Below are 95740 nucleotides of genomic sequence, written 5' to 3'. Positions count from 1 at the left end.
CTGGTCCATGGGGATGTGCAGGGCGCCTTCGGCGTGCCCGGCAACCCACTCGTAGTCCTCGCGCACATCCAGGATGCTCGCATCCGCAGGAACGTCGCCCACCGGCACAGTCTCAAAATCGCTCATCGGAGTCCCTTCCACTCGGTTTTACTCTTCATCAAGCCTACGTCCCCAACGCCTCCCTAACCTCGCTCCGCTTCGGCCAGGGAACCCGGGCGTCGTGGGCCCACCCAACGCCTCCCTCACCTCGCTCCGCTTCGGCCAGGGAACCCGGGCGTCGTGGGCCCACCCAAAAACACGGCTCCGGCATTAGTCTTGGCGCAGGCTTGCACTACGGACTGCGGTGAGGAGATCGGACGAATGGCGGCTCAGGAACCCACCATCCTGGCGACGTCGGGCGGCTACAAGGCCGGGCGCCGCACGAGGCTGGAATTCGACCACCTGCTGCACTACGCCGTCGAGCTGTCCGGGGTGAGCGGGCGCGCGCCGCGCGTGACGCACATCGGCACGGCGTCCGGGGACCAGCGCTGGTGGGCTGCCGAGATGGACCAGGCCGCGCGCGTGGCCGGCTTCGACTTCAGCCACCTGAACCTCTTCACCATGCCCAACCACGAGGACCCCGAGGCCCATCTGCTGGAGCAGGACGTGGTCTGGGCGAACGGCGGTTCGGTGGTCAACATGCTTGCCGTGTGGCGGGCCCACGGACTGGACAGCGTCCTGCGCCGCGTCTGGGAACACTGCGTGGTCCTGGCAGGCGTGTCCGCAGGATCCATCTGCTGGTTCCAGGGCGGCACCACAGATTCCTACGGCCCGGAATTGCGCCCCATCACCAACGGCCTGGGCTTCCTGCCCTATGCCAACGGCGTGCACTACGACTCGGAACCGCTCCGCCGCCCGCTGGTCCACCAGTTGGTGTCCCAGGGCGCGCTGGGCGAAACGCACTGCACCGACGACGGCGTGGGGCTGGTGTACCGGGGCACGGAACTGGCCGAGGTGGTCGCGGAAGTGCGGGACAAGGCGGCGTACCGCGTCACGGCCGGCGCGGGCGAAAGCGTGGACGCCGTGGCCTTCGAGGAACGGCTGGAGCCGCGGTTCCTTGGCTGACATCCACCGACTGGGAGCCGTGGGACTCCGTGATGCGCTGGCCGTCGGGAGTCTCTCGGCCCGTGAGGCCGCCGGGCACTTCCTGGCCCGGATCGAGGCCGCCAACACCAGCCTGGGCGCCTTCATCACCGTGACCGCGGAGCAGGCCATGGCCGACGCCGCGGCCGCCGATGCCCTGCACGCCTGCCTTGTCCGCGAGCGCCGGAGCGCCGAATTGCCAAGGCTCCACGGCGTCCCCCTCGCCTTCAAGGACCTCACCGACGTTGCGGGCGTGGTCACCACGCACGGCAGCGCCGCGCTGGACCACAAGCCGGCCCCGGAGGACGGCGCCCTGGCGGCCGTGCTGAAAGGCGACGGAGCCATCTCACTGGGCAAGACGCAGGTTCCGGAATTCGGACTGACGGCCTACAGCGAAAACCGGATCGCGCCGCCGTCGCGCAATCCCCATTCCTTGAGCCGCAGTTCGGGCGGCTCCTCGGGAGGCAGCGCTGCCGCGGTGGCCGCGGGCCTGGTTCCGTTCGCGCCAGGGACCGACGGCGGCGGCTCGATCAGGATTCCGGCGGGCGCCTGCGGCCTAGTGGGACTCAAGCCGGGGCGCGGGCTGGTTCCTTCGGGTGAAAGCTCCGGCGACGCCGCCAGGCTGGTGGTTGCCGGACCCCTGGCACGCACGGCGGCGGATGCGGCGCTGATGCTCGAGTCGCTCGTCCCGGCCGGGAGCCAGCCCGACGGCGGCTACCTCGCCAACATCGGCACGGCGCCGCCGAAGCTCCGGATAGGCGTAAGCCTGGACAGCCCCTGGGCCGCGGCGTTCCCGTTCACCGTGGAGCAGGAAGCCCGCGACGCCCTCGCAAAGGGCATGGCCCTGCTGGAAACCGCCGGGCACCTGGTTGCCGAAACAGAGATCCGCTACGACAACCGCTACCCGGACGCGTTCACCGCCGCCTGGACTGCCGGCGTCGGGAGTGCCCGGATCACGCCGCAGCGCGAGGCCCTGCTGACCCCGCTGACGCGCACGTTCAGGCGGCGCGCGCAGCAGCGCAGCGCCTCGAAGGTCAACGAGGCGCTGGCCTTCCTGCGCCGCTTCGAACACGACACCATCGCCCAGTACGCGGAGTGGGACGTGATGCTCATGCCCACGCTGGCGCAGACTCCGCGGCCCGTCGGCTGGTTCACCGGCGGCGGGCACAGCGGCGAGCCGTGGCCCTCCGAGTGGGCCGGGGACGCCGACGCCGACTACCGGAGGCAGTGCGAATTCGCGCCGTGGTCCTCCATGGTGAACGTGTGCGGGCTGCCGGCCATCAGCATCCCGGTGCACTGGACGGGCGGCGCGGCCGGGGCCGGGCTGCCGATGGGCATCCAGCTCATCGGCAGAATGGGCTCTGAACTGCTGCTTCTTCAGCTCGCCGCTGTTCTGGAGGCCGCGTAGGCGGACGTCTACGCTCCTCGGCCACCCCAAACGACGACGGCGGCCGGTGCGGTTGGTGGGAATCCCGCCAACCGCACCGGCCGCCGTCGTTGTCTGCTTAGTAGGTGAAGTTGTACTGGCTGGCCATGGAGAGTCCGATGATCAGGAAGATCAGCCACAGCAGCCCGAACAGAATGCCGATGTAGCCCGTGATCAGGCCCGTCAAGGCGAATCCGCGGCCGGCGGGTTCCTTCTTCATGCCGATATGACCCAGGATCACGGCAGCGATCTGGGGCAGGATCAGGAAACCGCCCGTCACCAGGCCGACGATGCCGCAGATCATGGCCGCGATGCTCAGGCCCTTCGGCTCCGCGGGCACGCCGTAGTAGGCAGGCTGGCCGTAAGGACTTCCCGGCTGGCCGTACTGCGTCTGCCCAAACTGGGACTGGCCATACGGTACCTGGCCGTAGGGCGACTGGGCGGGTGACTGGAACGCCGGAGGCTGCTGGCCGTAGGGGGCAGGCTGCACATAGGGAGGCTGCTGGCCGTACGGATCCTGGCCATACGGCGGCTGGGCGGGTGATTCGAACGCCGGCGGAACGGGTTCGCCGAATACCGGTGGAGCCGGCGGCGGGAGCGGGGTTTCCGCGGGCGGAATGTACGACGGCGGCTCGTAGCCCTTGGGCGCGTCGTCGTTGCCCTTGGCTGGCTGGTCTGACATGGAGATCCCCCTTGCGAGTCTTTGACACCCACACTACCGCCGGTGGAGCCGGCGCATAAGTTCAGCGGTACTCAGCCGTCCTACACTGCCGCAGGGTAAACGCAGGGTGAAACTTTGCGGGCCCCGGACGACATTCACAGTCACAGGGGCCGCATTACGGACAACTCCTCCCGCGGCGCAGTGGGGTCTGGCATGCTGGACGAATGGCTAGCCGAGCGGGCACAGTTGCCCTCCCCCAGGACCTTGTTGACATCACCGCCCTTCTGGACGCCTACTTCGACGTGGCTCCGGACTTGGAAGATCCCGCGCAACGCGTCGCGTTCGGGACCTCCGGCCACCGCGGATCGAGCCTGAAGGCCTCGTTCAACGAGCCCCACATCCTGGCCATCACGCAGGCGATCGTGGAATACCGCGGCCAGCAGGGCATCACCGGGCCACTGTTCATCGGGCGCGACACCCACGCGCTCAGCGAGCCCGCGCAGAACTCCGCCCTGGAAGTCCTCGCCGCCAACGGCGTCAACGTCCTGGTGGATGCCCGCCACGGCTACACGCCCACGCCCGCGCTGAGCCACGCCATCCTGAAGTACAACCAGGAAGCCGGGCCCGGCCAGCCGCAGGCGGACGGCATCGTGGTCACGCCCAGCCACAACCCGCCCGGCGACGGCGGCTTCAAGTACAACCCCCCGCACGGCGGCCCGGCTGACACGGACGCCACCGGCTGGATCGCCAACCGCGCCAACGAGCTCCTCGAAAACGGGCTCCGTGGCGTCAAGCGCATGCCCCTGAACGACGCCCTCGCCGCCGACACCACGGGCAAGTTCGACTTCCTGAGCAGCTACGTGGACGACCTCCCGTCCGTGCTGGACCTGGACGCCATCCGCCGGGCCGGCGTGCGGATCGGCGCCGACCCCATGGGTGGCGCGTCCGTGGACTATTGGGGCGAGATCGGCGAGCGCCACCAGCTGGATCTCACGGTGGTCAACCCCACCGTGGACCCGCAGTGGGCCTTCATGACCCTGGACTGGGACGAGAAGATCCGCATGGACTGCTCCTCGCCGTCGGCCATGGCCTCGCTGATCCGGCGGATGTCCGCCGGTTCCGCCACCGCTGCTGGCTCCGCGTTCGACATCGCCACGGGCAACGACGCCGACGCCGACCGGCACGGCATCGTGACGCCCTTTGTCGACGGCCAGGGCGGGCTGATGAACCCCAACCACTACCTCGCCGTCGCGATCGACTACCTGTACCGGAACCGCACCGGCTGGAACCCGGAATCGGTCATCGGCAAGACCCTGGTCTCTTCCTCCATCATCGACCGCGTGGCCGCCGGCCTGGGCCGCAAGCTCGTGGAGGTCCCGGTGGGCTTTAAGTGGTTCGTTCCGGGCCTGCTCTCCGGCGAGGGCGCGTTCGGCGGCGAGGAATCCGCGGGCGCTTCCTTCAACAAGCGCGACGGCAGCGTGTGGACCACCGACAAGGACGGCATCCTGCTGGCCCTGCTGGCCTCCGAAATCACGGCGGTCACGGGCAAGTCGCCGTCACAGCTGTACAAGGGCCTCACGGACCAGTTCGGGGATCCCGTCTACGCGCGCATCGACGCGGCCGCCACGCGCGAGCAGAAGGCCAAGCTGGGCAAGCTCTCGGCCGAGGATGTCACCGCCACGGAGCTGGCCGGCGAGACCATCACGGCCAAGCTGACCGAGGCCCCCGGCAACGGCGCGTCCATCGGCGGCCTGAAGGTAGTCACGGAGAACGCCTGGTTCGCGGCCCGCCCCTCCGGCACCGAGGACGTCTACAAGATCTACGCCGAGTCCTTCAAGGGCGCGGACCACCTGGCCAAGGTGCAGGAAGAGGCCAAGGCGCTGGTGGACGGGGTTATTTCCTAAGTTCGGGCTCCTCCGGGAGCGCCCACAGCTTGAGGATGCGCCGGATGGTGTGGTTGCTGTCCGGCGCCATGTCCACCAGCGCCACCCGGTCAAGCACGACGACGTCACCCTGCTTGGGTTGCCTGCGGTCGTGGTGCGAGATGTGGGGACGGTAGTTGTTCAACACGTAGCGCGGCGTGGCCGCCGTGCCGCCCAACTCAACGACGGCGTCGAACAGTTCCTCGTGGAGGCCCTGCAGCAGGGGGTCGTGCTCCACGAGGCTGACGGGGATGGAGCCTTGGTGGCCGAATTCCGCGTCGGGACCCACCGTAAGGAGCGCTCCCAGGGCACCCATCACGGGTACCGCGGCGAGTTCGATGAGGCGCTCGGCGACGCCGGCGCTTTCGGAAGGGCCGACGTCGAACCTTAGCAAAGTGATGTGCAACGGCCAGTTGGTGCGCGGGAATTCCAGCCCGTCGGCGACGGGCTCGATGAACGCCACCATGATGAGGTTCCTCATATGGTCAGTTTCCCACCGCCTCCAGGCAAACGCTCTCTCACGTATCCGGCCTTAAGCACCAACGCTCTCTCACTTTCGTCAGGAAAGTGAGAGAGCGTTGCTGAAAAAGACGCCAAAAGTGAGAGAGCGTCGGAAGGGTCCTTAGACGGTGCGGACGACGTCCTTGTAGGCGAACTTGGGCTTGGCATCGCCGAAGGCGTCCGTGCCGGGCTGGCCGATGTTGACCACCAGGAAGCTCTTCTGCTCGCCGGCAGGGAAGAACGCTGCGTCGATTGCGGAGAAGTCGGCGCCCGTCATGGGGCCGGCGGCGAAACCGAGCGAGCGGACGGCCAGGATGAAGTAGCCGGCCTGCAGGTGGGCATTGTTGTTGCCCGTGGCGGCAGCGAGCGCGGGGTCGGCGTCGTACATGGCCTTGGGGGCGTTGTAGGCGGGCAGGAAGTTGTCCCACTGCTCGTGCCATGCGGTGTCGTAGGAGAGCACGGCCACCAGCGGGGCGGAGGCGGTCTTGGCCTTGTTGCCGTTCGCGAGGGTCTCCACCAGCGTGGCGCGGGCTTCCTCGGAGCGGACGTAGGTGACGCGCAGCGGCTGGGAGTTGAACGCCGTCGGGCCGAACTTGGTCAGTTCGTAGATGGCCCGGGCCTGCTCCTCGGTGACCTCGCCGTAGAACGAGTTGGCGGTGCGGGCTTCGGTAAAAATGGCGTCGACTGCGGCGGCGTCAATGGCTGCTTCTTCGTGGGCGATCGTCATTCGTGAACCTTTCGCTGGGCCCTTGCCTTGTGGACGGCCGGGCGCTTCTGCTTTCCATGGTTGCAACTTCAACCGTCTCCCCGCGATTCCAGTGACGGCCCGTGACCTTCGGCACACCACCGGCCCGGGAAAGCCTTGCGGGGCCTGCTCTGCGGCCCTGAACGCCGGCCAAGCACGTAGAGCGGGCCCGCAAGCTGGCGGTAAAGTTGCACGTGACCCCCAACAACTTCTGAGGAAGGCCCTTGCCATGAGCATGCTCGGTACCAAATGGAAGCTCCATGGCAACGGAAAGTCGATCCGCCCGGGCCACGTGGTGGCCCCCGACGAGCGCCTGGCCTGGCCCCTGACCATCGGCGTCGGCATGCAACACGTGGTGGCGATGTTCGGCGCCACCTTCCTGGTGCCCATCATCACGGGCATGCCGCCGGCCACCACCATGTTCTTCTCGGGCGTCGGCACGCTGCTGTTCCTGGTGATCACCAAGGGCCGCGTCCCCAGCTACCTCGGCTCCAGCTTCGCGTTCATCGCCCCCATCATGGCGTCCCAGCAGCAGTACGGCATTGCCGGCGCGCTGGGAGGCGTGGTGCTTGCCGGCGTCGTGCTGGCGCTCATCGGTGCGGTGGTGCAGAAGTTCGGCGCTGAATGGATCAACCGCCTCATGCCGCCCATCGTCACGGGCGCGATCGTGGCCCTGATCGGCCTGAACCTGGCGCCCGCGGCGAAGAACAACTTCGACGCCGCTCCGGTGACCGCGCTCATCACGCTGGTGACGATCATCCTGGTCAGCGTGCTGTTCCGCGGGATCATCGGGCGCCTGAGCATCCTGGTGGGTGTGGTGGTGGGCTACCTCGTGGCCATGATGCGCGGCGAGGTTGACTACTCGAAGATGGACGCCGCCGCGTGGATCGGCCTCCCCCACTTCCAGACCCCCGAATTCCACCTGGGCGTGGTGGGCCTGTTCGTTCCCGTGGTGCTGGTGCTGGTGGCCGAGAACATCGGGCACGTGAAGTCCGTGGCGGCGATGACCGGCCAGAACCTCGACGGCGTCTCCGGCCGCGCGCTGATGGGCGACGGCGCCGCGACGGTGCTTGCCGGCCTCGGCGGCGGTTCCGGCACCACCACCTATGCGGAAAACATCGGCGTCATGGCCGCCACCAAGGTCTACTCGACGGCGGCCTACTGGGTGGCCGGCATCTTCGCCATCGTGCTGAGCTTCTCGCCGAAATTCGGCGAACTGATCGCGACCGTTCCGGCCGGCGTGCTGGGCGGCGCCGCGACCATGCTATACGGCATGATCGGCGTGCTCGGCGTGAAGATCTGGGTGCAGAACAAGGTCAACTTCTCCAACCCCATCAACCTCACGACGGCGGCTGTTGCCCTGATCATCGGCATCGCCGACTACACCTGGACCATCGGCGAACTGACCTTCACGGGCATCGCCCTGGGCTCGGCCGCGGCCCTGGTGATCTACCACGGCATGAAGGCCGTGGCCCGCTGGCGCGGGACCGTTGCCGAGCCTGAGACCGAGACGGCGGGGTTGCCGCCGGCGGCGAAGGCTGCGATGAATGCGGCGGCGAAGAGGAGCGGGAAGAAGAAGTAGGGGTGGGTGGTGCCGTATGCCGGTCCGCGGCGGCAGCTAACTCTCGGACGTGAGGACTCCAAGTAGAATCGTCGAAATACTCGATCTCCAAGGACAGGAACCTTGACAACCTACAACGTCGAAGAAGTTTTTAAGCGATCGGGCGTGCCCAGCATCACTTTTGTCAAGCCGAAAGAGTACACGCGGCTTCTGATTGCCCTGCGGTCACCGGGGAAGGGCGTGGTTGTCGAGGGACCATCAAAAATCGGCAAGACCAGCTCTGTCATGAAGGTACTCTCTGAGATCGACGCTAGCCTGCCCAGTTCAGTCATGACACTAACTGCTCGCGATCCGAATGATCGGGACTTTATATCGTCTATCCCGTCACAGACGGACCTCGGCATAGTGATTATCGACGACTTCCACAGGCTTGACGCTGCTGTAAGAGAGTCTATTTCGGACTTCATGAAGATCCTGGCGGATCAGGAGCGTGCCGACATCAAGATTGTCATCGTTGGCATTAATAAGGTCGGAGAATCCTTGCTGGCTATTGCCCCGGATCTCGCCGGCCGCATCGAAGTAGTAAAACTTGGGGTGAACCCTGACGAAAAGGTCAGAGAACTCGTCAAAAAGGGCTGTGAGGCCCTGAACATCGAACTGGCTGCGGCAGAGTCCATTGTCGAGGCCAGCGCCGGTAGCTTTAACATCGCCCAAATGATCTGTTTCGAGGCCTGCATTAGTGATGATGTGGTAGCCACGTTGCCGGGCCCCAAGAGGATTGATGCCTCATTCACCTCCATTCGAGAAACCGTAATCGACCAACTAGCAACAACCTTCCACAAGAAGGCCGAAGTATTTGCAACCGGCAAGCGTCGCCGAAAGGAAGGCCGAGCTCCCTATCTGCAAATCCTTCGTTGGCTGTCCATGAGTGATGAGTGGACCATTGATCTTGATCGAGAAATCTCCAAAAACTCGTCACTCCGCGCCAGCGTCGGACAGGTTGTCGACAAGGGGCATCTCGAGGATCATCTGGCAAAGAACTCGCCTCAGCTCAGCGACCTCCTGCACTACGACCCCGAAACAAGAATCCTAGCCGTGGAGGACCCCCAGTTCTTCTTCTTCATTCGGCACCTCTCGTGGAACAAGTTCTCGGAGCGGCTCGGCTACTTCGACGTAGTTTTTTCAAACTCATACGACTTCGCGTTGTCATTCGCTGGCAGTGATCGCGACATCGCAGAAAAACTGGCGAGGTCCCTCCAGGATCGAGAAATTAGCGTCTTCTACGACTTTGACGAACAGGCTTTGATCTTGGGTTGCGATGTGGAAACCTACCTGGCCCCCATTTACAAGAGCGAAGCCTCATTCGTCGTACCGATCATGGGGGTGGACTACCCAGATCGTCTCTGGACTCGTTTTGAGAGCAAGCAGTTCGCAGACCGATTTGGCGAGAACGCAGTACTCACCGTCTGGTTCAAAGGGGGAAGCCACGGCTCCTTCGATAAGTCACGTATGCATGGAGGGTCAGAGATCGACCGGAATCAACCAATCGATCCGCAGATAGAGAACCTAGCCGAGCAACTCGCCGTCAGGCTAAAGGCCTTCAGGTTGACTGCGAGTCACGACCCACAGCCCGCCGAAATCACAGCATAGCTGCGTCCTTACAAGGGCGGCCCCGCGCAAACGATGGAGACCCGATGAGCATGGACACGAGGATGGACACGGAGTCCGCCGAGCTGCGCGATCCCGACAGCCACGATCTGATCCGCGTGCAGGGCGCGCGCGTGAACAACCTCAAGGACATCAGCGTCGAGATCCCCAAGCGGCGGCTGACGGTGTTCACCGGGGTCTCCGGCTCGGGGAAGAGTTCCCTGGTGTTCGGCACCATCGCGGCGGAGTCGCAGCGGTTGATCAACGAAACCTACAGCGCCTTTGTACAGGGCTTCATGCCGAGCCTCGCGCGGCCCGAGGTGGACCACCTCGAGGGGCTCACGACGGCGATCATCGTGGACCAGGAGCGGATGGGCGCGAACCCCCGCTCCACCGTGGGCACGGCCACGGATGCCAACGCCATGCTCCGGATCCTCTTCAGCCGCCTGGGCAAGCCGTACGTCGGGCCGCCCACGGCCTTCTCCTTCAACGTCCCCACGCGGAAGGCCAGCGGCGTGATGAGCACCGAGAAGGCCGGCGGCAGGGTGGAGAAGGCCGTGGCACAGAACGTGGTCTACCTGGGCGGCATGTGTGCGCGCTGCGAGGGCATGGGCTCGGTCTCCGACTTCGACCTCACGGCGCTCTACGACGACAGAAAGTCGCTGGCCGAGGGTGCCCTGACCGTCCCCGGCTACAGCATGGACGGCTGGTACGGCAGGCTGTTCGAAGGCATGGGCCTGCCGATGGACAAGCCGATCGCCACGTTCACCAAGAAGCAGCTCGAAACGATGCTGTACGCCGAGCCCACCAAGATCAAGGTGGAGGGCATCAACCTCACCTTCGAGGGCATCATCCCCAAGGTCCAGAAGTCCATGCTGTCCAAGGACGTGGAGGCGTTGCAGCCGCACGTGCGCCGCTTCGTGGAGCGTGCCATCACCTTCCAGTCCTGCCCCGAGTGCGAGGGCACGCGGCTCACCGCGGAGGCCAGGTCCGCCAAGATCAACGGCAAGAACATCGCCGAGCTGTGCGAAATGCAGATCAGCGACCTGGCCGGCTGGATCCGCGATCTGCACGAGCCCTCGGTGGCGCCACTGCTCAAGGGCCTGCAGCACCTGCTCGACTCCTTCGACGAAATCGGGCTGGGGTACCTCTCGCTGGACCGGCCGGCAGGCACGCTGTCCGGTGGCGAGGCGCAGCGCACCAAGATGATCCGCCACCTGGGCTCGTCCCTCACGGACGTCACCTACGTCTTCGACGAGCCCACCATCGGCCTGCACCCGCACGACATCGAGCGGATGAACCAGCTGCTGCTGCAGCTGCGAGACAAGGGCAACACCGTGCTGGTGGTGGAGCACAAGCCCGAGACCATCGCCATCGCCGACCACATCGTCGACCTCGGCCCCGGTGCCGGGACCGACGGCGGCAGCGTCTGCTTCGAAGGAAGCGTGGAGGGGCTGCGCCGAAGCGATACCATCACCGGCCGCCACCTCGACGACCGGGCCACGGTCCGGGAATCCGTACGTACGCCGTCCGGCATACTTCAGGTGCGCGGTGCCTCAACGCACAACCTCCGGTACGTGGACGTGGACGTCCCGCTTGGCGTGCTCTGCGTGGTCACGGGCGTTGCAGGGTCGGGCAAGAGCTCGCTGATCCACGGCTCCGTGGCCGGCCGCGACGGCGTTGTGGTGATCGACCAGGGCGCCATCAAGGGCTCGCGCCGCAGCAACCCCGCCACGTACACAGGCCTGCTCGAACCGATCCGCAAGGCCTTCGCCAAGGCCAACGGTGTGAAGCCGGCGCTCTTCAGCTCCAACTCCGAAGGCGCCTGCCCCAACTGCAACGGCGCGGGCGTCATCTTCACCGAACTCGGCGTCATGGCCACGGTCGAATCCCCGTGCGAGGAATGCGAGGGCAAGCGGTTCCAGGCCTCGGTCCTGGAATACACGCTGGGCGGCCGCAACATCGCCGAGGTGCTGGCCATGTCGATGATCGAGGCCGAGGCCTTCTTCAGCGAAGGGGAGGCACGCACGCCGGCGGCCCACAAGATCCTCGACCGCCTCGTGGACGTGGGCCTCGGCTACCTCACGCTTGGCCAGCCCCTCACCACGCTGTCCGGCGGCGAGCGGCAGCGCGTCAAGCTGGCCACCCAGATGGCCGAAAGCGGCGACGTCTACGTCCTCGACGAACCGACCACCGGCCTGCACCTCGCCGACGTCGCGAACCTGCTGGGCCTCCTGGACCGCCTGGTCGCGTCCGGCAAATCGGTCATCGCCATCGAGCACCACCAGGCCGTCATGGCGCACGCCGACTGGATCATCGACCTCGGCCCCGGCGCAGGGCACGACGGCGGCAAGGTCGTTTTCGAGGGCACGCCGGCACAGCTGGTGGCCGCCAGATCGACGCTCACCGGCAAGCACCTCGCGGCGTACGTCGGCAACTGACCGGGCCCAGGAGGAGGGCTGCCCCGAGCTCGCTAGCAGCTACAAGCCTGCAGCAATTGGACGACGGCGGCCACGTGGCTGCCGCCGTCGTTCTCCGTTATGTTTCCCTACGAGAGCCGCGCCCGGACGATCTCACTGACCGCCTTGCCATCAAAACGGCCGGCGACCTTCTCGGTGACCGGCTTCATGACATAGCCCATGTGGATAAGGGACAGCTCAACGCCGTCGGCCTTCAACGAAGCAATGGCTTCGTCAACAATGGACTCGACTTCAGCGGCGGTCAACGGTTCCGGCAGGTAGGCCTCGATGACCTCGGCCTCTGCGATTTCCGCGGCTGCGCGCTCGGTCTTTCCCGCTTCTTCGTAAATGTGGGCAGTCTCGTGGCGGTGGGCAGCCTCTTTCTGCAGCATGGCCGTGATCTGGGCATCGTCCAGGTGGATTGGCGCCTTGCCTGCCTTCTCACGGGTGTCGATCTCGCTCAGGACGTTGCGCACGGTGGACAGGGCGACGCGGTTGCCGTCCTTTATGTGGCTGACGACGTCTGCGTGCAGCCGCTCTTTCAAGTTGGACATGGTGCTCCTCGATTCGATTTGCCGTGCTGGCTGGCTGCCAGCCCTGCGGAGACGACGGCGGCCCGGCGGGGGTCGTCGCATCGTAGGTGCATGGCAGAGGTCAAAGCCATGCTTGTACATTCATTATCTGCCCGGCGGCGGGAATTAGTGCCGGCTCGGGCCGCGGTCCTACGATGTGCATGACCTCAGGGCTTCAGGCCCCCTCGAGCACCTGCGCGGTAGCCCAGGCCAGGTATTTGGCAGCGTTAGCAACGGCGTCGGTGGCGTCCGGGACGCCGTCCTTGCGCTGGGCGACATCCAGCAGCTGGGCGGCGGCCACGATCCCGTGCTCGGCCAAGGCCTCCGGGGTGACCAGGATCCGTCCGGCGACCACCACGACGGGGATGCCGCGGCTCCGCGCCGAATCGGCCAGGGCGATGGGCGCCTTGCCCGTGAGGGACTGCTCGTCCATGGATCCCTCACCGGTGATGACCAGATCGACTTCGCCCAGGTGCGCCGCGAGCCCGGTCAGCCCGGCCACCAGCGCGAAGCCGCCTTCCAGCGCGGCGTCCGTGAAGGCCAGGAACGACGCCGGGAAGCCGCCTGCCGCTCCGGCCCCGGGAACGTTGACATCGCGCCCGGTGGCCTCGCGCAGCACGGACGCCCAGTTGCGCAGACCGGCGTCGAGCAGTTCGATGGCGTCGGCGTCGGCGCCCTTCTGGGGGCCGAAAACGTGGGCGGCGCCGTCGCTGCCGTAGAGCGGGTTCTGGACGTCGACGGCGATGCGGAACTTTGCCGTGGCCAAGCGCGGATCCAGCCCGGAGACGTCCACGGCGACGACGTCGGCCAGCGAGCCGCCGCCCAGCGGGACCACGTTCCCGGCGGCGTCGAGCGGCTTCAGCCCCAGCGCGCGCAAGGCGCCGCTGCCGCCGTCGGACATGGCCGAACCGCCCAGCCCCAGCACAATCTCGGTGGCGCCCGCATCCAGCGCCGCCGCGATCAGCTGGCCGCAGCCATAGCTGTGGGCGCGGATGGAATTCTCCGGCGTGGGCTCCATCTGGGCCAGGCCGGACGCCTGGGCGGTTTCGATCACCGCGGTGGCGCCGCCGAAGGTATCCTTGCGGATGGCCCAGGCCGCGCCGACCGGCTTCAGGATGGGGCCCACCACGGCGTTGACCCGCTCCTCGTAGCCGGCGGCGACGGCCGCCTCCAGGGTGCCCTCGCCGCCGTCGGCCACGGGGAACTGGGTGGCCACGGCGTCCGGGTAGACGCGCAGCACCCCCTCTGCCATGGCCGAGGCGGCCTCAGCGGCCGTGAGGGATCCTTTGAACTTGTCCGGGGCGATCAGAATGCGCATTCCTCCATCCTGCCAGCTAGCAGGCGGAATGCGCTTTCCCGTTGAGATATTTCACGGTTTGGCTGTGGAGCTTGGCGGGAAAGGCGGCGTGCTGTGATCGCTTGGGGTCACAGCCTGGGGCTTTGCGTGGTCTTGCATCGCATGCGTTTCGAGACACTTGAGACACCACGTCGGATTAGGAGAAGGTGTCGGCCGCCCGCAAGCGGATCCCTCAGCGGGCACCACTTGTTCGATGCGCAATCGGGGTCCGGTGGTTTCGTGTTGCGCTCGGTCTGGGGTGCAGGCTCGTGTCAGCCGATCTGTTCGGCCAGGGCGACGATGATGCCCGCGGGGCCGCGGAGGTAGCAGAGCCGGAACATGGTCTCGTACTGCGCGACCTCGCCGAGGAGTTCCGCGCCGTGGGCGCGCAGGCGGACGATGGTGTCGTCGATGTCGTCGACAGCGAACATGACGCGATGCAGGCCCAGCGTGTTGGGCGGCGGGTTCTCCGGCCCGGCGGCGGACGCAGCGGGAGTGTGATACTTGGTCAGCTCCAACTTGCTGTGGCCGTCCGGAGTCCGCATCATTGCGATGTCGCTCCGGACGCCGTCGAGTCCGACGGTGCGGTCCGCCCAAAGGCCTTCGATCGGCCCCCCGCCTTCCATCTCCATGCCGAGTTCGGTGAAGAACGCGACAGCCGCGTCCAGGTCGTCGACGACGATGGCGACGTTATCCATCCGTTGAACAGCCACAGGGCCACCTCCCGCACGCGTGTTTGAACCACACCCAGTCTCCCGCCCGCGTCCACCGCGAACAAGCCGCAAGGCGCGTGTCATTTTCCTCTAAGACGAGTGCACGGATGTCCGAAGTCCTCTGCACAAAACTGGCTGTCAGGTGAGAGCCAATCCAGTCCTGAGAACGGCTACATCCAAAGTGCAGCGCCCAGCTGTTCTCACACTGTGGTTCGACATCGGGGGCGGACAGGTATTCTGATGCCAGTGATATTTCATTTTTCTCTGTGACCCAGAGCTTTTACAGCGATTCCAGTTCGCTCCATAGAGGAGCGGTGATTCCGTGTACCCCGCGAGGGGAACTCCATTTGGAGTTCCCCGACCCGCCGGCCCACCACCGAACTCACCACTGGAAGATCACATGCAAACGACATCGGCCAAATCCCCCGAGCCCTCTTCGCCTGCCCTCGACCGGCAATCCCTGCGCCCTGACTGCGGTAACTGCTTCGCCCTCTGCTGTACGGCCTTCGGATTCTCGCGTTCGGCGGATTTTGCCCTCGACAAACCCGCAGGCTCTCCATGCCAAAACCTTGCGCCTGACTTCTCCTGCTCAATCCACGACAGCCTGCGCCCGAGGGGCTTTCGTGGCTGCGCGGTCTTTGACTGCTTCGGGGCCGGCCAGAACGTATCGCAAGGGTTCTTCGCCGGAAAGAGCTGGCTGGATAACCTTGACACCAAAGACGAGATGTTTTCCGCATTCAAAGCCGCCCGGCAGCTCCATGAGATGCTCTGGTATCTGGCCGAGGCCCAGACGCGAACTTTCGATCCCGATGCCTCGAGTCGTGCGGTGCAGCTCAGGAACACGATCGGGCAGGCAGTCGGTGGCGAGCTGCCGGAGCTGCTTTCGATGGATGTTGAAGATCTTCACTCCCAGGTGAGGTCAACGCTGATGGATGTCAGCGAAGAAGTTCGGGCCTCCTACTTTGCCGCCGGTGACGACCATCTGGATTCCGCGCTGACGCCGGGAGCAGATCTGATGGGCAAGAATCTCAGATCCCGCAGGTTGTGCGGGGCAGATCTCAGAGGGGCCTACCTCATTGCCGCGGATCTGCGCGACAGTGACTTGTCGGGCGTGGACCTGCTCGGCGCAGACTTCAGGGACGCACGGCTTGAAGGTGCTGATCTGTCGAAGGCCCTTTACCTGACCCAGCCGCAGCTCAACGCCGCCAGAGGCAGCTGCGCAACCCTTCTGCCCCCGGATCTGGAAATGCCCTCCCACTGGCACAACGGATGACCACCCGCTGCGAGCAGGACCATTCGTCGCCGTCTCAGTTCCTTGGAACCGAGACGGTCCTTCGCGGCCATTCCCCCGCGAGGAGGGGTATCCCGTTTGAGGAACCTTGAACGGAACGAGGGCTGGGATTGGTCAGGGGGCGGTATCGGTCTTTAAGGCAAGTCCCAGTGAACCGCACACTTTTTCGTCCCCGGGGATGACCGCGGCGCGGCCGTCATTGAGCACACATACTGTCAAAGGGTTTGGCACAGGGTGAGAGAAGGTCGGGTCGTGCCGGCCCGGGCCACCCGCCGAGCCGTTGGGGGTATTCGCGTCGAGCACGTGTTGTGCCCACATGTCACTGCAGACGGCCAACGCGTCCCCGATAGGGATAGGGTTGCGTGGCGCTGGCTCGCCGGGCCTCGCCCCTTCCCCCAGTACAACTGTGGTGCCGGGGAACTGGTTGCCGTGGAGTTCGGCTCGGGCGAAGCAAAGTACCGAGCTTTTGTCCGTGACGGGCAGCTGCATTACGGCCGCTGCCCCGGTTGCCACCAGGGCGACGGCGACACCGGAAAGCAGAATCCTCTTGCTTTTGGTGTTCTGGAAGTGCCGGTTTTCCGGCGTTCCGTCCCGCACGACGCTGGCCAGGAGCGCCTCGATGGCTGCGCTGCGTTCCGCATTGAAGCGCGGTGAACGCGGAATCTCATTCATGGTCTTTCCTCTTCAGGCGTGAGCGGGCGCGGTGCCGGCAGGAACCCGGCTTGTGGGTTCATCAGCTGTGCAAGTTTCCCTTTGGCGCGTGACAGCCGGGACTTCACGGTGCCCGATGGAATGCCCAGCAGCTCGCTCACCTCAGCTGTGCCCATGTCCTCAAGAACGCAGAGCGCAACAATTTCCTGGTCCCGCCGACCCAGCGAACGGTAAGCCTGGTGCAGGAGTTCAGACCGCCGGTCCTCGTCCACCGTCTCAGCCACCCAGTCGCTGTGATCCGGCACCGCCTGGCACTGCGGAAGTTTCCGGAGGAGGCGTTCATAGCGCAGCGTGGACCTGAGCTTGTTCCTTGCCACGTTCGTGGCAGTTATCAGCAACCAACCGAGCATCGAATCGTTGGCCAGCCGGATTCTGGATCTGCAGCGCCAGGCCTCAAGGAACACCATGGCGGTGACGTCTTCAGCCTCAAAGGGAGTTTTCACCAGCCGGAGACTGTGGACGAAGACGCGGTCCCGGTGGCGTATGAAGAGGGAAGCAAAAGCGGAACCGTCACCATCCATGACGCGCAGCCAAAGCTCACCGTCCGTGGATCCCTTCCCAGTGTCCCCCATACCTATAAGTGTCCGGCAACCCCATCGTGGTTCCATCACGAATCACAGAAGTCGACAAATCGCAGCCAGCACGGATCGACACAGCCTCAATCAACAGACCAACAATGCGCGACCCAACTCGGAAGGCACTCTGTCGCCGCCGCGGCCGGAAGTTAGTCCCAGTCCCCGCGGCCCTGCAGAACCTCTTTGAGGAGGTCCGAGCGGTCGGTGACAATCCCGTCCACGCCCAGGTCCAGGAGATCCCGCATGTGCGCGGGATCATTGATGGTCCAGACATGCACCTGGATGCCCAGGCGGTGGGCCCGCCTGAGAAAACCGGCGGTAATGACCCGGACCGGGCCGAAGCCCACCGGGACCTGGAAGGCGTCCACGTCGTGCAGTAGCCGCCGCAGCAGGCCGGTCGGCAGGACCGGGCCCAGCAGGACGAAGGCGGCTGTCAGAGGCAGGCCCGCGGAGGTCGCCGTGCGGCGGCTCAGCAGGCGCAGCACCGCGCGTCGCCGGCGGTCCGAAAAGCTCGTGACGAGCATGCGGTCATGGGCGTCGTGGCGCTCGATTGCCGCGGCCAGGGTGCGGACCGAGTTCCAGTCCTTGACGTCCAGATTCAGCCTTGCCTTGGGGAACTCCGTCGCCAGCTGATCGAAGGTGGGGATGGCTTCACGGCCGCCGATCCTGGCCTGCGCCACCTGGGCCGCGGTGAGGTCCGCAATGCGGCCCTCACTGTCCGTCACGCGGTCCAAGGCGTCGTCGTGGAACAGCAGCAGGACGCCGTCGGCGGTGGTGTGGACGTCCGTTTCCAGATGGCCGATGCCCAGCTCCACGGCAGCGCGAAAGGCGGCCATGGAGTTCTCCAAACCGTCCCGCGAGTAGCCGCGATGGGCCAGGGCGAGCGGTCCTGCGCTCCCGTCCGGACGGGTGAAATAGGGCAGCGGATGGTTCACCTCCGTAGCCTATCCCGCCCAGTGTACGGGCCAGCGGTGCAGCCGGGAGGGCTTGGCGGGGCTCAGCAATCCTTGGGGATGACGGCCACGCCGTCGCTGCAGTGCACCAGCGTGCGGCCGCGGCCTCCGTCGAGGTGCACCCACACTGCCGTGGCGTCGCCGGTGACGGCGTCCACCACTCCCACCGATTCGTAGCCCGGCTCAAGGGTGACGCTGACACGGTCGCCCTGGCGCAGTGACTTCCAGTGGCGGTCCGGCTGCACGCGCCTCAGCGGTGCGGTGTTCAAAGCCTGGTTTCGGCGCTTTCCCATGTGTCCCCCTGCAGGTTCAACAGGCCGAAGTTCCACGGCCCTGGCTGGAAGCCTACGGGCGGAAGTTGAACGGCAGTTGTATGCCGGCTGGGAAAAAGATGAAACATGCCTTTCCGGGCATATGGCCGGCAAGGCTGCCCGGCGACTTCAGCGGCAGACTAAACCCGCTGGGCGGCGAGCTTCGCCTCGAGGACCTGGGCCACGCCGTCGTCGTCGAAGTGCGGGGCCTGCTGCCCCGCGGCACTGATGGCCTCGGGGTGGCCGCTGGCCATCGCATAGCCTTCACCGGCCCAGCGGAGCATCTCGATGTCGTTGGGCATGTCCCCGAAGGCCACCACATCGGCGGCATCGATCCCCAGCGACGCCGCGTACTCGGCCAGCGTCACGGCCTTGTTGACACCGGGAACGGACATTTCCAGGAGCGCGGTCCGCGGCGCCGAGTGCGTGGTGGTCACCAGGTGCGCCACGGCGGGCTGGATTTCCGCCAGGAAGTCGTCCGGGCTGACGCTGCGGCTGATGGCCAGGAACTTCACGACGGCGTCGTCCGCGGTAAGCGTTTGGCGCAGCGGAGCGGGGGTGACCTCCGAGAGCAGCTCGCTGGTGGCGTTCTCGATGAACCCGGGCTCGAGGTGGAACCCGGTGAGCGTCTCGGCGGCGAACAGGGCGTCGGGGCGGATGGACTTGATGATCGTCCGCGCTTCCAGCACGGCGTCCATGCCCAGCACATGCGAGGCCAGCGCCTTCTCCGCGGCGAGATCCCAGACCACGGCACCGTTGGAACAGATCACCGTGCCGCTGTGCCCCAGCTGCTCCTGCAGGGGGGTCAACCAGCGCGGCGGGCGGCCGGTTACAAAGACCAGCTCGACGCCGGCCTCCCGGCACGCGTGGAACGCACGGATGGTGCGGTCGCTGATCTTGCCGTCGTGGCCAAGGATGGTGCCGTCGATATCGCTTGCTACAAGGCGCATTACGTCAGTCTACGTGGCAGCCTTGCGCGACCGCCCGCCGCCCGTCACCGCTCGAACCTGCCCGTGATGACAGCCCGGCCCAGCGTGTGCTGGTCCAGCTTAGGGCCAAGTTTGCTGGAAGGCGCACCGGCACCGAGGCCCAGATCCGCAACGTCCAGCGCATGCACGGCCACAACGTATCTGTGCGGTCCGTGGCCCCTGGGCGGCGCGGCGCCCAGGTAACCGGAGAATCCGGCGTCGTTCTTCAACTGGAACGCGCCCGCGGGAAGCATCCCGCCGTCCGGCGACCCCGCACCGGCCGCCAACGACCCCGTGCCAGCGGGGATGCCTGCCGCGGCCCAGTGCCAGAAGCCGCCGCCGGGGGCATCGGGGTCAAAAACCGTCACGGCGAGGCTCTTGGTGCCTTCCGGAACCGGCCCCCAGCTCAGTTGCGGCGACTCATCCTTCCCTCCGGCCACGCCAAACCGGGCGCTGGTCTGCGCGGGGGGCAAGGTGGCGCCGTCGTTGAACGAACTGCTGTGCAGCCGGAAGGACGGTATCGACGCCGACGTCGCGTATGGAAGATTCTTGCTCATGGCTGCTCCTTACTGGATGCCCCCAGAACCGGCAGGCCGGCTTCACTGTTGAAAGACGCCCCGTTGAGTTCCGCCCGGGTGGGCGGATTGGCGCCGGCCCGGGAGACGGTGACGGCGGCCGCGCGGGCGGCGTGCCCGAGGACCCCCGCAAGGACCTCCGGGGGCATGGCCCGGAGATCGCCGCGGTTCTGCGCCCCGACCAGGCCGCGGTCCACGATGCCGGAGAGCAGCGCCGCCATGAAGGAATCGCCCGCTCCGACCGTGTCCACGACGTCCACTTCGGGCGCAGGAACCTGCGCCTCGCCGGCGGCCGTGACGCCCCACGGTCCCTGCGCGCCGCGGGTGACCACCACGACGGCGGGACCTTCGGAACCGCCCAGCCCGAGCCAGCGGCGGGCCGATTCCAAGGCGTCGACGCCGGGGTAGAGCCATTCGAGGTCCTCGTCCGAGGCCTTGACCACGTCGGCAAGCACCACGAAACGCTCGGTCTGCGCCCGAGCGTAGGCCCGGTCCGCGATGATGCTGGGGCGGCAGTTGGGGTCGAAGCTGATGGTGGTGCTCGGGTGGGCGTGCTCGACGGCGGCCAGCACCTCGGCAGCGCCAGGCTCCAGCATCGTAGCGATCGAACCGGTGTGCAGGAGGGTGGCTCCCTGCAGCATGAACGGCAGGCGCCCCGCCAAGCCGGGAAGCTCCCAGGCGAGGTCGAAGGAGTAGCTGGCGGCGCCGTCGTCGTCGATTATGGCGGTGGCCACGCTGGTTGGCTTGTCATCCGGCGGCAGCGGCACCATGACCGAACTGGAGCGCAAGTGTGCGGCCACCGAATCGCCGTAGGTGTCGCGGCCGAAGCGCCCCACGAACTGCACGCCATGGTCCAGGCGGGCCAGGCCCACAGCGACATTCAGCGGGCTGCCGCCGACGTGCGCCTCCACTCCGCCGGACCGCTGGACGACGTCCACCAGCGCCTCGCCAATGACTGTAAGCATGGGACCACTCTGCCAGAGGAACGGCACCGCGGACTAGTGATTAAGCCAGACTAGGGATCAAGCCAGCAGGCGCTGGACCAGTTCCCGGCATTTCTTGTAGCCCACGGACTTGGTGTCGATGAGGTCGTAGTGGTCCCCGGGAACCCGGAGCAGCTGCGCCGAGCCGCCGGAAGCGGTGGACGCCGCAACGTAGCCCTCCGACTGGCTGGCTGGAACGTCGTCGTCGTCCGCGGCATGCACGGCGAAGACGGGCACGTTGATGGGCAGGGTACTCATGGGATCGGCAAACCTATGCCGTTTGGGGTATCTAACGGAATCGCCGCCCATGAGGTTGCAGACGGCACCGTTGCTTAGGTTAAGCCGTTCGGCTTCGGCCAGGTTGAGCAGACCGGACTGGCTGACCACGCCGGTCAGGTGGACGGCGGTTTCCTCGGGATTGCGCTGCAGTTGGCGCTCGGCGTCGTGGGCGCCGATGACCGAAAGGCGCTGACGGCCCGCAGCCCAGACTGCCAGGTGCCCGCCGGCGGAGTGGCCCAGGGCCACCACCTTGCCCAGCTTCAGGCCGTGTTCCCCGGCAATGCCGGCGAGGTGGTCGATGCCGGCCAGGACATCTTCGAAGGTGTGCGGCCAGCCGCCGCCGTTGCCGGCGCGGCGGTATTCGAGGTTCCAGGCGGGAATGCCCCTGGCTGCGAGGTCGCGGGCGATGGGCTCGCCGAGTTCAGCACCGTACTGCGAGCGCCAGTAACCGCCGTGGATCACCACGACCACGCCGTCCGCCAAGGCCGAAACACCGGGGTGTTTGGCCCCATGGTTTTCTGGGATGAACAGCTCCCCCCATTGGCTTGGGTGATCGCCGTAGAAGTACTTGTGCCGCATCATTGCGCCCTCCTTTGTAGCGAGCTTATCGCGAGCCGCCTGTACTGCCGGGTAGCACCACCGCGACGGCGGGTGGCACCCTTTAGCTGTCAGCGCTTCCCCGTAAGCTGGGAGTATGGCGAGCAACTGGGACAGCTTGGATCCGGACCTGCGCGAATCTGTGCAGGCCAACGTGGAACTATACGAGCGCGTCCGGCCGGCCCTGAAACTTGTGACGCGGGACGTTTTGCTGACGCTGCGGACCATGCTCAAGGAATCGGAAGTCACGCCCCTGTTCGTGACGGGGCGCACCAAGACCGTGGAGTCCTTCCGCGAGAAGATTTCACGCACGGATGACCCGCTGGAGCCCGGCGGTCCCCGCGTGCTCAAGTTCCCGGACCCCTTCCGGACGCTCAATGACATGGTGGGCATCCGCATCATCACCAAACTGCCAGCCGAAAACGCCGCCGTGGCCAACATCATCAAGCGCCAGCGACAGCTGTTCGACTGCCGTGGGGACCGCGAGAAGGACATCGGCTCCATCGAATCCGGCACCTACGGGTACTCCAGCCGGCACCTGATCCTGCGCACCATCCAGAACGAGACCGTCAAGGAATACCAGCACGAGTTCAACCCGGACATTCCGGCCAACGGCAGCTACTTCTTCGAATGCCAGATCCGCACCGTGTTCGCCCACGCCTGGAGCGAGATCGAGCACGACATCCGCTTCAAGGCCGAGGACCCGCGCGCCTGGACGCCGCACTTCGACCGGCAGTTCACGGCCACCGCCGCCATGCTGGAAACCGTTGAGGGCGCCTTCGCCGACCTCAACGAGCGCTACGCGGAGGTCCGTAGCTACTGGGACCTGGAGGGCGAGGGCGGCATGGCGCTGACCCCCAACCGGATCCGCGACGTCTGGCGGACGCTGCTGCCGCACGTGGACCGCAAAGTGGATGACGACTGGGGCTGGGCCGCCGAACTCCTGGCGGCGCACGGCCTCACCAAGACCGTGGAGCTGGCCGGCCTTCTCAGTGCCAACCGGATCACCGAGGTCCGCAAGGCCCTGGACCACCGCTACTCCCCCGGACCGGACCGCCTCCTGGATGACCTCCTGCTGTGGCAGTACGGCACCGCCCACATCGACCTCACCGCGGAAGCGCCCGACGTCGTCCCCCACCCGCGGCGCGACAGCCTCCAGCGGCGCCTGAAACAGATTGAGCGCTACCGCCAAAGCGCCACGTAGGTACGGCGGCCGAGCCGGAGGGTGCTGGCCGCGGCGCCGGTGCGCATGGGTTCAGGAGGCGTCGGCGGGCCGGAACGTGGTCCCGCCATCGGTGGAAACCATGATCCCGTCAGCGGTGGCGGCCCAGATGTGCGGGTTTCCGTCGGTGCCCTTTACGGCGGCTATCGCCTGGACTTTGCCGCCGATCTGGCCCTTCCGGGTCCAGGTCGCCCCGCCGTCGGACGAGTAGTGGACGGCCCCGCCGGGTTCGACGCCGACGGCCTCTGTGGGAGTGGCGAACGCGGCGAACTGGATCACAGGGGCGGACTTCTCCAGTACCCAGGTGTTGCCGCCGTCGGTGGAGCGCTGTATGCCCTCTTGGGTGGTGGCAAGGACGGTGTCACTGTTGGGGTTTCCGGCCAGGACCGCGGGTGCGAAGCCGGCGGCGACCGTTTTCCAGGTCTTGCCGTCCGGGCTGGTGCTCAGTGTCCCGTCGAACGCCACGATCCCGGATTTCGTGGTGGTGAGGGCGTGGAAGTCCGACTCACCCTGCCGGGAGAGCTGTTCCCAGGTCTTGCCGCCGTCGCTGGATTTGATCAGCCCGAGCGGGTTGGGAAGGTCGGAGCCCTTTCCGGGGTGGCCGGAGGCATAGAAGATGCCCTGGCCCTGGCCTGCGGTGAAGCCCATCAAGTCATCGGTGCCCCCGATTTTGGTGGCGGGTTGTTTCGTGACATCGAACAGGCCGTCGTGGGTGGCAAGGAGCACCTGGCCGGTGTCGCCGCTGACGGCCAGCCCGTGGATGTGGGCGCTGGGCAGTACGTTACCGGCAGGCTGGGTTGAGGGCGTGCCGGTGGCTGGACCAGACGCCGGCGTGCAGGCAGACAAGGCCAGAACGAGGCCTGCAGCGGCAGCCATCACGGCTGCGGCCAGGGGGCGGGTCTTCGATGGAAAGGGCATGGGAAACTCCAGGTATGTGAGGTGGCGGGAGGGGCCGGCACCGGCCCGGGGAGGGCCGGCGCCGGAGGGTGCTGCTCAGAGGGTGGCCAGCAGGTCCCTCATTTCCTGGATTTCCGCTTCCTGCGCGGTCACGATGGCCTTGCTGAGGCTGACCGCATCAGCGTCCTTCCCGTCCGTGTTTTCGGTTTTGGCCATCATGACGGCGCCTTCATGGTGGGCGATCATCTGGGTCAGGAACAGCCGGGCCGCTTCGGTGCCCTGGGCCGCGTCGAGCTTCTTCATGTCCTCGTCGCCCATCATGCCGGCCATGCCGTGGCCGGCATGCTTTGTCGCGGATTCATTCCAGCTCTTGAGCCAGCCGGTCATCGTCTCGATCTCCGGGCCCTGGGCCGCCTTGATCTTGGTCGCCAGGGCCGTCACGGCCGCCGGGATGTCCTGCTTGGCGAGCATCATGTCGCTCATCTCCACGGCCTGGGCGTGGTGCGGAATCATCGACTGGGCGAATGTCGTGTCGGCAGCGTTGTGGTCCGCTGCCGCGGCCGGTGCGCTGCTGGAGGGGGCGCCGGTGCTGCTGTGGTTCGTGCCGGACGTGGAGGTGCCGGAGGATCCGGTTCCGGTCCCGCAGCCGGCGAGGGCTATGGCTGCGGCGATGGCGGTGGCGGAAAGAGTCAGAAACTTTTTGTTCATGGAAGTTCAGGTCCTTCAAACATCGGTTGGCGCGTGGCGCCACGGAGTTGGTTCGTGCATCAGCGATGCGCCTGACGGGCCCGCGGGGGTGCGTCAGGGTGGGCATGCGCGCCGGATATGGTCACGGCGCAGATCCCTGTTTACGTCCGGCTGATGGACAACTCGCCCGGCGAAGGACTGCCGGGAACATAGGAATAGCGCACGGTGGCCGGGCTGGCCACTCCGGCGTTGACGTTGACGGCGAGGACCGTGGTTCCGGGCAACGGGGCCGCCAAGGACCCGCTGTGCGCCGACGGAACGCAGGCAGCACTCATGTCAGGCATGGTGGTGCAGTTTCCGGAGCAGGAGCACGACTCTGCCGAGGTGACGCCGGTGCCCTGCACCTGCGTGTGGTCAACTGTGGGGGCGGCCTGATGGCCGGGGTGGCCATCAGGGGCTGCCGTTCCGGCGTGGGCTGCGCCCCCGGAGGCGCCCGCTACGGCGGCGGGGGCGTGCACGGTGTGGGTGCCGGTCATGACGTGCATGCCGAAAATCCCGGCGACGATGGCCAGGAACCCGGCGAGCAGGCCCACACGGCGCAGGAACGCCGTCGCGCGAGCATGGTTTGTTGCGGTCATGACTTTCCCTCCTTCCGTGCGGGTCGGTTTGACTTCAAGGTTACCGGCACGGGAGGGCAGGTAGGCCATGCGGGCGATGGCTTCGATCTGGCAGTACGTCACAAAGCGGTCCCGGCCAACCCGGCCGGGACCGCCTTCCCGCGCACTATGGACAATCTGTCCTACAGATTAGTCCTTGCTGCCTTCGGCCCAAACCCTCCAGGAGGAATCTGAGAGCGTCTGGCCGTGGATGTCGGTGGCGCCCTTGATGACCCATTCGAGCTTGTCGTCCGAGCAGCGCGGCTCCTTGGTGTCACAGGGAGGGTTTTCAGAGTGCAGGGCGCGACCAAGGATGACACGAGCGGTGCGGTCACCGTTTGTCAGGGTTACCGATTTGGCGTCATGTGAGTGCGGCGTGTCGTGGTCCCAGTGGGGAGCATGGAACACCTGGAGGGACTTGAGGGACCCGTCCGCCATCTCGGCTTTCAGCGGGTTGCTGAAGGTCGTGTCGACGATGTGGCCGCTACCGACGGCCGGGGGGGAACTGACCTTGACATTTTCAACCCGGAACTGAGGCAGCGTGCTGCTTGTCTCAGGGTCGGATGCGCTGGCTCCAGGAGCGAGGAACACGGCGGCTGAGAGTGCGACGGCGCCGACACCGGCTGCTACGAGGACAGGAATTTTCATGGATGCCTTTCACGGGCTTGTTGGGGATGCATTACGCAAGGAATTGCTTTCGTAATTGCATCCCCAATCTTAGAGATTAGGCAAGCCTAAGCAAACTTTCGGTGCCACGTTACGCTGGCGCCAGGGGTGCTGCCCGCTCAAGGACGCATAGATTCCCCCAAGGGAATACTTGCAGACGTGAGAGAGCGTCAGCCGAAAAGGCCCCAAAGGTGAGAGAGCGTCAGTCCTGGAGGGTGGTGCCGCGCAGGTGCAGGGTCCAGGGGGCGGGGACCCTGATGCCCTCGGCGGGCGAGCGCTGCTCGAGCCGGTCCACCAGCATGGTGCAGACTCGGTCGAAGATCGGATCCGGGCCCACCGTGGTCAGCGCTGGGTCCGATTCCTGGCCTTCGGTGGAGTTGCCGACGCCCACGATCTGTACATCCTCGGGCACGCGGAGCCCCAGGCGGAAGGCGGCGCGGACGGCCTGCAGGGCCTCCATGTCGTCCGTGGCGAAGATAGCCGTGGGCGGTTCGGGGAGCTGGAGGAGTTCGAGCACCGCCTGGTACGCGAGGTCGCGGCGGTGGTGTGAGGTGCGGACCAAGTCGTCATCGACGGGGATCCCGGCACGCTTCATTCCGGCCACGTAGCCGCTGTACCGGGAAGGCTTGGTGCGGCGGCCCTCCTCGGCGCGCCGGATGCAGGCGATCCGGCTGTGGTTCGCGGTGAGGAAATCCAGGCCTTCGGCAATGCCCTCCTCCGATTCAGGGGCCAGGACGTCGAAGCCGGCAGGTTGCATGGCCTCGGAGATGACCACCTGGGCCACCCCGCGCCGGGCCAGTTCCGTCATGGTTTCGTCCTCCAGGACGCCTTCCGGGATGAAGCCGAGGATGACGCCGTCTGCCCCGCCGGACAGCATGAACTGCCGCCACGCGTTGCCCAGCAGAATGACGGGCTGATAGCCGTGCTCAGGGAGGATCTTGGCCGCAGCCGCGGCGAGGGCGCGGTCCCACGGCCATTCGAGGTCGCCGATGGCCACAGCCACCAGATCCGTCTTGCCCCGCCGCATGCCACGGGCCGCCTGGTTGGGCACATACCCCAGTTCGCGGACGGCATCCTTGACGCGCTCCTGCGTGGGCTCGCTGATACGGGTGGTTCCGCCGTGGCGCCCGGAGAGCACATAGGACACCGTGGTCAGCGACACGCCCGCGCGTTCGGCAACATCACGAATGGTCGGCTTGGATCCTTGCCTCAACGTCTGCGTCCTGTCTCTGCCGCCTGGGCCTCGAAACGGCCGGTTGAGAGGTACTCTATCGGGATTTGGCCAGGCCCTTGCTGCGCAGCGGACAGCGGTCATGTGCCCCCCGCTCGTCTCTGGCTCGCTGTTCCGTCGCTGGGCAGCAACGGAACAGCGGGCCAAGGACGAAGCAGTGGGGCCGGGTAGGGACGCTCCTACTCGATGTGCGCCAGGATGGTGCCAGCGCTGACCACGCCGCCAGCTCCGGACAGCACGGCGGAGAGCGTTCCGGCGCGGTGTGCGGAGAGCTGGGTTTCCATCTTCATGGCCTCGAGGACCACCAGTGGGTCGCCGGCGGCAACCTCGGTGCCGGGCTCCACGAGCCACTTCACCACGGTGCCGGCCATCTGGGACACGAGGGCGCTTTCGGCGACGGCAGCACCTGAAGCCGCCACACCGCCGTCGGGCAGCCCGGAACCCAGGCCCGAGACCTGCGAAGCGGACGGCAGCCCCTGGCCGGAGCGGGCCCAGCCGTCCAGCAGATCAGCCGGAAGTCCTACAGCAAGGCGCTTGCCGTCGAGCTCCACCGTGACGGTGCGCCGCTCGCCGGAGGGGGCCACGGCACTGTATTCGGGGTCCACGGGAATCTGGCCACCCGGATTCTGGTCAGTGAAGTCGGTTTCGATGCAGCGGGTGTGGACGTGCAGGCCGTCCTCGGACGTGAAGTCCGGGGCCTCGAGCACGGCACGGTGGAACGGCAGGACCGTGGCCAGGCCGGTGATGTTGATTTCGGCCAGTGCCCGGCGGGCCCGGCGCAGCGCCTGCTGGCGGTCGGCGCCGGTGACGATCAGCTTGGCCAGGAGCGAGTCGAACTGCGGCGGCACGAAGGAGCCCGCACGCACGCCGGAATCCAGGCGGACGCCCGGCCCGGTGGGACCGTCAAACGAAGCCACGGTGCCCGGGGAGGGCAGGAAGCCGCGTCCGACGTCCTCGGCGTTGATCCGGAATTCGAAGGAGTGCCCCCTCGGAACCGGATCCTCGGAAATGCTCAGCGTTAAACCGGCAGCGATGCGGAACTGTTCCTGGACGAGGTCGATTCCGGCGGTTTCCTCGGTGATGGGGTGCTCCACCTGCAGGCGGGTGTTGACCTCCAGGAAGGCGACGGCGCCATCGGCCGAGACGAGGAACTCCACGGTTCCGGCGCCGTAGTAACCGGCCTCGCGGACGATGGCCTTCGCGGCGCGGTAGATCTGTTCCTTCTGGCCGGCGCTCAGGAACGGCGCGGGGGCTTCTTCCACGAGCTTCTGGTGGCGGCGCTGCAGGGAGCAGTCGCGTGTTCCGACCACCACCACGTTGCCGTGGACGTCCGCGATGACCTGGGCCTCGACGTGGCGGGGGCGGTCCAGGTACTGCTCCACGAAGCATTCGCCGCGGCCGAAGGCCACCACGGCCTCGCGCACGGCGGAGTCGAAGGCTTCCTCGATCTCTTCCAGCTCACGGACCACCTTGAGTCCGCGGCCGCCGCCGCCGAAGGCAGCCTTGATGGCGACGGGCAGGCCGTGCTGTTCGGCGAAGCTGCGGGCTTCCGCGGCCGTGGCCACGGGGCCGTCGCTGCCGGCCACGAGCGGGGCTCCGGCGCGGACGGCGATTTCGCGGGCGGTGATCTTGTTGCCCAGCTGGCGGATGGACTCCGGTGCGGGGCCGATCCAGGTGAGTCCGGCGTCGAGCACTGCCTGCGCAAAGTCCGCGTTCTCGGAAAGGAAACCATAGCCGGGGTGCACGGCGTCCGCGCCGGACCGGGCGGCGATCCCGAGGAGCTTGCCGATGTTCAGGTAGGTGTCCGCAGGGCTGTTGCCGCCCAGGCTGTAGGCCTCGCTGGCGGCACCCACGTGCATGGCGTCGGCGTCGATGTCGGCGTAGACGGCCACGGAGCCGATCCCGGCGTCGTCGCAGGCGCGGGCGATGCGGACGGCGATTTCGCCGCGGTTCGCGATCAGGACCTTGCGCATCAGATACTCACTTTTCTTGAAGGTACGTCGTAGTTCGGGGAAATGCGGAAGCGGATGCTCCCGCCGATGGGGACCTGCGCGGCCCGGTCCAGGTGCTCGTCGGCCACGACGCCGATCACGGGGTAGCCGCCCGTGATCGGGTGGTCGGCCAGGAACAGCACGGGAAGGCCGGCCGGGGGGATCTGGATGGCGCCGGCCATGGTGCCCTCGCTGGGCAGTTCACCGTCCCGGCTCCGGCGCAGCGGCTCGCCCGCCAGGCGCATGCCCACCCGGTTCGATTGCGGGGTGACCTGCCAGGACTGGCTGCAGAGCGATTCCAGGGCGGAGGGCTCGAACCAGTCCTCGCGCGGGCCCGGAATGATGTCCAGGACGGTGACGCCGGCTTCGCCGTGTCCGGGGAACTCGGGCTGGAGCTCGGGGTTGCCCACCACTGCCGAATCCGTGTCTTTGCCTGCAGGGAGAGGCTGGCCGGGCACCAGCGGTGCCGGGCCGATCCCGGACATGGTGTCCGTCGAACGGCTCCCGAGTACGGCGGGAACGTCTGCCCCGCCCCGGATGGCCAGATACGTGCGGAAGCCACTTACCGGGGCGCCGACACTCAGGACTTCGCCGTCAAGCAGCGCGAACGGCGCGGCCATGGGAACGGTCCGCTGCGCGCCCGGCTGGGGCTCGCCGTCGTCGTCCTCGCCGCCGGCCAAAGCGCGCGACGGCGACTGGATGGTCAGCGTTGCCGGCGCGCCGGCCACGGCAAGCACCTGGTCTCCGATCGCCTCCACGCTGAGCCCGCCGTTGACGGTCTCGATGGCGGCTGCGGAGGAGCTGTTGCCCACCAGGCGGTTGGCGCGCCGGAGCGACGCCCGGTCCAGCGCACCGGCAGCGGAGACGCCCAGCGGCCCGTGGCCGCGGCGGCCGAGGTCCTGGATGAGGCTCAGGGCGCCGGGGGCTAGGATGCGGAGCCCGGCCGCGGCCGGCTCGGGTTCGGCAGCCGACGCCGCGGCCGGAGCCACCGTGACCACCTCGCGGACGGCCCGGAACTGCACCCGGTTCCCCGGGCGGACCAGGGCAGGCCGGGGCCGGTCAAGGTCCCACATGCGGGCGCCGGTGCGCCCGATCAGCTGCCAGCCGCCGGGCGAACGGCGCGGATAGACGGCGGAGTACTGGCCGCCCAGGGCCACGGAACCGGCAGGCACCGCCGTGCGGGGGGAGGAACGGCGGGGAACCTCCAGCGCATCGTTTTCGCCCACCATGTAGCCGAACCCGGGGGCGAAGCCGGCGAACGCCACGGTCCAGATCTGGCCGGTGTGGGCGGCAATGACGCCGTCCACCCCCAGGCCGGTCAGCTCCGCGACGTCGGCGAGGTCATCGCCGTCGTACACGGTGTCGATGACCACCAGGCCGCCGTCGTTCTCCACCGGTCCGGTGAGCTCAAGCTCCAGCAGCAGGGAGCCGATGGTGCGGGTGGCTTCGGCGGACTCGCCCACCACCATCACCGTCTCGGCCGCGGCCAGGACGTCCACCTGGCCGGGGAGCGGGGACTCGAAGAGCATGGCCTGCAGGGTCAGGACGTCCTGCAGGCCGTCCAGCTCTGCGAGTACCGCACGGGTGCCAACCGGCCGCACGGAGCGGACCTTGCCGGCTGTCTGCTGCGCTGCGCGACTCTGCATTTCGGTTTCCATCATCCGCTCGCAGCCGTTTAGGCGTGCGACTCCTGCAGGAGGCGCTCTTCTTCTTCGACGTGCGGGTCGCGGCCCATGGCCATGCCCACGATCGTGACGACGGCGGCCAGGAGCAGGTACCCGGCGATGAGGAGCCAGCCGCCGGAGGCCGAGCCGTAGAGGAAGGTGAAGATGATCGGAGCGAAGCCGCCGCCGATCACGCCGGCCAGGGTGTAGGCCAGCGAGCTGCCGGCGTAGCGGAGGCGGGCCGGGAACTGCTCGGTGATGAAGGCGGCCTGCGGGCCGTACATGAAGGCGTGGAACGCCAGGCCGATCACCACGCCGATGGTCAGCGTCAGCACGGACTTGTCCTGGATCATCAGGAAGAACACGGGGACGTAGGCGGCCGTGCCGGCTGCTGCGATGCCGTAGACGAGGCGGCGGTTGAAGCGGTCCGTGAGGGCGCCGGCCAGCGGGATGAGGAACAGCTGGAAGGCCGAGCCGATGAGGATGGCCGCCAGCACGTTGCCGGTGGTCATGCCCAGTTCCTTGGTGGCGTACACGGCCACGAACACGGTGAACAGGGAGTACAGGATGTCAGGGCAGATGCGGGAGAGGGCTGCGGCGACCAGGGCCTTCGGCTGGGTGGTGAAGACCTCCTTGATGGGGGCCTTGGGGCGGTCGCCGTGGGCCTGGATGGCCTTGAAGACCGGGGTTTCCTCGAGCTTGAGGCGGATGAGCAGGCCGAAGACCACCAGGAGGGCGGAGGCCAGGAACGCTACGCGCCAGCCCCAGGAGAGGAACGCTTCGGTGCTGAGGCTTGCGGCCAGGATGGCCAGGGCGCCGTTGGCCATGAGGTTGCCGGCGGGCGGGCCGATCTGGGCCGCGGAAGACCAGAAGCCGCGCTTGTTGGCGTCGCCGAATTCGCTGGACAGCAATACCGCGCCGCCCCATTCGCCGCCGACGCCGATGCCCTGGGCCAGGCGCAGGAGCACCAGGATGGCGGGGGCCGCGATGCCGATCACCGAGTAGTCAGGCAGCGCACCGATGAGGACAGTGGCGACGCCGATCAGCAGCAGGGTGACCACGAGGACGTACTTGCGGCCGATCTTGTCGCCGAGGCGGCCGAAGACGATGCCACCGATCGGGCGGGCAAAGTAGCCCACTGCGTAGGTCGAGAAGGACAGGATGAGCGCGACGAACTCATCGTTTCCCGGGAAGAAGATCTTGGGGAAGACCAGGGCGGATGCCACCGAGTAGATGGCGAAGTCGTAGTACTCAAGCGAGGTGCCGGTGAGGCTGGCGATGTACGCCTTGATGGCGCCGGCCGGTGGCTTCCTTGTCACGGCCTGTGCTGCCTTGCTGTTGGTGCTCATGTGTTCCTCCGGGGAGACGAGGTGGGGATTGAAGCGGGAGGCCGGTGGCCGGCCCGGGGGATCAGACGAAGGTGCCGATGCTGACGCCGGCGTCGCTGAGGGCGGACTTCACGGCGGTGGCCATCGCGACGGCCCCCGGTGAGTCACCATGCACGCAGATGCTTTCCGCGCGGATATTCAGGATGGAACCATCGATCGCCCGGACCGACTGTTCGGTGGCCATCCGCAGCACGTGCTCCGCCACTTCGGCGGGGTCGTGGAGGACCGCTCCGGGCAGCGTGCGCGATACGAGCGTGCCGTCCGGGTTGTAGGCGCGGTCCGCGAAGGCCTCGGTGACGGCACGCAGTCCGGCCGCCTCGGCAAGCCGCAGGACCTCGGAGCCCGGGAGCCCGAGGATCGGAAGGGTGGGGTCAACCGACTTGACGGCGTCGACGACGGCCTGGGCCTGGGCGGTGTGCTTGACGATCGCGTTGTACAGGCCGCCGTGCGGCTTGACGTACGTGACGGACGTTCCGGCGGTGGCCGCCAGGGCCTGCAGGGCACCGATCTGGTACACGACGTCATCGGCCAGTTCGAGGGGATCGATGTCCAGGAAACGGCGGCCGAATCCGGCAAGGTCCCGGTAGCCCACATGGGCACCGATCACGACGCCGGCCTCCGCCGCCTGCTGGCAAGTGGTGCGGATGACGGTGGGGTCGCCGGCGTGGAATCCGCAGGCCACGTTGGCGCTGGAAACGGACTGGAACATGGCGTTGTCGTCGCCGAGTGTCCAACGTCCGAACGACTCACCAACGTCGCTGTTCAGATCGATGCTTGCCATTGTGATCCCTGTCTCATGAAGTGCCTTAGATCAAGGATGCATCAAAATGTCGGATTGTTCAACAATTCAGCGATTCAAGTATTTGGCAATCGTGTAAGTTCGGTTCATGGCCAGTTCAGATGAAGGACTCCGCGACCCCGTCAACGGTGTCGGACGGGGCGGGAGCGCCCGCCGCCGCGTGGCCGTACCCTCCGTTGCGGAGCGCGTGGCCGATGAGCTGCGCTACCAGTTGGCCGAGGGCATGCTGGTCCCCGGGACCCGGCTGACGGAAGCCGCCATCGCCGAGGAACTGGGCGTCTCACGCAACACTGTGCGGGAGGCCTTCGCCGAGCTGGCCAGCGAGCGCCTGGTGGTCCGCCATCCGAACCGGGGCGTCTTCGTGGCCACCCTGGAAGCCGGGGACATCCACGACGTCTACACCGTGCGCCGGGCCATCGAAGTCAGCGCCATCCGCGGCGGCGGAACGCCGGAAGGCATCGCCGCAGTCCGCGCCGCGGTGGAGGAAGGCAAGCGCGCCGCCGCCGTGGAGGACAACGAGGGCCTGGGCAGCGCCAACCAGCATTTCCACGGCGCCATCGTCGCCCTGGCCGGAAGCCGCCGGCTGGACACGATCATGTCCCACGTACTGGCGGAGATGCGCCTGTTCTTCCACAAGGCCAGCGTGGACGCCCACTTCTACAGCGGATACCTCACGGAAAACGACGAGATCTGCTCAGCCCTGGAAGCAGGCAAACTCGACCGCGCCGGGGAGCTCCTGCACGCATACCTGGACCGTTCGGAAGCGCAGCAGCGGGCCGTCCACGGGGAATAGGCCGGGCAGCGCCCTTAGCGCTTGCCCTTCTTGCGCGAACCCTTGCCGCGGCCCTTGTCCGGGTTGGGTGCGTAGCGCTGCGGCACGGAGGGCTTCTTGGCGCCACCCCCCCGGCGGTCCGGCTTGGGCGCCTTCTTTGGCTTCTCCTGCTGTGCCGAGGGCTGGCGCGAGCTCTGCGCGGTGCGACCGCGGACGATCCCGATGAACTCCTCAATGACAGGACTGTCGGTGCCGCTCGGCCAGGCCAGGGCGATCTGGGTGCCCGGGGCACCGTTCAGGCGGCGCACCACGGTCTGCTTGTTGTTGAAGTGCCGCGCCACGGACATGGGCATGATCGCCAGGCCGGCGCCGGAGGCCACCACCTGCAACGCCATCTCCGGGCCGCCCATCTCCTCGACGTCCAGGAAGTTCTCCTCGGACAAGTCCGCCAGCTCGACTTCCTCGAAGACCGAGATTTCATGGCCCTTGGGCGCCACCACCGCGGGCTGCTCCTCGTAGAGCGGAATGACGTTCAGGCCCTCGCGCTCGATCGGCAGCCGGACAAAGCTCAGCTCCGCGGAACCCTCGGCCAGCACCGAAAGCTGCTCGCCGGCGTCGGACATGAAGGCATGCAGCGGAACACCGGGCATGCGCTCTGCCCAGCGGCGGATCCACTTCCCCGGGGTCACGCCGGCAACATAGGCAATGCTCAGGCCGTGACGCCCGGCGTCGCCCGGCTCCGGCTGGGTCTCGGCGTCGGAGGCGGCGGTGGGTTCTTGATCGGCTGGCACCAGTTCACAGTACCGCCCGGCACCCGGCGCTGCAGCAGGCCAATGGTTCCCGCGGGCACCGCCGCGAAGATACCCAAGCAATACTTGCAATAATTACTTGTTAGCAACAGCAAGACTGTCGCTCGGAGAGCTTCGTCACAGTTCAACCGTGAGGATTCTTTGCCTGTTTGACCCCCGGCCTTGGCGATGGATCCCCCGTGTTAGCTTGATCACCACGGTCCGAACGGACGGCTCTGCGGAGCCCCGAACGATCTCCTTCACGCGGATTCCGGCCCCCACCGTTCATTTGCGTACCCCCTTTTCCCGACCCCTAACCTCCCGGAGGATCCATGCGAGCTGCTTTGCCCCAAGAAGCCGATGTGCCCAGCGCCCCGGCTGAGCCCAGCGCCCCGGCTGAACCGCACGCTGGGACGGAACCGGACAAGCCCGGCCTCAGGCGGTCGATGGAAGCCCGCCACTTGGTGATGATCGGGCTCGGCGGCGTGATCGGCTCCGGCCTGTTCGTCAGCTCCGGCTACACTATTTCCCAGGCCGGACCCCTCGGCGCGGTGGTCGCCTACCTCATCGGCGCCGTCGTCGTTTACCTGGTGATGGCGTGCCTCAGCGAACTGGCCATCGCGTACCCCGTTTCCGGCGCCTTCCACATCTACGCGGCCCGCTCGATCGGGCCGGCCACGGGGTTCACCACCGCCTGGCTCTACTGGCTGACCTGGGTGGTGGCCCTAGGCTCCGAATTCACCGCCGCCGGCCTGCTCATGCAGCGCTGGTTCCCCGAGGTTCCCGTCTGGATCTGGTGCCTGGTCTTTGCCTCGGTGCTCTTCGGGATGAACGCGATTTCCTCCCGCGTCTTCGGTGAGAGCGAATTCTGGTTCGCCATGATCAAGGTCGCCGCGGTCGTCGGCCTGATCATCCTGGGCGGCGCAGCCCTTCTCGGCTTCCACCCGATGGCCGCCGGCGGCTACCCGCACCTGTTTGAGAACTTCTCGACGGCGGAAGGCCTGTTCCCCAACGGCTTCACCGGCGTGCTGGTCACCGTGCTGGTGGTGTTCTTCGCCTTCTCCGGTTCCGAACTGATCGGTGTGGCCGCCGGCGAGACCACCGATCCGGCCAAGAACATCCCCAAGGCTATGAGGACCACGGTCCTGCGCCTGGTGATCTTCTTCATCGGTGCAATCGTGGTCATCGCCGCCACCATCCCCTACGACAAGGCCGGTCTCGACGAAAGCCCCTTCGTCACGGTCTTCTCCAGCATCGGCGTCCCTTACGCCGCGGACATCATGAACTTCGTGGTCATCACGGCGCTGCTCTCGGCGGGCAACAGCGGCCTGTACTCCTGTGCCCGCATGTTGTTCTCGTTGTCCGCAGAGGGGCACGCGCCCAAGGCGTTCGGCAGGCTGACCAAGCGGGGCATCCCGATGGTCGCCCTGATCGTCAGCATCTTCGGCGGCCTCGCGTCACTGATCAGCAGCATCGTGGCGCCCACCACCGTGTACCTGGTGCTCACCTCGGTTGCCGGTTTCGCCACGGTGGGTGTGTGGATGTCGATCGTGGCCTCGCACTACTTCCATCGCCGCGCCTTCATCCGGAACGGCGGGGACCTCTCCAGCCTGCCGTACAAGGCCCCGTTGTTCCCGCTGGTTCCGATCCTGGCGTTCGTGGCCTGCCTGGGCTCGATGATCGGCATCGGCTTCGATCCGGCACAGGCCACCGCCCTGTACTTCGGCGTCCCGTTCGTGGCGGCGTGCTACCTGATCTTCCACGTCAAGTACGGCAGGAAGGGACGCAAGGACAGCGGCGGCCCCTCCCGTGGCAAGCTGGCTTCGGAGGACGGCCAGGCCGGCAACGACGCCGGGAAGGTCCCCGCCGGGATCGGAGCCTAGCCGCGCGGCCCGGCTGCAGCGGCGGCGGAAGCGCCGCCGCTGCCCCACGAATTCGCGCTGGCGGATACCCTTGAAGTATGACCTCTGAGAACTCCCAGTCCATGAAGCCGGCAACCGTTGCCAAGAAACTCGGCATCTACCTGCCCGCAACACCCCAGGAGTTCCAGGATTCGGCTATTTCACGCGCCGATTTCGCCGAACTCCAGGCCAACCCGCCGGAGTGGCTGGCTGAACTTCGCCGCAACGGCCCGCACCCCCGCCCCGTTGTCGCCCAGAAGCTGAACGTATCCATCAGCGGCCTCGCCCGCGGAGGCGTCGAGGATGCGCTCACGACGGCGGACATCACCGCGCTGCTGCAGGCCCCGCCGCAGTGGCTGGTGACCGAGCGCGCCACGCACGCCGCCGTCCGTTCCGAGGCACAGCGCGTCAAGGAGGCTGCCGCCAAGAAGGATGCCACCAAGGAAGCCAAGGACAACGCGGCCGCCAAGCGCGACGCTCCCAAGGCGTCCAAGCGCGACCACGCCTAGGCTTCACCAGGCATTCCGAGGCTTGTTTGCGGTTCCGGACCTTCAAGGTCCGGAACCGCAAACAAGCCTTTGCCATTTCTGCGGCCCGGGCGTCAGCACCGACTACCGGGCCACCGTCGAGCGTCTCGCACAGGCATTGGCGGACGCGGAGCGCGCGGCGGGAGTGCCGACAACGGGCTGAAGCGGCCCCGATGACGGCTACGGAAGGGACGAAGCTGCCTGCTGCGACACCCAGGCGGCGATTTGCGTGCGCGAACCGAAGCCGAGTTTGCCCAGCATGTTTTCGACGTGACCGTCCACCGTCCGGGGCGAAATCACAAGGGTCTCAGCGATGGAACGGTTGCTGAGCCCCTCGGCGACGAGGCGGGCGATTTCGCGTTCCCGGGGCGTCAGCGGGGACTTCGCCGCTGCTTGGCTGCCAACGGAGGGCTTGACGCCGAGGGCCTTTGTAATCGCCTCCTCTTTGGTTAAACGCGGCTGCTGCGCCAATAGTTCGGCCAGTCTGCGGGGGCTGAGGTGGTGCCAACGGTCTCGGCGGCGTGAACAGAGTCGGCCTTCGTGGCCGGAAACATCGCCGGGTACGGTGGCGACCCGTCGCGGATTGCGGTGATGGGTGACAGCGCCGGCGGCAACCTCGCGGCAGTTGCCGCGCTTCGCAGCAGGGACGACGGCGGTCCGGCGCTGAGTGCGCAGGTCCTGGTCTACCCCGTCATTGATTCAACCGCGGAGTTCGCCTCCCGGGCTGAGTTCAAGGACGGGGTTCGTGATCACGGCCGCAGACATGGATTCGTTCTGGGGCACTTACCTGCCCACCCCTGCGGACGCGGAAAACCCCCATGCTACTCCGTCCCGCCGCGTCCTTGGCCGGCCTGCCGCCAGCCTTGGTCATCACCACGGAATTCGACGTTGCCCGCGACGAAGCTGAAGCCTACGCGGCCCAGTTGGCGGCGGCGGGTGTCCCCACCGAATTCCTCTGCGTGGACGGCCTCATCCATTGCACTTACTGGATGTCGGGCGCCGTGCCGCGCAGCCGGGAGATCCACGACGCGGTTGTGAAGTTCGTGCGCCGGAGCTTGGGGGCCTGACCAGCCATATCAATAGTTCATCAGTGTTGGGCCCTGCCGGTCAGCAGGGCCCAACACTGATGAACGCGGGATGCGCTGACCCGTGTCGATACCCCGGGATGAACTCATATGCAGAACGTATCTATCAGGCGTAAATAGGTATTTCCCATTACTAATCTGCCGCCCTATTCTGAACTGAACGCGGCAATTTTCCGCATTCAAACTTGTGAGGGGCTTCAATGGAGACGCGTCATCTCAAATACTTCATTGCCGTTGCGGAGGAGCGTCATTTTGGCCGTGCTGCCCAGCGGCTGCACATGGCCCAGCCTCCCTTGTCACAGCAGATCCGCCAGCTTGAGGACCAGCTCGGGACGCCCCTGCTCCTGAGAACCACGCGCAAGGTTGAGCTCACTCCCGCGGGCCAACTTCTGCTGGACCGGGGAAGGCGCCTCATTGAGGAACTTGAGGTGCTGGAATCGGACATCACCCAGGTGGGCGCCGGGGCCACGGGCATCATCCGCGCAGGATTCACGGGAACAGCTACCTACCGCCTCATGCCGCTCGTGGTGCAGGCAGCGCGCCGCCAGCTTCCCGGCCTGCGCATCACCGTCCAAGGCGAAATGCTGACGCCCCAGATGGAGACAGCACTTGAGGAAGGCCGGCTGGACGTAGCCGTCCTTCGGCCGCCGGTGCGATCCAGCGAGGTGGAGCTTAAGCTCCTTGAACAGGACGAACTGGTGGCTGCCCTGCCCGCAGACTCCGAACTGGCCGAAAAGGGAACGCTGGACATCAGGGAACTGGCCAAACAGGACTTCATCGGCTATCCAACGCACTCTGCCGTGAACACGATCTTCGTGGACGCCTGCCGCCGTGCCGGGTTCCAGCCGCGCATAGTCCAGGAGGCCAAGGAGACATCGACCCTCCTCTCCCTTGTCGCAGCAGGGATGGGCATAGCGCTGGTTCCCATGACGTCGCGGATGTTCACGTTCCAAGGCGTCGCCTTCCGGCAACTGCGCAACCCGCCTCCGGTGGATCTGGCCGTGGCTTGGAACCGGAACAACCGGACTCCGTTGATCGACAACTTCCTGACCCTCTTCGACTCGCTGCCCACCTTCCCGGGTGCAGTACCGGCACCAAAGGAACCAGCACATGAGGATTGAGCGCATTGAGGCAATCCCCTATGCAATTCCCTACACACGCCCCCTGAAGTTCGCTAGCGGCCAGGTGACAACTGCCGATCATGTTCTCATTCGGGTGTATACGGATACGGACATTTGCGGCATCGCAGACACCCCGCCGCGGCCGTATACCTATGGCGAGACGCAAGACTCGATCGTGTCCGTAGTGACCAAGATTTTCGCACCCCAATTGATCGGGCTGGACCCGCTGGACCGCTCGAAGGTCCAGCAAATCCTGCGCCGGACGGTGAACAACCCCACCGCCAAGGGCGCTCTGGACATTGCTTTGTGGGACCTTATCGGCATTTCGCTGGGAACGCCCGTGCACAAACTCTTGGGCGGCTTCACCGACAGCATGCGCGTTTCGCACATGCTGGGTTTCAAGCCGGCCGCGGAACTACTGGACGAAGCCCTTGAGTTCCGCAGCGTACATGGGATCAACACGTTCAAGCTGAAGACGGGCAGGAGGCCCTTGGAACTCGATATCGAGGCGTGCCGGGTACTCCGCGAAGGCTTGGGCGACGGGACCGAGATCTACCTGGACGCCAACCGCGGCTGGACGGCCAATGAGGCCATGGAAGTACTGAACCGCACAGAGGACTTGGGACTGTCCATGCTGGAGGAACCTTGCGATGCGGGGGAGAACCTGGGCCGTCGCCGTTTGGTCCAGCACTCGAAAATCCCCATCGTCGGCGACGAAAGCATGTCCACCTTGGGCGATGTGTCCCGCGAACTGCTCTCCGGCGGCAGCAACGCCGTCTGCATCAAGACCGCCCGGAGCGGATTCACGGAGGCGCAACAAATACTGGGTCTCTGCGAGGGTTTGGGGGTCGATGTAACCATGGGCAACCAGATCGATACGCAGGTTGGGAGCCTGGCAACCATTGCGTTCGGCGCTGCCTTCGAACACAGTTCGCGCCGTGCCGGCGAACTGTCCAACTTCCTCGACATGTCCGACGATTTGCTTGCCGAACCGCTGCAAATCGTCGACGGCGCCATCCGGGTCCGCGACGTGCCGGGCGTGGGAGCCGAGATTGATCCCGACAAGCTGGCCAAGTACCGCCAGGACTAACAACTCTCTGGAGACGACATGCTCTTTTTGGTTCGAATGGACGTCAACATCCCCCTCGACATGCCGCAAGCGATGGCAGAGGCCATCAAGGCTAAGGAACGCGACTACTCCCAGGCCCTGCAAAGGAAGGGCCGCTGGCGTCATTTGTGGCGCGTGGTGGGCGAGTACTCCAACTACTCCGTCTTCGACGTCGCAGACAACGACGAACTGCACACCGTACTGTCGGGCTTACCGCTCTTTCCCTATATGGACATCAAGGTGACACCGCTCGCGCAGCATCCGTCCGCCGTCGAGCAATCAAGCAACGGCAACGGTGCCGTCGCCGACTCACATGACGACCCTGGGATTCATATGCAAACCGTTCCAATGGAAGGGAAATAGGTATTTCCCTTCACCCAATTCGAATCCTAGGCTTGTTTCATCAGCCAAAACATGACCCATATCACTTGGAGTTACCAAGGCCAGGGTCTGTGAAACCCACCACCGGAACGTTCGGAGACAAAGGAGTCATCATGACGACGGAAACCCAAGCAACAGCCGCTGCTTCAGGCGCGGGAGCCACTGCGCGATTCCGCGAGAACAAGCAGTTCACCGCGAACACCAGCCAGGAGCGTGTCAGCACGATCGCCGGCCGTGTCATCAAGGCCATCAACGACACCGTCCTGGAAGAACACGTCAGCTACGACGAGTACAACGCCCTGAAGGCTTGGCTCATCAAGGTCGGCGAAGACGGCGAATGGCCGCTGTTCCTGGACGTATGGGTTGAGCACTCTGTGGAGGAAGTTGCCAACGCCAACCGCCACGGATCCAAGGGAACCATCGAGGGCCCCTACTACCTGCCGAACTCCCCCGAGCAGAACTCGCCCGCCACACTGCCAATGCGCGACGACGAACCAGGCACCCCGCTACTGTTCCAGGGCCAGGTCACCAACGTTGCAGGGCAGGCCCTCCCCGGCGCCAAGATAGAGATCTGGCACGCGGACGACCTCGGCTTCTACTCCCAGTTCGCCCCCGGCATCCCGGAATGGAACCTCCGCGGCGCCGTCGTGGCCGACCAGGATGGCAACTTCCAGGTCCACACCATGCAGCCCGCTCCGTACCAGATCCCCACGGACGGAGCCTGCGGACAACTCATCGCAGCCGCCGGCTGGCACGCCTGGCGGCCGGCCCACCTGCACCTCAAAGTGTCCGCGCCCGAGCACCAGCTCATCACCACGCAGCTGTACTTCGAAGGCGACGAGCACGTTGCTGATGACATTGCCTCGGCAGTGAAGCCCGAACTGGTCCTCGCTCCCACGGACCGGGCTGATGGCATCGGACGTGAAGTCACCTACAACTTCGTCCTGGATCCGCAGGACTAGCCCCCGGCAGCTCCCCGCGACCAGCCAACCACCAAAACAACTCGCCTTGATGCCGCATTGCCAAAATCAGGCCAAAACCAAAGGAGGCAGCAGTGACTCAGGAAGCAGTCATGGCCCCTATTGACACCCGCGAACTGCGTCACGCCTTCGGGACGTTTGCCACCGGCGTCACGGTGGTGACCACCCGTTCGGACGATGGCGTCCCGCACGGCGCCACCGTCAACGCCTTCACCGCCGTCTCACTGGACCCGCCCTTGGCCCAGGTGACGCTGACCCGCACGTCCAGGGCAGCCCGGTACCTGGAAGGGGCGCCCTTCGCCATCAACATCCTGTCCCTGGAGCAAATGGACGTCGCCCTTCACTTCGCGGGGAAGGCCATGCCGAATGAACCGGAATGGACACTCGACGGTTTTGTACCTGTCCTGACGCAAAACGCGGCGACGCTCGAATGCCGGCCGTGGAATATCTACGACGGCGGCGACCACATCATCGTCGTCGGCGAGGTGATCTCCATGGAGATCACCAAGCGGCCTCCTTTGCTGTTCTTCGGAGGCAAGTTCCGCGAAATCGGAAAGCTCGTTGAAGGTGCCCCATGGGACCACTCCGGCGACGGCCCCGAGTCCGGCTGGTTTGCCGGATCCAGCTCCTTCAAACCATTCATCAGCCTCTAGCCTCCAGAAATCTTTCCCGAAAGGAACCATCATGACTGAGATCCTTGACCAGAACACTCCTTCGTCCATACTGACAATGGATGAACGGACCACCCCCGCCAACCCGACGATGCCTATGACGGGGGACGAATACATCAACTCGCTCAAAGACGATCGCGAGGTCTGGATCTACGGGGAGCGCGTCAAGGACGTGACCACCCACCCGGCGTTCCGGAACTCCATTCGCATGGCCGCCCGGCTTTACGACGCGATGCACAAGCCTGAGTTGCAGGACAAGCTCATGGTGCCCACCGACACCGGCTCTGGCGGCAAGACCATGTCCTTCTTCCGCACCCCGCACAGCGTCGAGGACCTCAAGAAGGACCGGGTAGCCATCGAGACCTGGGCCCAGATGAGCTATGGCTGGCTGGGCCGCTCGCCCGACTACAAGGCTGCCTTCCTCGGCACCCTGGGCGGCATGCCGGACTTCTACGAACCGTTCCAGGAAAACGCCAAGCGCTGGTACAAGGAGTCCCAGGAGAAGGTCCTCTACTGGAACCACGCCATCATCAATCCGCCGGTGGACCGCCACCTCCCGCCGGACCAAGTGGGCGACGTGTTCATGAAGGTGGAGAAGGAGACCGACTCGGGCCTGATCGTCTCCGGCGCCAAGGTGGTCGCCACGGGATCGGCGATCACCAACTACAACTTCATCGCCCACTACGGTCTGCCGATCAAGCGTAAGGAATTCGCGCTGATCTGCACCGTTCCCATGGACGCCCCCGGCGTGAAGCTGATCAGCCGCGCCTCCTACAGCCACCAGGCAGCCGTCATGGGCACGCCGTTCGATTACCCGCTCTCCAGCCGTATGGACGAGAACGATTCCGTGTTCGTCTTCGACAAGGTCCTCATCCCTTGGGAGAACGTGTTCGCCTACGGCGACGTTGAGAAGATCAACAACTTCTTCCCGCAGACCGGCTTCATCAACCGCTTCACCTTCCAGGGCGTCATCCGCCTGGCCACCAAGCTGGACTTCATCGCGGGCCTGCTTATGAAAGCCCTGGAAATTGCCGGAACACAGGACTTCCGCGGCGTCCAGACCCGTGTGGGCGAAGTGCTTGGCTGGCGCAACATGTTCCGCGCGCTCATCGACGGCATGACCCTCAACCCGGATCAGGGCCCCAACGGCACCGTGCTGCCCAAGCTTGACTACGGCCTGGCGTACCGGATGTTCATGGCAGTCGGCTACCCGCGGATCAAGGAAATCATCGAGCAGGACGTCGCATCCGGTCTGATCTACCTGAACTCCTCAGCACTGGACTTCAAGACCCCCGAGATCCGGCCGTACCTGGACAAGTACGTCCGCGGCTCCGACGGCGTCGAGGCCGTTGACCGGGTGAAGCTCATGAAGCTGCTCTGGGATTCCATCGGCACCGAGTTCGGTGGCCGCCATGAACTGTACGAGCGGAACTACTCCGGTAACCACGAGAACGTAAAGGCCGAGATCCTCTTCGCAGCGCAGGCCCAGGGTACGACGGACTACATGAAGGGGTTCGCCGATCTCTGCATGTCCGAGTACGACCTTGACGGTTGGACGGTCCCGGACCTCATCAACAACGACGACGTCAGCATTTTCCTCAAACGCAGCTAACTTATTCCTGGGTGAGCGGCGCTGCCAGTCCATGCACGGAGCGCCGCTCACCCGTCAAGAGGCATTGCTGGCCGCAGACGGCCACGCCCCCGGCAATCCACTCGGCACCCCGACTTTCATCTGCCCGCGCTGAACCCCCTCGGGCGGAAGTTTAAACACGCGCAGCATGGGTCAGCTGGTACGACGAGACTGACTCGGATTCAACACCCCGGAGGTGGGCACCTCACTTCGTTGGGTCTTCCGCGAACCTCCCGTGCCAGGGCATGCAAGAAACAAATGGGCGTCAGCCTAAAAGACATCGCAGCTAGGAGCAAGAATCATGTGTGACGTGTTGAGCAGACTTGAATCATCTGGAGTTTCCAGACGAAATATCCTCGCCAGCTTCGGGCTCGGCGCCGCGGCCGTCGCCCTTACGGCCTGTGCCGACACCAGCCCAGAGAAGCCATCAGCCTCCCGGTCGTTCGGCCCCGCAGCGGCTGAGGGTTATCGCACCCGCCTGGTTCTTCTTGGCACGTCCGGGGGGCCGCCTTACTGGCCGGGCGGCCAGCGCGAAGGAATATCCTCGGCCCTTGTGGTCGGGGATCGCTATTACCTCATCGATGCAGGTCATGGGGTGATGGGGCAGTTACGGAAGGCCAAGCTCGGTCCCAACTACGATAAGGATCTGGACGGGCCGCTGGATGTGCTGGCCGGAATATTTCTGACGCATCTTCACTCCGACCACGTCGTCGACCTGAACAACATACTCAGCGAGGGCCTCTACAACGGTCTTCAGTCCGTCAAGAAAATACCCATCTGGGGCCCGGGAAACCGGGGGCAGTTGCCCCCGTTGTTCGGATCAGGAACTCCGCCCACCCCTGTCAGCCCCGGGAACCCGACCCCCGGCACCCGGGAAATGACGGATCTCATCGTGCAGGCCTACGCTACTGACTTCAATGACAGGCTTTTCGATAACCGCAAGCCACATCCAAACCAGCTGTGGGAAGCCTTCGACGTTCCGGTTCCCTCCGAGTTCACGAAAAGCCCGAATACCGATCCCTGCCCGGAAATGAGCCCTTTCACATTCTACGAAGATGACCATGTCAGGGTTTCAGCAACCTTGGTCAACCACGCCCCCGTTTTCCCAGCACTTGCTTACCGCTTTGACACAGACGACGGCTCGGTGGTCTTTTCCGGAGACACAGGAAAGACACCAAACCTCATCCAACTAGCCAAGGGTGCGGATGTTCTAGTCCACGAGGTGATCGATAAGATCTGGCCCCAATCCCTCTTTCCAGAACCTCGTACCGACGCTCAGGAGGGGTTGTACCAGCATTTGATCCAGGCACACACCCTCATCGAGGATGTTGGACCCATTGCCCAAGAGGCCGGCGTCAAATCACTCGTCCTTTCACATCTCGTTCCGGGCAATAGACCAGACAGCGTTTGGGAGGCTTGTGGGAAAGGTTTCGACGGGCAACTCATCATCGGTCATGACCTCGACGTCATCGGTGTCGGATCCGCCAAATGATACGACCCGGGCCAGCTGCAGCAAACAGTTGGTCCGGGTCTCTTCCCAGGAGGGGTCATGCCTACAGAAGTTAACAAAGGCACGATGTCTGGACACACTACATCCGCCCCGCCCGCGTTATCCGCCCCGCCGGCGTTGCCGGTGGCCAGGAGCATGAGAAGTTGGTGCTCGTACACTTGGCATGGGCCGGGTGGCATTACGAAATATCCTCCGACGAAGCGGCCGCCGGCACCTGAGCTGTCGCCTACACGGCGCCCGAAGCCGCAACCGTGAACCGGGAAAACTGACTATGAGCCTGACTTTTGAACATGTAACCCTCGGCCAGCGGGTACTCTTCGGCACCAGCGCGGCAGCTGCGAACCTCGCCGCCGAAGTAGCTCGCCTTGGCGCGGGCCGCGTGATGGTGATCGCCTCGGACTTCGGAACAAAGATGGCCCGTACCGTGGCGGCCGACATCGAGGTAGCGCTCTGGCATCACGATGTGGTGATGCACGTCCCGATCGAAACGGCCGAGAAGGCCCGCACCGCTGCCGCAGAGGCAGGCATCGACCTGCTGGTCTGCGTAGGCGGAGGCTCGACGACGGGCCTCGCCAAGGCGATCGCGATGACGTCGCGCCTGCCCATCATCGCCGTGCCCACCACCTACGCCGGATCGGAAGCCACGAACGTGTGGGGCCTGACCGAGGCCCTACGGAAAACCACGGGCGTGGACGACGCCGTCCTGCCCGTCACGATCATCTACGACGCGGCCCTGACCCTGTCCCTGCCCGTGGCCATGTCCGTTGCCTCAGGGCTGAACGGCATGGCGCACTGCATAGACTCCATGTGGGCACCGCGGGCCGACCCGATCAACGCCGCACTCGGCGCCGAAGGGATCCGCGCCCTCAGCCACGGACTGCCGCTCATCACTGAGAACCCCTCAGGCGCGGAAGGACGCGAACAGGCCCTCTACGGCGCGTACCTGGCTGCGGCGTCGTTCGCATCTGCCGGCGCTGGACTGCACCACAAGATCTGCCATGTCCTGGGTGGCACCTTCAATCTGCCCCACGCCCAAACGCACGCAGTGATGCTCCCGCACGTCACCGCTTTCAACACGGCCGCAGCGCCCGAGGCCGAACGACGCATAGCGTCCGCTCTGGGCAGCGCTACTTCCCTTACGGGCCTGGCAACGCTCTATAAGACCATCGACGCCCCTCGGAACCTGCGGGATCTCGGCTTCAGCGAAGACCACATCGCCGAGGCAGCCCAACTCATCCTGCCCCAGGTACCTGCCTCCAATCCGCGCCGCCTCGGGATGCCCGAGCTGGAGCGCTTGCTGCATGACGCTTTGAAAGGAAGCACGCCATGATTTCACTGTTCAGGCAGTTGGCTCTTTTGTTTGATCCGAACAGCAGGGACTTCGCGGCTTGGGAGTCGGAGCTTGGGACTGCTGACCTCCGCCTTACGTCGTCGGCATGGATCGGCTGGTATGAGGAGGACGCCTGAGGGGCTGCTTGCCACCGGCCCGTCGATACAGAACAGTGCCGGTTCTTCGGACACAGCTGAAAATGGCTGGCGAGTAGTTCAGTACCGTCAGTCTTGGTGCAGCTGGACGAAGTTGCCGCACCCGTCATCGAACACTGCGCTGATCCCCGAGGGGTCCTCGGACGGTTCACCCTTGAACGCCACCCCGGCGGCAAGCAGCCGCTCATACTCCGCCTGCACATCAGGGACGCCGAAGACGATGGCCGGCATCCCGGCGTCGTGCAGTGCGTTCATGTAGTCCGCGCCGATCGGGTTGTCGCTGGGTTCCAGCAGCAGCCCCACCGAGCCTGCGCCGGCACCGGGATCCTTGACGATGAACAAGTTGTACTCGGGCATGGCCATCAGCGTTTCGAAGCCCAGCGTCTGCGTGTAGAACGCGTGGGCCGCCGCCGGATCCTGGACGTGGATGCTGCACATTTTTAGTCTCATGGGTCCACGCTACGCGGGCGCACCGCTCCTGGGCAGCATCCACGGACGGGGCCCTCGCGTCCGCCGCTGCGTCGGCGCATACTGAAATCAAGCGGCGCGTATTCGCTTGGAGGTGGTCAGATGCCCGCCATGATGATCCTGTGGGTAGTTGCGCTGGTTCTGGCCGTCGCGGCCACCACCCATGCCCTGCAGAAGAGGCTGGCGCACGGAGCCGGCCCCGAGCCGGACGGAGTTTTCTGGGATGCCTTCGCGGGATTGGTGGTGATTGTCCCCGCCATCCTGGTGCCCACCCTGGCCTGGCCACCCGCCGGGCTGCTCCTGCTGCTGCTGGCCGCGGCCACGGCAAGCGGGACGATTCTTGGCAAGCGGCGACTGGAACGCGTCCATGCTGCCCAGCCACACCGCCGGCCAGGTTTCGCCGACGCCGCGGCCCGGCACCAGGAGGTCCTGGCCCGCTGGCGGCGCTACGAGCTGGACCCCGGCCAGGCCATCCTCTTCCCCGCCATGAGCGATGTGGGGAACCCCTGGACTGCCGCGCTCCTGCGCGCCATGCGGGAAGCCGAACACTGCCGGCTGACGGCCGGCACCGACTACGCGGCCGCCGTCGGGCGCCTTGAGCAGGCCCTTGCCGACGCCGAATACGCAGCCGGCGTGCCGGCCGAAATCCTCAGTACCTAGGCACCCAGGCATCCAGACGTGGGATCTCGACCTCTTCAGCGAACGGAAGGGTCGAGATCTCACCCATGAATCCCGGCTACCGGCGAATCTCAGCTGCCCACGAGTACGCGGTCATTGGCTGCCACGATCCGGGCGGCCGTCTTCTGGCCCATCCGGACCGCGCCGTCCACGTGCTGGTAGCCCTCGGCCGCGAGGTCGGAGGAGGACCAGTAGATGGGGCCCACGCTGGCGTGCTGGTCCTTGCCGTAGCGGTGCAGGCCGCCGAGGTCGTAGCTGGAGGCGTAGGCGCCGCGGGTCCATTCCTCCGAGCCCCAGTCGGATTCGTAGTAGACCTCAGCGTCCAGGGCCTTCTCGCCCAGGAAACCGGCAATCGACTCAAGAATCGACTTCTTGCGGTCTTCCGCGCTGAGTTCGAACACGGCGTCGGCCTTTTCATCGGACACGAAGCCCACCAGGGTGCCGCGGGTGTCACCGTGGTTGGTGTTGTCGTAGACCTCCTGGACCAGCGCACCGGCGCCGAAGCCCGTGCCGGAGAGTCCGTCTTCGCGCCAGAACGGCGTGCTGTAGACGGCGTGCACCTTGATGACCAGGCCCAGTGACTGGTGCTGGTGCATCTGGTGCTGGCGGCGCGGCAGCGGCGGGTTGAACGAGACGCGGGAGTACAGGTTCGGCGGCACGGCCATGATCACGAAGCGCGCGTTGACGGTGGCCTGCTCGGACACGACAGTCACGTTGTTGTCGTCCCAGTTGATGGTGCGCACCGGGCTGTTAAGTACGACGTCGTCGCCCAGCTCAGCGGCGATCCGCAGCGAGACCTGCTGCATGCCGCCGATGACGCGCTTGTCCAGGATGAAGTCCTCGTCCGTCAGGTGGGAGAAGGAACCGGCCGAGGCGGCCATCAGCACCGCCTGCAGGGCCGAGAAGGCGTGGGCCGGCTTGGTCAGCATGCCGCCGGCGATGAACAGGCCGATGTTGTTGCAGGCCTCCTCGTCGTCCGAGTTGGCGCGCAGCCAGTGGTGGAAGGAGATGGTGTCCAGCTCGCGGGCCTTGGGGTGTGCCCACGGTTCGGTGGGGCCGATCTCGGCAGCAAGGCCGTCCAGGATCCCGATCAGCTTGTCCATCTCGGCCTTGGTGGTGTCGCCGACCGGGAAGGAGTCGCCGGTGTAGCGGGTGCGGGTGCCGTCCGCGCCGATGTAGACGGACTCGCCGTCGCGGTAGCGCGAGTACATTTCCAGGCCCAGCTCGCCGAGCAGCTCCATGAGGGCCTCCTGGTCCGGCGAGACCCACTGTCCGCCGATTTCGAGCATGGCCCCGTCAATGGTGTCCGTCCAGGTGCGGCCGCCGACGCGTCCCCGCGCCTCCAGCACTGCAACGCTCAGTCCGGCCTTCTTCAATTCGCGTGCCGCCGTCAGCCCTGACGGTCCGGCGCCGACGATCACAACGTCGCGATCAAGATTCTGCATGATGTCCTCTCTGTGGCCGTCCGCGGTGGCTGACCAATAAATGAATGGCATTCATTTATATCGATAATAGCTGCCTTGGGCGCGGCTGTGAAGAGCAATGGAATAATGCTGGAGACCCCGGCAGAGAAAGGCCAGCGATGCCCGCACCCACCCCGGCTTCCGGCGAGAGCAAGTCTCGGCGGCGCGCCGGCAGGCCGATGGCCGCCATCCTGGACCACGCCGGCATCACGTTGGCGGCCCTGGAGCTCATCAACAAGAAGGGCTACGACGGCCTCACCATGGCCGCACTGGCCCGCACCCTGGGGGTGGCGCCGTCGGCCCTGTACAACCACGTGGCCTCCAAGGACGATGTCCTTCGGTTGGTGGAAGAGGACCTGATGTCCAAAGTGGACTTCGGCGGGTTCCGCACGCTCCCTTGGGAGGATGCTGTCCGCCAATGGGCGTATTCCTACCGCGGCATCTTCGCCAGGCACACCCCGCTGATCTCGGTCATCGCGGTGCTTCCCGTGACCGACGCCCCGCAAACCCTCAGCATGTACGAGGCCGTGACCGAAGGATTCCTCCGCGCCGGGTTCCCGGAAGAGCAGATCATCCCGTGCATCGTGGCCCTTGAGGCCTATGTTTTCGGGGCCGCCTTCGACGCCAACGCCCCGGCGGACATCTTCGACTCCGGCCGGCTGGCCGAGTCCACGCCGCACTTCACCTCGGCTGTCCGCAGCCTGGGCGGCGAGAGCAAGAGCAACTACCCCTCCGATCTGGCCTTCAGCATGGGACTGGATGCACTGATTGCCGGATTCGGGGCGCTCCGCCACTAGCTGGCGCCCCGCCGTCGACCATTCGGGGCACCGCGGGGTTAGCGCGTGGCCACGAACCCTGGCCTTGTTCGCAATTCCGCACGTTGAACGGCCGGAACTGCGAACAAGACCGGGTTTGGGCAGCTTAAACAAAAGAGCCCCGGTCCTAAGACCGGGGCTCTTTCAATTGCGTGCGCGAGGGGGGATTTGAACCCCCACACCCTTTCGGATACTGGCACCTGAAGCCAGCGCGTCTGCCGTTCCGCCACTCGCGCGCAACTTCTTTCGAAGGAGCCCCACCAGGTTTCCCGGGTTTCGCTTCCTTCAAAAGCAGCGAGATCAAGCATAACGGACAACTGCGGCAAAACACCAATCGAGCCAGGGAGGTCCCCGAAAACCACGGATTTCCGCGGAAACCCCGTGTCTGGACCTACACGATCGGACGGGCCGGCGGCGAACTTTTCCGGACGGCCGGACGTTGTGGATTAAGGCCATTCGCAGTCATGCCCAGTAGTATCGGGATGAGGAAGGGCTTCCCTGCGCCCACTTCGGCGTGCGCAGGGAAGAGTCATCAAAGCAGGCACAGTACGTGCCGCGGCAAGGAAAGGAGAGGGACCATGGGATTGCTGGACAAAGTCGAGCGTGGCATCGAAAAGGCCGTCCGCAACGTCTTCTCCACGGGGTCGCGGGCACGTGTTGAGCCGGTTGAAATTGCGAGCAAGCTGCGCCGCGAACTGGACAACAAGTCCATGACCATCGCCGCCGGGCGCACGCTGGCCCCGAACGTCTTCGATGTCCTACTCAGCGAGGAAGATTTCGGCCGGGCCCAGGAATGGGGCACGCCCCTCGCGGAGGAGTTGTGCGACGTCGTGATCCAGCATGTGCGCAGCCAGGGCTACATCCTCCAGGGACCGGTGCGGATTTCCTTCCGCCAGGACCAGGAAGAACGTGCCGGGCACTTCGAAATTGCTTCGAGGACCGAAAAGTCCACGGGCGGGGCCGCCCCGGCCCCGCAGGCCCCCCACGCCAACGTCCCCAGGCCGCCAACACGCGAACCCGTCCGGCTCCAGCCTGTGCTGGATATCGCCGGGCAGCGGTACTCCCTCAACGCCCCCAGCGTGGTGCTGGGCAGATCCTCCGAGGCCGACATCCTGGTGGATGATACCGGGGTGTCCCGCAAACACCTCGAAATACGCACCCAGGGCGGCAGTTCCTGGGCGGTGGACCTCGGCTCCACCAACGGCAGCTACGTCAACGGCCACAAGGTGAACGGCAGCGTGGAGCTGACGGACGGTTCCACCATCACCATGGGACGGACCAAGATCATCTTCCGGCTCATCCCGCTGAACACCGGTGGCAACGCATGAACGACATCAGCGAACTGACCATCACGGCACTGCGCTTCGGCTTCCTGCTGCTGCTGTGGATCCTGATCTTCAGCATCGTCTCCACCATGCGCCGAGACTTCATGATCGGCCGCAAGGCCGTGACCGGCACCCCCACCGCGCGCGAAATGCGCAAGCACCCGGAGCTGGCGCCCGCGCCGCAGCCGGTCAAGCAGCACGCCCGCCAGCTGGTCGTCGTCGAAGGCCCCCTGAAGGGAACCACGCTGGCTCTGTCTGCCAGCCCCATCCTGCTGGGCCGCGCCCAGGAGGCCACCCTGGTCCTGGAGGACGACTACGCCTCTGGCCGCCATGCCCGCCTGTTCCCGCAGGGCAGCCGCTGGTTCATTGAAGACCTCGGCTCCACCAACGGCACCTATCTGGCCGATCAGCAGCTCACCCGCGCCCTGCCGGTGGAGCTTGGAGTCCCCGTGAGAATCGGCAAGACGGTCATCGAATTGAGGCCGTAGTCCATGGCCTCCCCCGAGACCAGCGAAAACAAGGAAGCACCTGCGGAGCGCCCGTTGATCATGCGCTACGCGGCGCGATCCGACGTGGGCCGCATCCGTTCCAAGAACGACGACTCCGCCTATGTGGGCCGCCACCTGGCCGTTGTGGCCGACGGCATGGGCGGCCACGCCGGCGGCGACGTCGCCTCGGCGTCCACCGTGCTGGACATGATCCACCTCGACCACAGCGACTATGACGACGGCGCCGATACGGTCCTGGCGGACGAGATCCAGACCGCCAACTCGCTTTTGTCCGAGCTGGTGCACCTGAACCCGAAGCTTTCCGGCATGGGCACCACGGTCACCGCGCTGCTGCTCGAGGGGCGCAGACTGCATTTCGCGCACATCGGCGATTCCCGTGCCTACCGGCTGCGCAACAAGGTGTTCGAGCAGATCAGCATCGACCACACCTTCGTCCAGCGCCTCATCGACGAAGGCCGGCTGCGGCCCGAGGAAGCCGAGACCCACCCCCACAAAAACGTCCTCATGCGCGTCCTGGGGGACGTCGACGCCAGCCCCGAGCTGGACCTTGACGTCCTCGACGTGGAGCCCGGCGAACGCTGGCTCCTCTGCTCCGACGGGCTGAACTACGTGGCCGGCCATGTGGTGGAGCGCATGGTCCGCGAAACCAAGGACCTGCGCGAATGCGTGGAACTGCTGGTGGACCTCACCCTTGAAGCCGGCGCCCCGGACAACGTCACCGTGGTGCTGCTGGAGATCGTCGAACAAAACGACGACGACGACGTCAGCACGGCCGCCGTCGAGCTCGTCACGCCCACGGCACTCGCCGCGGCGGACGCCCTCGCCGCCCAGGCTGCGGCTGCCACCAAGAAGGTGGCCCCTACCGCCGTCACGGAAACCCCCGGCGGCGGAGCGGGCGCGGCAGCAGCTGACGTACCGGCCGAAGGATCCGCCGGAGGGTCCAGCAACGGCTCCGCCGCCGAACCGGCCACCACCACCGATCCGCACCTTGGCGAACACCTGTCCGCCGCCGTGCTGCGCGAGGAGCTGGCCAGCCGCCCGCACGAGCTCGTGGGCGCTGCCGCAACCGCCGCCGAGACCGGCTCGATCCCCACGGTGGCAGGCCGCAGCGTGGCCCGCCGCGCCGCCACGGTACTGACTCACAAGGCCGAGAACGACCGGGAGGATATTGCCGAAACGGCCCCCCGGCGGAACCGTTGGCTGATGCCCGTCATCGCCGCCATCCTTGGCGTTGGCGTTGTGGCCGGTCTCTGGCTGGGCTATGCCTGGACTCAGACGCGCTACTACGTGGGCGAATCCGAGCAGAAGGTTGCAATTTTCAACGGCATCTCCCAGCGGCTGGGCCCCATCCAGCTGTCCCGCGTGGAGACCGTTACGGAGATCCGCATGGATTCGCTGACGGAGTTCTCCCAGCAGAGCGTCCGCCAGACGGTACCTGCCAGGGACCTTGCCGACGCGCAGCGCATCGTGAAGAACCTGCGGGACACCGGCACTGTGCAGGAGTGCCCCACCCCTTCAGCATCGGGTACGGCCAAACCCACAGCAGCGGCCACGCCCACTGCGGCCATTCCGAGCACGGCGGCCATCGCCAGCCCGACTGCGTCCCCCACGTCAACGCCGGTCCCGGCTCCCTGCGAGGCAGCCAAATGATCCAGTCCGAAGCAGTCCCCAAGCCGCGCCGGAACGTCGAGCTGCTCCTGCTCGTCCTGGCTCTTGCCGTGGGCATCGGCGCCAGCGCCATGGTGGGCCTCAACTCCGCCGCGGCCTTCGACAGCGATTTCTGGTTCCAGTCGAGCCTGCTGGCCGTGGCTGCCTTTGCTTTCCACATCGTTCTCCGCCTCCGCGCAAAATATGCCGATCCGGTAATACTTCCAATTGTGGTGGCCCTCAACGGCCTCGGCCTGGCCCTGATCCACCGGATGGACGGCCCCGCGGACGATACAGGCAACAACCAGCTGCGCTGGACGCTCATCGCGATGGCGGTGTCCATTGCGGTGATCTGGTTCCTCAAGGACCACCGGATCCTGCGGCGTTTCACTTTCATTTCACTGGCCGCCAGCGCCCTCCTTCTGATCCTCCCCTTGGTTCCGGGCATCTCCGCCGGCGAGATCCTGGGCGCCAGCGTCTGGATCCGGATCGGGCCCATGACCTTCCAGCCGGGCGAAATCGCGAAGATCACGCTCGCCATATTCTTTGCCGGGTATCTGTCCTCCAACCGGGACCTGATCCTGCTGGCCGGGCGCAAGATCGGTCCCATCCAGTTCCCCCGGTTCAAGGACCTCGGCCCCATGATCACGGCCTGGCTCGTGAGCATCGGCGTGCTGGTCTTCCAGCGCGACCTTGGTTCCTCGGTGCTGTTCTTCGGGCTCTTCATCGTCATGATCTATGTGGCCACCAGCCGCATCAGCTGGGTGGTGATCGGCCTTGGACTGATCCTTGGCGGCGGCTTCATTGCCTCGCAGATCTTCTCCCATGTGGCCTTCCGCATCGACAGCTGGATCAACGCCTTCACCCCCGAGGTCTTCGGCCGCTCCCCCGGCGGCAGCGGCCAGATCGTGCAGGGCCTCTTCGGCATGGCCGACGGCGGCCTGGTGGGCACGGGCCTGGGCCAGGGCCGGCCGGACCTGGTGCCGTTCGCCAACAGCGACATGATCATTGCCCTCATCGGTGAAGAGCTCGGCTTGATCGGCCTGTTCGCCGTGGTGATGCTCTACCTGCTCCTGTTCACCCACGGATTCCGCGCCGCCCTCGGCACACGGGACGCCTTCGGCAAGCTGCTTGCCTGTGGCCTGTCCTTCGCGATCGCGCTCCAGTGCTTCGTGGTGATCGGCGGCGTGACCCGCCTGATCCCGCTGACGGGGCTCACCACGCCGTTCCTCGCAGCAGGCGGTTCCTCACTGCTGGCCAACTGGATCATCGTCGGCCTGCTGCTGATGATTTCCCACACTGCCCGCGGCCCCGTGGACACGACGCCCCTGGCACCGGCCGCACCTGCAACGGCCGCCAGCACCGCAACCACGGAGGCGGTGAAGCGCCAGTGAACCAGGCCATTCGAAGCTCCTGGCTGGCCGCCGTCGCCATGTTCGCCCTGATTTTCGGGGCCATCAGCTACGTCCAGGTCATCGGGGCGGACGAGCTCAATGCCAACCCCTGGAACCAGCGTGCCATCCTTGCCAGTTTCTGCAACGACCGCGGGGCCATCATCGTGGCCGGGAAACCCATCGCCGAGTCCGTCCCGGGCACGGAGACCTGCAAGTTCCAGCGAAAGTACACCCAGCCCGAGCTCTATGCGGGCATCACCGGTTTCTTCTCAAGGGGCTACGGCTCCACCGGCCTGGAGCTTTCCCTGCAGGACCAGCTCGGCGGAAACTCGGACCAGCTGTTCCTGGACCGCATGAGCCAGATGTTCCTCGGAAAACAGCCCAAGGGCGCCTCGGTGGAGCTGACCCTGGATCCGGAGCTGCAGAAGCTTGCCTATGACCTCATTCCGGACGGCCAGCGCGGCTCAATCGTGGTCACCAACCCGAAGACCGGCGCCATCCTGGCCATGGTCTCCAAGCCTTCCTACGATCCCAATCTGATCGCCACGCATGACGCCGCGGCGGCAAAGGCCAACTACGCGGAGCTGAACCAGATTCCCGGCATCAGCCTGAACCAGAATGTCAGTGGCCCCACGGGGAACCTGCTCGCGCCCGGTTCGGTGTTCAAGCTTGTGGACACGGCCGCGGCCCTGAACTCCGGCAAGTACAACAAGGACAGCGAGCTGCCCAATCCGAGCACCCTGCCGCTGCCCGGCTCCAACGCCGTACTGCCCAACTACGCCGGCGGCAACTGCAACGTCCGTGAGACAGCAGACTTCGCATTTGCCCTGGAGCAGTCCTGCAACACCCCGTTCGCCAGCATCGCGCTGGACCTCGGGCAGAACGCCATCGCGGAGCAGGCCAAGAAGTTCGGTTTCGGCGAGAAATTCGGCGAGCAGCTCAAGCTTGGGCAGGCCGTCAGCGTCTTCCCCGCGAACCTGGACCAGGCAGAACTGGCACAGTCCGCCGTCGGGCAGCGCGACGTCAAGGCAACGCCCATGCAGATCGGCATGATGACGGCTGCCATCGCCAACAGCGGTGTGCAGATGAAGCCGAACCTGATCAAGACTGTGCGCGCCCCCGATCTGCGCGTCATCAGCGAGGCCAAGCCCGAGGTCCTGCGGACCTCCACCAGCACCTCCATCGCTGCCCAGATCACGCAGTGGATGACCGGCGCGGTGTCCAAGGGCATCGCCTCGGGCGCAGCCGTCCCCGGGGTGCAGGTGGCCGGCAAGACCGGCACCGCGCAGCTGGGGGATTCAGGCCTGAACAACTCATGGTTTACCGGGTTTGCCCCGGCCAACGACCCGCAGGTGGCCGTCACCATCGTCATTGAAGGCGTAGACGTGACCACCGGCGCAAAGCTAACCAGTCCGAACGCGAAGAAGATTTTTGAGGCGGTGTTGAACAAGTGAGACCTACTTCAGGAATCACCCTCGGCGGCAGGTTCCAGCTGACCAGTCGTATTGCGATTGGCGGCATGGGCGAAGTCTGGAAGGCCAAGGACGAGATCCTGGGCCGCACTGTCGCCATCAAGGTGCTCAAGGAGGAATATACGGGCGATCCCGGCTTCCTCCAGCGCTTCCGGGCCGAGGCCCGCCACACCGCGCTGCTCAACCACGTGGGCATCGCGAACGTCTTCGACTACGGCGAGGAAGACGGTTCCGCGTACTTGGTCATGGAGCTCGTGCCGGGTGCCCCGCTGAGCGGCATCCTGGAACGCGAGCAGGTTCTGTCCCCGGACCGGACCATGTCGATCATCGCGCAGACCGCCCGGGCCCTGGCCATCGCCCACGCGCAGGGCCTGGTCCACCGCGACGTGAAGCCGGGCAACCTGCTGATCACCCCGGACAACCGGGTCAAGGTCACGGACTTCGGCATCGCCCGCCTCGCCGACCAGGTGCCCCTGACGCAGACCGGCCAGGTCATGGGCACGGCCCAGTACCTCGCGCCCGAGCAGGCCACGGGACAGACCGCCACGGGCTCCTCGGACATATATTCCCTCGGCGTTATCGGTTACGAGTGCCTCACGGGCCACCGCCCGTTCTCCGGCGAGTCGCAGATCGCGATCGCTCTCGCACAGGTCAACGACGCCCCGCCGCCGCTGCCCGAAACCCTCCCCAAGCCTGTGCGGGCACTTCTGATGTCCATGCTGGCCAAGGACCCCAAGAACCGGCCTGCCAATGCCATCGCCCTGGCGGAGGCCGCCGAAGCCATTCGCACCGGCGACATCGCCGCGGCGCACGCTGCCGTGCCCGGCATGCTTCTCTACGAGGCAGCCACCGGCCCCATCACCGCCCCGGTGGACACGCCCACGGCGCCCACAGGCGTCGTGAGCTCCCCATACGGCAAGGAGCAAGGAACGACGGCGACCTCCGCCTTGCCCGTGATCGGCGCCTCGGCTGCGGGCGCAGCGGCAGGTGCCGGTGCGGGTTCAGCTCTGTCCCGCGCCAACGCCATGGCCGCCGAGCGCAGCTGGAGCGACGACGAGACGGGCCGCTACGACGACGATGACAATTTCGAGCCGGAGCCCGAGCGCAAAAAGCGCAGCCCGTGGACCTGGCCGCTGGTCGCCCTGCTCCTGCTGGTCCTCTTCTCACTCGTGGGCTTGCTCATCTCACAGTCCGGCTTCTTCGGGCCCAATGAAACGGCCAGTTCCTCGGCGCCGCCCACCACCAGCAAGAGCACCGCCAGCCCCACGGCGACGGCCAGCCCCACGGCGACGGCCACGCAGCCGACCGCAGCCAAGATCAACCTGATCCCGGCGTCCTATCTGGGCCAGCAGTTCGACGCGGTCCGCAGCGAACTCATCGGTCTGAAGCTCCAGGTGAAGGGCAATGAAGTGTTCAACAGCGCTCCCGTGGGCACCGTGACAGACATTGATCCTTCGGGCCTCGTCGCCGAAGGCACGCCCATCACGGTCACCTATTCCAAGGGGCCGGAAATGGTGTCGGTTCCGGCCATCGGCCAGGGCGCCACGGAAGCCCAGGTCAGGGCCGCGATCGAGAGCGTCAACCTTCGTTGGGTGGTGGGCGATCCCGTCAACGGCGCAATCGGCCAGGCACCGAACACCTTTGTGAGCTCGGATCCCGAAGCGGGCAGCAAGCTGGCAGCCGGCTCCGTGGTGACTTACTTCCTCTCGAAGCCGCTGGTGCCGTCCAACGGCGCCAACCCAGGCCCGGGCAACTAGGCAGCCATGTCAACTCCACGCCCCAGTCCAGCGCACAGGGAGGACCGTTCCCCGGCGAAGCCGCAGCATGTCCTCAATGGCCGCTACGAGGTCGGTGAGTTGATCGGCCGTGGCGGCATGGCGGACGTCCACCGTGGCGTGGACACCCTTTTGGGACGGACCATCGCCGTCAAGATCCTGCGCGCTGACCTTGCCCGGGACCCGCAGTTCCAGGCGAGGTTCAAGCGGGAGGCCCAGGCTGTCGCGGCGCTGAACCATCCATCGATCGTGGCGATCTACGACACCGGCGAGTTCGAGGTGCCGGGCGATTCCGGCGAGAGCGTGCCGGTGCCGTTCATCGTGATGGAGTTCGTTCGCGGGCGGACGCTGCGCGACATGGCCCGTGCCAAGGAACTGAGCATCGCGGACTCCGTCAACTTCGCCCTCGGCGTGTTGTCTGCCCTGGAATACAGCCACAAGGCCGGCATTGTGCACCGGGACATCAAGCCGGCCAATGTGATGGTGTGCGAGGACACGGACGACGTAAAGGTCATGGACTTCGGCATTGCCCGTGCCATGGCGGATTCCGCGGCCACCATGACGCAGACCCAGGCAGTGGTGGGCACGGCCCAGTATCTGTCGCCCGAGCAGGCACGCGGCGAAGCTGTCGATGCCCGCAGCGACCTGTACTCCGCCGGTTGCCTGCTGTACGAAACACTGACCGGCCGTCCGCCGTTCCTGGGTGATAGCCCCGTCTCGGTGGCCTACCAGCATGTCCGCGAGATCCCGGAACCGGCCAGCACCTTCAACCCCGAGGTTTCCGAAGCCTTGGACAGTGTCTTGGCGAAGGCCCTGCAGAAGAACCGCTCGGACCGCTTCCAGGATGCGGCCGCCTTCCGCCGCGCCCTACGGGCGGCGAGCAACGGGATAGCCGTGCCGGAACCCGCCGCCGCCGAGGCACCTACGGATCCCACCGACGTCGTACCTTCCGCCGGCCTTAACGGCACCTCCGCAGGATTCCTGGCCTCGCCCTCGCATGAGGCCGGCGCGGAAGCCGGGGACACCGCGGAGGACACCCTGCTGGCAATGCATGCCGTGGACGACTTCGCCGACGAGGAAGCACTGCCCCTCGGCCTGCCGCCCGAACGCGAGCGGAGCAAGGCCCAGAAACGCCGGCGCCGGGCGTGGGCGGCCACGCTGGTGGTCTTCACGCTCCTGGTGCTGGCCGGCGGTGGATTCTGGATCTACAGCACCGTCAATTTCAAGGCACCGCCCCCGCCCACGTCCGATGTTCCTTCGGTGAGCGGCATGAGCGAGGCGCAGGCCATCCAGGAAATCTACAACGCCAAGCTGGTCCCCAAAACAAACCGGCTCCCGCACGACAAGATCAGCAAGGGCACGGCCATCGGCACCGTCCCTGACGCCGGGACATCCCTGGAGCGGAACTCCGAGGTGGTCCTGAACATCTCGGACGGCCCCAGTTCGGTCACCATCCCCCGGGAGATCCTCGGAAAGACCGAATCGTCAGCCCGTGACGCCCTGCGGCAAATGGGCATGACCGGCGTAATCTCAGCCAAGATCGCCAACAGCGCCACCGTTCCGAGCGGTCTGGTCATCAACACCAGCCCGGCCCCCGGGGCCGCGGTTTCCGTCGGAGCAGAGGTTGAGCTCGTCATTTCCTCGGGCAAGGTGGCCGTGCCCGAGCTCAGGAACCTGCCCAAGGACGAGGCCGACGCGCTGCTGAAGGCGAACGGCCTGGCGATGGCCGTCGTCGAGCAGGAAAACGCCGTTGTGGCCCCCGGCACCGTCACGCATCAGAGTGACCCGGCAGACAGCCTGGTGGAGCAGGGCAAGACCATCACGGTGACCGTGGCCAAGGCCCCGGCGCCGGAACCCACTCCGACGCCTACCGCCACGGAAAGCAAGGGCGGCAAGGGCGGCGGCTGAGCCGGTCAGTGCTGGATGAGCGGGCTCAGCTTCGACGCACGCTCCGCGGCGCCTGCCATGCCCAGCGATTCAAGCCAGTTGCCGAGCATCTGGTAGCCGCCCTCGGTGAGCACGGACTCCGGGTGGAACTGCACGCCGCACAGTGGCGCCGTCCGGTGCTGCAGGCCCATGATCACGCCGCTGGAGGTTTCCGCGGTGATTTCCAGGACGTCGGGGATGGATTCCCGGACGGCGGCCAGCGAGTGGTAGCGCGTGGCCGTGACGGGCGAGGGCAGGCCCGCGAAGACGCTTTTGCCCTCGTGCAGCACGGGCGAGGTCTTGCCGTGCATGAGCTCCGGGGCATGCGTCACCACGCCGCCGTACGCCTCGGCGAGGGCCTGGTGGCCCAGGCAGACGCCGAACATCGGTTTGTTGTTCTCGCCGCACCACTTGATCAGCTCGATGCAGACGCCGGCCTCGGCAGGCGTGCCCGGGCCGGGCGAGACCAGGATGCCGTCGCGTGCCGCTGCCAGCTCGGTGGCCTCGGCGAGGGTCACGTCGTCATTGCGGACCACGGTGGTTTCGGCGCCGAGCTCCTGAAGGTAGCCGACAAGGGTGTAGACGAAGCTGTCGTAGTTGTCCACGACGAGGATTTTTGTTGTGCTCATGGCTGCTGCGCTGAACCAATCGTTGAGTCGGTGAGTGTGGTGAACTGCGAAAACCAAGGGAACAGGAACTGGACCATGAGCACCAGGGCTCCGGCCACCAGCACCAGGGAAGTCAGGATCCGCACCCACAGGGGTCCCGGCAAGTGGCGGAAAATCCATCCGTACATTGCTATCCCTTTCCGTGGGCCTGGGCGACTTGTGGGGCGATCTCCGACGGCGGCCCGGCGGAGACCGGCTGCCAGCTCTCCAGGACGGAGTAGGCGATGATCCGTTCCTGGGCCCCGAAGCGCGGGTTACAGCTGGTCATGGTGAGGAAACTGTCCGTGGGCTCTGCCCCGGGTTGCGTCGGAACCGGGAGCAGGACGTCCGTGCGCTCCGGCATGACGATCTGGTTGTTCCGGAACACGTAGGTGTAATAGCCGTCCGTGGTCTGGACGTAGATCCTGTCCCCGGGCACCAGGAGGTGGATGTTGTCCAGCACGGCCCCATGTGTCTGCCGGTGGCCGGCCACGGCGAAGTTTCCGGGCGCGCCCGGCATGGTGGTGTTGGCGTAGTGGCCCAGTCCGAGCGTGTCCAGGATGTCGCTGCTGGTGCCCTGGATGATGGGGCGGGTGTAGTCGGGGCCGAAGCGCGGGATGTACATGATGCCGATCATGCCGCCGTGCCCGGGGGCCTGCGCCACCGCGGGAGGGCCGTAGTTGACCGGTACTGCAGAGGCTGACGGCGGGGCCACCGGGGCCAGGGGTCCGTCGAAGTCCTGCGTGAAGCTCTTGATAGCCTCGCTCTGCTTGGCATCGGCTTCCACGTTGGTCCACCAGAGTTCCCAGGCTACGAACAGCAACAGGACGACGCCCGCGGTCACCAGCAGTTCGCCGATGATCTGCACGATCTTGCGGACCACATCGCCTGCTGTGATGCGCCGCTTGGGCAGCGGTGCCGGAGTTCCGCCGCCGGTGGTCATGGCAGCGGATCCGTCCGTCTGCTGCTGAGCCACAGGGTCTCCTCTTCACAGGCGCGGGAGGCGCTGGCGGTGCTGACTTCCGGCTAGACTTGGCAGCTAGTACGAACCCAGAATTACCGCGCGCATTGAACCGCTGGAATTTTCCTTCCTGCAGGATATCAAGGGTGTGCGCCTATGCATTTTGTTCAGCCAGCCAAGGAGGATCCGTGCCCGAGTCCAAGCCACGCAAGAGGCCTGCCCGCCAGGCCCAGCAGACGTCGGCGGCGCAGAACACGCCGAACCCCGTCTGGTACAAGGCTGTCATGTTCGGACTCATGATCGTCGGCCTGATCTGGATCATCACCTTCTACATCAGCGAAGGTCTCTTCCCGGTGCGCGACTGGGGTTCGTGGAACATCGTGGCAGGCTTCGGCATCGCGATCGTGGGCTTCCTCATGACCACGCGCTGGCGCTCCTAGCGGCCCCGACCTCACATTTCCGCCGCCCGGACCGTCTACAGGACATGAGCACCAGGCACACCATCATTGATTCGCCGCTGGGACAGCTGACGCTGGTCGCCGACGGCGGGATCCTGAAGGGCATCTTCTTCGAGGGGCACTGGCATATGCCGCCACCGGAATACTTCGGTACTGCCGTCCCTCCAGAGGATCCCGTCCTTGCCCGCGCCGCCGCGGAACTGGACGAATACTTCCACGGTGAACGCACCGGCTTCGACTTCCCGTACAAGGCAAGTGGAAATCCCTTCCAGGAGAAGGTCTGGGCCCGCCTGGACCTCATTCCCTTCGGTGAAACCGTCAGCTACGGCGAAATTGCCGCCGAACTGGGCGACCCCAATCTGGCGCAGGCGGTCGGTTCGGCCGTCGGCCGGAACCCGCTGAGCATCGTGGTCCCCTGCCACCGGGTGGTGGGACGGGACGGCAGCCTCACCGGCTACGCGGGCGGCCTGGAGAACAAGCGGTTCCTGCTCGACCTCGAGGAACCCGCGGCCGTGAAGGAAAGCAAGCTCTTCTGATGGAGCCCAGGAAACCGTTCGAAGCCATCGTCCAGGAGCACGGCCCCACCGTGCTGCGGGTGTGCCGGGCGGTGCTCGGTCCCCACGATGCCGAGGACGGCTGGTCCGAGACCTTCCTGTCCGCGCTCCAGGCCTATCCGGAACTGCCGCCGGGGGCCAACGTGGAGGCCTGGCTGGTCACCATCGCGCACCGCAAGGCCATCGACCTCGTCCGTTCGCGGAACCGGCGTGCCGTGCCGGTCGAGGAACCGCCGGAGCGGCATTCCCGGCTGGGCATCCCGGACGACGGACAGGCAGAACTGCTCGACGCCGTCGGGCAACTGCCGCCCAAGCAGCGCCAGGCAGTGGCGTACCACTACCTGGCCGGGCTGCCCTACAAGGACATCGCCGCCATCGTCGGCGGCACGCCCGACGCCGCCCGGCGGGCCGGCGCAGACGGCATCAAGGCGCTGCGCACCGTCCTCGCGGCACCGCTTTTGACAGGAGGGACCCCATGAGCATCGACACCGGATTCACGGACGCGGACGCCGCCAGGCTCTTCGCCCCCGCAACCGCACCCTTGACCACCGCGGACGCAGCCGCCCTTGACCGCCTGCACCAGCGCCTCGCCGAGGACGCCCGGAGCAAAGGCGCCCTCGACGTCGCCTACCGGGTGGTCGATTCCCCGCTCGGCAAGCTGCTGCTCGCCGCCACGGAACAGGGCATCGTGCGTGTCGCCTTCGCCCTGGAGGACCACGACGCCGTTCTGCAGCTGCTCGCCGAAAAGGTCAGTCCGCGGATCCTGCGGGTGCCCGCCCGGCTTGATGCCGCGGCGCGGGAGCTGGATGAGTACTTCGCAGGCACCCGCCGGGAGTTCGATCTTCCACTGGATTTCCGGCTCTCCCGCGGCTTCCGGCTGAGCGTGCTGCAGCACCTGCCGCACATCGCCTACGGCCGCACGGAAAGCTACGCCGAGGTGGCCCAGGCGGCCGGCAGCCCCCGGGCGGTGCGCGCGGTCGGCACGGCGTGCGCCACCAACCCGCTGCCGCTGATCGTCCCGTGCCACCGGGTGGTGAAATCGGACGGCTCCTTCGGCGGCTACCTGGGCGGGACCGAGGCCAAGCGCACACTCCTCTCGCTCGAGGCCGCCGCATGAGTGCCAGCGAAACTCCGCCGCTGTTTCCGCTTTCGCCGATCCCGGAGGACGTGCCCGACGCCGGTCCCCGGGTCATCGCTCCGGGTGCCGTGCATGTGCCGGGCTGGCTGAGCCCGGAGCAGCAACGCTGGATCGTGGCCCAGTTCCACGAATGGGCCCAGGGCCCGGTTCCGCTGCGGGCCGCCGCCCTGCCGGGCGGCCACCGGATGTCCGTGCGCACCGTGTGCCTGGGCTGGCACTGGCAGCCCTACAAATACACCCGCGACGCCGGCGACGTGAACGGCCGCAGGGTGCTCGACTTCCCGGAGTGGATGGTGCGACTGGGACGGAAGGCGCTGGCCGAGGCCTATGGCGCCGGTTACGACGCCGCCGGATACACCCCGGACGCGGCCCTGGTGAACTTCTACGACGACGCGGCCACCATGGGCATGCACCAGGACAAGGACGAGCGCTCCAGCGCCCCGGTGGTGTCCCTGAGCATCGGTGACGGCTGCGTCTTCCGCTTCGGCAATACGGAGACGCGCACCAAGCCGTACACCGACGTCGAACTCGGCTCGGGAGACCTCTTCGTGTTCGGCGGCCCCTCCCGGTTCGCGTACCACGGCATCCCCAAGGTGCGCCCCGGAACGGCACCCGAGGGCTGCGGACTGGCGCATGGGCGGATCAACATCACCATGCGGGTCACCGGAATGTCGTAGCCGGCAGGCACAATGTCCACTAACGCAATGTCCACCTACAGAGTGTCCACCAAGAGGGACTTGTCCCCAGCAGGAACGGGTTGTCCCCACCAGCAACATCAAGGGCCTCCGCCGCGCGCTGGGGCCGCAGAGGAGCGCGCATGACCCCGGAGAACGGCACCATCATCGGCGACGACGGCCTGGCCCGCCCGGCATGGGCCTCCGTGGATCCGCTCCTGCGCGAGTACTACGACCATGAATGGGGAATCCCCGTCCGCGACGAGCAGGGCATGTACGAGCGCATCAGCCTCGAGGGCTTCCAGGCCGGCCTGTCCTGGGCCACCATCCTGCGCAAGCGCCCCGGCTTCCGGGTGGCCTTCCTGGACTTCCATCCGGAGAGCGTCGCAGCGTTCACCGAGGACGACGTCGAACGTCTCATGCTGGACTCCGGCATCGTGCGGAACCGGCTCAAGATCCGGGCCACCATCACCAACGCCAAGGCAACCATCGCCCTGCGCCAGGAAGGCGGTCTGGTGGACTTCGTCTGGTCCTTCCGCCCGGACACGACGCCGGAGCCACGGACCCTCGGTGAGGTGCCCACGCAGTCACCGGAATCTGTCGCCTTGTCCAAGGCGCTGCGCAAGAAGGGTTTCGCCTTCGTCGGGCCCACCACCATGTATGCACTCATGGAAGCCGTGGGGATCATCGACACGCACCTGGTGGACAGCCACCGCCGGGGAAGCTCGGGTGTTTGGGGCTGAGTGAGGTTTGGGGCTGAGTGAGGTTTGAGGCCGGGCAAGGCCTGATCTCCCCAGCTGCTGTCCACAGAGTGCGTAACTTTATCCACAGGCGTGGATAACTTATGTGGACATCCATGGATTACTGGGGAAAAGCACCGCCATGGCAGGAATCTTGGTCACCTTCATGCCGGTGGGCCGATTATGCCCAATGTGCACAACACTGTGGATAGTGGCTGCGGCTTCATGGATTGTTCATCCTGGGGGATTGAAATCTTCACATGCCGGCTATTGCGTGCATTTTCACGCAGGCATCCAGGCCCCCTGCGGCCCCGTCCTGCCGGCGGGGGGAGCCCCGCGGTGTTACCCACTTAACAACAGGCCGCTACCCACAAGTTATCCACAGATGGGGATAACCACCCGACTACATCCTGAAAATCCGCCCCAATACTGGGATCCAGGGCCCATCGCAGGCCATGAACTACAACTGTGTAAGTTATTAACATTGTTGATAACCCTGTTGATAGCGGCCCGATCTGCCGCTTGCCGACAAGTTTTTCCACAACCATCCCGCGAAACCCGCAGTTGTCCACAAAATCACCAGGCTGTGGGTGAAGGTTATCCACAGTTGTGGACTGGGAGGTGAGGAAACGCAGCCGGTTCAGCTGTGCCAGGCTTTTTTCAGGGGAAGGCGCAGGAACTACAAGTGTGTAAGTTACGCACAATGTGGATAACGACTGTGGAAAACTTCCAGGCAACACGGAATGGCCGCATGGCAGCAGGGGAAAGCAGAGGGAAAAGGCTAGCCCGTCGTAATGCGGAACCAAGCGGCCAGGGCCAACAGGACGAGCACCAGGACCAGCCCGGCGGCCTGCAGCAGGCTGCGGTTCTTGCCCCGCGGGGCGTAGGCGATGACGGCGGCGCTCAGTGCACCGGTCACCAGACCGCCCAGGTGGGCCTGCCAGGCGATGCTGGGCACCATGAACCCGATCACACCGTTGATCGCGATCAGGATCCAGAGCTGCCTGGTATCGCCGCCGCGGTGCCGCTGGACCACCAGCATGGCGCCGAACAGGCCGAAGATGGCTCCTGAGGCACCCACCACGCCCACAAGCGGGAACGTGGGCGTCAGCAGCAGGTAGCCAAGCGACCCGCCGACCGCGGACAGCAGGTAAAGGGCCAGGAAGCGGATGCGTCCCAGGAGGGGCTCAAGGGCCTGGCCAAAGATCCACAGTGTGTACATGTTCAGCACGATGTGGAGGAGCAGATCCTGCGAATGCAGGAAGGCGGCCGTCAGCATGCGCCACGGCTCGGTGGGGGCAAAGGCGTTCGCGAAGGCAAACTCCTGGAACACCGCGTCCTTGGGGATCAGCCACTGCAGGACGTAGACCACAACGCACAGCGCGATGATCAGGTACGTCACCAGGGGCCGGCCAGCGGCGAGGGCGCCGCCGTAGACCGACTGGACGCCCGGCGTCGTGCGCTTTGTTTCATTGACGCAGTCAATGCATTGGAACCCGACGGCGGCCGCCCGCTGGCATTCGGGGCACGCTGGGCGCCCGCAACGCTGGCACCGGACATAGGAAGGCCTGTCCGGGTGCCGGGGACACACGGGGATGTCTGCGGACGGCTCTGCCGCCGGGATTCCGTAACTCATTTGCTCAGTTCTTTTTGTTGGCAGCCAGCCAGCCAGGCCGGCCTGCTGCGACTAGAGCTGTACGACGTCGATGCTGTTGATGACAACATCTTCAACAGGGCGGTCGCCCATGCCGGTGCGGACGGCCTCGATGGCGTCGACAACCTTGCGGGACTCTTCGTCCACAACTTCGCCGAAGATGCTGTGCTTGCCGAACAGCCAGTCGGTGTTGACGGTGGTGATGAAGAACTGCGAACCATTGGTGCCCTTGCCCATCTGGATGCCGGCGTTCGCCATGGCCAGCTTGTAAGGGGAGTTGAAGTTCAGTTCCGGGTGGATTTCGTCGTCGAACTTGTAGCCCGGTCCGCCCACGCCACGGCCCAGCGGATCGCCGGCCTGGATCATGAAGTCCTTGATGATGCGGTGGAAGATAGTGCCGTTGTACAGCGGGGTACCGGTCTTGTCTTCGCCGGTTTCCGGGTGCGTCCAGGACTTTTCACCCGTGGCCAGGCCTACGAAGTTGGCGACCGTCTTGGGGGCGTGGTTGCCGAAGAGGTCAACCACGATGTCGCCGAGGTTCGTGTGGATGGTTGCTTTTGCGGTTGCGATGGTCATAGCCACATTCTTTCATGCAGGGTCAACGTACAAGGAGCCGTGGGAGCGGTTCCGCGCTCGGTGAAATCTTCTACCAATCCGCCAGATGGATAGCCCGTGCGGGTCAGGCGACGTAGGCTAACAACAAATCAGCACGTGTATCGGGAGGTAGTTGTGAAAAAATCGGACCGGATTGCCCGCGACCTTGAACACTCCGTCGCAGCGGGTGTGGACAACGCCCGTGACTGGGCCGCGCCCCGCGTCGAAGCAGCCGTGCATTGGGCGGTTCCCCGCCTGCAGCACGGCATCGACACCGCTTCCCCGAAGATCCAGGAGGGTCTGAAGACAGCAGCACACAACCTCGCCGACGGCGTCGCAACCGTTACGCCGCGCCTCCAGGAAGGCCTGGCGAACCTCGCGCCGAAGATCCACGATGCCGTGGATGACGCCACGCCGAAGATCCAGGACGCCCTCAACAAGGCCACTCCTGCGCTTGAGCACGCGCGGGACAAGGTTGTGGAGGATTACTTGCCGAAGCTCTCCGAGCAGCTTGGACACGCCTCGGAGGTCGTCCACCATGCGCTGGAGAACGCCCCAGCCCAGGTTGATGCAGTGGCCCAGAAGCTGGTGGACGCCGGTGTTGTGCACACCCTGCAGGACCAGGCCCAGACGGCCGGATCCCAGCTGAAGGTCGTGGCCGGGGAAGCCTCCAAGGCCGTCAGCGCAGAACTCACCCGGCCTCGCAAGCCCAAGAAGCGGGGCCTGCTGATCGTTACCGTCATCGCCGCGGCCGTGGCTGCGGGCGTTGCCGCCTGGAAGGCTTCCAAGCCTGTCGAGGATCCGTGGAAGACTCCGGTTCCGGTCACCCCGGCCCCGGCGCCCTCCGCGTCCACCGCTGCCACTGCCACTGCCGGCCCCGTAGCTAGCCCCGGCCCCGTGGCCGAAGCAAAGGAAGCCATCAAGGAGGCCGCAGAGGAGATCGCGGAAAAGGTCCAGCACACCGCTGAGGAGGCCAAGGAGACGGCCGCCAAGGTTGCCACCGATGCCAAGACCGCCGTCAAGAACATCGCCGCCAGCCTGCACAAGGAATCCGAGGGCAAGGCTCCCGAGAGCACGTCTTCAGGGGACCCGGACGCCAAATAGTCCGCGCGGCGGACGGGCCCTGTAGCCCGCATCCGCAAGCATTTTGAGGGGATCCCGGCACCGCCGGGGTCCCCTCAGTGTTTACCCAGACGTAACCCGGCCTCCGTCAATGTCCCGCGGCGTGATGTTAGATTTGTGGGTGATGTCAGCCGATAGATCCACCCAAGATGTACTCCGTGACGCCCCCGCCAAGCCGGGCGTTTCCATCGTTATCCCGGCTTACAACGAGGAATCCGTCATCAGGCAGTGCCTCATCGCCGCCATCTACCAGTCGGTTCCGGCTGACGAGATCATCGTGGTGGACAACAAGTCCACGGACCGCACGGCCCCGATCGTGCGCCAGATGCAGCAGGAATACCCTGAGAGCCCCATCATCCTGCTCAGCCAGGATGAGTCCCAGGGCCTGATCCCCACCCGCAACTTCGGCCTCAACCATGCCGCCGGGGAGGTCCTGGGCCGCATCGACGCGGATTCCGTCCTCGAACCGGACTGGGTGGAACAGGTGCAGAACGCCTTTATGGACCCCTCAGTGCAGGCCGCCACCGGCCCCGTGGTCTACTACGACATGCCCATGCGCCGCTTCGGTCTCAAGGCCGACGACAAGATGCGCCAGCTCATGCTCCGCCTGGCCAAGCACCAATACCACTTCCTGTTCGGCTCCAACATGGCGCTGCGCCGCTCCGCCTGGGAAACCATCCGCGACGAAGCCTGCCTGGACGCGAAGGACGAGATGCACGAGGACATCGACCTCTCGCTGCACCTCGCCGAGCACGACCTCAAGGTGCAGTACTGGCCGCAGATGGTCTCCGGCATGTCTGCGCGCCGCCTGGAAGACTCACCGCGCGATTACCGCTACTACGTGACGCGCTTCGACCGCACCTACAAGGCCCACAACGTCAAGAAGATGGCCCTGAAGGCACCCATGGTGGTGTTCTTCTCCGTCTACTTCCCGGCAAAGATCCTGCGCGCCATCCACACGGCCAACTCCAGCCAGGTGGCCCGCCGGGGCGGCCAGTAGCGCCCGGAGCTGCCCGCGCTGCTGCTGGCCGGTGCCGCTCCTTGCCGGCAGTACTGTCAGTCGGTGCCGAGCCCGGCGACCTTCGCCGCGGAGGCCTCGTCAGCCGCGGTGCCCTTGTTCCGCATCTGGCCCACCACCACGACGGCGAGTCCGGCCAGGATGAGCGCCAGCCCGGCGTAGGTTCCCGCCGGCAGCATCTCGTGCAGGAAGATCGCGGCAAGAATCGCGGCGCCGGGGATCTCCAGCAGGATGATCATGGAGACCAGCAAAGGACTCATGGTCGCCAGGAGGTGGTTGAAGGCGGTGTGCCCCACCAGTTGTGCGCAGACGGTGATGGCCAGAATCCCCAGCCAGCCGCCGGCGTCGAACCCTGTGAGCGGCTGGCCCATGAACAGGGCCAGCACGGCCACCACGGCGGCACACAGGCCGTAGCAGAGCGTTGTGTAGGTCCCGACGCCCATCGTCTGGCGCGCCTTGCCTCCGGCCAGCGTGTAGAGGCCGGCCAGGGCGCCGCCGGCAAGGGCCAGCAGGTCACCCAGGAGGGCCTCGGGGGAGGAACCCATGTCGAAGCCGGTGATAGCCACGACGCCGCCGAAGGCGATTCCCAGGCCCACCAGGACCGGCCAGCGGTGCCGGGTGCCGCGGAAGAGCTGGAAGACGGCGATCCAGGCCGACTGCAGGCACACGAGGGCGCTGGCGGCCGCCACGGAGGTCAGCTGGAGGGACGTGATGAAGCAGGCGAAGTGCAGTGCCAGCGCGGTGCCTGCGACGGCGGACCACGTGAACTCGCGACGCGTCACCTTGCCGAACTGGCGCGGTTCCCGGACAAGGACCGGCGCGGACATCACTGCCGCGCCGATCGCATTGCGCCAGAAAGCGATGGCCAGGGCGCTGACGGACGTTGCAGCCAGCGTGCCGGCAATGAGCGGGCCCGACGATGCGACACCCAGCACGCCCAGGGCGGCAATAAGAAGATTCACGTTCAAACCCTAATCGAGAGCGGGCAAGCACCACTTAAATGCAAAAGTCCCGGTCATTTCTGACCGGGACTTTTCTTATGGTGGAGGCACGGGGACTCGAACCCCGAACCCCCTGCTTGCAAAGCAGGTGCGCTACCAATTGCGCCATGCCCCCATAAGAAGCAACCCGTCAATCATACACCAGTCATCAGGACGGTTTTCACCATCCGCTTGACGGTCTCCCTTAGCTAGTCAACCGTGTCGGTTGCCTTGCTCCAGACCTCTTTCCGGGCTTCGGACTCCTGCACCTTTTTATAGAGCAGGACGCCTGCGATCGCAGCTGCAACAATCAGCAACTTCTTCACAAGCACCTCATTCCGGTTCAGTGTTACCCGAACCTGCTTAGGTTCCGTGGGCGTACCAGGACTTGAACCTGGGACCTCTTCGTTATCAGCGAAGCGCTCTAACCGCCTGAGCTATACGCCCCGATGCCTCATCGGGCCGAGATATGACTGTACAGCACATCCCGGCCCGATCTCAAATCGAGGCATTTTCACCGCCATTTTGCGGCGATTCCGGCTTATTTCCGGGGTTTTTGGCTAGTCATCCGTGAGGGTGACGCCGATTCCGCCAACCAACGTTGCCGAAATGTTATACAAAACGGCCGAGAGCATGGACAGGGCCGTCAGCAGCACCACGTTCACCACCGCGATGATGGTGGCGAAGGAGGCCACCTGGCCCAGGGAAGCGACCTTCTTCAGTTCGGAGGCACCGCCTTCCGAGCCCGCGAGGGTGCCCAGGAGGCTGTCCACCTGGTTGAAGATGCCGGTGATGTCCAGGACGGTCCACAGCACGATTGCAGCCACCACGGTGACGATGCCCAGAGCCACCGACAGCAAGAACGCCATCTTCAGCACCGACCACGGGTCCACCTTGCTGACCAGCAGGCGCGCGCGGCGCACCTTGGCCTTCGGTGCGGGCTTCACAAGCCCTGGAGTGCCCTGCGCGGGCCGCTGGCCGGGCTGGAGGGGCCGTTGGCCGGGCTGTGCCGGCCTCTGGCCTGCCGGGCGCGCGCCTGCCGGGGCCGGACGCTGGCCAGGGACCGCTGGCCGTGCGCCTGCGGGTCCGGCCGCGGGCCGCTGCTGCGGACGGGCGGGGGCGCCTACCTGCGGGGCGCCGGACGGCTGCCGGATCCCGCCGGGGACGCCTGTGCTCGGCTTGGGATATGAGTCTGGATTACTCACTCGTTACCTCCGGTGTTGTCTTCGTTCAGCTCCGCGCCCGTCCCGTTGTCCGGATCCGCGGTCTCTCCCGATTCTGCCGTTGCGGTCGCCTCAATGGCGCCGCCGTTCGCAGCCAACGTTACGTCATCGTCCTGTACGTCTTCGGATTCTTCGCCCTCGAGCCCGCGTTCGCTGTTGCGTGCCACCTCGATGATGCGGTCATTCTTGTCCGGTTTGGCGAAGATAACGCCCATGGTGTCGCGGCCCTTGGCGGGGACGCCAGCAACGGCGGAACGAACCACCTTGCCGCCTTCCATGACCACCAGGACTTCGTCTTCTTCCTGCACGATCAGCGCGCCCACCAGGTCGCCGCGCTCTTCGGCAAGCTTGGCCACCTTGATGCCCAGCCCGCCGCGGCCCTGGAGCCGGTATTCCTCGACGGCGGTGCGCTTGGCGTAGCCGCCTTCGGTCACCACGAACACGAACGAGCCGTCCTGGACGACGTCGGCCGCCAGCAGTTCGTCGTCTTCACGGAACTTCATGCCCGTGACGCCGGACGTGGCGCGGCCCATGGGACGCAGGGCATCGTCGGTGGCGGTGAAGCGGATGGACTGGCCCTTGCGGGAGACCAGCAGGAGGTCGTCGGTTTCGGACACCAGCTGGGCCGAGACGAGTTCGTCTTCGTCGCGCAGGTTGATGGCTATGACACCGGCGGAACGAGGGGTGTCATAGTCCTCCAGGCGCGTCTTCTTGACGAGGCCGTTCTTGGTGGCCAGGACCAGATACGGGGCCTGCTGGTAGTCGCGCAGGTCCAGAACCTGGGCGATGTGCTCGTCCGGCTGGAAGGCCAGCAGGTTGGCCACGTGCTGGCCCTTGGCGTCGCGTCCAGCTTCGGCCAGTTCGTAGGCCTTGGCGCGGTACACGCGTCCCAGGTTGGTGAAGAAAAGCAGCCAGTGGTGCGTGGTAGTGACGAAGAAGTGCTCCACCACGTCGTCGCCGCGCAGCTGGGCGCCCTTGACGCCCTTGCCGCCGCGCTGCTGCGAGCGGTAGTTGTCGCTGCGGGTGCGCTTGACGTAGCCGCCGCGGGTGATGGTGACCACCATTTCCTCTTCGGGAATCAGGTCCTCGATGGACATGTCCCCGTCGAAGCCCATCAGGACCTTGGTGCGGCGGTCGTCGCCGTGCTTGGCCACGATCTCGGCGAGCTCGGTGCTAATGATCTGGCGCTGGCGCTCCTCGGAGGCCAGGATCGAGTTGTACTCGGTGATCAGGGCTTCCAGTTCAGCGTGGCGTTCCTGGATCTTCTGGCGTTCCAGGGCGGCCAGGCGGCGCAGCTGCATGTCCAGGATGGCGCGGGCCTGGAGCTCGTCGATGTCCAGCAGCCCCATGAGGCCGTCGCGCGCGGCCTCGGTGGTGTTGGAGGCGCGGATGAGGGCGATGACCTCGTCCAACATGTCCAGGGCCTTCAGGAGAGCGCGCAGGATGTGCGCTTCCTCCTCGGCCTTGCGCAGGCGGTAGCGTGTCCGGCGTGCGATGACGTCCAGCTGGTGCGTGACCCAGTGCCGGATGAAGGCATCCAGGCTCAGCGTGCGGGGCACGCCGTCCACGATGGCCAGCATGTTGGCCGCGAAGTTGTCCTGCAGCTGCGTGTGCTTGTACAGGTTGTTCAGGACCACCTTGGCGACGGCGTCGCGCTTGAGCACGATCACCAAGCGCTGGCCGGTACGGCCGGAGGTCTCGTCGCGGAGGTCGGCGATGCCCGAGATCTTGCCGTCCTTGACGAGCTCAGCGATCTTGATGGCCAAGTTGTCCGGGTTGGCCTGGTAGGGCAGCTCGGTGACCACCAGGCAGGTGCGGCCCTGGAGCTCCTCCACGTTGACCACGGCACGCATGGTGATCGAGCCGCGGCCCGTGCGGTAGGCGTCCTCAATGCCCTTGTGGCCCAGGATCGTGGCGCCCGTGGGGAAGTCCGGTCCCTTGATGCGCAGGATCAGCTCTTCGAGCAGCTCCTCGCGGCTGGCGGCGGGGTTGGCCAGGTACCACTGCACACCATCTGCCACTTCGCGCAGGTTATGCGGCGGGATGTTGGTGGCCATGCCGACGGCGATCCCGGACGAGCCATTGACCAGCAGGTTCGGGAAACGCGCCGGCAGGATGGTGGGTTCCTGGTTCTTGCCGTCATAGTTGTCCTGGAAATCGACGGTTTCCTCGTCAATGTCGCGGACCATCTCCATCGCCAGCGGAGCCATCTTGGTTTCGGTGTACCGGGGTGCTGCCGCGCCGTCGTTGCCGGGCGAACCGAAGTTCCCCTGGCCGAGGGCCAGCGGGTAGCGCATGGTCCAGTCCTGGATCAGGCGGACCAGGGCATCGTAGATGGCGGTGTCGCCGTGCGGGTGGTACTGGCCCATGACCTCGCCCACCACGCGGGCGCACTTGTTGAAGGAGCGCTCCGGGCGGTAGCCGCCGTCGAACATCGCGTACAGCACGCGGCGGTGGACGGGCTTCAGGCCGTCACGGACGTCCGGAAGGGCACGGCCGACGATGACGGCCATGGCGTAGTCGAGGTAGGAACGCTGCATTTCCGTCTGCAGGTCCACCTGCTCCACGCGGTCAATCAGCAGATCACCCTCAAGAACGGCTTCCGGGGTGCCGGGCGATTCAGCGGGAACCTCGGGTGTTTCGTCACTCATTGTCTATGTTTTCCGTTTCAGGTATATGTCGGTCCAGGACTACTTCGTCGGCGCCAGCCGCTAGATGTCGAGGAACCGAACGTCCTTGGCGTTCTGCTGAATGAAGTTTCTGCGCGATTCGACGTCCTCGCCCATCAGGGTGGAGAAGATCTGGTCCGCGGCCAGAGCGTCATCCATGGTCACCTGAAGCAGGGTCCGGTGGTCCGGGTCCATGGTGGTGTCCCACAGCTCCGTGTAGTCCATTTCGCCGAGGCCCTTGTAGCGCTGGATGCCGTTGTCCTTCGGAATGCGGCGGCCGGCAGCCTGGCCGGAGAGCATCTTGGCGTCACGTTCGCGGTCGCTGTACACGTAGTCATGCGGGGCATTCGACCACTTGATCCGGTACAGCGGCGGCTGGGCCAGGTAGACGTAGCCGTTTTCGATCAGCGGACGCATGTAGCGGAAGAGCAGCGTCATCAACAGGGTGGTGATGTGCTGGCCGTCAACGTCGGCATCGGCCATCAGGACGATCTTGTGGTAGCGCAGCTTGGCAAGGTCGAAGTCCTCCCCAATGCCGGTGCCGAACGCCGTGATCATGGACTGGACTTCGGCGTTGCCCAGGGCCTTGTCCAGCCGGGCCCGCTCCACATTCAGGATCTTTCCACGCAACGGCAGAATGGCCTGGGTCTCGGGGTTGCGGCCGCGCTTGGCGGAACCGCCGGCCGAGTCGCCCTCCACGATGTAGACCTCGCAGCGTGAGGGGTCCTTGGAGGAGCAGTCGGAGAGCTTGCCCGGCATGCCGAAGGACTCCAGCGGGCTCTTACGGCGGGCGTTGTCGCGGGCCTTGCGGGCCGCCATGCGAGCCTGGGACGCCTGGATGGCCTTGCGGATGACGTCGCGGGCGGGGCCGGGGTTGCGTTCCAGCCAGTCGCCGAGCTGGTCGGTGACCACGCGCTGGACGAAGCCCTTGACCTCGGAGTTGCCCAGCTTGGTCTTGGTCTGGCCTTCGAACTGCGGTTCGGCGAGCTTGACCGAGATGACGGCGGTAAGGCCTTCACGGATGTCGTCACCCGTCAGGTTGTCTTCCTTTTCCTTGATGATGCTCTTCTCGCGCGCATAGCGGTTGATGAGCGAGGTCATCGCAGCACGGAAGCCTTCTTCGTGGGTGCCGCCCTCGTGGGTGTTGATGGTGTTGGCGTAGGTGTGGACGCTCTCGGAGTACGCGGTGGTCCACTGCATGGCCATTTCGACGGCGATGTGCCGCTCGGTGTCCTCGGTCTCGAAGGCGATGACGTCCTCGTGGACCACCTCCACCTTCTTGTTCGAGTTCAGGTGCTTGACGTAGTCCAGCAGGCCGTCGTTGTACTGGTAGACAACAGTGCGGTGCTCGGCGGGGACTTCGCCGTCGGTGGCTACGGCGTCGAGGTCCAAGTCGTCCTCGGAGGCGCTCTGCACGGGGCGTTCGTCCGTCAGCGTGATCTTCAGGCCCTTGTTCAGGAAGGCCATCTGCTGGAAGCGTGCGCGCAGGGTTTCGAAGTCGAAGACGGTGGAATCGAAGATGGTGCCGTCCGGGTAGAACGTCTGCGTGGTACCCGTCTCGGTGGTGGCTTCGCCCTGGACGAGCCCGCCCTGCGGCTTGCCGCCGTCGGCGAAGGACATGCGCCAGACGTGACCTTGGCGGCGGACCTCGGTGTCCACGCGGCGGGAGAGCGCGTTGACCACGGAGATGCCCACGCCGTGGAGGCCGCCGGAGACGGCGTAGCCGCCGCCGCCGAACTTGCCACCGGCATGCAGGATGGTCATGACCACCTCGACCGTGGGCTTGCCCTCGCTGGGGTGGATGTCCACGGGGATACCGCGGCCGTCGTCCACCACTTTCACACCGCCGTCGGCCCGGAGGGTAACCTCGATGTGGCTGCAGTAGCCGGCCAGGGCCTCATCGACAGAGTTGTCCACGACTTCATATACCAGGTGGTGGAGACCGCGCGGACCGGTGGAACCGATGTACATGCCAGGGCGCTTGCGCACGGCTTCGAGGCCTTCAAGCACGGTGATGTCGCTGGCACCGTATTCCCTGGGTGCCTCCGCGGTCGTGTCCGCTTTGGAGGCGTTCTCCTCTTCGGGCTCTACTGCCAAGGTCTCTGCATTGTCGTTAGCCACAGGCGCTTTCGACTCCTCTGTACTCGATGATGGCCGTTCCCGGATCTGCCCGCAGTGAACCGCGGGCGCCAACAGGGACGTGACTGATAGCGCCGATGCCTCGGTTGGCTGGTGATCCGATCCCATCTTCTGGAAATCCGACTCCGTCAACGTTGCACCGGCGCCCAGTTATCTATGCCGATTCTACCGTGAAATAGGGCTTTTCCCCGCCAATACGGGGCCAGACGGACTGGGAAAGTGCCCTTGGGAGGCCGCTGGCCCCCGCTGGAAGGGCCCTTTAGTGGGTCAGCTGGGTGCCTATACGGCCCGGGGGCGTTGAATCGCCCTGCACGGCGTCCAGCCAGCGGCAGGTTCGGCCGACGACGGCGGCACCGCGTCCGGCGCGGAACGCGTCTTCCCCCGGGATGCCTCAGCCGTAGGTGTCGCGGGGGCCGCGGCCGTTGACGCTGCGGCCGCCCTTGCGCCAGCTCGGCGCCGAGGGGCCAAGAACCTGGATGCTCGTGACCACGCCGTCGCCCAGTTCCTTGCGGAACATCTCCAGCAGGCTCATGCTCAGCAGCCGGAGCTGGGTGGCCCAGGCCGTGGAATCGCAGCGCACATGAAGGGTGGTGTCCGTGAAACTTTCCGGGGTGCAGTGGGCCGAGATTTCCGGGCCCACCAGGGTGTCCCATTCCGCCATGACGGAGCCCACGGCCACCGGCGAGGTCCAGCCGCGTTCGGCCACGAGCCGGCCCACCACCTTGCCCAGGCCCAAGGGATCCCGGCCGCTGCCATGGAACTGGGTGAAGCCGCGGGTATCCCGCAGGCCCTTCCGCTTGGGCGCTGCCCCGGAACGCGGGGCGCGCTGCCGGACTTCGCCACGGGCCGTGGCGGCGTCGCGCATGCGGTTCAGCGCGGCCTGGGCGGCGTCGATTTCGTCCGGTTCCCGGCCGGGCTGGAGTCCGTCGCGGCTATCCTTCGCCATCGATGCCTCCCGGAACAACGGTTACGCGCCGTCCGGCCAGCTCCTCCGGGATGTCGGCGTCGACGGCGGCTGTCACCAGGACCTGTTCGGCTCCGGCAACTATTGCTGCCAGTTTACGCCGCCGCTGCACATCCAGTTCGGCGAACACGTCGTCCAGAATCAGGATCGGGGCGGTGCCGCCGGTCCTGGTGTCATCCAGCATCACGTAGTAGGAGGCAAGCCTCAGGGCCAGGCACATGGACCAGGTTTCGCCGTGCGAGGCGTAACCCTTGGCAGGGGCCTCGCCAAGGACCAGTTCGAGCTCGTCGCGGTGCGGGCCGACCAGCGAAATCCCGCGCTCCAGTTCCCTGCGGCGGGACGCCGCGAAGGCCTGGACATAGCGCTCGGTAAGCTGCTCCACGGACAGCAGCCGGAGGTCCTCCACCGACGCCGAAGGTGCCGGGGAGTGGTCGTCCGGGCGCTCGGCCGGGCCGCCGTCGTCGTCGAGGACGCCTTGGATCGTGGAGCGGTACACGGCGCCGGCCGTTTTGGAACCGTCCGTGAGCTTGGCGTACGCGCTGTCCAGGTGCGGGCGAAGCCGCTCCACGAGCTCCAGGCGGGCGTGCAGCAGCTCGGCCCCGGCGCGCGCCATGTGCTGGTCCCACACCTCAAGGGTGGCCTCGTGGCTGGCCGAGAATTTTCCGGCGCGGGCGGATTTCAGCAGGGCATTGCGCTGTTTGAGCACACGGTCGTAGTCGCTGCGGGTGGCTGCATGCCGCGGCACAAGGCTGACCAGGAGTTCATCAAGGAAACGCCGCCGGTTGGACGGATCGCCCTTGACCAGGGCGAGGTCCTCGGGGGCAAACAGCACGGTCTGGCAGATGCCCAGGAGGTCCCGGGCACGTACCGGATTGCCTCGGTTGATGCGCCCGCGGTTGGCCCGGCCGGCGTTGATTTCGAGTTCGATCACCGTTGACTGTTCGCCGCGGACCAGCTTGGCCCGGATCAGGGCGCGCTCAGTTCCGAAGCGCAGCAGCGGCCCGTCCGTGCTGACGCGGTGCGAACTGAGGCTTGCCAGGTAGCCGATGGCTTCCATGAGGTTCGTCTTGCCGATGCCGTTGGCTCCCACCAGGACGGTGACGCCGGGGCCGAGCTTCAGGTCGACCTGCGCATAGCTGCGGAAATCGGTGAGCGAAAGATGTTCTAGGTACACGCCTGCTGCTGGACTCCCGCGGCCTAGCTGGCCGGACGCGTGGCGTGGCCGCCGAACTGATGGCGCAGCGCCGAGACCATCTTCATGGCCGGGGAGCTGTCCTCGCGGGACGAGAACCGTGCAAAGAGCGCGGCCGTGATGGCCGGTGCCGGGACTGCGTTGGCGATGGCTTCCTCCACGGTCCAGCGGCCTTCGCCGGAGTCTTCCACGTAGTCATCGATCGATGCCAGGCCCGGATCCTCGTCGAGGGCCTTGACCATGAGGTCCAGCAGCCAGGAGCGCACCACGGTTCCCTTTTGCCAGGCGCGGAACGTGCCGGGGAGGTCCTTGACGATGTCCTTGGCGGCGAGTAGTTCGTAGCCTTCGGCGTAGGCCTGCATCAGGCCGTACTCGATGCCGTTGTGGACCATCTTGGCGTAGTGGCCTGCGCCGACGCCGCCCACGTGCACAAAGCTGTCGGCGCGGTCGCCTTCGGGGCGGAGGGCGTCGAACACCGGCATGGCCAGGGCGATGTCCTCGTCTGCGCCGCCGGCCATGAGGCCGTAGCCGTTCTGGAGGCCCCAGACCCCGCCGGAGACGCCGCAGTCGGCGAAGCGGATGCCCTTCTCGGCCAGTGCAGCAGCGTGTTTCTGGTCTTCGGTGAAGCGCGAGTTGCCGCCGTCGATCACGAGGTCGCCGGGGCTGAGCTTGGCGCCGAGTTCGGTGACCACCGCATCGGTGATGTCGCCGGCCGGAACCATGACCCAGACCAGCCGTGGCGTCGGAAGCGCGGTGATGAGTTCATCCACGGAGGCGACGTCGGTGATGTCCGGGTTGCGGTCGTAGCCCGTGACTTCAATGCCGCCGTTTCGCATGCGTTCCCGCATGTTGAAACCCATTTTTCCAAGGCCGATCAGTCCGATGTGCACGGTGTGAACTCTTTTCTGCGTTGGTGGAGTGGCCCCGGCTAGTTGGGGAGGCGGACCGGCATGACGAGGTAACGGTAGTCGCCCTGGTCGTTGCCGTCGGCCTCGGCCTGGGCAGTGATCATGGCCGGCTTGGGCGCAGTGGTGAAGGAGAACCTGACGTATTTGGTTTCGATGACGCTCAGGCCCTCCACCAGGTAGTGCGGGTTGAAGGCCACGGTGATGTCGTCACCGGATAGCTGGGCTTCGAGTTCTTCGGAGGCCTGGGCGTCTTCGCCGGTACCGGCGTCGAGGTTCAGGAGCCCCTGGGTGAAGGCTAGGCGGACGGGGGTGTTGCGCTCAGCCACGAGGGACACGCGCCGGACGGCTTCCACGAGTTCCTGGGTCTGCACGGTGGCGTGGATCGGCGTGGAATCCGGGAACAGCGAGCGGATCTTGGGGTAGTCGCCGTCCACCAGCAGCGAGGTGGTGGTGCGTCCGCCGCTTTCGAAGCCGATCAACCGGCTGTCGTCGTTGGCGATGGCGAGGTGAATGTCACCGCTGCCACCAAGGGTCTTGGCCACTTCGTTGAGGGTCTTGGACTTTACGAGGGCACTCGTGGAAATGCCCGGAGTGACAGGCTTCCAGGGCACTTCGCGCATGGCGAGCCGGTAACGGTCCGTTGCCAGGAGGGTGATCATGTCGTCCTCGATCTCCATCCGGACACCGGTGAGGATCGGCAGGGTGTCATCCTTGCTGGCCGCGATGATTACCTGGGAAACGGCCTGGGCAAAGGCGTCACCGGGCAGCGTTCCGCTGATTTCCGGCATGGCCGGAAGGGCCGGGTATTCGGACTCCGGCATGGTGGCCAGGTGGAAGCTGCTTCGGCGGCAGCTCAGCGTGACTTTGGTGCCGTCGGTCTCGACGTCCACCGGGGCGGAGGGCAGGCTGCGGCAGATGTCTGCGAGCAGGCGGCCGGAGACCAGGATGGTGCCTTCGGTGGTGATGTCAGCCGGGATTTCCAGGCGTGCGGAGGTCTCGTAGTCAAAGCTCGAGAGGCTGACTGTGCCGGCTTCAGCCTTGAGGAGAAGACCCGAGAGCACCGGAACAGGCGGCCGCGGAGACAACGATCGGGCGGTCCAGGTTACGGCTTCTGCCAGGACGTCCCGTTCGACTCTGAACTTCACGGAAGGGTGCCGCCTTTCATTGCTGCTGCCATGTCCACACCGCGGATCCCTGTTTGGAACCCGTCAAAATCGTCGCGCTCCGGCACCGGAAGCTGCATGGTCAACGCCGTGCGAACCACAAAACAGACCCAGGGATGGGAGCGCTGCTGACAGCTTAGCCGGAAGATCCGCGATTAACCCATCCCCAAGGCTTCGGCCGGTGCTCCGGCACGGCCGCTGGCTGGCCCGGTGGGAGGGAGAGGGAGATTGTTATTTGAGGGAATTTCATTTTTTTGGGATTCGTAGTGTTAATAACTGCTGTGGAAACTGTGGATAACCCTGTTTCGACGCGCCGTTCCGCGGTTAAGCCCTGTTCACGAGATGTGCGTTAACTGGGTTTTAAACAGGGTGTGGATGGGGACAACCATCAGGCCAGTTTTTAACGATCCACAGACGGCTTAAGGGTTTTAAGCCCATTAACCACGCTTGTCCCCTTAAGTATCCACAGGCTTATCCACATATGCCTGTTAATAAGGCACGTCGTGGCGGCCGTGCTGTGGATTCAGGAGTTCCGCTGCTGCTGTTTGATGCGGTTGGTCAGTTCGGTGACCTGGTTGTAGATCACACGTCGCTCGGCCATCAGCTCGCGGATCTTGCGGTCCGCGTGGATGACGGTGGTGTGGTCGCGCCCACCCAGCTCCTGACCGATCTTCGGCAGGGACATGTCCGTCAGCTCGCGGCAGAGGTACATGGCGATCTGCCGTGCGGTCACCAGGGTGCGGGTGCGGGACTTGCTGCAGAGCTCCTCCATGCTGAGCTTGAAGTAGTCCGCCGTCTGGTCGAGGATCTGCTTGGCGGTGATCTCCTGGGCGCCGTCGTCGGTGATGAGGTCCTTGAGGACCATCTCGGCGAGGGCAACATCCACGGGCTGGCGGTTCAGGCTGGCGAACGCCGTGACGCGGATGAGGGCGCCTTCAAGTTCGCGGATGTTGCTGGAGATCTTGGACGCGATGTACTCCAGGGCGTCGTCCGGCGCGGAGAGTCCTTCGCTGAGGCCCTTCTTGCGCAGGATCGCGATGCGGGTCTCGAGCTCCGGCGGCTGGATGTCCGTCAGCAGGCCCCACTCGAAGCGCGAGGTCATGCGGTCCTCGAAGCCGGCCAGCATCTTGGGCGGCTGGTCCGAGGTGATGACAACCTGCTTGTTGGCGTTGTGCAGGGCGTTGAAGGTGTGGAAGAACTCTTCCTGCGTCCGGTCCTTGCCTGCCAGGAACTGGATGTCGTCGATCAGCAGCACATCCACGTTGCGGTACGTGGTCTTGAAGCTGGTGCCTTCGTCGTCACGGATCGAGTTGATGAAGTCGTTGGTGAACTCTTCGGAATTGACGTAGCGGACCCGGATGCCGCTGTAGAGCCGCCGGGCGTAGTGGCCGATCGCGTGCAGCAGGTGGGTCTTGCCCAGTCCGGAGTCGCCGTAGATGAACAGAGGGTTGTACGCCTTGGCCGGTGCTTCGGCGACGGCGACGGCGGCCGCGTGGGCGAAGCGGTTGGAGGAACCGATCACGAAGGTATCGAAGATGTACTTCGGGTTCAGCCGGCCGAATTCATGCGAGGTGCTCGGCGGAGTCGGCTGCGGCTTCGGTTCCGCGGCGAGGTCAGGCACTGCGGAAAGCTCGACGACGGTTTCCGGCTCTTGGTGGAGCGGCACGAGATCGGTGTCGACGTCGATCGCGCAGCGGATGTCGTCGGAGAAGACACTGCGGAGGGCGTCGTCGAGCGCGTCCTTGACCTGGGTCTGGAGTACCTCGCGGGTGAGTTCGTTGGGGACGGCAACCAGAAGAGTTGAGCCGATCAGGCCCTGTGCCTGGGCGAGGATGACGAAACCGCGCTGCCGGGGGGTGACCCGCTCATCCTGTTCCAGCAGGCTCAGCACCCGTCGCCAGGAACTTCCGACAGTATTGGCGTGGTTTGCTTCGTCTACTGTCATGAATGGGTTCCTAAATGCTTGCTTGCCTGCGATGCTGGCAGCTGACGCGTCCACTTCAGGGCTTGGATTCCGGGACTAATCCACAGAGTTATGCACAGCGCGTGGACAACGGGCTACTGAGCCACTCTAGGGGATGGAAACGCCAGAAGATAGCTGGGAAGTTGCTTGTGGATAATTACACCATTGTGGTTCTGAATGCCGGGCTGTGAGCCACTTCATCCACAGGCGGCGGCCCATGGTTAGCCACAGTTGTGGACAGTCGGCCCGGGGGCTTCCGGTTTGACTGGGAGGGCATTTTTGCCCTAACGTTGTGAAGTCCTTTGTGTCCGCTTTTGTGACCAGTTGTATCTCCGTACGCCCAGCGTGCGGTGTGCCGCGTCAGCAGACATATACAAAACTCAGCGTCGGCCAGTTCTTCCCCTTTTGATCGGGTGGGCGCACCTTTGATCCACTGGAGTAACTAACGTGAGCAAGCGGACTTTTCAGCCGAATAACCGCCGTCGGGCAAAGAAGCATGGCTTCCGCCTTCGTATGCGCACCCGTGCCGGCCGCGCCATCCTGGCTGCCCGCCGTGGCAAGGGCCGCGTCGAACTGTCGGCGTAAATAACTGACTTGTCGAGCAGGGTCCTTATGCGGGTTCGACGGTGCTAGCCACCTCTAACCGTCTCCGGACGTCTACCGACTTTTCAACAACTGTACGTTCCGGCGTCCGCAATGGACGCCGGAACTTAGTGTTATATACGGCACCTATCGGTGCCGCGGAGCCGAGTCGAATCGGCTTCATTGTCTCCAAAGCCGTCGGGAACGCTGTGACCAGGAACCTCGTTAAGAGGAGACTGAGAGAAGCAGGTGCAATGTCGTTGCACGAGCATGGAACCGGCCTTGCGGTCGTGGTCCGGGCCCTGCCTGCCGCTGCAACTGCAAGTTGGGAGCAGCTGCTCTCTGACTACAACGCCGCACTGGCAGTGACGACGAAGCGTCTGCACGGATCCGTTCCGCGCAACACTGCGCCGGACAACCACGGCACCACTACGGAAGGGACACCGCGTGCATGACGTAAGCACCGCCGTCGTCCCCTCTGTTGGCATGCCCAAAATCATTGGCGGCTTCCTTTGGGACCTGCCGCGCAACATCCTCATTCTTCTGCTGAAGACGTACCGCAAGGTCGTTTCGCCCCTGTACGGCCAGGTCTGCCGTTTCTTTCCCTCCTGCTCGGCCTATGCCCTTGAAGCAGTGACGGTGCACGGCGCCGTGAAGGGAAGCTGGCTTGCAGCCACGAGGCTCGCCAAATGCCACCCGTGGAACTCTGGCGGCGTGGACCACGTCCCCGCCGGACACCGCCGCTGGCCCGAGGGCAAGACCCCCACAATTGTTGTACTGAACAATCCGGACCTGTTCCTGGCTGCTCAGACTGATGAAGAAGGCCGCTCAGCGGCCTGACGAAATAGGGATATCGTATGGACTTCTTTGAAACAATCATGTTTCCGTTCAAGTGGCTGGTGTCAATCATCATGGTTGGCTTCCATGAGGGCTTGAGCTTCATCGGTCTGCCGGAGGCTTCCGGTTGGACGTGGACCCTGTCCATCATCGGACTGGTGCTGGTGATCCGGGCCGCCCTGATCCCGGTGTTCGTCAAGCAGATCAAGGCGCAGCGTGGCATGCAGCTCCTGCAGCCGGACCTGAAGAAGCTGCAGGACAAGTACAAGGGCAAGACCGACCAGCTCTCCCGCCAGGCCATGGCGCAGGAACAGATGGCCATGTACAAGAAGCACGGAACCAACCCGTTCTCTGCCTGCTTGCCGATGCTGATCCAGATGCCGTTCTTCTTCGCGCTCTTCCAGGTGCTGTCCGGCATCACAGCCGCCCGCAACCAGGGCAAGACCATGGGCGCCATGAGCCACGAGCAAGTGGTCCAGTTCGATGATTCGAGTATTTTTGGTGCCCCCCTGTCGGCAACCCTGCTCCATGGCACGCCTCCGGGCGGCAACGTGGTGGCCGTGTGGACGCTTTCGATCGTGATGATCCTGGCCATGACGGCGTCGCAGTTCATTACCCAGAAGCAGATCATGGCCAAGAACATGTCCGAAGAGGCCATGGCCAGCCCGTTCATGCGCCAGCAGAAGATGATGCTATACATCCTGCCGCTTGTGTTCGGTATCGGTGGCATCAACTTCCCCATCGGTGTCCTTATCTACTGGACCACCACCAACCTGTGGACCATGGGACAGCAGTTCTTCGTCATCCGGCGCATGCCGACTCCCGGCTCACCCGCCGCCAAGGCACTGGCCGAGCGCCGTGCCGCCAAGGGCCTGCCGGCCATTCCACTTCTGGGCGCCAAGAAGGCCGACGATGAGGCCGCCACGGCCGTCGTGGCCGAAACCAAGGTTCAGCGCACCCAGCCCCAACGCAAAAACAGGAAGAAGAAGTAATGTCTGCTGAGAGCACCGAAGAAGTATCGGCCGAGGTCATCGAAGACCACGAAGGCACCGAGGAAGAGACCACCGGAACCTCCAAGGGCGCCAGCCGCCTGGAAGAGGAAGGCGACATCGCCGCGGACTACCTCGAGGAACTGCTGGACATTGCCGACATCGATGGCGACATCGACATCGAGGTCCGCAACGGCCGCACCTACATCTCGATCGGCGCCGACGAAGAGTCCGCTGCCCTGGACCGCCTGGTAGGACGCGACGGCGAAGTTTTGGAAGCCCTCCAGGAACTGGCCCGCCTGTCCGTTCTCTCGGCCACCGAGAACCGCTCACGCCTGGTGCTGGACATCAACGGCTACCGCAAGGAACGCGCAGGCGTGCTGCAGCAGATAGCCGAGGACGCCGTCGCGAAGGTCAAGGAAAGCGGCGCCGCCGTTGCCCTCGAACCGATGAGCGCCTACGAGCGCAAGATCGTTCACGACGCCGTCGCCGACCTCGGATTTATCTCCGAGTCCGAAGGCGAAGGCGCCGGCCGCCACATCGTGGTTTCGGCCGACTAACGGATCATGGTTGAAATCACCGCAGCCGAGCTGCAGGCAGCAGAAAAGATCTTTGGCGACCGGCTGGGCCTGGCCCAACGGTATGTAGAACACCTGGCCACGTCCGGAACCGAGCGCGGGCTCATCGGTCCCCGCGAGGTTCCGCGGCTGTGGAGCCGGCACGTGCTCAACTGCGCCGTCATCGAATCGGCGATCGCCGAGGGCAGCCGCGTGGCCGACGTCGGTTCCGGTGCCGGCCTTCCGGGCCTGTGCCTGGCGATTGCCCGCCCGGACCTGGAACTGACGCTCATCGAGCCGCTCGAGCGCCGGGTCATCTGGCTTCAGGAAGTCGTGGACGACCTTGGGCTGGACAACGTCACGGTTATGCGCACGCGCGCAGAGCTGGCTGTCGGCATGGTCGAGGCCGATGTTGTCACGGCCCGTGCCGTGTCGGCCCTGAGCAACCTGGCCGGCCTGACGATTCCGCTGCTCGGCGGCAAGGGCGAAGTGGTGGCCATCAAGGGCCGCAGCGCAGCCGAGGAAATCGAGAAGGCGGCCAAGGCCATCCGCAAACTGGGCGGGGTGGAAACCTCCGTTGTGGTTTGCGGACAGGAGCTTTTGGAGGAACCCACCACCGTGGTGAGGATCATCGTCAACAAGCCCGGAAAGCGTGCCTAGATCCAACTCGGTTTCCCGCGTGTCCGCGGGCAAGCGGTTAGGCTAGTGCACGGCAGCAAAAGCCGAATGAGAGTGAGAGTGTGACCAGTGGGCAGTAGTGAAACCTCCACGCAGCGGATCCCGCCGTTTATGTCTTTGGGGTCCGCGCGGGCAATGGCGGTGCCCTCGGCGTCCCTGCAGTCTGCCATCCTGCGCCCGAATTTCGTTGCAAGCTCGGCCGTTTCACGTGAAACCTTGATTCCCGACGACATCATGGACTCGATCGACGACTCCAGCCCCATCGCACGGCAGCTCGCCAACGAGACCCGCCGCCGCGAACGGCTTGTGGGCCGGGAACTGCCGAAGCCGGAGCGGACGCGCATCTTCACGGTCTCGAACCAGAAGGGCGGTGTCGGCAAGACCACCACCACGGTGAACATCGCCGCAGCGCTGGCGTCTGCCGGCCTCAACGTGCTGGTCATCGACATTGACCCCCAGGGCAACGCCTCCACGGCCCTGGGCATTGAGCACCACGCCGACGTCGACAGCATCTACGACGTCCTCATCAACGACCTTCCGCTGAAGGACGTTGTGGCGCCGTGCCCGGACATCCCCAACCTGATCTGCGCGCCTGCCACGATCCACCTGGCCGGTGCCGAGATAGAGCTGGTCTCGCTGGTCGCCCGCGAGCAGCGCCTCCGCCGTGCCATTGACGTTTACGCCAAGGAGCGCGAAAGGGCCGGCGAAGGGCGACTGGACTTCATCTTCATCGACTGCCCTCCCAGTCTTGGCCTGCTGACGGTCAACGCCTTCTGCGCAGCCAGCGAAGTGCTGATCCCCATCCAGTGCGAGTACTACGCACTCGAAGGCCTCAGCCAGTTGCTGAAGAACATCGAGATGATCCAGAAGCACCTGAACTCCGAGCTGGTGGTCTCCACGATCCTTCTGACCATGTACGACGGCCGCACCAACCTGGCGGCCCAGGTGGCCTCGGAAGTGCGCCTGCACTTCCCCGAGCAGGTTCTGGGCGCTGTTGTACCCCGCTCCGTGCGGATCTCCGAGGCACCCAGCTACCAGCAGACAGTCATGACCTACGACCCGACTTCCAGTGGGGCCCTGTCCTACATGGAAGCCGCGGCAGAAATCGCTGAACGCTAGAATCTTTGAAAAACTGCAACAGCCTTGGCCGGACCGTGCCCGGCTATTCCATCGGAGGGATGTATTAATGAGCGAAAAGCGACGAGGCCTGGGCAGAGGTCTTGGGGCTCTCATTCCGAGTTCCCCCGCGGCCGGGGCAGCCAGTGCCAACGCAGTATCCAGCCGTCCAGTGGATTTGTTCTTCCCGGAAGCCCGGAAGGCCCCGGCGGTTTCAGCTGCCGACGCCGTTAAGCTTGACTCAGCAGCGGTGGTGAAGCAGGCCGGTGTGAAATCGGGCAACGGCAAGACTCCCGCGACGGCGGCCCCGGCAAAGAGCGCGGCAAGGAAGAGCGCTGCGGTGAAGGCACCTGCTACGAAGGTTGGGGCTGTGAAGACTCCAGGTCAGGCTGGTGCTGTGGTGCCCGACACCGTTTCGGCACCGCAGGTGGAGCTGGTGGAAGTTCCGGGCGCCAGGTTCGCCGAAATCTCTGTCACTGATATTCACCCGAACCGCAAGCAGCCCCGTAGTATCTTCGATGAAGACGACATGGCTGAGCTTGTGCACTCGGTCAAGGAAATCGGCGTCCTCCAGCCAATTGTGGTGCGTACTTCAACCGAAAAGGGTGGAGAGCCATATGAGTTGGTTATGGGTGAACGTCGGTGGCGTGCAGTACAGGCGGCCGGGTTCGACACCATCCCGGCGATTGTCCGTGACACCACGGATGACGACCTCCTGCGCGACGCCCTCCTTGAGAACCTTCACCGTAGCCAGCTGAACCCCTTGGAAGAAGCTGCGGCTTACCAGCAGCTTCTGGAGGACTTTGGCACCACGCACGAGCAGCTGGCCGACCGGATCGGCCGCTCCCGTCCCCAGGTCACCAACACGCTCCGTCTCCTGAAGCTTCCCCCGCTGGTTCAGCGCCGTGTTGCCGCGAACGTCTTGTCCGCCGGCCACGCCCGTGCCCTGCTGGCGTTGCCCGATGCTGCGGCCATGGAGCGACTCGCCCAGAAGATCGTTGCCGAAGGCATGTCCGTCAGGGCCACCGAGGAAGCCGTCACTCTCTACCAGGATCCTGTGGCTCCGGCCAAGAACAGCATCCCGCGTCCCAATGCGCGTCACGAGCGATTGGACTACCTGGCATCGTCGCTGTCGGACCGTTTGGACACCAACGTGAAGATCACGCTCGGTGCCCGGAAGGGCCGAGTCAGCATCGAATTTGCCAGCGTTGAGGACCTTAACCGGATCATGGATGTCCTGAGTCCCGGGGCTGAAAGCTAGTAGTCGATTTTCCACTGGATGGGGTTTGCTTCGTTGAAGCAGACCCCATCCTTTTTGCTTGGACGCTTTCTGTTGGGCGGGACTGGGTGCTTCTTTCGTGCTGGTTCTGCCGGTGCAGGTAGCCTAGGCGGCTCGGGCTGCTCACTTGCCGGCACTGCAGCCTCCCCGGTGGATGTTTCACGTGAAACGGTGTCCTCCCCGGAGTGGGGTAATCGCTTGGCAGGTGGGGTGATCGCTTGTACTCGTAACAGGGGCGCTTTGCCGGGGTTGGGATCAGGAGCCTGCTTCTGAAGCTTCTGCACATTCCTGACTGCACTTCGCTGCTGGCAACATTGTCGTCTGTAGCTCGGGCATCCCGTCTGCGAGTGCTGCCAGATTGCCGAGTCTTGCTGCACGAATATCGCGACCCGGACCTGTTCAATGTCTAATCAGGGGCTCAGGGGCTTCTGGCCTCCGCAACTACCACGGCTCCTGGCTACTGGTGATGCACACAAAGGCCGGAATCTGGTGCCGTCGCAAGGGTTGCAGTGTTTCACGTGAAACCAAGATCCCGCTGGCGCGCTCCCGGTTTCTGGATTCGGCCGGGTTCGCCAAGGTCCTGAAGTAGCCAAGCATCCTTGCGAGTCCTCTCCCAAACTTCTGCGCTCCGCGGCAGTCCTCCGGACGATCACGGATGCTCTGCGCCCGCACGAATCCGCACACGGTTTCCACTCACAGTTGAGATGTCCTGGCCTCATGACCAAGCTGTCAGGTGGACTAGAGGTCTATGTTCGTCAGCGCTGGATTTGATTTCCAGTCTGCACAGCTTAGGCAAGGTCCATGACGTCCAGGGTTGAAACCACCCTGGACGCAACTCCTTACTGGAGTCCCCGCATAGCAGTGGGAATCCACCGCGAGCCGACGTAAAGGCTGAGCAATTCAGCATTGCACCAGCCTTTTGGGCCCCAGATTGACGCTTGCGTGCGTGAATGGCCTGAATTCGGCGTTATAAGACGAGCGCCCTGCTCTCGGGGCAGATCAGCGAAATCCGTCTGGGGATCCTGCGTCGAGTCGCCCTGAGATCACGTTTCACGTGAAACACGCCGTCAGCTTAGGCTGGTTGTGTCCCCAAAATGGTTTATGAGTGTTCGGTTAAGCTGGGGCATGTCGAATCCAGCTCCTGCTTTAGGTGGTTTCCGATGGTCAGCGCGCCGCGTTGGAGGTGCTGTCGAATCGCAGACAACGTCCCACCGTGAGCTGCAGCGGGCGCAGGTTCTGTTGATGGCAGTGGAGGGCTGGCAATGAGTCGATCGCGAAGGTCGCCGGGACGAGTCCGGGCCGCAAGCCCTCGATTCCGCAGTCAAAGATCGATAGATCGTTGACTTGACGCGGAACTCGAAACCCGAGGGGCATACGAACTAGTCGGTGCGGACGATGGCCGCCAGGACAGGGGTGTCTGCGACGCAGGTGCAGCGGATCTGGGCGGCCCGCGGGCTGAAGCCGCACCGGGTCGAGGCGTTCAAGCTGTCCACCGACCCGCGTTCGAGGAGAAACTCATAGATGTAGTGGGACTGTATCTGAACCCGCCGGAGCAGGCGATCTCCAGGCCGTCAAGCAAAACTGAGACACACCACTAGATGGGTCAGCGTTCCACGGTGTCGGCACTTGCGGGGTACGTGCACCGGCATGGGGGCGGCGGAGACGCACATACAAGCCGGACGTAGTTGGAGGGCCGCCAACGGGGAAGGCCTAACGCTGCTCACACCATTGGGGGGAAATTCCAGAGGAGTACTTGGAAGTGGCATCGCAATCTTACCGAGCACGAATCCCCCGCCCCACTGGCAGGTACTCGGTAGTCCGGTTTCACGTGAAACATGCAATGACCGATGTCCCACGCCTTCCTTGTCCATATCCAGTCCCGCTCTACGTCGGCGCCTCCCGGCTTAAGGCGCGAAACTGCCTGGATACCGCGTGGCCCTCCGCGCTGCCGATGCCTGATGATCGAGTCTGCTCACTGTGGCCAGCGGGGAAGTGCGTCGTGGCGTGTCTACCTTCCTGGCGAGATTCTCGTGGATCGCCGGAGAAAGTCTGGAAATCCAGAGCCAGGCGATTGCGTCGTTCACAGTAGATTCAGGGACAATGTTCCGCCTCTTGGCCGCAGCGGTTCGCTGCACCCAAAGCGCAGGCGTCAGGGAGGCTGGAGGGCTGAGGGCCCGCCTGGATTCGCTCGTTCCTGGGGAAGGCCACCCGCGACAGCGCCGTGGCGACGGTGTCGGTACAAATTTCCGAAGCTCTGGGGTAGCGCATTGGTGGTGTTGGAGTTAGGGAAAGGCGCGATGAGGGGATGCCCGTCAGTCCCCCACTGAACGGCAGCTAACGGAACCATACCATCCTTCCTGTCGGCCGCGCCGAGGAAGGCAGCTAATCGGGAAGTGAGCAGTGCGATCCAAGAGATGTGATCCACGAGACCAGATTCCATGACCAGCGGATCGGTACCTCCGAGCGGCCGAGTGGTGACCTGGATTGGAATATCTCGCACAATGAGGCTCCCAGATCCTTCTCCCTACCCTCACACTGGGAGGCCGTCCGTGACGTCCATCCTGCCCGAAGCACTGTGGCCGGACTGGGCGCCTTCGGCGATGTGGGGGGCGTGGGGCACTGGCACCGGCACCGGTTGCGGTGGAGCTGGCGCGGGCTGCTCCTTGAGCCAGCATCGCAGTTATGCCCTTGTTGCCTGCTCTCCCCATGGTCGGACTGATGGAATCCCTCTTCGAGGTCGTTGGCTGCCTAGCCGCATTCACCGGTTTGTGCTGCGATTCACGACCCCGGGTTAGGCAGAATCAGTAGGCCGTCCGGTCGCGTTTCACGTGAAACAGTGGGCATCCAATCGCGGCGTAGAACGGGCCCCACTACGCTCCCTCGCCCCGGCAAGTCTTGTGAGCAACTCGGTCCGTAACGGTGGATATTTCTGTGGATAACTTTGGGGAAAACTTTGTGGAGAAGTGGACTAGCCTACATCCTTGTGTCGTGTCAGATATGCCGCCGCCCTGCTGCAGCTTCGTTGCATGCCTGCGTGTTTCACGTGAAACAGAGCAAGGCGCTTCGTCCACCCGGTGATATCGGTGTCATATGACGCCCGAAGCCTAGGCATTTCAAGGGATTCCTACGTGTGCTCAAATCAGCCGCGGCTACACCGCCGCATGCCATCCGTCAACGCCGCGTGGTGTGTACGTGAAGCGAGGGCCGCAAGAGACGCCTTCTACTGAGATTGGCCTCGGTGGATAGCTCTGTGGATAACGTTGTGCATATCCCGAACCAGACCTGTGCATTAGTCAAGCCGATTCGAGGCGTCACAGTTGGCAAGCCCCGGCGCCGAGCTTCCTGTATTCCTGAGAGTCCAGTGGGCTGGTTCCCTGGGGAAGCCGACGACGCGCCCTGACTCCGTGCCAGGATGGGCTTCCCCTGCTTCGCCGTTGGTGCTGAGTGCTTGAGCTCTTTCTGGAGAAGTCTGCGCGCGTGCCAGCTGCGGACTGTCACTTGGTTGGTGCACCATCAGCGGGCTCACGAGCGAGCCAACTCGCATTGGGGTGGCGGTGATTGGATCGGCGGTGGATGGGCATGGCTGAGGGAACACGCCCAGTCATGGCCAATTGAGATGTCCGCCCTGGACGTTAGGCAGGCAATGGCAAACCTGGGGTCAGGGGCACGATGCGGGATGTGCTGCCGTGTTGGCTGGGCGCCAACACATCCAATGCTGTCGCAACAGGCCCATGCGAGCGTCCGCAGTGCCGCCAAGTCTGGGTGCATTGATGGAGTAGCGTTTGATTGCACGCCCTTAGACGTCGGCGCGAGTCCCCCCAGCTTTTGCATGTTTGCCTGGGTTGGAGGGGCGTGCATGACAAAGTGTCGACGCCAACCGAAAATAGGGCCGTTTTTGCCAAGTGAAAACGGGGCCACTGTGTGTTGTTCTAGTGTGCCAGATTCTGTGGCTTGATCCGGCCCTGGAGCCGGTAGCTGTTGCCGGTGAGGTTGATGACCTCCCCGATCCGCCCGATCGCCGACGGGTCCACGGAATAGTCGTTGGAGAACACCTGCACGTAATAATCCCGGGGCAGACGCAGGTCCTTGCGTAAGACCGCTTCCGGGGCGACGGGCCCAGCGGGCGCATCGCGGCCCGAACCGCTGTGATCAGGTCCGCTGGGGTGCCGTGGCGGGAGCGTGTGTAGCGGGCGTTGGCCTTGGGCAGCCAGGCGTCGAGCTGGTCGTTGAAGTCATGCGGGTCCAGGAAGTCCCGTCCGGCATGAACCCGCGGCGGAAGAACCCGTTCATCCGTTCCACCATGCCCTTGGACTCCGGGTCCCGCGGCGGCAGCAAGCGGATCTCGGTGCCCAGCACCCCGGCGAACGCGCTGGCAGCCTCTGTGAGTTTGCCGCGCCCGATGCCCGGTCCGTTGTCCCACAGGAGCCCTGGCAGGACCGCGGCAGCGTCCTGGAGCAGATCCCACATCCCGCCGAGGAGATCCTCGGTGGTGCGGATCGGGATCATCCGGGCCTGCACGAAACCGGAGTACGTGGACGTCATCACCGGCGGTTTGCCCTCCTGCCCGGGGCCCAGAGGCAGCGGCTGGTGCGGGAACCACAGATCACACTGGACGGACTTCCCCAGCTGCTTGGCTAACTCCCGCTTGGAAATCTGGCTCATCGCATTTGAGGGTGTAGCCGGGGTCTGAATCCGCCGGTTTCCAGGAATGATCTGGCGATGTAGTTGGTGAGGTTGCGGAAGCCGAGCGCGCTGCCGCGGAGGTGTTCGAGGCGTCCGTTGATCGCCTCCGTGGGAACGTTCGAGGTGCGTGGATGGTCGAAGAAGGCGAGCACGTCCCCGGCTCGGCGCTTGAGGGTACGTCCGTGGGTGATGAGCTCGGTCAGCGCGGGAACACCGGCGCTGGCTGCGTTGATTACTGACTGCATGAGCTGCTTGCCGCGGGTGCTGTCGGGGTCGCGGTAGGCGGCGATGACCCGCTGGTGGATGCCCCAGGTCGCTTCGACTTCGGCGTGGTCGTCGGCGTTGAAGAGCGCGGTGAGTCGTTCGCGTTGCCTGTCGGTGAGGAGATCGTGCCCGGTATGAAGGGTCCGGCGGGCGGCGTAGAGCGGGTCCCCGGACCGGCCGCGGTGACCGAGGGTTTCCAGCTGCACGCGCTGACGGCATCGGTCCAGGGCATCGCCGGCCAGACGCACGACATGGAACGGATCCATGACCTCGACCGCGTCAGGGAGCTCTTCGGCGGCTGCGGTCTTGAACCCTGTGAACCCGTCCATCGCGACGACCTCGATCCCGTCCCGCCATGCCGTGGGCCGCCCAGAGAGCCAGGCTTTGAATGCGTGCTTCGAGCGGCCTTCGACCATGTCCGGCAGCCGGGACGGCCCCGTCTTATCGCGGACGGGAGTGAGGTCGATGATCACAGTGACGTACTTGTCCCCGCGGCGGGTGTGTCGCCAGACATGCTCGTCGACCCCGATGACCTTCACCCCGTTGAAGCGGTCGGGAGCGTCGATCAGCACCCGCTTGCCCTCGTCCAGGACAGCGGTGTTGGCCGTGTTCCATGAGACCCCCAGTCCTTCCGCGGCCCGGGCGACAGTTGGGGGACAAGCAGACGATGCCTTCTAACGCCCAGCGCAGACCACGGCGGGAAATCCTCGCCCGTGGTTCGGCGGCTTGAGTGGTGTCCTGACGCCACACATGAGCGCATCCGGCGCACCGGTAACGACGGATACGCACCAGCAGCGTGGTGGGGCGCCAGCCAAGCGGCTCGTGCGCCAGGCGCCGGGTAATCGTGTCCCGCGGGATCCCCCGGGAGCCGCACCGATGGCACCAATCATCAGGCTCCACGACACGACAGGCCAACACCGCCCGGTCGGAATCAATCACCTGTCCCAGGACATCGAGACCGAGCTCATCGAGACGGCAGAACGTGGTCAGGTCAGGGCTCGGGAAGGTAGCGTTGGGCATGTCGAGGTCTTTCGGACGGCCGGTGTAGGAACCTCCATCATCGAAAGACCTCGACCCTCAACGGCGACCGACGCGCCCTCCCCAACTACACCCTCAAATGCGATGAGCCGGAAATCTTCTCGTTCGCGTAGCGGTGGCGGATAGTCACCCAATCATCCAAATCAATCACCTTCAATGGTGTCAGGTGGCCCTGTTTTCAGTTGGCGATTCTGGCCCTATTTTCGGTTGGCGTTGACACAAGGCAGGGAGAGCAGGGCAGAGCGATCATCGGCTGGTCTGCAGGCTCATCGGCTACGTGAGTTGTTGCTCCTGATTGAGGAACCCCGAATCGCATGAAGAGCTGAGAGCTCACGCGAGATGACTGCACTGTACTGGGGCATGAGCCGGGAGGGTTGTAAGCGGCAACTTTAAACTGACCGGAGTCGGCAAATTTG

At 65.3% G+C, this 95740-nt stretch carries 89 protein-coding genes, 3 tRNA genes and 4 pseudogenes; 47 read left to right on the top strand and 49 right to left on the bottom strand.

What is annotated here, in order from left to right; genetic code table 11:
• On the bottom strand, positions 1-126 hold a 126-nt coding region (locus J1902_RS19315), incomplete at its 3' end, for a rhodanese-like domain-containing protein (RefSeq protein ID WP_242701785.1).
• A 234-nt stretch (positions 127-360) separates the two neighbouring features.
• On the opposite strand from J1902_RS19315, the gene J1902_RS08625 reads away from it, so the two are divergent.
• Together J1902_RS08625 and J1902_RS08620 are read left to right on the top strand one after the other, a co-directional pair.
• Positions 361-1104, top strand: a complete 744-nt coding sequence (locus J1902_RS08625) for a Type 1 glutamine amidotransferase-like domain-containing protein (protein WP_207615832.1) — start codon at positions 361-363, stop codon at positions 1102-1104.
• A complete protein-coding gene (locus J1902_RS08620; RefSeq protein ID WP_207615831.1) occupies positions 1097-2530 on the top strand; it encodes an amidase in 1434 nt (477 codons plus the stop codon). Before J1902_RS08625 ends, J1902_RS08620 begins: the two co-directional genes overlap by 8 nt.
• 97 nt (positions 2531-2627) lie before the next feature.
• Here J1902_RS08620 and J1902_RS08615 read toward each other — a convergent pair whose 3' ends face one another.
• Positions 2628-3230 (bottom strand): DUF4190 domain-containing protein, encoded by a 603-nt coding sequence (locus J1902_RS08615; protein ID WP_207615830.1) that lies wholly within the window; start codon positions 3228-3230, stop codon positions 2628-2630.
• Positions 3231-3433: 203 nt separating this feature from the next.
• Between J1902_RS08615 and pgm the strand changes: the two genes are divergently transcribed.
• Positions 3434-5113 carry a phosphoglucomutase (alpha-D-glucose-1,6-bisphosphate-dependent) gene (gene pgm / locus J1902_RS08610; protein ID WP_207615829.1) on the top strand — a complete coding sequence of 560 codons (1680 nt, stop codon included), beginning with the start codon at positions 3434-3436 and terminating at the stop codon, positions 5111-5113.
• On the opposite strand, the gene J1902_RS08605 is transcribed toward pgm, so the two are convergent.
• Both J1902_RS08605 and J1902_RS08600 read right to left on the bottom strand, forming a co-directional pair.
• Positions 5103-5612 carry a 2'-5' RNA ligase family protein gene (locus J1902_RS08605; protein ID WP_207615828.1) on the bottom strand — a complete coding sequence of 170 codons (510 nt, stop codon included), beginning with the start codon at positions 5610-5612 and terminating at the stop codon, positions 5103-5105. The two genes, pgm and J1902_RS08605, sit on opposite strands and share 11 nt — an antisense overlap.
• Positions 5613-5753: 141 nt before the next feature.
• Positions 5754-6359, bottom strand: a complete 606-nt coding sequence (locus tag J1902_RS08600) for a malonic semialdehyde reductase (RefSeq protein WP_207615827.1) — start codon at positions 6357-6359, stop codon at positions 5754-5756.
• Positions 6360-6606: 247 nt separating this feature from the next.
• On the opposite strand from J1902_RS08600, the gene J1902_RS08595 reads away from it, so the two are divergent.
• The 3 genes from J1902_RS08595 (at position 6607) to J1902_RS08585 (ending at position 12026) form a co-directional block, all read left to right on the top strand.
• Positions 6607-7959: a uracil-xanthine permease family protein gene (locus tag J1902_RS08595; protein ID WP_207615826.1), complete on the top strand. Its 1353-nt coding sequence runs from the start codon at positions 6607-6609 to the stop codon at positions 7957-7959.
• 102 nt (positions 7960-8061) lie between these two features.
• Positions 8062-9588 carry a TIR domain-containing protein gene (locus J1902_RS08590; RefSeq protein WP_207615825.1) on the top strand — a complete coding sequence of 509 codons (1527 nt, stop codon included), beginning with the start codon at positions 8062-8064 and terminating at the stop codon, positions 9586-9588.
• Between the two features lie 44 nt (positions 9589-9632).
• Positions 9633-12026 carry an ATP-binding cassette domain-containing protein gene (locus tag J1902_RS08585; RefSeq protein ID WP_207615824.1) on the top strand — a complete coding sequence of 798 codons (2394 nt, stop codon included), beginning with the start codon at positions 9633-9635 and terminating at the stop codon, positions 12024-12026.
• A 107-nt stretch (positions 12027-12133) separates the two neighbouring features.
• Here the strand turns inward: J1902_RS08585 and J1902_RS08580 are convergent, their stop codons facing one another.
• The 3 genes from J1902_RS08580 to J1902_RS08570 form a co-directional block, all read right to left on the bottom strand.
• Positions 12134-12598: a GatB/YqeY domain-containing protein gene (locus J1902_RS08580; RefSeq protein WP_207615823.1), complete on the bottom strand. Its 465-nt coding sequence runs from the start codon at positions 12596-12598 to the stop codon at positions 12134-12136.
• 193 nt (positions 12599-12791) lie between these two features.
• A complete protein-coding gene (locus tag J1902_RS08575; protein ID WP_207615822.1) occupies positions 12792-13934 on the bottom strand; it encodes a glycerate kinase in 1143 nt (380 codons plus the stop codon).
• Between the two features lie 290 nt (positions 13935-14224).
• The gene (locus J1902_RS08570; RefSeq protein ID WP_207615821.1) at positions 14225-14665 is read right to left on the bottom strand and encodes a VOC family protein; all 441 of its coding nucleotides are present in this window, start codon (positions 14663-14665) and stop codon (positions 14225-14227) included.
• Positions 14666-15065: 400 nt separating this feature from the next.
• Between J1902_RS08570 and J1902_RS08565 the strand changes: the two genes are divergently transcribed.
• Positions 15066-15938 carry a pentapeptide repeat-containing protein gene (locus J1902_RS08565; protein ID WP_207615820.1) on the top strand — a complete coding sequence of 291 codons (873 nt, stop codon included), beginning with the start codon at positions 15066-15068 and terminating at the stop codon, positions 15936-15938.
• Positions 15939-16070: 132 nt separating this feature from the next.
• Here the strand turns inward: J1902_RS08565 and J1902_RS08560 are convergent, their stop codons facing one another.
• The 8 genes from J1902_RS08560 to J1902_RS08525 form a co-directional block, all read right to left on the bottom strand.
• The gene (locus tag J1902_RS08560) at positions 16071-16628 is read right to left on the bottom strand and encodes a hypothetical protein (protein ID WP_207615819.1); all 558 of its coding nucleotides are present in this window, start codon (positions 16626-16628) and stop codon (positions 16071-16073) included.
• Positions 16625-17188: an RNA polymerase sigma factor gene (locus J1902_RS08555; protein WP_242701783.1), complete on the bottom strand. Its 564-nt coding sequence runs from the start codon at positions 17186-17188 to the stop codon at positions 16625-16627. The genes J1902_RS08560 and J1902_RS08555 overlap by 4 nt, the downstream gene beginning before the upstream one ends.
• A 203-nt stretch (positions 17189-17391) precedes the next feature.
• The gene (locus J1902_RS08550; RefSeq protein ID WP_307794398.1) at positions 17392-18177 is read right to left on the bottom strand and encodes a glycerophosphodiester phosphodiesterase family protein; all 786 of its coding nucleotides are present in this window, start codon (positions 18175-18177) and stop codon (positions 17392-17394) included.
• A 62-nt stretch (positions 18178-18239) separates the two neighbouring features.
• On the bottom strand, positions 18240-18488 hold the full coding sequence (locus tag J1902_RS08545) for a hypothetical protein (protein WP_207615817.1): 249 nt from the start codon (positions 18486-18488) through the stop codon (positions 18240-18242).
• 158 nt (positions 18489-18646) lie between these two features.
• Complete coding sequence (locus J1902_RS08540; protein ID WP_207615816.1) at positions 18647-19456, bottom strand: HAD family hydrolase; 810 nt, start codon at positions 19454-19456, stop codon at positions 18647-18649.
• Positions 19457-19500: 44 nt separating this feature from the next.
• On the bottom strand, positions 19501-20031 hold the full coding sequence (locus tag J1902_RS08535) for a YbhB/YbcL family Raf kinase inhibitor-like protein (RefSeq protein ID WP_207615815.1): 531 nt from the start codon (positions 20029-20031) through the stop codon (positions 19501-19503).
• A complete protein-coding gene (locus J1902_RS08530) occupies positions 20028-21014 on the bottom strand; it encodes a carbohydrate kinase family protein (RefSeq protein WP_207615814.1) in 987 nt (328 codons plus the stop codon). The genes J1902_RS08535 and J1902_RS08530 overlap by 4 nt, the downstream gene beginning before the upstream one ends.
• A gap of 57 nt (positions 21015-21071) precedes the next feature.
• On the bottom strand, positions 21072-21893 hold the full coding sequence (locus J1902_RS08525) for an alpha/beta hydrolase (protein ID WP_207615813.1): 822 nt from the start codon (positions 21891-21893) through the stop codon (positions 21072-21074).
• 112 nt (positions 21894-22005) lie between these two features.
• Here J1902_RS08525 and J1902_RS08520 point away from each other — a divergent pair, with 112 nt between their 5' ends.
• Positions 22006-23112, top strand: coding sequence for a GTP pyrophosphokinase (locus J1902_RS08520; protein WP_207615812.1), 1107 nt, complete (start codon positions 22006-22008; stop codon positions 23110-23112).
• Between the two features lie 51 nt (positions 23113-23163).
• On the opposite strand, the gene J1902_RS08515 is transcribed toward J1902_RS08520, so the two are convergent.
• The 9 genes from J1902_RS08515 to J1902_RS08475 form a co-directional block, all read right to left on the bottom strand.
• Positions 23164-24048, bottom strand: coding sequence for a F510_1955 family glycosylhydrolase (locus J1902_RS08515; RefSeq protein WP_207615811.1), 885 nt, complete (start codon positions 24046-24048; stop codon positions 23164-23166).
• Positions 24049-24123: 75 nt separating this feature from the next.
• Positions 24124-24735: a DUF305 domain-containing protein gene (locus J1902_RS08510; protein ID WP_207615810.1), complete on the bottom strand. Its 612-nt coding sequence runs from the start codon at positions 24733-24735 to the stop codon at positions 24124-24126.
• Positions 24736-24875: 140 nt separating this feature from the next.
• Positions 24876-25352: a hypothetical protein gene (locus tag J1902_RS08505; protein ID WP_207615809.1), complete on the bottom strand. Its 477-nt coding sequence runs from the start codon at positions 25350-25352 to the stop codon at positions 24876-24878.
• Between the two features lie 168 nt (positions 25353-25520).
• Positions 25521-26018, bottom strand: coding sequence for a hypothetical protein (locus tag J1902_RS08500; RefSeq protein ID WP_207615808.1), 498 nt, complete (start codon positions 26016-26018; stop codon positions 25521-25523).
• 220 nt (positions 26019-26238) lie between these two features.
• Positions 26239-27249 carry a LacI family DNA-binding transcriptional regulator gene (locus J1902_RS08495; protein WP_207615807.1) on the bottom strand — a complete coding sequence of 337 codons (1011 nt, stop codon included), beginning with the start codon at positions 27247-27249 and terminating at the stop codon, positions 26239-26241.
• A gap of 197 nt (positions 27250-27446) precedes the next feature.
• Complete coding sequence (locus tag J1902_RS08490) at positions 27447-29240, bottom strand: ATP-binding protein (protein WP_207615806.1); 1794 nt, start codon at positions 29238-29240, stop codon at positions 27447-27449.
• Complete coding sequence (locus J1902_RS08485; protein WP_207615838.1) at positions 29240-30916, bottom strand: 5-oxoprolinase subunit B/C family protein; 1677 nt, start codon at positions 30914-30916, stop codon at positions 29240-29242. Before J1902_RS08485 ends, J1902_RS08490 begins: the two co-directional genes overlap by 1 nt.
• A gap of 17 nt (positions 30917-30933) precedes the next feature.
• Entirely contained in the window at positions 30934-32271 is a 1338-nt protein-coding gene (locus tag J1902_RS08480; RefSeq protein ID WP_207615805.1) for an MFS transporter, read from the bottom strand.
• A gap of 61 nt (positions 32272-32332) precedes the next feature.
• A complete protein-coding gene (locus J1902_RS08475) occupies positions 32333-33091 on the bottom strand; it encodes a LamB/YcsF family protein (RefSeq protein WP_207615804.1) in 759 nt (252 codons plus the stop codon).
• Between the two features lie 106 nt (positions 33092-33197).
• Here J1902_RS08475 and J1902_RS08470 point away from each other — a divergent pair, with 106 nt between their 5' ends.
• Positions 33198-33902, top strand: coding sequence for a GntR family transcriptional regulator (locus J1902_RS08470; protein ID WP_207615803.1), 705 nt, complete (start codon positions 33198-33200; stop codon positions 33900-33902).
• Between the two features lie 14 nt (positions 33903-33916).
• On the opposite strand, the gene J1902_RS08465 is transcribed toward J1902_RS08470, so the two are convergent.
• The gene (locus tag J1902_RS08465) at positions 33917-34672 is read right to left on the bottom strand and encodes a LysR family transcriptional regulator substrate-binding protein (protein WP_207615802.1); all 756 of its coding nucleotides are present in this window, start codon (positions 34670-34672) and stop codon (positions 33917-33919) included.
• A gap of 443 nt (positions 34673-35115) precedes the next feature.
• Here J1902_RS08465 and J1902_RS08460 point away from each other — a divergent pair, with 443 nt between their 5' ends.
• Both J1902_RS08460 and J1902_RS08455 read left to right on the top strand, forming a co-directional pair.
• On the top strand, positions 35116-36552 hold the full coding sequence (locus J1902_RS08460) for an amino acid permease (RefSeq protein WP_372434424.1): 1437 nt from the start codon (positions 35116-35118) through the stop codon (positions 36550-36552).
• A 77-nt stretch (positions 36553-36629) separates the two neighbouring features.
• Positions 36630-37079: a DUF5997 family protein gene (locus J1902_RS08455; RefSeq protein WP_207615800.1), complete on the top strand. Its 450-nt coding sequence runs from the start codon at positions 36630-36632 to the stop codon at positions 37077-37079.
• Positions 37080-37277: 198 nt separating this feature from the next.
• On the opposite strand, the gene J1902_RS08450 is transcribed toward J1902_RS08455, so the two are convergent.
• Entirely contained in the window at positions 37278-37568 is a 291-nt protein-coding gene (locus tag J1902_RS08450; protein WP_242701771.1) for a response regulator transcription factor, read from the bottom strand.
• A gap of 69 nt (positions 37569-37637) precedes the next feature.
• On the opposite strand from J1902_RS08450, the pseudogene J1902_RS19680 reads away from it, so the two are divergent.
• The 10 genes and pseudogenes from J1902_RS19680 to J1902_RS08400 form a co-directional block, all read left to right on the top strand.
• Positions 37638-37820, top strand: a pseudogene (locus J1902_RS19680) (alpha/beta hydrolase fold domain-containing protein); the annotation flags it as partial.
• 44 nt (positions 37821-37864) lie between these two features.
• The gene (locus J1902_RS19675; RefSeq protein WP_307794399.1) at positions 37865-38164 is read left to right on the top strand and encodes an alpha/beta hydrolase; all 300 of its coding nucleotides are present in this window, start codon (positions 37865-37867) and stop codon (positions 38162-38164) included.
• A gap of 218 nt (positions 38165-38382) precedes the next feature.
• The gene (locus J1902_RS08435) at positions 38383-39303 is read left to right on the top strand and encodes a LysR substrate-binding domain-containing protein (RefSeq protein ID WP_207615798.1); all 921 of its coding nucleotides are present in this window, start codon (positions 38383-38385) and stop codon (positions 39301-39303) included.
• A complete protein-coding gene (locus J1902_RS08430) occupies positions 39293-40393 on the top strand; it encodes a mandelate racemase/muconate lactonizing enzyme family protein (RefSeq protein ID WP_207615797.1) in 1101 nt (366 codons plus the stop codon). Before J1902_RS08435 ends, J1902_RS08430 begins: the two co-directional genes overlap by 11 nt.
• 18 nt (positions 40394-40411) lie before the next feature.
• Positions 40412-40774, top strand: a complete 363-nt coding sequence (catC, locus tag J1902_RS08425; protein WP_207615796.1) for a muconolactone Delta-isomerase — start codon at positions 40412-40414, stop codon at positions 40772-40774.
• 131 nt (positions 40775-40905) lie between these two features.
• Complete coding sequence (gene catA / locus J1902_RS08420) at positions 40906-41754, top strand: catechol 1,2-dioxygenase (protein WP_207615795.1); 849 nt, start codon at positions 40906-40908, stop codon at positions 41752-41754.
• Positions 41755-41846: 92 nt separating this feature from the next.
• Positions 41847-42425 (top strand): flavin reductase family protein, encoded by a 579-nt coding sequence (locus J1902_RS08415; protein ID WP_307794397.1) that lies wholly within the window; start codon positions 41847-41849, stop codon positions 42423-42425.
• Between the two features lie 31 nt (positions 42426-42456).
• A complete protein-coding gene (locus J1902_RS08410; protein ID WP_207615794.1) occupies positions 42457-44055 on the top strand; it encodes a 4-hydroxyphenylacetate 3-hydroxylase family protein in 1599 nt (532 codons plus the stop codon).
• 319 nt (positions 44056-44374) lie between these two features.
• Positions 44375-45565 (top strand): MBL fold metallo-hydrolase, encoded by a 1191-nt coding sequence (locus J1902_RS08405; protein WP_207615793.1) that lies wholly within the window; start codon positions 44375-44377, stop codon positions 45563-45565.
• Between the two features lie 289 nt (positions 45566-45854).
• Complete coding sequence (locus tag J1902_RS08400; RefSeq protein WP_207615792.1) at positions 45855-46913, top strand: maleylacetate reductase; 1059 nt, start codon at positions 45855-45857, stop codon at positions 46911-46913.
• 224 nt (positions 46914-47137) lie between these two features.
• Here the strand turns inward: J1902_RS08400 and J1902_RS08395 are convergent, their stop codons facing one another.
• On the bottom strand, positions 47138-47518 hold the full coding sequence (locus tag J1902_RS08395) for a VOC family protein (protein WP_207615791.1): 381 nt from the start codon (positions 47516-47518) through the stop codon (positions 47138-47140).
• 120 nt (positions 47519-47638) lie between these two features.
• Between J1902_RS08395 and J1902_RS08390 the strand changes: the two genes are divergently transcribed.
• Positions 47639-48196, top strand: coding sequence for a hypothetical protein (locus J1902_RS08390; RefSeq protein WP_207615790.1), 558 nt, complete (start codon positions 47639-47641; stop codon positions 48194-48196).
• A gap of 89 nt (positions 48197-48285) precedes the next feature.
• Here J1902_RS08390 and J1902_RS08385 read toward each other — a convergent pair whose 3' ends face one another.
• Complete coding sequence (locus tag J1902_RS08385) at positions 48286-49710, bottom strand: flavin monoamine oxidase family protein (RefSeq protein ID WP_278253611.1); 1425 nt, start codon at positions 49708-49710, stop codon at positions 48286-48288.
• 86 nt (positions 49711-49796) lie between these two features.
• Here J1902_RS08385 and J1902_RS08380 point away from each other — a divergent pair, with 86 nt between their 5' ends.
• The gene (locus tag J1902_RS08380) at positions 49797-50474 is read left to right on the top strand and encodes a TetR/AcrR family transcriptional regulator (RefSeq protein WP_207615788.1); all 678 of its coding nucleotides are present in this window, start codon (positions 49797-49799) and stop codon (positions 50472-50474) included.
• A 171-nt stretch (positions 50475-50645) separates the two neighbouring features.
• Here the strand turns inward: J1902_RS08380 and J1902_RS08375 are convergent.
• Positions 50646-50728: transfer RNA gene (locus tag J1902_RS08375), tRNA-Leu, on the bottom strand.
• Positions 50729-51070: 342 nt separating this feature from the next.
• Here J1902_RS08375 and J1902_RS08370 point away from each other — a divergent pair.
• The 7 genes from J1902_RS08370 to pknB are packed head-to-tail and all read left to right on the top strand — an operon-like array spanning position 51071 to position 60522.
• A complete protein-coding gene (locus tag J1902_RS08370; protein WP_207615787.1) occupies positions 51071-51820 on the top strand; it encodes an FHA domain-containing protein in 750 nt (249 codons plus the stop codon).
• Positions 51817-52305, top strand: coding sequence for an FHA domain-containing protein FhaB/FipA (locus tag J1902_RS08365; protein WP_207615786.1), 489 nt, complete (start codon positions 51817-51819; stop codon positions 52303-52305). The genes J1902_RS08370 and J1902_RS08365 overlap by 4 nt, the downstream gene beginning before the upstream one ends.
• A gap of 3 nt (positions 52306-52308) precedes the next feature.
• Positions 52309-53976, top strand: a complete 1668-nt coding sequence (locus tag J1902_RS08360) for a PP2C family protein-serine/threonine phosphatase (protein WP_207615785.1) — start codon at positions 52309-52311, stop codon at positions 53974-53976.
• A complete protein-coding gene (locus J1902_RS08355; protein WP_207615784.1) occupies positions 53973-55367 on the top strand; it encodes an FtsW/RodA/SpoVE family cell cycle protein in 1395 nt (464 codons plus the stop codon). Before J1902_RS08360 ends, J1902_RS08355 begins: the two co-directional genes overlap by 4 nt.
• Complete coding sequence (locus J1902_RS08350; RefSeq protein WP_207615783.1) at positions 55364-56821, top strand: peptidoglycan D,D-transpeptidase FtsI family protein; 1458 nt, start codon at positions 55364-55366, stop codon at positions 56819-56821. Before J1902_RS08355 ends, J1902_RS08350 begins: the two co-directional genes overlap by 4 nt.
• Complete coding sequence (locus J1902_RS08345; RefSeq protein WP_207615782.1) at positions 56818-58596, top strand: protein kinase domain-containing protein; 1779 nt, start codon at positions 56818-56820, stop codon at positions 58594-58596. Before J1902_RS08350 ends, J1902_RS08345 begins: the two co-directional genes overlap by 4 nt.
• 6 nt (positions 58597-58602) lie before the next feature.
• Positions 58603-60522, top strand: coding sequence for a Stk1 family PASTA domain-containing Ser/Thr kinase (gene pknB / locus J1902_RS08340; protein ID WP_207615781.1), 1920 nt, complete (start codon positions 58603-58605; stop codon positions 60520-60522).
• A 5-nt stretch (positions 60523-60527) separates the two neighbouring features.
• Here pknB and J1902_RS08335 read toward each other — a convergent pair whose 3' ends face one another.
• Genes J1902_RS08335 through J1902_RS08325 form a run of 3 tightly spaced genes read right to left on the bottom strand, consistent with a single transcriptional unit; the run spans position 60528 to position 62130 of the window.
• Positions 60528-61169: an aminodeoxychorismate/anthranilate synthase component II gene (locus J1902_RS08335; RefSeq protein WP_207615780.1), complete on the bottom strand. Its 642-nt coding sequence runs from the start codon at positions 61167-61169 to the stop codon at positions 60528-60530.
• The gene (locus J1902_RS08330) at positions 61166-61336 is read right to left on the bottom strand and encodes a hypothetical protein (protein WP_207615779.1); all 171 of its coding nucleotides are present in this window, start codon (positions 61334-61336) and stop codon (positions 61166-61168) included. The genes J1902_RS08335 and J1902_RS08330 overlap by 4 nt, the downstream gene beginning before the upstream one ends.
• Before the next feature lie 2 nt (positions 61337-61338).
• Entirely contained in the window at positions 61339-62130 is a 792-nt protein-coding gene (locus J1902_RS08325) for a class E sortase (protein ID WP_207615835.1), read from the bottom strand.
• Positions 62131-62336: 206 nt separating this feature from the next.
• Between J1902_RS08325 and J1902_RS08320 the strand changes: the two genes are divergently transcribed.
• From J1902_RS08320 to J1902_RS08295, 6 genes are all read left to right on the top strand, one after another.
• The gene (locus J1902_RS08320; protein WP_207615778.1) at positions 62337-62588 is read left to right on the top strand and encodes a cell division protein CrgA; all 252 of its coding nucleotides are present in this window, start codon (positions 62337-62339) and stop codon (positions 62586-62588) included.
• A gap of 44 nt (positions 62589-62632) precedes the next feature.
• Positions 62633-63142, top strand: coding sequence for a methylated-DNA--[protein]-cysteine S-methyltransferase (locus tag J1902_RS08315; protein ID WP_207615777.1), 510 nt, complete (start codon positions 62633-62635; stop codon positions 63140-63142).
• Positions 63142-63639 carry an RNA polymerase sigma factor gene (locus J1902_RS08310; RefSeq protein ID WP_207615776.1) on the top strand — a complete coding sequence of 166 codons (498 nt, stop codon included), beginning with the start codon at positions 63142-63144 and terminating at the stop codon, positions 63637-63639. The genes J1902_RS08315 and J1902_RS08310 overlap by 1 nt, the downstream gene beginning before the upstream one ends.
• Entirely contained in the window at positions 63636-64277 is a 642-nt protein-coding gene (locus J1902_RS08305) for a methylated-DNA--[protein]-cysteine S-methyltransferase (RefSeq protein ID WP_207615775.1), read from the top strand. The genes J1902_RS08310 and J1902_RS08305 overlap by 4 nt, the downstream gene beginning before the upstream one ends.
• Entirely contained in the window at positions 64274-64975 is a 702-nt protein-coding gene (locus tag J1902_RS08300; RefSeq protein WP_207615774.1) for an alpha-ketoglutarate-dependent dioxygenase AlkB family protein, read from the top strand. Before J1902_RS08305 ends, J1902_RS08300 begins: the two co-directional genes overlap by 4 nt.
• Positions 64976-65115: 140 nt before the next feature.
• A complete protein-coding gene (locus J1902_RS08295) occupies positions 65116-65715 on the top strand; it encodes a DNA-3-methyladenine glycosylase I (RefSeq protein ID WP_207615773.1) in 600 nt (199 codons plus the stop codon).
• A 778-nt stretch (positions 65716-66493) separates the two neighbouring features.
• On the opposite strand, the gene J1902_RS08290 is transcribed toward J1902_RS08295, so the two are convergent.
• Positions 66494-67348 carry a rhomboid family intramembrane serine protease gene (locus J1902_RS08290; RefSeq protein WP_207615772.1) on the bottom strand — a complete coding sequence of 285 codons (855 nt, stop codon included), beginning with the start codon at positions 67346-67348 and terminating at the stop codon, positions 66494-66496.
• Positions 67349-67399: 51 nt separating this feature from the next.
• Complete coding sequence (locus J1902_RS08285) at positions 67400-67942, bottom strand: peptidylprolyl isomerase (protein WP_207615771.1); 543 nt, start codon at positions 67940-67942, stop codon at positions 67400-67402.
• A 153-nt stretch (positions 67943-68095) separates the two neighbouring features.
• On the opposite strand from J1902_RS08285, the gene J1902_RS08280 reads away from it, so the two are divergent.
• Complete coding sequence (locus J1902_RS08280) at positions 68096-69064, top strand: hypothetical protein (protein WP_207615770.1); 969 nt, start codon at positions 68096-68098, stop codon at positions 69062-69064.
• Positions 69065-69206: 142 nt separating this feature from the next.
• On the top strand, positions 69207-70082 hold the full coding sequence (locus J1902_RS08275; protein ID WP_207615769.1) for a glycosyltransferase family 2 protein: 876 nt from the start codon (positions 69207-69209) through the stop codon (positions 70080-70082).
• 56 nt (positions 70083-70138) lie between these two features.
• Here the strand turns inward: J1902_RS08275 and J1902_RS08270 are convergent, their stop codons facing one another.
• The 12 genes and pseudogenes from J1902_RS08270 to dnaA form a co-directional block, all read right to left on the bottom strand.
• Positions 70139-71062 carry a DMT family transporter gene (locus tag J1902_RS08270; RefSeq protein ID WP_207615768.1) on the bottom strand — a complete coding sequence of 308 codons (924 nt, stop codon included), beginning with the start codon at positions 71060-71062 and terminating at the stop codon, positions 70139-70141.
• 78 nt (positions 71063-71140) lie between these two features.
• Positions 71141-71216 (bottom strand) — tRNA-Ala (locus tag J1902_RS08265).
• Between the two features lie 73 nt (positions 71217-71289).
• Complete coding sequence (locus tag J1902_RS19305; protein WP_258439166.1) at positions 71290-71406, bottom strand: DLW-39 family protein; 117 nt, start codon at positions 71404-71406, stop codon at positions 71290-71292.
• A 47-nt stretch (positions 71407-71453) separates the two neighbouring features.
• A tRNA-Ile gene (locus J1902_RS08260) sits at positions 71454-71527 on the bottom strand.
• A gap of 113 nt (positions 71528-71640) precedes the next feature.
• A complete protein-coding gene (locus J1902_RS08255) occupies positions 71641-72285 on the bottom strand; it encodes a DUF3566 domain-containing protein (protein ID WP_207615767.1) in 645 nt (214 codons plus the stop codon).
• Positions 72282-74954, bottom strand: coding sequence for a DNA gyrase subunit A (gene gyrA, locus J1902_RS08250; protein WP_207615766.1), 2673 nt, complete (start codon positions 74952-74954; stop codon positions 72282-72284). The genes J1902_RS08255 and gyrA overlap by 4 nt, the downstream gene beginning before the upstream one ends.
• 60 nt (positions 74955-75014) lie before the next feature.
• The gene (gene gyrB / locus J1902_RS08245; RefSeq protein ID WP_207615765.1) at positions 75015-77093 is read right to left on the bottom strand and encodes a DNA topoisomerase (ATP-hydrolyzing) subunit B; all 2079 of its coding nucleotides are present in this window, start codon (positions 77091-77093) and stop codon (positions 75015-75017) included.
• A 409-nt stretch (positions 77094-77502) separates the two neighbouring features.
• On the bottom strand, positions 77503-78057 hold the full coding sequence (locus J1902_RS08240) for a DciA family protein (protein ID WP_207615764.1): 555 nt from the start codon (positions 78055-78057) through the stop codon (positions 77503-77505).
• Positions 78044-79249: a DNA replication/repair protein RecF gene (recF, locus tag J1902_RS08235; RefSeq protein ID WP_207615763.1), complete on the bottom strand. Its 1206-nt coding sequence runs from the start codon at positions 79247-79249 to the stop codon at positions 78044-78046. The genes J1902_RS08240 and recF overlap by 14 nt, the downstream gene beginning before the upstream one ends.
• 23 nt (positions 79250-79272) lie before the next feature.
• Positions 79273-80184: pseudogene (gene gnd, locus J1902_RS08230) on the bottom strand (phosphogluconate dehydrogenase (NAD(+)-dependent, decarboxylating)); the annotation flags it as partial.
• 11 nt (positions 80185-80195) lie between these two features.
• Positions 80196-81320, bottom strand: coding sequence for a DNA polymerase III subunit beta (dnaN, locus tag J1902_RS08225; protein ID WP_207615761.1), 1125 nt, complete (start codon positions 81318-81320; stop codon positions 80196-80198).
• A gap of 541 nt (positions 81321-81861) precedes the next feature.
• Complete coding sequence (gene dnaA / locus J1902_RS08220; protein ID WP_207615760.1) at positions 81862-83283, bottom strand: chromosomal replication initiator protein DnaA; 1422 nt, start codon at positions 83281-83283, stop codon at positions 81862-81864.
• 465 nt (positions 83284-83748) lie between these two features.
• Here dnaA and rpmH point away from each other — a divergent pair, with 465 nt between their 5' ends.
• From rpmH to J1902_RS19895, 9 genes and pseudogenes are all read left to right on the top strand, one after another.
• Entirely contained in the window at positions 83749-83886 is a 138-nt protein-coding gene (rpmH, locus tag J1902_RS08215) for a 50S ribosomal protein L34 (protein WP_011776797.1), read from the top strand.
• A gap of 41 nt (positions 83887-83927) precedes the next feature.
• Positions 83928-84338: a ribonuclease P protein component gene (gene rnpA / locus J1902_RS08210; RefSeq protein WP_207615759.1), complete on the top strand. Its 411-nt coding sequence runs from the start codon at positions 83928-83930 to the stop codon at positions 84336-84338.
• A gap of 31 nt (positions 84339-84369) precedes the next feature.
• A complete protein-coding gene (yidD, locus tag J1902_RS08205; protein WP_207615834.1) occupies positions 84370-84723 on the top strand; it encodes a membrane protein insertion efficiency factor YidD in 354 nt (117 codons plus the stop codon).
• Between the two features lie 17 nt (positions 84724-84740).
• Entirely contained in the window at positions 84741-85712 is a 972-nt protein-coding gene (gene yidC / locus J1902_RS08200) for a membrane protein insertase YidC (RefSeq protein WP_207615758.1), read from the top strand.
• The gene (locus J1902_RS08195) at positions 85712-86269 is read left to right on the top strand and encodes a Jag family protein (RefSeq protein WP_207615757.1); all 558 of its coding nucleotides are present in this window, start codon (positions 85712-85714) and stop codon (positions 86267-86269) included. Before yidC ends, J1902_RS08195 begins: the two co-directional genes overlap by 1 nt.
• Positions 86270-86275: 6 nt before the next feature.
• A complete protein-coding gene (gene rsmG / locus J1902_RS08190) occupies positions 86276-86926 on the top strand; it encodes a 16S rRNA (guanine(527)-N(7))-methyltransferase RsmG (protein WP_207615756.1) in 651 nt (216 codons plus the stop codon).
• Positions 86927-87013: 87 nt separating this feature from the next.
• Positions 87014-88063, top strand: a complete 1050-nt coding sequence (locus tag J1902_RS08185) for a ParA family protein (RefSeq protein ID WP_307794396.1) — start codon at positions 87014-87016, stop codon at positions 88061-88063.
• A 67-nt stretch (positions 88064-88130) separates the two neighbouring features.
• A complete protein-coding gene (locus J1902_RS08180) occupies positions 88131-89321 on the top strand; it encodes a ParB/RepB/Spo0J family partition protein (RefSeq protein ID WP_207615755.1) in 1191 nt (396 codons plus the stop codon).
• A 1143-nt stretch (positions 89322-90464) separates the two neighbouring features.
• Positions 90465-90901, top strand: a pseudogene (locus tag J1902_RS19895) (transposase); the annotation flags it as partial.
• A 2367-nt stretch (positions 90902-93268) separates the two neighbouring features.
• Here J1902_RS19895 and J1902_RS19670 read toward each other — a convergent pair.
• The 3 genes and pseudogenes from J1902_RS19670 to J1902_RS08165 all read right to left on the bottom strand — a co-directional run bounded on the left by J1902_RS19670 (position 93269) and on the right by J1902_RS08165 (position 95306).
• Positions 93269-93415, bottom strand: a complete 147-nt coding sequence (locus tag J1902_RS19670) for a Mu transposase domain-containing protein (RefSeq protein ID WP_372434429.1) — start codon at positions 93413-93415, stop codon at positions 93269-93271.
• Between the two features lie 73 nt (positions 93416-93488).
• Complete coding sequence (locus J1902_RS08170; RefSeq protein ID WP_207615754.1) at positions 93489-94001, bottom strand: hypothetical protein; 513 nt, start codon at positions 93999-94001, stop codon at positions 93489-93491.
• Positions 93998-95306, bottom strand: a pseudogene (locus J1902_RS08165) (ISL3 family transposase). Before J1902_RS08165 ends, J1902_RS08170 begins: the two are co-directional and overlap by 4 nt.
• Positions 95307-95740 lie beyond the last annotated feature (434 nt).

Origin of the sequence: Arthrobacter cavernae (genome assembly GCF_017368795.1) — a bacterium.
GTDB lineage: Bacteria > Actinomycetota > Actinomycetes > Actinomycetales > Micrococcaceae > Arthrobacter > Arthrobacter cavernae.
This window is presented reverse-complemented; position numbering and strand designations above follow the sequence as displayed.

What these genes read in the sequence shown, in the direction of transcription:
- J1902_RS08625 (WP_207615832.1), top strand. Translation starts at nt 361, where the DNA reads ATGGCGGCTCAGGAACCCACCATCCTGGCGACGTCGGGCGGCTACAAG.
- J1902_RS08615 (WP_207615830.1), bottom strand. Translation starts at nt 3,230, where the DNA reads ATGTCAGACCAGCCAGCCAAGGGCAACGACGACGCGCCCAAGGGCTAC.
- pgm (WP_207615829.1), top strand. Translation starts at nt 3,434, where the DNA reads ATGGCTAGCCGAGCGGGCACAGTTGCCCTCCCCCAGGACCTTGTTGAC.
- J1902_RS08605 (WP_207615828.1), bottom strand. Translation starts at nt 5,612, where the DNA reads ATGAGGAACCTCATCATGGTGGCGTTCATCGAGCCCGTCGCCGACGGG.
- J1902_RS08600 (WP_207615827.1), bottom strand. Translation starts at nt 6,359, where the DNA reads ATGACGATCGCCCACGAAGAAGCAGCCATTGACGCCGCCGCAGTCGAC.
- J1902_RS08595 (WP_207615826.1), top strand. Translation starts at nt 6,607, where the DNA reads ATGAGCATGCTCGGTACCAAATGGAAGCTCCATGGCAACGGAAAGTCG.
- J1902_RS08585 (WP_207615824.1), top strand. Translation starts at nt 9,633, where the DNA reads ATGAGCATGGACACGAGGATGGACACGGAGTCCGCCGAGCTGCGCGAT.
- J1902_RS08580 (WP_207615823.1), bottom strand. Translation starts at nt 12,598, where the DNA reads ATGTCCAACTTGAAAGAGCGGCTGCACGCAGACGTCGTCAGCCACATA.
- J1902_RS08575 (WP_207615822.1), bottom strand. Translation starts at nt 13,934, where the DNA reads ATGCGCATTCTGATCGCCCCGGACAAGTTCAAAGGATCCCTCACGGCC.
- J1902_RS08565 (WP_207615820.1), top strand. Translation starts at nt 15,066, where the DNA reads ATGCAAACGACATCGGCCAAATCCCCCGAGCCCTCTTCGCCTGCCCTC.
- J1902_RS08560 (WP_207615819.1), bottom strand. Translation starts at nt 16,628, where the DNA reads ATGAATGAGATTCCGCGTTCACCGCGCTTCAATGCGGAACGCAGCGCA.
- J1902_RS08555 (WP_242701783.1), bottom strand. Translation starts at nt 17,188, where the DNA reads ATGGATGGTGACGGTTCCGCTTTTGCTTCCCTCTTCATACGCCACCGG.
- J1902_RS08545 (WP_207615817.1), bottom strand. Translation starts at nt 18,488, where the DNA reads ATGGGAAAGCGCCGAAACCAGGCTTTGAACACCGCACCGCTGAGGCGC.
- J1902_RS08540 (WP_207615816.1), bottom strand. Translation starts at nt 19,456, where the DNA reads ATGCGCCTTGTAGCAAGCGATATCGACGGCACCATCCTTGGCCACGAC.
- J1902_RS08535 (WP_207615815.1), bottom strand. Translation starts at nt 20,031, where the DNA reads ATGAGCAAGAATCTTCCATACGCGACGTCGGCGTCGATACCGTCCTTC.
- J1902_RS08530 (WP_207615814.1), bottom strand. Translation starts at nt 21,014, where the DNA reads ATGCTTACAGTCATTGGCGAGGCGCTGGTGGACGTCGTCCAGCGGTCC.
- J1902_RS08525 (WP_207615813.1), bottom strand. Translation starts at nt 21,893, where the DNA reads ATGATGCGGCACAAGTACTTCTACGGCGATCACCCAAGCCAATGGGGG.
- J1902_RS08520 (WP_207615812.1), top strand. Translation starts at nt 22,006, where the DNA reads ATGGCGAGCAACTGGGACAGCTTGGATCCGGACCTGCGCGAATCTGTG.
- J1902_RS08515 (WP_207615811.1), bottom strand. Translation starts at nt 24,048, where the DNA reads ATGCCCTTTCCATCGAAGACCCGCCCCCTGGCCGCAGCCGTGATGGCT.
- J1902_RS08510 (WP_207615810.1), bottom strand. Translation starts at nt 24,735, where the DNA reads ATGAACAAAAAGTTTCTGACTCTTTCCGCCACCGCCATCGCCGCAGCC.
- J1902_RS08505 (WP_207615809.1), bottom strand. Translation starts at nt 25,352, where the DNA reads ATGACCGCAACAAACCATGCTCGCGCGACGGCGTTCCTGCGCCGTGTG.
- J1902_RS08500 (WP_207615808.1), bottom strand. Translation starts at nt 26,018, where the DNA reads ATGAAAATTCCTGTCCTCGTAGCAGCCGGTGTCGGCGCCGTCGCACTC.
- J1902_RS08490 (WP_207615806.1), bottom strand. Translation starts at nt 29,240, where the DNA reads ATGCGCAAGGTCCTGATCGCGAACCGCGGCGAAATCGCCGTCCGCATC.
- J1902_RS08485 (WP_207615838.1), bottom strand. Translation starts at nt 30,916, where the DNA reads ATGGAAACCGAAATGCAGAGTCGCGCAGCGCAGCAGACAGCCGGCAAG.
- J1902_RS08480 (WP_207615805.1), bottom strand. Translation starts at nt 32,271, where the DNA reads ATGAGCACCAACAGCAAGGCAGCACAGGCCGTGACAAGGAAGCCACCG.
- J1902_RS08475 (WP_207615804.1), bottom strand. Translation starts at nt 33,091, where the DNA reads ATGGCAAGCATCGATCTGAACAGCGACGTTGGTGAGTCGTTCGGACGT.
- J1902_RS08470 (WP_207615803.1), top strand. Translation starts at nt 33,198, where the DNA reads ATGGCCAGTTCAGATGAAGGACTCCGCGACCCCGTCAACGGTGTCGGA.
- J1902_RS08460 (WP_372434424.1), top strand. Translation starts at nt 35,116, where the DNA reads ATGGAAGCCCGCCACTTGGTGATGATCGGGCTCGGCGGCGTGATCGGC.
- J1902_RS08455 (WP_207615800.1), top strand. Translation starts at nt 36,630, where the DNA reads ATGACCTCTGAGAACTCCCAGTCCATGAAGCCGGCAACCGTTGCCAAG.
- J1902_RS08435 (WP_207615798.1), top strand. Translation starts at nt 38,383, where the DNA reads ATGGAGACGCGTCATCTCAAATACTTCATTGCCGTTGCGGAGGAGCGT.
- J1902_RS08430 (WP_207615797.1), top strand. Translation starts at nt 39,293, where the DNA reads ATGAGGATTGAGCGCATTGAGGCAATCCCCTATGCAATTCCCTACACA.
- catC (WP_207615796.1), top strand. Translation starts at nt 40,412, where the DNA reads ATGCTCTTTTTGGTTCGAATGGACGTCAACATCCCCCTCGACATGCCG.
- catA (WP_207615795.1), top strand. Translation starts at nt 40,906, where the DNA reads ATGACGACGGAAACCCAAGCAACAGCCGCTGCTTCAGGCGCGGGAGCC.
- J1902_RS08410 (WP_207615794.1), top strand. Translation starts at nt 42,457, where the DNA reads ATGACTGAGATCCTTGACCAGAACACTCCTTCGTCCATACTGACAATG.
- J1902_RS08405 (WP_207615793.1), top strand. Translation starts at nt 44,375, where the DNA reads ATGTGTGACGTGTTGAGCAGACTTGAATCATCTGGAGTTTCCAGACGA.
- J1902_RS08400 (WP_207615792.1), top strand. Translation starts at nt 45,855, where the DNA reads ATGAGCCTGACTTTTGAACATGTAACCCTCGGCCAGCGGGTACTCTTC.
- J1902_RS08395 (WP_207615791.1), bottom strand. Translation starts at nt 47,518, where the DNA reads ATGAGACTAAAAATGTGCAGCATCCACGTCCAGGATCCGGCGGCGGCC.
- J1902_RS08390 (WP_207615790.1), top strand. Translation starts at nt 47,639, where the DNA reads ATGCCCGCCATGATGATCCTGTGGGTAGTTGCGCTGGTTCTGGCCGTC.
- J1902_RS08385 (WP_278253611.1), bottom strand. Translation starts at nt 49,710, where the DNA reads ATGCCATTCATTTATTGGTCAGCCACCGCGGACGGCCACAGAGAGGAC.
- J1902_RS08380 (WP_207615788.1), top strand. Translation starts at nt 49,797, where the DNA reads ATGCCCGCACCCACCCCGGCTTCCGGCGAGAGCAAGTCTCGGCGGCGC.
- J1902_RS08370 (WP_207615787.1), top strand. Translation starts at nt 51,071, where the DNA reads ATGGGATTGCTGGACAAAGTCGAGCGTGGCATCGAAAAGGCCGTCCGC.
- J1902_RS08365 (WP_207615786.1), top strand. Translation starts at nt 51,817, where the DNA reads ATGAACGACATCAGCGAACTGACCATCACGGCACTGCGCTTCGGCTTC.
- J1902_RS08360 (WP_207615785.1), top strand. Translation starts at nt 52,309, where the DNA reads ATGGCCTCCCCCGAGACCAGCGAAAACAAGGAAGCACCTGCGGAGCGC.
- J1902_RS08355 (WP_207615784.1), top strand. Translation starts at nt 53,973, where the DNA reads ATGATCCAGTCCGAAGCAGTCCCCAAGCCGCGCCGGAACGTCGAGCTG.
- pknB (WP_207615781.1), top strand. Translation starts at nt 58,603, where the DNA reads ATGTCAACTCCACGCCCCAGTCCAGCGCACAGGGAGGACCGTTCCCCG.
- J1902_RS08335 (WP_207615780.1), bottom strand. Translation starts at nt 61,169, where the DNA reads ATGAGCACAACAAAAATCCTCGTCGTGGACAACTACGACAGCTTCGTC.
- J1902_RS08330 (WP_207615779.1), bottom strand. Translation starts at nt 61,336, where the DNA reads ATGTACGGATGGATTTTCCGCCACTTGCCGGGACCCCTGTGGGTGCGG.
- J1902_RS08325 (WP_207615835.1), bottom strand. Translation starts at nt 62,130, where the DNA reads ATGACCACCGGCGGCGGAACTCCGGCACCGCTGCCCAAGCGGCGCATC.
- J1902_RS08315 (WP_207615777.1), top strand. Translation starts at nt 62,633, where the DNA reads ATGAGCACCAGGCACACCATCATTGATTCGCCGCTGGGACAGCTGACG.
- J1902_RS08310 (WP_207615776.1), top strand. Translation starts at nt 63,142, where the DNA reads ATGGAGCCCAGGAAACCGTTCGAAGCCATCGTCCAGGAGCACGGCCCC.
- J1902_RS08305 (WP_207615775.1), top strand. Translation starts at nt 63,636, where the DNA reads ATGAGCATCGACACCGGATTCACGGACGCGGACGCCGCCAGGCTCTTC.
- J1902_RS08300 (WP_207615774.1), top strand. Translation starts at nt 64,274, where the DNA reads ATGAGTGCCAGCGAAACTCCGCCGCTGTTTCCGCTTTCGCCGATCCCG.
- J1902_RS08295 (WP_207615773.1), top strand. Translation starts at nt 65,116, where the DNA reads ATGACCCCGGAGAACGGCACCATCATCGGCGACGACGGCCTGGCCCGC.
- J1902_RS08290 (WP_207615772.1), bottom strand. Translation starts at nt 67,348, where the DNA reads ATGAGTTACGGAATCCCGGCGGCAGAGCCGTCCGCAGACATCCCCGTG.
- J1902_RS08285 (WP_207615771.1), bottom strand. Translation starts at nt 67,942, where the DNA reads ATGACCATCGCAACCGCAAAAGCAACCATCCACACGAACCTCGGCGAC.
- J1902_RS08275 (WP_207615769.1), top strand. Translation starts at nt 69,207, where the DNA reads ATGTCAGCCGATAGATCCACCCAAGATGTACTCCGTGACGCCCCCGCC.
- gyrA (WP_207615766.1), bottom strand. Translation starts at nt 74,954, where the DNA reads ATGAGTGACGAAACACCCGAGGTTCCCGCTGAATCGCCCGGCACCCCG.
- J1902_RS08240 (WP_207615764.1), bottom strand. Translation starts at nt 78,057, where the DNA reads ATGGCGAAGGATAGCCGCGACGGACTCCAGCCCGGCCGGGAACCGGAC.
- dnaA (WP_207615760.1), bottom strand. Translation starts at nt 83,283, where the DNA reads ATGACAGTAGACGAAGCAAACCACGCCAATACTGTCGGAAGTTCCTGG.
- yidD (WP_207615834.1), top strand. Translation starts at nt 84,370, where the DNA reads ATGCCCAAAATCATTGGCGGCTTCCTTTGGGACCTGCCGCGCAACATC.
- yidC (WP_207615758.1), top strand. Translation starts at nt 84,741, where the DNA reads ATGGACTTCTTTGAAACAATCATGTTTCCGTTCAAGTGGCTGGTGTCA.
- J1902_RS08195 (WP_207615757.1), top strand. Translation starts at nt 85,712, where the DNA reads ATGTCTGCTGAGAGCACCGAAGAAGTATCGGCCGAGGTCATCGAAGAC.
- rsmG (WP_207615756.1), top strand. Translation starts at nt 86,276, where the DNA reads ATGGTTGAAATCACCGCAGCCGAGCTGCAGGCAGCAGAAAAGATCTTT.
- J1902_RS08180 (WP_207615755.1), top strand. Translation starts at nt 88,131, where the DNA reads ATGAGCGAAAAGCGACGAGGCCTGGGCAGAGGTCTTGGGGCTCTCATT.
- J1902_RS08170 (WP_207615754.1), bottom strand. Translation starts at nt 94,001, where the DNA reads ATGAGCCAGATTTCCAAGCGGGAGTTAGCCAAGCAGCTGGGGAAGTCC.